The following is a 115343-nucleotide window of genomic DNA, read 5'->3' as shown; positions in this document are numbered from 1 at the left end:
ATGGTGATCCAGAACGTATATTATGTAAGCGAGGCTTTTTTCAAAACGTTTACTTTCCCGCTGATAAATGGCGACCCCAACACGGCGCTTAAAGAACCCAACACCGCGGTAATTACCCGGCAAATAGCCGATAAACTTTTTCCCGGTGTAAATCCGGTTGGGCAAACCTTGTATGTCAATACAGATAAGCCGCTAAAAATTACAGGCGTAATGAATAATATGCCTGCCAATACGCACATGAATTTTGATATCATGCAATCGTATGTTACACTGCTTAAAGAAAATCCGCCTAATAAAGATTTCAATATTGATAATGCCTGGCTCAACGACGGCTGCACCACTTACCTGTTGCTAAAACCGGGCGTTGATCCGCGTAAGTTGGAGGGCAAGTTTATTCCGATAGTGAAAAAGGCTTATGACAAGTACCCCGGCTCGGGCGAAGGGGGCGTTTACACCCTGCAGCCCGTAAACGACATCCACCTGTACTCCAACCGCATGCTGGAATTTCAGCCCAATGGCGATGGCAAATCGGTATACCTGCTTTTGGGCATTGCCATTTTTGTGATCATCATTGCCTGGATCAATTATATCAACCTGGCAACTGCCCGCGGTATTGGCAGGGCTAAAGAAGTTGGGGTACGTAAAACCCTTGGTTCGGCAAAGGGGCAGCTAATTACCCAGTTTATGTTAGAGGCCATGATGCTTAACGCTATGGCTATCGGGCTTGCACTGCTCATCATTATGGCCTGCCTGCCTGCATTTGCCAATATCTCGGGCATACAAATGGGTTTCACCTTGTTTACCAAAGCAGCTTTCTGGCTGGCTGTTTTAGGGATCTTTGTGTTAGGCTCGTTCTTCAGCGGTTTTTACCCGGCTATTGTGCTATCGGCCTTCAGGCCGGTTGAAGTGATGAAAGGTAAGATCCTGGCATCCCCGCGGGGAGTGATATTGCGTAAGGCAATGGTGGTGTTCCAGTTTGCTGCCTCGATATTTTTGCTGATAGGATCGCTTACCGTATTCAGGCAGCTTAAATATATGCAAAGCCAAAAGTTAGGGGTTAAAATAGATCAAACCCTGGTGATCAAAGCGCCGCTGATTAAGGTAGATTCGTTTTACCGCAGCATGAGCTCCTTTAAGCACGAATGCCTGGCGCAATCTGCCGTTAGAAGTGTAACGGTATCAACCTCTATCCCCGGCGAACCCGTGCAATGGAATGCCGGCGGTATTAAGCTGGTAGGCTCCGATCAAAGCACAGGGAAGCAATACCGGATCATTGGTGCCGATTATGATTACCTGAACGCTTACGATATTAAACTGGTAGCAGGTCGTAAGTTCTCTAAAGAGTTTGGCGATGAACCGCACAGCGTAGTGTTTAGCAAAAAGGGTGTTGAGCAATTGGGCTTTAGCAAACCTGCTGATGCCCTGGGCAAACGCATTGATTTTTGGGGACAGGTTTATACCATAGTAGGCGTTGCCGATAACTTCCACCAGCAATCCCTGCATGATGCTTATGATGCCATCATCTTCCGTTGTATCCCCGACGTGCGGGGGCAAGTATCAATAAAGGTAAGCACCACCAATATGCCCCAAACCATTGCCGATTTGAAGAAAACCTGGGCCGCCTTCTTCCCCGGCGACCAGTTTGACTATTTCTTTTTAGACCAATTTTTTAACAAGCAATACAAAACCGATCAGCGTTTTGGGCAGGTGTTTGGTGTATTTACCGGCATCGCCATTTTTGTGGCCTGCCTGGGCTTATTTGGCCTGGTATCGTACACCATTGTACAGCGCACTAAAGAGATCGGGATCCGTAAGGTGCTGGGCGCTTCGGTAAATAGTATTTTAAGGTTGTTGTATAAAGATTTCGCCCTGCTGGTGGTAGTGTCGTTCGTGATCTCGGCACCGATAGGCTGGTATGCTATCAGTAAATGGCTGCAAACGTATGCCTTCAGGATGGATATTAATCCTTTCCTGTTTGTTATACCGTTTTTATTGGTGATGTTAATTGCTTTTGCAACGGTATCGTTTTTAAGTGTAAAAGCAGCATTGATGAACCCGGTGAAGAGTTTGAAAACGGAGTAGGCAAGTTAAATATATAAAACCTGCATGCTCAAGTGTTGCTTGAGCAAAAACAATACCGGGAGCGTCCATGCTCCCGGTATTGTTTTGTAAGTATAGTAAGCGTGGATGCTACCTTGAAATGGTTCATGTGTTATTGCTAAGCGTGCAATAGCCAAGTTTATTGCTCATTAAATATTTGCGTTTGGCTGTTAGCTCGCTACGGTGTTATCCCATCGATACCCCTCCGGATGTGTCATTATCCTTCCCCTCAAACATTTAGCTCATATTAGGTGTTATTCATGCACTACTATCAATCCAAAGCCCTGCAATTTACCTGCTTAATATTAAACCCATTTATAGATTATGTGGTTTGGTGGTAATCCATTGGCTTAAAAGATGTTATAACCTGCACTTTACTTAACTCACGATTGCTTTACATGCGAATTTGGTTATCATGATATCATCTTCATTTACTTTTCAATCCCATAAGAAATGCCCGCCGATGTTGCAAAAATCCATAAAAGAAATACCATCTGTCCCGGGTGCAGGAGTATATCAACTAAAATAATCCCAAAGGAAAGGCTGGTGAGATTAGTTTTTTGGTGGATGCCTGTAAAACGATATCTCTGCGCAAATTGCAAGCATAAATTTTATACCAAGGAATAGTGAAGTACCAACAACTTCTTTATCTTTTATTTAATCGGTATTAGCTAAAACAAATTGTGATTCAAGCGGTTGCTTAAATATACAATACTTAAAGCAGGGCATAAACCAACAAGCCTTGTTTGCATTAAAGATAGTCATTAAGTTAAACAGTGATTTTATCTATCTTTTCGTTACCGCTAATTTATTGCCACTCTCTGCTTCGGTAATAATTTCGTTTCCACATTATTCAAGATTATTAAAATGGTAAAGAACAACTATGCCCGCTATTTTCGTGTGTTTAAAAATGATACCGTAGTAACAGAAATTTCTACAAATGATTTCAGGAGATTAAAATTCAGGCCTGTAAAGGAGAACTGGCTCATCGGCGATACAACAGAAGTACTTGGCACTATTGCCGGTATGACATATGCTCTGCCTGTTAACGGTCCATTATTTTATGGATACACTACCCGTTCTAAAGCAATGGAAATGGCCAAGGCAGGTGCGCTCAATTATATTGATAAGCTTATAGATGAGGGAGCCGCCGGGGAAGAAACATTACTACAGTACCGTCGCGACCATTATGAAGATCTGCATATTAACCTGGTGTATGATATGATAGAAAATGAGAAAAGAACTGAAAGAGGTGAGGGTGAAATTATTATACCCCAATATGTGCCTTTATGGTTTTAACTATCAACGCCGGTTCGTCCAGCATCAAATTCGGGCTATACGAAGAGGAGGCCAACCCCGAAAAAACATTTGGCGGCCAAATAAGCAGGATTGGATTGCACGGTTCAAGGCTTAGCTATACCAATTTTAAAACAAATCACAGTGCTGATACCGAATCAAAATCAACGGATTACGTTTCGGCAGTCACTTTCCTGGTAAGCTGGCTTGAAAAACAGATCAATTTCAACGAAATAAATGCAATAGGGCACCGTGTAGTACAGGGTATGGCGCATACCAAACCTGCCATAATCAGTATGGAACTGCTAAATGAACTAAAGCTTATTATTCCTTATGACCCTGATCACTTACCCGTTGAGATCGCACTGATAGAAGCATTCCAAAAATATCACCCGCGGATATCACAATACGCTTGCTTTGACACTGATTTTCACGCAGGCATGCCACGGGTAGCCCAACTCCTGCCCATACCACGCCGTTTTGATCAGCGTGGCATCCGTCGTTACGGATTTCATGGTCTGTCATACAGCTATTTAATGCAGGAGCTGGAAAGCCAGGTTGGTAAACAGGCGCTTATGGTTCGTATAATCCTTGCGCACCTGGGTAATGGCGCCAGTGTTACTGCTGTTTATGATGGAAAAAGTATGGATACCAGTATGGGTTTCACCCCGGCGGGCGGCGTGCCAATGGGTACCCGCTCGGGCGACCTCGATCCCGGAGTAGCCTGGCTCATGATCCAAACCGAAAATCTCTCGGCCGAAAAGTTCAATCACCTTATTAATCACGAATCGGGAATGCTGGGCATTTCTCAGACTACCGGTGACATGAACGACCTGCTTAAGCAGCAACATACAGATATCCGCTCGGCAGAGGCTGTAGCATTATTTTGTTACCAGGTAAAAAAATGGATTGGTGCTTATGCCGCTGTTTTAGGCGGTGTAGATATCCTTGTGTTTTCAGGTGGTATAGGCGAAAATTCACCCGAAATAAGAACGAGAATTTGTGAGGGTCTTGAATTTTTGGGCATAAGCCTCGATGCCTCTCAAAATTATGAAAATGCGTCCCTGATCTCTGTAAACGAAAGCAGGGTTATGGTAAGGGTTCTGCCCACCAACGAAGAATTAATGATAGCACAGATCGTAAGCAAAATGCTTATTCATAAACAACTATTAGAATCATAAGACATGAATGTTACCGAAGATATCATCATAGAAGAGCAAACACCGCTTACTGCGGAGATGTTAAATAAAATTAACGCCTATTGGCGCGCAGCTAATTACCTTTCGGTTGGTCAGCTTTACCTTCGAGGCAACCCCCTGTTAAAAGAGCCGTTGAAATTAACGCATATTAAAAACATGCTGCTGGGGCATTGGGGCACAACACCCGGGCAAAATTTTATTTATACGCATCTCAACAATATTATCAAAAAGTATGACTTGAACATGCTGTATATTTCCGGTCCCGGGCACGGTGGTCCGGCTGTGGTTGCCGGGACATACCTGGAAGGAACCTACAGTGAGGTTTATCCGGAAATTACACAGGACGAAGAGGGTATGAAGAAGCTTTTTACGCAATTTTCATATCCGGGTGGCATCTCCAGTCATGCATCACCTCAAACGCCCGGTTCTATACATGAGGGTGGAGAACTCGGGTATTCACTCAGCCATGCTTTTGGGGCGGTATTGGATAATCCTGATCTGATAGTTGCCTGCGTGGTAGGTGATGGCGAGGCCGAAACCGGGCCTTTGGCTACTGCCTGGCATTCCAATAAATTTCTGAACCCACTGGCAGATGGTGCTGTTTTGCCTATCCTGCACCTTAACGGGTACAAAATCTCCAACCCGACAATTTTAGCCCGGATTTCGGGCGAAGAGCTTGAACAGCTGTTTCGGGGATATGGTTATGTGCCCATTTTTGTGGAAGGCTCGGAACCGGAGCTAATGCACCAGGCCATGGCGGCAGCTCTGGAGCAAGCCATGCACCTGCTTAAACAGATAAAATATAACGCTTATGAACATCCAAACAGTGTACACTCTAAATGGCCCATGATCATACTAAGATCGCCAAAAGGGTGGACTGGGCCGCAGGAAGTTGACGGGTATAAGATAGAAGGTACATTCAGGTCGCACCAGATCCCGTTGTCGGTTTCCGCGGCAGATCCTGAAAGTCATCTTCAAATGTTGGAAAACTGGATGAAGAGCTATAAACCCGAAGAACTGTTTGATTTAAATGGCAGATTGATGCCGGAACTGGCTGATCTGGCCCCCAAATGCGACAGCCGGATGGGCTCCAATCCTCATGCCAACGGTGGTTTATTGCTGAAACCCCTACGGATGCCGGGATTTATGACTTATGCGGTGGCTGTTCCTGAACCAGGGGTAAAAGGCGAAGGCGATGTTCATGTAGCCGGGCGTTTTCTGCGCGATGTTATTAAACAGAACCCCGCTAATTTCCGGATCTTCGGCCCGGATGAAACCGTATCCAATAGGTTGGAGGCCGTTTTTGAAATTACCAACAGGCAATGGAATACCGAAATAAAGGATAATGATGAATACCTTGCCCCGACAGGCCGTGTCATGGAAATGCTAAGCGAGCATCAATGCGAAGGCTGGCTGGAAGGTTACCTGCTTACTGGCAGGCATGGCGTTTTCAACTGTTACGAGGCATTTATCCACATTGTAGATTCGATGTTTAACCAACATGCCAAATGGTTGAAAACGACGCGGGAAATCCCATGGAGAACAAAAATAGCATCATTGAACATTCTGCTTACCTCAACAGTGTGGCGCCAGGACCATAACGGTTTTACCCACCAGGACCCTGGCTTTATTGATCATGTAATCAATAAAAAATCAGAGATTGTAAGAGTGTATCTTCCGCCCGATGCCAATTGCCTGCTTTCTGTTATGGATCATTGCCTCCGCAGTTATCATTATGTAAACGTGATCATCGCGGGCAAGCACCCTTCGCCACAGTGGCTTGATATGGATGAGGCGGTTGAACATTGCACGCGGGGTATAGGTATCTGGGACTGGGCCAGTAATGACCAGCAGTGTGATCCCGATGTTGTGATGGCCTGTAGCGGCGATGTGCCTACATTGGAGACGCTGGCCGCAGTATCCATACTAAAAGAACATTTGCCCGAAATAAAGATAAGGGTAGTAAATGTAGTTGACCTTTTAAAACTGGAAAGGCAATCAGAGCATCCGCACGGCTTAAACGATCATGATTTTGATGAGCTTTTTACCACGGGCAAGCCGGTTATTTTCGCCTTTCATGGTTACCCCTGGTTGATTCACCGTTTAACTTACAACCGTACCAACAACCCCAATATCCATGTGCGGGGTTATAAAGAAGAAGGAACCATAACAACTTCCTTTGATATGACTGTTTTGAATGAAATGGACAGGTTTCACCTGGTTATCGATGTAATTGACCGGCTGCCACAAACCGGTAGTAAAGGCACTTACCTGAAACAAAAACTACAGGATAAGTTAGTTGAGCATAAACAATACATTAATGCCCATGGTGAGGATATGCCGGAGATCAGGAACTGGGTGTGGGCAAATTAGAAGATTAATAAAAAATAAAGATCTGAAAACATTCAGATCTTTATTTTTATATTAAAAATTACCCTGAAATGCGATTACGTGAACAAGCACAAGCCCGAAACCATCAATATCATACTGTAAAAAAGATGCTGAATTTGCTCCCTTTTCCGGGTTCGCTTTCAACCTCAATTTTACCACCCGTAGCATCAACGATCTTTTTTATCAGGTAAAGCCCTATTCCCTGGCCCTCAATATCCTTATTAATGCGGCGGTACATCCTGAATATAAAATCAATGCGCCCCTGCTCAATGCCTATACCGTTATCCTCAACGGTTAGTACTACAAATTTTTCATCCAGCCTGCTTTTGATTGTAATTACAGGTGCGCGTTCGTCATGATGAAATTTAATAGCGTTGGTTATCAGGTTAAGCAGGATACTTCTTAAATACTTTTTCGGAAAGCGGATCCAGGGCTGTTCAAAATTAACTATAAAGGTAGCATTGGTTGATTTGATACGCTCGGATATAATTTCTGTAGTCTCCCTGAAAATATCAGCCAGGTTTTCTGGCGCTTCGGGTTCCAGCAGTTCTGATTCCATCAGGCCTATTTTGGCCAAATCGGCTATCACAGCTTTAAATGTGATGATACAGGAGTTCATCAGTTCTGAAAGCTCAATTATATCGGGGTCTTCCATGTCAATTTTGGTGTTGAGCGTATCCAGCACCATTTCAATGTTCACTATTGGCGCGTTCAGGTCATGTGAAGCGCTGTATACGAAATTGTTAAGATCGGCATTAATCCTTAACAGCCTTTTATTACTGATATCCAGTTCATGCAGTATCTGTTTCAGTTCGGTGATATCATAAAAGCTCACTATAGCCCCATCGGTTTCCTGGCTGTTTTGCCTTACGTAGGGCATGGTCATTACCTGGTACACCCGCCCGTCTGATGATTCTGCCTCCCGGGTGATGGTTTCGCCGGTAATTATCACCTCACGGATGTCTTCTATCAGCGTTGTGAGTTTAATATTTGTGGTAATATTACTTAATGGCCTGCCAATATCGCTTTCGCGGATGTTAATGTGTTTAACTGTACCCGGCGAATATTTTTTTAGCAATAATTGTTTATCAACAAATAATTGCCCGTTCATATTACTGCGGAAATAGTTATTCAGATCATCATTTGATTCGGTAAGTTCGGTATTGGTTACCTGGTATTCTTTATTTACGGTTTGCAATTCTTCATTTACAGATTGCAGCTCTTCATTGGTGCTCTGCATCTCTTCATTTGCCGATTGCATCTCTTCATTTGCCGATTGTAATTCTTCGTTGAACGATTGCATATTTTCGTTCGAAGACTCTATGCGCTCGTAAGCAACAGTTAACTTATGCCGGGTTTCGGCAAGTTCCCGCTCCAGATCTAAAAGATGATCTTTGGTAAGCTGGTCAATATTTGTTTCTCTGATCGGGGCCTGCGCCGTTGGGGTACTGTTATTATCCATAAACAGGATTAGCAAAAATGGGGCTTCAGATCTGTCTTTAACGATAGGTTTAAATATAACATCAACCATGCGGCTTTTTTCGTTGGCCTTCCCTTCAAAAAGCAAATCATTTAACACCAGTTTTTCATTTTGCTTCAGCGCTTTAAATGCCGCTGCCCTAAAGGATATTGCCAGGGTTTGGGGCAGCAATTCGTTAAGATTGAAATTGAAGTTCTTGTTCTGAAGATAAAAAGAGGTATCGCCAAAAGCCTGAAAAACCCTTAAATTTTGATCTGTGCATACACCGCATAGGCCTGATTCTTCTACGATTGCAACATTGATAAGATCAGCCAGCGCGATGGGCGATGAGCTGATGGATGATTTTTTGCTTACTTCCATAGTGGTTGTTTTCAGCTCTTCAAGTACAGGGGATGAAAAGGAGTCGAATTTGATGCCGCGGCTATTTTTATTGCTCTTTAAAATATTCCATTTGTTGCTGATCTCAGTAAAATCTTCCTTTAAGATGGCAGCGTTCTCGCTTGGGCCCAGAAAAAGGTATCCGCCTTTTTTAAGGCCGAAATGCATCATGGTAAATATCTTCTTTTGTAAAAAAACATTCATGTAAATGAGCAGGTTTCGGCAGCTTATAAGGTCAACGTTACAATAAGGCGGGTTTTTAACCAAATCATGCTGGGCAAAAATGAGCATCTTCCTGATGTCGTGTTTGATTTTGTAAGTGTTTCCTTCCCTGTTAAAAAAGTTCTGCAATCTTTCATCCGATACATCCTTTTCTACCGATTCGGAATACACCCCTTTCGATGCAATATCTAAAGCCGCGCGGTTAATATCGGTTGCAAATATTTTCACCTCCAGCGTTAAATTTACTTTAAGCAAATACTCTTTAACCAGGATAGCCAGCGAGTACGCTTCCTCGCCGGTGGCACAGCCTGCCACCCATATTTTTAGCACATTGTTTTTAGCCTCATTAACCAAATCGGGTATAACTGTTTTTTGAATAATTGTGTAGGCATCAATATCCCTGAAAAATGAGGTAACGCCTATTAAAAAATCGGTGGCCAGCTGCTCTATTTCAACAGGGTTGTTTAGCAAAAACTGGTAATATTTATCAACCCGGCTAAAGTTATATTGGATCATGCGCCTTTTGATGCGGCGTAAAATAGTAGGGCGCTTATAATCGGTAAAATCAACGGGCAGGTTCCCTTTAATAAGGTTTAAAATAGCCAGCAGTTTATCTTCTGTTATATTTTCACTTTTATCATCAAGCAGCATATCAAAAATGCCGTCTTTCACATAATCCTCAATAAGCTGTGGCATAGCCTCCGGCGAAATAACAATGTCAACGCCGGTTGCTATACTTGCAAGTGGCATCTCCGTAAAATTTGCCGTAGCGGGGTCCTGAACAATCACCAGGCCTCCGGCACTTTTAATAGCTTCGCAGCCTTTTGCCCCATCGTTGCCGGTGCCCGATAATATAATACCAATAGCCTTGTTGCCCCGCTCCCGGGCCAGTGACATAAAAAAATGATCAATTGTCATGTGAGGGCGTTGTTTATCTTTTTTATCAGATAAAATCAGCCGCCCATCTTCAATTGTCATGAATTTTGAACTGGGGATGAGGTATATTTTGTTAGTGTCGACGTCAATATCGTCGGTAACATCAACTATTTGCAATTTGCTGTGCGGTGCAAGTATTTGTGCCATCTGGCTTTTAAAGCCCGGAGCAAGATGCTGGATCAGTATATATGAAACCGCGTCAAGGGGCGTGTAATCAAAAAAAGCTGCTATGGCTTCAAGCCCACCGGCCGAGGCTCCTATGGCTATAATGTATTGTTTGTCGCTGACTTTAGCCATAACCTGTTTTTTAATAAAAGTGGGAGGAAATGAGGGATGGGTGCTATATCAAATGTAACATATATTTATCAATTATATTTTTAATAAAAGCCGGAGGGTTGTTGTGCCATGTACCAATGTTACTTCGGCATGAAGTTAATATATGCCCTTTTCAGGCAAACATTTACAATCTCCTGTTGGTTGGCTGTTTACAGCATATCAACAAATTGCGTACTTTGCTTTATGTCTGTTTTAACTGCACCCGAAAAAACCGTTATTCCTACTTTTACCCTGCAACAAAACAACGAGCGGGGTAATACCATGATAGACGTGCGCCAAGCAGCACAGCACTGCGGCGAATTCAGGCTTGATCCTGCATTTCTGACGCCTCACCGTAAAGACTATTATATGTTTGTGCTGGTTAAACACGGCGCTAACCGGCACTGGATAGATTTTGTGCCTTATACCGTAAAGCCCGATACTTTTTACTTTACCGTACCTCACCAGGTTCATTTAAAAGAGCATTCCGAACCTACAGAAGGCATTATGGCCTGCTTTACCGATGAGTTTTTGCAGCTGGAAGATAACCGCATACTCCAGCAGCTCCCCATTATCCAAAACCCTGCTGCCGCTCATGAAATACAGCTTAGCCCTGCCGATCTTACTTTTATAGAAGATACCATGCACAAAATGCTGGTTGAGTTTAATGCCGATGGTACCTGGCGCAACCAGATGCTTACCTCGTGGCTGCGGGTACTGGTGATATACCTGAGCAGGCTGTATAGCGAGCAGTATAATGAAACCTGCATCACCCTAAACTATTGCCTGCTTAAAAGTTTTCAGGCGCTTATTGGCGAGCATTACGCTACCCAGCATGATGTTGCCGCCTACGCCGAAAAGCTGAACCTGACACCCGGGCACCTCACCGATGTTATTAAACAACAAAGTGGTAAAACGGCTATCACCCACATTCATGAGCGATTGATTGTTGAAGCCAAACGCCGCCTGCTGCATACCGAACTATCGGTAAAGCAAATAGCCGATGAACTTGGGTTTGAGGATGCGGCTTACTTTAACCGCTTTTTTAAACGCCTTACCGATACTACGCCTATAGCCTTCAGAATGCAAATCCGGGAAATGTACAGTTAATGCCCTGCTATGTGCAGCGGGATAAATACCGGGCCTCCATAGCTTTGTGTTATGGAAAAACAAACAGTATTAATAACCGGCGCCAATAAAGGTATCGGTTTGGAAAGTGCCCGCCAGCTGGCTCAGGCCGGTTACTACATTTACCTGGGCAGTCGTGATCAGGATAGGGGCAAAAAAGCCGTTGAACAGCTTAAAGCCGAAGGTTTAAATGATGTTGAACTATTGCTGATAGATGTTACCAACGAGGCATCGGTACAAAAAGCCCATGATGAACTCGCAGCCAAAATCAGTCATCTGGATGTGCTTATCAATAATGCCGGGATCCCCGGTGCATTCCCGCAGAAAGCTGATACCGTAAGCGATGATACCATGAAGGAGGTTTTTGAAGTGAACTTTTTCGGCGTGATCCGCACGGTGCGCATCTTTATCGATCTGGTTAAAAAGTCGCCAAACCCAAGGATTGTGAACGTAACATCCGATCTGGGTTCGTTAACCTACCATAACAACCCTAACTGGGAGCATTACGAGGTGAAGTCGGCAGCTTACGGTCCGTCGAAAACAGCGCTGAACGCTTACACCGTTGCCCTGGCTTACGACCTTAAAGACCAGGTTAAAGTAAACATGGTAAACCCCGGCTACACCAACACCGAATTTAACGGCAACCGCGGCCCCAAACCGGTAGAAGACGGCGCAGCACCAATAGTTAAATACGCCATGATAGGCCCCGATGGCCCCACAGGCAAATACTTCAGCGATTACGGCGAAAGCCCGTGGTAGGGGGATAGAGTCAAGAAGTCAAGAAGTCAAGAATCAAGAGACAAGAAGTCAAGATTTGAGAGTCAGGAAGTCAAGATTTGAGAGTCAAGAAGTCAAGAGGCAAGAAGTCAAGATGTAAGAATCAAGATTTAGGAAGAGAAACATCGTCCCTCACCACCCGTCATTGCGAGGTACGAAGCAATCGCGAACTGTACAGGTCGGCCCTGCTAATCGGGGATTGCTTGCCGGTTCACCGTCCCTAACCACCCGTCATTGCGAGGCACTGCCTCGCAATGACGGGATGTAGATTAACTTATTGATGGGGGCGTTGCGTTGGCTATTGTGTCCTCCACTCCGAAGGATCGTAATAGTTTTTAAGCGCCATATTACGTTGTACCCAGGTGGTTCCACTTCTGGTAAACAAATAAACATTCATATCACCATCCCCAATTACAAAATTAGCACGGGATGTTTCCCTTCGTCTGATTTCAACCGTGTCCCATTTTGTAAGTAAATTAACCTGGGTGGTTGATAATATCCTGTCGGGATAGATATCATAATTCTTTGTCACTTTTGAATAATAATAAGAGAGATGATGTTTGCCAACAACAATTTCTCCGAAATAGTTTGCACTATCCCACCGATAACCGTTCACAAATAAAACCGTATCCGCTTTTTCGCTGATGATTGTATCCATCTGTGAGCTGTTGATGGCATGATCCCTTAATTTTTGCCATGCCATTGCGCCGGGAGTTTTGCCATTTCTTTGCTGATAATCAGCAATTCTCCTGCTCAGTTTTTTTAACTCTGATCTTGACAACGTATTTGCCGATAAAAGCAATACGATTATGAAAAGTGCAGGAATTTTCATGGGTATATAAACGGGTTAATCGAATTGTTTTTTAATATGCTAATGCTCCACAATTAGTATCCGGGCCGCCCCGGAGGTTACTCCTGCTACATATACCGGTTCTAAATCTTTCCAATATCCGGCGTTTCCTCCAAGTGAACCGGCTACATAAAGGCTGTTATTGTAAAAGCATGCGGAACCCGAGCCTGTATAAGAATCGGCGTGTACCGAATTTGATAGGGGAGTAACACCGTTTTTCCAGTACAAATAGTGAAACATGTTGCTATTAAAGTATGGATCGGTATTAACATCAGTAGCCGCAACATACACATCTTTACCGTTAACAGCGATACCTGTAACATGCGCGGTGTTAAAATATGGGGCACTGGGGTTAATAAGAGAATCGGCAGCGCCCTGATTTTTCCATACAAGCCCTACACGATATTTGGAACTTGAACCGGCCCCGGCCACGTAAATGTCGTTACCCTGAACAGCAATCGCATCTGCTTCAGCATACTTACCGTTAGATAGCTGTATAGGGCTGCCATTTTTCCATAAAATAGCGTCACGTATTGCGTAATTGCGCTGTATATAGCCTGCTACATAAACATCATTGCCATGCAGCGCCATACTACCTGAACCTGCATATTGGCTTCCGTCGGTCAGTTCTTTTTTTACGCCGTTTTTCCAAACAGTTGGTTTATATACACTGTTGGTACCGTTGAAAAAGGCAACGTCGGCAAGTATGTATACGTCATTACCACTAACAACCAAATCCTTTGGGTACGATATTTCTGAGGCCTCTTCTTCGTATATGGTAATGCCATTTTTCCAACACATGTAAGCAGGGCCTTTTTGACGATATATACTGCCTAAGGTGTAAACATCATCACCCTGTACAGCGATAGCCACCAGGGCCGAATACTGTCCCGCTGTGCCGATCTTCACCATTTCACCATTTTTCCAGTACACGGCTTCGCTGTTGAAAGAGCCGGCTAAATAAATATCTGTTACTTTGGGTTTTACGGGTTTACTATCTTTTTTACAAGATGTAACGATGAAAATTAACAGTAAAAAGAATAAGGTATTAGGTTTCATTTTAATAAAATTAAATGGCAAGCTTCAATTGCCGATGCGCCGCCTTTAAAATACACAATTCATCGTAATATTAATCGGGTGACAACCCTTTTTTCGCTAATTGGTTAAGTTAATCCGTTCACATGCAGCGCGTACTGTAAATATCAGATCCCCGCTTTTGCCGCCCGTCATTGTGGGGAAGTGGCGGGTAATTGCTATGTAAGTACCCCTGTACAGTTCGCGGTTCACAAGCCCTCACCACCCGTCATTGCGAGGCACGAAGCAATCCCCGACTTACAGAGGCGCTATGCAGGTACCGCTGTAAAGTTCGCGATTGCTTGCCGGTTCGCAAGCCCTCACCACCCGTCATTGCGAGGCACGAAGCAATCCCCGACTTACAGAGGCGCTATGCAAGTACCCCTGTAAGTTCGCGATTGCTTCGTGCCTCGCAATGACGTGATGGAGAGACATCCTGTTGATTTGCCGGCGTTCCTTAATCTGTAAAAGCCGCCCCCGTCCGTCCGTCACCCTGTGCCCACCATCCCCAAAAATGGTCGGACAATCACCATACCTTCCAACTTTTTTCAAATAATTTCTTTATTTATAAAGAAATTTCTGTATAATTGTATCGAAAATAAACCTCGGGGGATTTTGTCCCTTTTAGCTCCGTCCACAGCTCGTCCATAAATACCTGGACTCACCTTTGTGGACGGACGCACACAAAGCATAGCAATTGCACAGGCAGTTACCGGTAAGGTAACGGTCAAGGCCCCTTATATAAATAGGCTATTGGAGGGGTATTTTTAAAAATCCTGCGGATTTGGTTTGTAGTGAGCAGTTGATTGGGTGAGTGGTTGCTTGTTTGAGTTGATTAAGTGAGTAGTTGATTGGGTGAGTAGTTGTCTTTTTAGGTTGATTAAGTGAGTAGTTGATTGGGTGAATGGTTTTGCTTGTTTAGCGAATAGCTAACTACTCACCTAATCAACCCAATCAACCACTCACTAAAAATTAACCACTCACCTAATCAACTCAATCAACCACTCACTAAAAATTAACCACTCACCTAATCAACTCAATCAACCACTCACTAAAACACAACCACTCACTAAAAATTAACCACTCACTTAATCAACTCAATCAACCATTCACCAAACAAAAAAAATGATAGATCAACAACTAAACAACAGCGGTACCCGCATTAATGCCGACGTACTGGCACAACAAAGCCTGCAACAGATGCAGCAGCAACACCTACCCCAAAATAACGATGACGTGCTCATGGTACGCCATGCCGATCATTGGATGGCTCAGGCACACGAAAGGGCAGTGCCTTTAATGCTTTTCGGCAAGTTTTGGCACCAGGGCGAAGTATGTATCCTGTTTGCCGATAGTAACCTGGGCAAAAGCATAGTAGCCGTACAGGTTGCCGATGGTATAAGCAGGGGTACAGGTGCTTATCCTTTTGATGTTGAAGCACCTGCACAACCTGTTTTATACTGCGATTTTGAGCTTACCGATAAGCAGTTTGAAGCCCGCTATTCGGTAGAATACGAGTATCATTACAGCTTCGGCAACAACTTTTACCGTGCCGAGCTGAACCCCGATATTGAACTGAGCGAGGAGTTTACCGATTTCGACGATTACCTGATCTACTCGCTCGAGCGTTCGGTGCTGCAAACCGGGGCAAAGGTTTTGGTTATTGATAACCTAACCTATCTGCGTAACGAAACCGAACGTGCCAAAGATGCCCTGCCATTAATGAAACAGCTTAAGGCGCTTAAAAACAAGTACAACCTAAGCATCCTGGTATTGGCCCACACCCCAAAGCGTGATATGACACTGCCCATAACCCGCAACGATTTGCAGGGCAGTAAAATGCTCATGAACTTTTGCGATAGCGCCTTTGCCATTGGCGAAAGCAAAGCCGATGTAAACATGCGTTACCTTAAACAAATAAAGCAGCGCAATACCGAGCAGCTATACGGCGAAGAGAATGTTTGCCTTTGCCAGATAGGTAAGCCCTACAATTTTTTAAAGTACGAGTTTATTGGCTTTGGCAAGGAGTGGGAGCAGCTAACCCGCCAAACCGATCCCGAACAGGAGCGGCTGATGGCCGATGCCAGTGCATTTAAGCAACAGGGTTTAACCTTAAGGCAGATAGGGCAAAAGATGGGCATATCGCACCAAAAAGCCGATAGGCTGATCAAAGCTTACGCCAAACTAAACGCAAAAGAATAAACGCGGGCGCTGTCGGTGTCGTCCGTCCGTCGGCAGGTGTCACTCTGCTTTTTTTGGGGATGGACGAGGGGAGGAGGAGATTCAGGACATCAAGAGGCAGGAAGCAAGACTTTATCCATCTTCCTCACCACCACGTCATTGCGAGGCACGAAGCAATCGCGAATAAGCAGAGCGGCTGTGCAAGGCCGCATCACCCCTTACCACCTCACCACCACGTCATTGCGAGGAACGAAGCAATCGCACGGAAGCCGAGCCGCTATGCAGATCCTCCCTGTACAGTTCGCGGTTGCTTTCCCGAAGCAAATTCGGGACAGGCAGTGCCTCGCAATGACGGCATTATAAAACCACTTATTACATGAAATACCACTTACAACCTTACCAGGGTATGCAATCGCGCTATAGTTGCCCGGTTTGCAATCATCACAAATGCTTTGTACGCTATATTGATACCGAAACCGGGCAGCACCTTGCCCCGCATGTGGGCCGCTGCGGCAGGGAGGAAAAATGCGGCTACCACTTAAAACCCCGCGATTACTTTGCAACACAGCCAGGCCATGTGAACAACCAAAGTAAGCCTTACCAGCCCAAACGGAGGCCCTACATGCCCGGTAAAAGCCCTGCCAAGCCAGTCCCCAAACCGGTTATTGACGCCGAAGTTGAAGCCAAATACATTATCCATACCGATACGGTATCCTCCACATTAACCGACTACCGGAATAACAATTTTGTGCAGTACCTGATCAATCGTTTCGGCAGGGATATAACGCAGGCGGCTATAAAACGCTACCACATAGGCACGCATAAGCATTGGTCCGGTGCCTGTGTTTTTTGGCAATACGATACCGAAGGCGATGTACGTACAGGCAAAATAATGCTGTATAACAAGGAAACCGGCAAGCGGGTAAAACAACCTTTTAACCACATTACCTGGGTACATACCCTGCTGATAAAGGAGCTGCCGGCTGATAACAAGCCTCCCGTTTTTACCCTGCAACAATGCCTGTTTGGCGAGCATTTGCTACCCGCCAATCCCGCAATGCCCGTAGCCATTGTTGAAAGCGAAAAAACGGCCATCATAGCCAGCGCCCTTATTCCTGATTTTGTGTGGCTGGCCAGCGGTAGCCTGCAAGGGCTAAACCCCGCCAAATGCGCCGTGTTAAAAGGCCGGAAGGTTATGTTGTTCCCCGATGCCAATGGTTACGATAAATGGAAGCTGAAAGCCCGTGAGCTGCACGAGGCCATGCCCGATACAGTCTTCACCGTCTCGACGGTGCTTGAAACTATAGCTACCGAAGAGGACAGGCTGAATGGGATTGATATTGGGGATGTGGTGGGGTGGTAGGGGATTGTCCGCTTGGTGTCTGTAAGTACAGTGGCACAGGGTTACGGACGGACACTCACCATCACGTCATTGCGAGGTACGAAGCAATCGCGAACTGTACAGGGGGGGCCATAAAAGTTCACCTTGCCCCTCCACCACGTCATTGCGAGGTACGAAGCAATCGCGAACTGTACAGAGCGAACTTGCTTAAAAGTCACGAGTACGCCACGCTTTTCCCTACGCTGCATACTCGCGCCAGTTGGGGAGGTACGAAGCAATCGCGAACTGTACAGGGGGACTGTGCAAATCCTGCCCGCTTCACCACCATGTCATTGCGAGGTACGAAGCAATCGCGAATATGCAGAGGGACTATGCAAATCCTGCTTGCTTCCCCACCACGTCATTGCGAGGCACGAAGCAATCGCGAACTGTACAGAGCGAACTTGCTTAAAAGTCACGAGTACGCCACGCTTTTCCCTACGCTGCATACTCGCGCCAGTTGGGGGGGTGGTGAGGAATTTTAATGATTAATCCTTTATTAAATCATCATACAAATCCTTCCATTCAGGATTTAGCTCTTCGACAAGCCTAACCTTCATTTGCCTATTCCCGCCTTTCATGGCTTTTTCGGCAGCAATCGCTTCCTCTATGTGAGGATAAAATAGATAGTAAACTAACTTATTACAATTGTATTTAGCCGTAAAGCTTTGGGGATAGGTTTTGTTTTTGTGGTCGGATATTCTATTTATGATATCGGATGTTACACCGGTGTATAGTACGGAGTTATTTTTATTGGTAATGATGTAAACACATCCGCCGCGTTGCATAACCATGAGCGTAATATTAAGGAAGATTTGCGTGTTTAAGAAGTTGGTTTTAAAAAAAAAGACGTCATTGCGAGGTACGAAGCAATCGCACGGAAGCTGAGGGGCTATGCAAATCCACCCTGCAGAGTTCGCGATTGCTTCGTGCCTTATAATGACGGGTGGTGAGGCGATGTCGGCTATGCAAATCCACCCTGCAGAGTTCGCGATTGCTTCGTGCCTCGCAATGACGGGGTGGGTTGGGCGGCTTTGCAGGTTCGCCCTGTACAGTTCGCGATTGCTTCGTGCCTCGCAATGACGTGGTGGGGAGGCGGCTTTGCAGGTTCGCCCTGTATAGTTCGCGATTGCTTCGTGCCTCGCAATGACGGGTGGGATAGGGCGGCTTTTCGGCTTCGCCCTGTACAGTTCGCGATTGCTTCGTGCCTCGCAATGACGGGGTGGTTACAGCAATGACGGGGTGGAGAACAAAAAAAACGCCCTCCGGCTAACCGAAGGGCGTTTTTATATGATCTGATAAAATCAGCAATTATAATTTGCCAAGTTCCTGAACAAGGTCGATCAGTTTGTTTGAGTAACCCCACTCGTTATCGTACCAAGATACAACTTTAACAAAGTTTTCATTCAGGCCGATACCTGCTTTAGCATCAAAAATTGATGTACGTGCATCGCCTTTAAAGTCTTCAGATACAACTTCGTCTTCAGTGTAACCAAGGATACCTTTTAATTCGCCTTCTGATGCTGCTTTCATAGCTGCTTTGATGGCTTCGTATGATGCACCTTTTTTCAAACGTACAGTTAAGTCAACTACAGATACGTCGGCAACTGGTACACGTAATGACATGCCTGTTAATTTACCTTTTAACTGAGGTAAAACTAAACCAACCGCTTTAGCAGCACCTGTTGATGAAGGGATGATGTTTTGGTAAGCACCACGACCACCTCTCCAATCTTTTGCAGATGGGCCGTCAACTGTTTTTTGAGTTGCAGTAACAGCGTGAACAGTAGTCATCAAACCTTCTTCGATACCAAAGTTATCATCCAATACTTTAGCGATAGGAGCTAAACAGTTGGTGGTGCATGAAGCGTTTGAAACGATGTTTTGATCGGCTTTCAATTCTTTGTGGTTAACACCCATTACAAATGTAGGGGTATCATCTTTTGCAGGGGCGCTCATTACTACTTTTTTAGCACCGGCGTCGATGTGTTTTTGAGCAGTTTCCTGAGTTAAGAACAAACCGGTTGATTCAATTACAACCTCAGCACCTACTTCGTTCCATTTAAGGTTAGCAGGGTCTTTTTCGGCAGTAACGCGGATGGTTTTACCGTTAACAACCAAATGACCGCCTTCAACAGCAATAGTACCTTTGAACTGACCATGGGTTGAATCGTATTTTAACATGTAAGCCATGTAATCTGGCTCAACAAGGTCATTAATACCAACAACTTCAATGTCTGGTCTTTCAATTGCAGCCCTGAATGCCAGGCGGCCAATACGGCCGAAACCGTTAATTCCTATTTTCATGATTTTTTAATTTTTACTTGAATAGTAGGTTAATAAATTATTTATGGGTTCTTTAATTATGTTAGTGATTTGCAGATCAGCTTCGGCGGCAGCTTCATACAAGTGTTCCTGAAAATTAAAAGCAACAGAGCCTGCAAAGTGCACAGACGTACCCGGGTGTTGCTGATATAAAGGTAACAAATATGTGGAAATTAGCTTGCTAAATCCTTTTTTTATGACGTTTTGCAGATGATGATCGTTCTTGTTATCGAGGTAAAAATCGGTAAAAGAGCTTAAAAATAGAGCCGGTTGTTTTTGCCTGTAAACCTTTTCGAGCAGGTTTTTACGGTCGGCATCATATTTATGAATAAACTTTTTACGGATAGTAGGGGGCAGGGTATCGTTCATGAAACCTTTAATGAGCTGCCTGCCCAGCCAGTTGCCCGAGCCTTCATCGGCCAGGATGTAACCTAAACCGTAATTGTTGGGCCAAACACGTTTACCGTCATACCAGGCAGCATTGGTGCCGCTGCCGCAAATGCTTACTATACCGGGTTCATTTTTGCAGCAGGCTATGGCAGCGCCGGCAATATCATGCTCAACTGTAACCCTGCCAAACTTAAAAAACGATGAAAGTGCATTATGCACAAGTTGCCTACGCTCGTCTGACGAGGCACCAGCACCGAAGAAATAAATGCGTTTTATTTCTTCGGCGTGGTGGATGAGGTTAATATTTTTATTGAGGAGCTGGGTGATATGCTTTTCGTCGTTAAAATAGGGATTAATGCCATTGGTTTTAAAGGAAGCAACAGTTCTTCCCTTATCAGTGAGCCTCCAATGTGCAAAGTACGATCCGCTATAAACAACTGCAATCATTAATAATCTATATCGATAATATATCCATCATTTGTAAAAGATCTTCTTCAAGCTTAAACTCATGATGGTTAAGTGCTGCTTCAAGGTCTGTTAACAAAATATGATTGGCTTGCAAACCTACCATTTTTTGCGACTCGCCGGCAACTAAAGCGTTAACTGCTGCAAAACCAAGCCTGCTGCCCAAAATACGGTCAAAGCTTGATGGTGCACCGCCCCGTTGCAAGTGGCCTAAGATAGTAACTTTTATGTCGTAATTTTTAACTTCCTGTTGTACAGCCTTTGCCACGTCATAAACACCGCCATTTTTATCGCCTTCGGCAACAATTACAATGCTCGATGATTTTTTGTTCATATGGCCTTCTTTCAAATTGGCAATAAGATCGGTAATAGCTGTAGCACGCTCAGGCAGTAAAATAGCCTCGGCACCGCATGAAATACCGGCACGTAAAGCGATAGCGCCCGAATCGCGGCCCATTACCTCAATAAAGAAAAGGCGGTCGTGCGCATCGGCAGTATCCCGAATTTTATCAATAGCCTGGATAACTGTATTGGTAGCGGTATCAAAGCCCAGGGTATAGGTTGAGCCGCAAAGGTCATTATCAATGGTACCCGGTACGCCCATTACGGCAATGTCGGGATATTTGCGCGAAAAGCGGAGGGCGCCTGTAAAAGTACCATCGCCGCCAATAACTACCAGGGCATCAATGCCACGGGCTTTAGCGTGTTGGTAAGCTTGCTCCATGCCTTCGTCTGTTTTAAACGGAAGGCAGCGTGCGGTTTTTAAAATGGTGCCGCCCAGGTTAAGGATATTACTTACCGAGCGTCGGTCCATCTCGTACATGTCGTTGTCGATAAGGCCCTTATAACCTTGCCTTATACCTACAACTTCCAGTCCGTTGTATAGTGCGGTCCTAACAACTGCACGTATACAGGGGTTCATTCCGGGGGCATCACCACCTGAAGTTAAAACCCCGATCTTTGATATTTTACGCATCTTTCGCTCCTTAATTTTACGCTACGAAGATAGTGTGTGTAGATTACACCATTAAATTTTATTTATTTTTTTTTGGATTAGGAATTAAGGCTATATCTTTAAACTTATTAACTAAATCTCACTAATAGTTTGGAACTAATGTTACCCAAGTTTGATTCCGTATTCTCAATAGATTGCGTGATATTCGGCTTTGAAGCCGGCGAGCTTAAAATTTTGCTTATTGAGCGAAACGAGGAGCCGTACAAAGACTGGCTGGCGCTGCCCGGCTATATTGTTGAGCAGGACGAAAGTATTGACGATGCCGCCGAGCGGATCTTATATGAGCTTACAGGCTTGAGGGATATGCACATGCAACAGTTCCATACCTTCGGCGAGGTGAACCGTCACCCGCAGGGCCGTGTAATTACGGTGGCTTACTACGCGCTGATCAGGATAAACGGGCAAAAGGAGTTACGCCCGATAACACAGTACGCTAAAAAAGCGTTCTGGCACCCGGTGAGCGAACTACCCAAACTTGCCTTTGACCACACTGAGATTTTCAAAACAGGATTCAATAAAATAAAACGCCGACTGCATTACCAGCCGATAGCGTTTGAACTATTGCCCGAAAAATTTACGCTTACACAGCTGCAGTCGCTTTACGAGGCTGTTTTAGATAAGAAACTGGATAAGCGCAACTTCCGCAAAAAGATGCTCAGCTACGGCTTTTTAAAGGAGCTGGACGAGAAGCAGAAAGGTGTATCATACCGCGCCGCCAAGCTTTACAAGTTTGATAAGCGTAAGTACGGTAAGATTTTTCAGGGAGAGATGAACCTGGTGTAGCTTTTAGAGAGCCAAGAAGTCAAGATTCAAGAATTTGGATATAAGAAAGGGCTGGAAGATTTTCCGGCCTTTTTCTTTTTTACATCTTCTTCACCACGTCATTGCGAGGTACGAAGCAATCCCCGACTTACAGAGGGGTTATGCAGATCTCCCTTTACAGTTCGCGATTGCTTCGTGCCTCGCAATGACGGGGGAGAGGGGACGTGCTTCTATTTAATCCATGTCCACATTTGTCTGAAGAGGTAGTGATACGGGTATACGGACGGACGGAAACATTCACCATCCACGTCAATGCTGTGTAGAACAAAGTAACCCTTATTCATCATCACGTCATTGCGAGGTACGAAGCAATCCCCTACTTACAGAGGGGCTATGCTGATGACCCTGTACAGTTCGCGATTGCTTTGTGCCTCGCAATGACGGGGGAGAGAGCGTCCATGCAAATCTCCCTGTACAGTTCGCGATTGCTTCGTGCCTCGCAATGACGGGGGAGAGAGCGTCCATGCAAATCTCCCTGTACAGTTCGCGATTGCTTCGTGCCTCGCAATGACGGGGTGGTGAGGATGTTGTGAAAAAGAAAAGGGCCGGAAAATCTTCCAGCCCTTTATTTATCTTAAAATCTTAACTTCTTAGGTCTTGATTCTTGACGTCTTGACTCTCTCTTTAATTACAAAGAAGAAGGTGCTAATTCCAAATGGTATTTCACCAGGTTATCTATAGGTGAACGGATGATGTTGCCAACAACCATACCATTTTCGGTAACTACTTCTTCAAGCACGTTACGGAAGTTATAACCTACCGAACCAATACAGTTGAAAGTATATTTTTGATAATCAGGGTAGTGGGTTACCAGGTTACGGAAGAAATCTTCGAACGAGGTACGTACCAGGTTACGTGAGTATTCGATGTGTACGTTGTTATCGTAAACAAATTTGCTGAAGCTTGCGCAAAAACGGTTTGCACGTGGCTGAGTGTAAACCTGCTCGTTGATATCATCAGGAGTAAGTTTGTAAGTTTCCCAGAAAAGGGCACGTACAGGCTCAGGCATGTATCCGCGCAGGTAATCAGTTAACAGTTTTTTGCCGATGTAGCAACCGCTGCCTTCGTCACCAAGGATGTAAGCACCTGAGTCGATATTATGTACAACTTCTTTACCATCATAAATGCAGGTGTTGGTTCCGGTACCTAATATGGCTGCAAAACCTTCGGTGTTGCCAAGCAAAGCACGGGCAGCAGCCAACAGGTCATGACCAATGTTAACCTTTGCGCCAACGAAAACCACTTTCATAGCTTCCTCAACAATCTTGCGCATTTCGGGGGTTGAACAACCTGCACCGTAATAATTTACCTCGGTGATCAGGTTTTTTTCAAGATCGGTAGGCAGGCTTTCGTTCAGTGATTGTATAATATACTCTGTACTTGAAAAGTATGGGTTATAACCCTCGGTATTAAAGTAAACTTTTTTTCCCTCTTCGGTAACCAGGCACCAATTTGTTTTGGTTGAGCCACCGTCAGCAATTATGATCATAAATTTTTGTTTTTTTAAAAATCGGTTAAAAGTAGGATTTACTTATTGTAAAAAAAACACTTAGTATTTTAAAAATTGAAAATTGCAATTTTTACTTAAATTACAGCTACTTTTTTGTATAAATTAAATTTTTAATGGCGCTTTCGTGCCGATATTATCAACAATTAATCAGGTCAACTATACTTTTTTTTAAATGTAAAGTTTACAGATAAGCACTGCACCCTACAACTTAAAAACAGAGTAATTTACAATTGTACGTAATGTTACCATATTTAGCAAAATATTGGCTTTATTTAATGCTAAAACGTGACTTTTACTACATAAACGACAACGAATTGCCCGGATGGATGTGCGTAGCTTTAACGCCGGGTACGTTTTGCTTCAGCCAGCCTATCATAAACTCCGAGCCCGGTTCTTCGCTGGCAATGTGGCCCAATACAATTAACGATAGTTTATCGCCCTTGGCCTGGGCATCTCTTACGTATTCGGCAGTTTCCCATTCTGATATTTCACCGCAGATCAATACGTCGGGTTTCCTGGTGCTCATTTCGCTGATCTGCCTTTTACCACCGGCGGCGCCCGGCAGCAATAATACCTTCTGGCAGCTTTGAGCTGGGTTGCCTATGTAGCGCAGCTTTTCAATTTTCAGTTTCTTTTTCAGCGTTTCGATAAGGGAGCTTAAGGAGGTAGAAGGAATACTTAGCAGGTTGCCTGTTTCGGGCTTATAATAGCTAACCCAGTCGAGTTGCTTTAATAAACCTATGCCAACGCCATCGGGCTTAAGGCTGTGTATGGTATCATGATTACGCCAAACGGCTATGTTATGCTTATCCAACAATTGTTTTTTATACTGATATACATCGTCGTTTGCCAACCACGTTGTTTCATCGGCATGGTTGTAAAAAGTGGGTTCGTGTGCTATGATGAAATTTGCGCCCAGGCTTATTGCTTTCTCAATTATGCCAATGGTGGCAAACATCGTGGTAACTATCCCGGTAACAACAATATCGCGGTTTCCCGATTTTAAGGTATCCACCGTATTTGGGAACGGAGCACCCGGCACCTGTTTCATAAACAAATCGATGATTTGCCCTACGGTGATGTTTTCATCGGGTTTAGCAAGGGTAAGGGCATCGGCAGCAAATGGAGTTGACAACAATGCGGCAGCACCTGCCATAGCACCTAACTGACCGATAAATTTACGACGATCGGGATTGTGGTTAGTGGGAGAGAGGTTTGGATTCATGGTAATGATTGGGTTTGGTCAAAGATAACACAGCACAAGTTAATTTAGAGATTTGTAATAATTGTGTGACGTATTTATATCTTCGCATAAATTTTCAAATCCCTAATCCGTGCAAAAACTTGCTAAGCTTATCAGCAACAAACCCTTTGTTTATTCTTTATGGTTTGGTTTAAGTTTATTTTTGGTAATTAAAGGTGTATTGGCCCATCAGGGGTTTAACAACTATACCATATTTAAGTACAACTTTTTAAATACTATTCATCAGCATAACCTGTATGCTTATCAGCCTGAGCATTATTATGATCTGAACCATTACGGGCCGATATTTTCGATAATCATGGCGCCCTTTGCCATATTGCCTGATAGCATCGGTGTTATTTTATGGGTGCTGTTTAATGCATTTATCCTGTTTAAAGCCATCCAGCTTTTACCGCTGAAAAAGGATCAGTATGTTATTGTATTATTGTTGTGTGCCCATGAGCTGATGACGGCATCTGCCAATGTGCAAAGTAACCCAATGATAGCTGCGCTGATCATATTAGGCTTTAATTTTATAAAACGAGAACAGGATTTCTGGGCCGCACTCATGATAGCCCTTGGTGCATTTATAAAGCTGTATGGTATTGTTGGGCTGGCCTTCTTTTTCTTTTCGGCAAACAAACCCAAATTTGTTTTGAGCTTTATATTTTGGTCGGCAGTGTTGTTTGTTTTGCCGATGGCTATTTCATCCCCTTCGTTCATCATACAAACTTATCATGATTGGTATGCTGACCTGGTGATGAAAAATTCGGGCAATCAACATTCAGTAATGCAGGAAATTTGCGTTACAGGTTTTATCCGGAGAATTTCCCATTATGATGACCTCAAAAATATGTATGTAATAGGGCCGGCATTGGTGCTGTTTGCCCTATCATACCTGCGTATAGGAGCTTATAAAATTGTACAATATCAACGGTTGATCCTTTCATCGGTATTGATCTTCGCCGTGATCTTCAGTAGCTCGGCCGAGTCATCAACCTATATTATCGCTTTTGTTGGGGTAGCCGTTTGGTTTATGAATTTGAACCGACCGGTAACCGGTTTCGAAATTTTTCTGTTGGTTTTGGCGCTGTTAATAACCAGTCTTTCACCTTCAGACCTTTTTCCATCTTACATCCGCACACAGTATATTGTTCCCTACAAGCTAAAATCGATACCCTGCTTTTTGATCTGGCTTAAAATAATTTACGAAACACTCACCAGGGATTTTGTAAAGGAAAATGAAAGCACGCTGAACCCGGCAACAGTTTAAACGGATCAGGATATAAAATAAACCTTGAATGATTGATTTTTTACTGTAAAACCCGAAAAGTTTGCAGGTTAATAAATAATTATTATTTATTTTTGTAACAGGAAAGTTACGTTTTGGATTTTTTTGTTAAAACTGACCAGGGTAGTTACGTTTTGTAGCAATTTATCGTAAAGTCATTTTAGAGTACCTAAAAGTTCATTCAAATATAAACTTTTAATATTAATACCGCCTGTTACAATTAAAATTTCCATAGTATAACTATGACATACCCTGTCGATAAAAAAATTTCTATTGTTATACCCTCTCATAATGAGGAAAAAAACATTGGTTATTTAATTGAGCAACTTCGTGAAACACTTTCGCCCACGGGCTATGCCTATGAGCTGATTTTTGTTGACGATGGGAGCCGTGATAATACCCTGAACGAATTAAAGATCAATGCCGAGCTGCATCCTAATGTTTTTTATGTAGAGCTTTCGCGCAACTTTGGTAAAGACTATGCCCTTAAAGCCGGTATTGCTATGGCCCATGGCAATGCAGTTATAACCATGGATGCAGATTTGCAGCACCCGCCCCAACTGATCCTGAAGATGTTAAAGCTTTGGGAAAATGGCTATGATATTGTTTACACCTATCGGGAAGGTGAAAACCCGCATGGTAAAGGCTATCAAAAAGTTACTTCAAAGCTGTTTTATAAGGGCCTTAACATGTTATCAGATATCAAGATGGAAAACGGTACTGCCGATTTCAGGCTGATTGATGAGAAGGTAGTGAAACAGCTTAAGCTTATTGACGAATACGAGATCTTTTTCAGAGGGATAATTAAATGGGCCGGCTATAAGCAGGTTGGTATCCCTTATGTGCCATCAAAGCGGCATACCGGCGAGGCAAGCTATTCCTTTCCAAAATTGGTTAAACTTGCTGTAGGCAGTATTGTGGCGTTCAGCGCCAGGCCATTATATATTGTTTCGTTGATAGGCTTGTTCTTTTCAACGCTGGCTATTCTGTATATTCCTTACGTGCTGGTTAGTTACTTTTTAGGGTATGCGGTGTCGGGCTGGGCTTCCATTATTGCTACCATAGCTTTTTTTGGCGGTTTACAGTTACTTGTAATGAGTGTTATAGGTGTGTACGTAGGCAAAATATTTATGCAGTCAAAACATCGCCCGCATTATATCATTCGCTCATCAAACGTTGTTATTGTAGATAATGATTTTATTAGGGTTTGATGTTGAGGAGTTTGATATGCCGTTTGAATATGGCAAATCAATAGCTTTTGATGAGCAGCTTGAAATTTCAACAAGGGGTACCAATACTATACTTGGCTTACTGAAGCAGAAAAATATAAAAGTTACTTTTTTTTGTACGGCTAATTATGCCATCAATAAGCCTGATATCATCAAACAGATGGTAGCCGAAGGGCATGAAGTAGCATCGCACGGGTATTACCATTCCGACTTTAAAGTTGAGCATTTAAGACAGTCAAAGCTTGCACTGGAAGAGATTTCGGGGACTGAAGTAACAGGTTTCCGGATGGCCCGTATGATGCCCGTTGATGAGGCTGAGATAGCGAAAGCTGGTTATGAGTACAACTCGTCTATAAACCCAACATGGCTGCCTGGGAGGTACAATAATTTTAATAAACCACGCAGTTGGTTTTATGACCATGATGTGCTGCAGATCCCTGCCTCGGTTTCGCCACTGATCCGTTTTCCGTTGTTTTGGCTGAGTTTTCATAATCTGCCGCTATCCCTGTTAAAAAGAATGGCTTCGGCAGCACACAAAAAAGATGGCTACCTGAATTTGTATTTTCATCCCTGGGAATTTACCGATCTGCATGATAAAGATAAGTTCGGTTTCCCCGGCTATGTTTCAAAAAACTCCGGCGAAGCTTTTGCCGCGCGAATAGCTGATTTCATTGATTGGGCAACGGACAACTGTTACACCTTTGAACGGACGGACGCCTTTTGTAGCAAGATTAAAAATAAAAGCAAGCTTACCCTGGTTTTATAGTAACAGGCTGTTAAACAGCTTGTAGTAAATCAATTACCAAATTGATTGTTATTTTCAGCATAATTTTGCATATTTGCACCGCAAAAAATTATACAATATGTCATGGGTTCGAAACCATGTGTATATTTGTAATAGGATGCGATGGTCCTATAGCTCAGCTGGATAGAGCAACAGATTTCTAATCTGTAGGTCTTTGGTTCGAATCCAAATGGGATCACCTTTCGGGGCAAACAAGAGAAATTCTCGTTTGTCCCGTTTTTGTTTCTATTTAACTCACGGCTAATCAGCTATGTAGACTTAAAAGTATCACTGCGTTTAGCAGTTCGAAACTATAACGTAAGGAAATCTGATAATTATATTTGAAAATGCGTTGCTCCCGATGATCGGTCGGCTATCCCGATATTTCATTATGCCGGCACATGCTTTTCTTGTGTGTGCCGTTTGTTATTGATATATTCTGACGGAGACATGTGGTATTGGTCCTTGAACGATTTGGAAAAGTAATTAGGCGTTGAAAAACCAACGTGGTAAGCGATCTGAGCAACCTTCATGTCGCTTTTCTCCATAAGTTGCACTGCTTTTTCGAGTTTTACAGAGCGAATAAACTCAACGGGAGCTAAGCCTGTAATTTCCAATATTTTTTTATAGAGCGAAACCCTGCTGATGCATAGTTCCCGGCTAAGGGCATCTACTGAAAGCTGCGGGTCTGTAAGATTTTTTTCGATGTATAAAACAACAGATTTCAAAAATCTTTCGTCCTCCGACTCTATTTCTATTTCATCCAACGTAATTTTCAATAACCGCGAGTAGGTAGTTTTAAGTTTTTCATTCAATGAAAGAAGGTTCCTTATTTTTACCAGTAGTACTGCAAAATTAAAAGGCTTGGTAATAAAGTCATTGGCTTCCGACTCGAGCCCCCTGAGTTCGTCAACTTCGGCATTGGAAGCGGTCAGCAGTATTAACGGGATATGCAAGGTCCTCGTATCGCTTTTCAATTTTTTACTCAACGCCACCCCGTCCATCACCGGCATGTTAACATCGGAAATGATCATGTCCGGATGCAGGGAAAGTGCTTGTTGCCAGCCCTCTCTTCCATTGGCAGCTTCGGCAATTCGGTATTCTGATTTGAGATTGTCTTTCAGGAAAAAACGAAAATCCGGATCATCCTCGACGATAAGTAGCAATGATTGTTCTGAAACCGGCGTTACTGTATTTTCACCAGGATTGAATGAATTCACCTCCGCTTTTTCGGCCTGGACCATGTTTGTTACCACACTTAGAGGAATATCGAAACTAAATGTACTCCCAAGGCCGGTGATACTGTCGACCCCGAGTGTGCCACCGTGCATCCGTACAAACTCCTTCGCAATAGAAAGTCCAATGCCTGAACCCTGGTTAAGGATTGCCGGGTTGCCGTCTGTTTGGTAAAACCTATTGAAAATAAGGGGCAATTCATTGGTGTTTATGCCAATCCCGGTGTCTTCCACCTGGCAATTGAGAAGTACTTTGTCATCTGAAAGCTGTTTAAAGTTAAATTGTAATTCAATGCGGCCGCCTGTCTGTGTGAATTTGAATGCATTCGACAAAAGATTAAAAAGAACTCGTTCCAACTTGTTAGCATCGAAAAGAACATTAGGGGAGGTTTTGGATTTGCATATGATGTAATTAATGTTTTTCTGTTCAGCCAATTGAATAAATGATCCGGCAATGTCGGCAATAAACGCATTGATATCACCCGGGCCGAGTGTTAATGTCAGCTCCTCCTTTTCAAGTTTCCTGAAGTCAAGCAGATGATTGACAAGATTCAGAAGGCGTTGGCCATTTCTTTTAACGAGCTCGAGCTGCAATTTAATTTCGTGGGAGAAATCTCCTGATAGCAGCTTCTCGACCGGCCCCGTGATCAACGAAATCGGCGTTCGGAACTCGTGACTGAGGTTAGTGAGGAATTTTATTTTCATCTGGTCAAGCTTGCGTTCGTTTTCTGCATTTGAGCGTTCCTGTTCGATTAGCTGACGTGCCTGTTGCCGTTCCTGCTCGATGAGAAATTGGGCCTTAAGTTTACGTATGCCTTTGTATCTGGCATACATGATGACGCCGGCAACTATAGCGGTATAAAGAAGAAAAGCAAATGGTGTAAGCCAAAAAGGGGGCATAACTGTTATTGTTATAGTTTTCGCTTTTTCGTTCCATATACCATCATTATTGCTTGCCCTAACATGGAAAATATATTCACCCGGGCTAAGGTTTGTATAGGAGGCCTGGTGATCTTTACCAGCCCTGATCCATTCTTTGTCAAACCCCTCCAGCTTGTATTCGTATTGATTTTGCGAAGGATTCGTATAATTTAAAGCGACAAATCCGATGGCGAAATTCTGCCGGTAATTGAGATGGATCTTGCTCGCGTGCAAAATCGGTTCCGTAATCACACCATCTTCAGCAGGTGTGATCTTTTTATTGTCAACCACTAAGTCGATCAATGCGATCTCGGGTTTACGCATATTTTTTTTAATTTCCGAAGGGGAAAAGTAATTTATACCGTTTTGTCCGCCAAAATAAATTTCTCCGTTTGACAGGGAAATGCCGGAACCAAGTACGAAAGGGCTGCTTTGCAAGCCGTTTTGCGCATTATAGTTTGTGATCCCAAAGGTTCGTTTGTCCAGGCTACTCAATCCTCTGTTCGTACTTGCCCAGATTTTGCCCTGTTTATCCTCCAGTATTTTGTGTATCACGTCGTTAGCAAGGCCATCTTTTTCTGAAAATGTACGGAATTTACCATTCCTGGCGTCAAAAAGGCTGATGCCGCCCCCATTGGTGCCTACCCATAGCTGCCCATTGGTATCACTAAAAATTGTGAGAACATAATTGTTGGGAAGATAGCTGTTTCCTTTATTGTAAAATCGGAAGCGCTGTTTAACCGGATCAAATACTGAAATACCTGCGCCAAATGTACCAATCCATATGCAGCCGGATTTATCTTCCTCAATGGCACGGATGACATTATTGGAAGGATACAATGGATCTTCAGTTTTACTGAAAGAATTGACAAAAAGCCGCATCTTGTGCGAACTTCTGTCAAGCATATTAATACCCCCGCCATCTGTCCCAATCCAAACGTTCCCCGCACGGTCAACCTTTGTACAAAATATATTATTGGAGTTCAGCCCCAACGGCCCTTTTTCCTTGACATATTGACGATAACTACCCGTTTTTCGGTCATAGGCAAAAAGGCCGTCAAAATAGGTAGATATCCACAAAATGCCCTCGCTTGTCATTTCAAGACCCATAATGGAGAGCCTGGGCCGTTCATTTGTTTTAGATGGTGTGATCTGGATATGATCGAACCGGCCCGACCGCGGATGGAATAAATCTAATCCCCCGCCATCTGTTCCTACATAAAGATTATCAATGTCGCTTTCTGCAAATGATGTAACCACTGCGGCGCTAAGTCCTTGATGGTCAAAAGTATTGCGCTGTTTATGATTAAAATGCGTAAAGTTGCGGTCGAATTTATTTAACCCGCCCTGGTAGGTTCCCAGCCAGCAGATGCCGTGATTGTCAAAATAAACCGCCCTGATGGACTCACTGCTTAATCCGCCGTTTGTACGTTCGTCGGGGTGATACGTGGAAAACTGATCACGTTTTATGTCCAGTATATTTAACCCGCCGTCCGTACCGATCCACAATTGATTATTCTCGTCGGCTTTTATTGCATGGATATAGTTGTTACTTAGTCCGTTATTATTATTGGTAGTCTTTCGGTAATTGCGGAAGTCCTTCAAGTTTGGTAAAAGCATACTCAGACCATCCTGTGTACCAGCCCAGATGTTCCCGTTCCTGTCTTCGGCAATACTCAAAACATTATTGTTAACAAGCGAAGCGGGGTTGTTTTCATGATGCTCAAACCGTGTTGTTTTATTCGTTCGCGGATCGAATAGTAAAAGCCCATCCGAGGTTCCGATCCAGATCCAATCGCGGCGGTCGCGATAGATAGATAGCATAACCTCTGATTGTCGCTGTCCCTTGATCTGTACCTGCCGGATATTTCTGTTTTTGACCTGGACTTTATACAGACCATTGTATGACGCAACCCATAAGTTCCCACGGGTGTCTTCAGTCATGCCGGTGATGGCCTCGCTGATCCGCTGATTCTCCGCTGTAAATTCAAAGTTCTGGAAAGCGTCAGTCCTTCTGTTATAGAGGCTCAGTGCCCCACCGCTGGTACCTATCCATAGCTGGCCCAGCCGATCCTCATAAACTGCGGTAATGTGATTTGCACGCAAGCTTGTTGAATCATCATTCTTATTTCTGTAAACATTAAAATTGGTGCCATCAAACCGGTCAAGCCCATCTTCAGTAGCTATCCAAATGAAACCATATTTGTCCTTAGCGATGTCGAAAATTGTGTTTGATGAAAGTCCATCGCTGACCGTGTGGTTATTAAAATGAACTTTGATCTGTTGGCAAGCGCCTATCGTAGAAAAAAGCATCATCACTATAAGCGCGCATGTGCTAAGATAAATTTGAATATGCGGGCTAAAATATTTCAGGTTACAGGTCATTCTGATAAAATTGGCTCTACGGTAAATTGATAATAGCATAATCGATTTTAATGCCATGATCTTTTCTTAAACGGGCCTGTGATCCTTCTGCGCAGAAGTATGGTCGTTACTAAAATTAAGAATCCCTTACATCAGTAAAAGGACCCTGGCTAATGACGGGGCTGTGGAACCGACGTCTGCCCGGAATTACAATTGGTCGTGATAAAAAAAGTTCCATTGAAGTTACGAAAGTATCCTCGTTATGCCTAACCGCCCCTATGTGCTTCCATTACACCATGCCCTGGTTAAAATACAACAATTGTATGCTGTCATCTTCTGGTAAAATGGCAATGTGTGATTTAAGTATTTGTTAAATGGTTGATTGTTATGGTTATGCATTTTATTTACATACCATACGGTAAGGTCGAGTTAGAAATTTGTGCGGCTGGTAACCCTTGATCGCGGGGAATGAAATGGTTATTTGTTGTAGTATTTTGGTGAAAGTTTGTATTCGGAAAAGCCTGTTTAATGGCTTTTTTCCCGTGAAATTTACCCTGCCCGGCACTTTAACGAAGCCCCATCCGAGTAAAAAAGCAATACTCAAGATCGTATTTTATTTAACTACCGGTTATAAATCATCTTGATCAGCAACGATTACCGTTTAAAATATGCCCTTTAAACATTTTTACCCGCTTTTTAAACATTTCAGCATTACCGGGATTTTGCAGGAAAGTAGTTTTGACATCGAGGAAATGAAAGAACAGCCTTCTCAACAATTGATGTTTGAACGTCATGGAGAGAATAAGTACCGTCTGCTTTTTTGATGAAGCAGGTAAGCCTTAGGTTCTGATTTTCCCAACCAATGTTCCGGCAGACCGCGCAGCGGATGAACCTAACCAATGTTTCCCGCAGGCTGAGCAGTGGAAGAACCATCGAATAAACCGAATCACTAACCAAATTAACAAACTATGGATCAGAGTTTTATTTAAACCAACCATTACAGCCGGGAAAGGTAGTCCTTTGAAAGGCACATAGAGGTAGTCGGCGACTGCCGCCAATTATAAACCAATACATAAACATTTAGGAATAAATAACCAGAGGGTAGCCATGCCGCGGTGTGGATCAATAGTTTGTGCCGCGCATTGAACATGAGTGGGCCACTCGTTTTGACAGGCAGATGTTGTCTGCATTGCACCCTTCTGTGATTTTAAACTAAACCATTATCATCAACACTCAATGAGTTAAATCAGGAATTATGAAGAAACCAATACACGCATCATTCTTATGTCAAGGGATAGCGTTTCCAGATTATTTCACCAATATAAATTTAAAAGCCATAAAGAAGGCTTGTAATGGTATGCTGTCACCGAAAAATATTCATGATGAGAACATATAAAGAATTGCATAGCAGTAATTTAAGGGCTGAACGCGGTAGCCGCAGAGTCAGGTTGTTTTGTCTGTCTGTTTTGGCACTGGTGTTTTTGTCAAATATTGCATTTAGCCAGCAATCACGAATTGTTAAAGGGCAGGTATTTGATCAGCAGAAAAATACGGTCGTAGGGGCAACCGTTCGGATAAAAGGAACCACTACAGGAACACAAACCAACAGCAAAGGCGAATTTGCCATAAGGATCAGCGGCAATTCACAAATATTGCTGGTCAATTTTGTTGGGATGGTCACGCAGGAAGTAGAAGTAAAGGACAGGGATTTTGTCACAGTTACTTTGAAAGATAATGTAGCACAGTTAAGCGAAGTCATTGTAAACGTTGCCTACGGAAAACAGCGAAAACAGAGCGTAGTTGGTGCAATAGTACAAACTGACAGTAAGACGCTGGAGCGTACAGGGGGAGTATCCAGCCTGGGTGCAGCTTTAACAGGCAACCTGCCGGGCGTGATCACAACCGCAAGCACCGGATTGCCGGGCGAAGAAGATCCGCAAATTTTGATCCGTGCAAGAAGCACCTGGAATAATGCGAGTCCACTTGTGCTTGTAGATGGAGTTGAACGGTCAATGACCAATGTAGACATAGCCTCGGTAGCATCCGTATCCGTGCTGAAGGATGCATCTGCTACTTCTGTATTCGGCGTAAGGGGCGCTAATGGTGTTATTCTCATTACCACAAAGCGGGGGAAAGAAGGAAAAGCTGAGATCCGGGCTTCCGCAAATTCAGTAATGAAGGCCGTATCAAAACTGCCATCAAAGTATGATTCTTATGACATGTTCGAGCTCAGGAACCGGGCAATCGAAAATGAACTGGCACTAAGGCCGTCGGCCTGGAACGATTATATGCCGCAGGACATTATTAACAAATATAGGTTTCCGGCAAATGAAACTGAGCGGGAACGATACCCGAATGTCGACTGGGTAAATACGCTGTTCAAGGACTATGCGATGTCATATAATGTGAACCTGAATATAACCGGAGGAACGAAATCGGTCAAATATTTTACAAGTGCGGATTACCAGACTGAAGGCGATCTTTTCAAAACTTTCAAGAGTGGCCGTGGATATACGGCCGGCTATGGTTTTCAACGCCTGAACCTTCGCAGCAACCTCGATTTTCAAATCACCCCATCTACCGTGTTCCACGCAAATATCGCGGGATCAAGGGCGGTCCGGAAACGCCCCTGGATAACGATCAATGAATATAACACATGGGGCGCTGCCTATTATACAGCTCCTAACTTGTTTATCCCGCAATACGCGGACGGATCGTGGGGTTATTATGCGCCAAATTCAGGTATGGGAACTAATTCCGCGATGCTATTGGCAACAAGCGGCCAGGAGTATTTAACTACTTCGAGGATCACAACCGATTTTATACTTGAGCAGGACCTTAGTAAATTATTAAAAGGTTTGAGTGTAAAAGGCACATTATCGGTCGACAATACCTTTATCGAAAACAGCAGGGGGATTAACGATATCAACAATCCCGTTCAAAGAAAATATGTCGATCCGCAAACCGGTCTTGTAAGCTACTCCATCGATAAAGATCCCAGTACACAATTTGGATTCCAGGACAGCGAACGCTGGCTTGCCAGTAGCGGGGCTGTTGATAATGGTGCAACACAACGGCGTATGTTTTCGCAGGTACAGCTTAACTATGCAACCAAGATCGGTAAGAGGCAGGATGTTACCGCTATGGGACTTTGGAACAGAGACCAAACTGCCCAGGGAAGCGTAATACCTTCTTATCGTGAAGAATGGGTGTTCAGAACAACCTATAGTTATAACGGCAAATATAATTTTGAATATAATGGGGCATATACAGGGACAGAGAAATTTGCACCTGCCTATCGTTTTGCCTTTTTCTCATCAGCGGGTGCGAGCTGGATGTTATCCGAAGAGAAATTTTTGAAGCCGCTAAAGTTTATCAGCATGCTAAAGTTGCGTGGCTCATACGGCACAATCGGTGATGATAGCGGTTCCCCCCGTTTCGCCTATCTATCGGAGTGGAGTTTCGGCGGAAATACACCGCTTGGAACCTCCGGAATACCGGCGGAACCAAGTAACTATACCTGGTACAGGCAAACAAGTGTAGGTAATCCGAATGTTAGATGGGAGAAAGTGAGAAAGGCCAATATTGGTGTGGACTACGGATTTTTTGGAGATGTGGTTACCGGAAGTGTTGATGTTTTCAGGGATCGAAGAACTGATATCCTGAGTTCTGGCGGTAGCCGGGCAATTCCTTCCTATTTTGGTGCAAATGCGCCAACTGCTAATAAGGGAAGGGTAGATGCAAGTGGATATGAAGTTGAATTGCGGTTCAGTAAATTCCTGAACCCAGATTTTCGCCTATGGTCTAACATCAATTTTACGCACACGCAAAATAAAGTTATTGTGGCCGATATTCCGGAACTTCTGCCTGACTATCAAAAGAGTATCGGAAAGCAGGTTTTTCAAAATTACTCCTATGTAAGCGCCGGTTATTATAACACCTGGGATGAATTGTATGGCAGTACCCCTCATGGTGATAATGACAATCAAAAACTTCCCGGAAATTATCATATCCTGGATTATAACGCTGACGGCGTAATAAACGCAAGCGACAATGTACCCTACGGCCATACCGGCAACCCGCAAAATACTTATAATGCCACCATTGGTTTTGACTGGAAGAATTTTAGTGTTTTCGCTCAATTCTATGGCGTCAATAATGTTTCGCGCCTCGTTGTTCTTTCATCATTTAGCGGGCAAAATACCGTTGCCTTTGACGAAGGAACCTATTGGTCAAAAACAAATACCAATCCTGATGTTCCGATGCCACGCTGGGCATCAACACCAAGCGGTTATCAGGACGGCACCCGTTATCTGTATGATGCCTCCTATGTGAGGTTAAAAAATGCAGAAATCGCCTATACGTTTAACCAACCCTGGGTGAAAAGGGCTGGAATGTCAACAATCCGCCTGTATATAAACGGTAATAATTTGGCTGTTTGGAGTAAGATGCCTGATGACAGGGAAGCCAATTATCAGAGTGCCGGAGGGCAGGGCTGGGCTTCACAGGGAGCTTATCCAACCGTCAAGCGCTACAACATCGGTGCGAATATCACTTTCTAAAAAGATCGTTATGAAAAGAAAAATAAAATTCTACATGTTAGTGGGAGTGGTTTTGTTAGTCACTGTAACCCCTTCCTGTAAAAAATACCTGGACAGAAGTCCTGATTCAATTGTTTCAGAAAAAACAGCCTTCAAAGATTTTACTAATTTTCAGGGATATACGGAAGAACTATACAATTGTATCCCGGATTTTACGAACCGCTATTGGACCAATAGCTGGAATTGGGGAGAAGATGAAATTGTATCAACCGCGCTTAATTTCCATTTTATAAATAAAGTTGATAATGGCGATTTCTGGGGTTGGCAACGAGAATTTGACGGCTGGGGAGCAGGCTGGATGGATGCAAACAATGCCAACACAAATAATGATCGTTTCTCAAAAGGTTTATGGCCGCTTGCGTGGTATGGTATAAGAAAGGCGAATCTTGGCCTTGAAAATATGAACCTTATGACTAATGCAACCGATGAGGAACGAAATCTTATCAAGGGGCAGTTGTTGTTTTTCAGAGGTTGGTTCCATTTTCAATTGATGCAGTATTTTGGTGGCCTGCCTTATATTGATAAAGTATTACCAGCCGACCAGGACCTGAGGAATCCACGCCTAAAATACCAGCAGTGTGCCGAACTGGCTGCAAAAGATCTGAGGGAAGCTGCCGACCTATTGCCATTAAACTGGGATAATACCGGCCCCGGATCCAAAACACCGGGGAAAAACCAGCTCCGGATCAATAAAATCATGGCTTTAGGCTATTTGGGGAAAAACTATTTATGGGCCGGAAGCCCGCTCATGAATTACGAATCTACCGGGAACCGAACGTATGATCCTGAATTGTGTAAAAAGGCCGCTGCCGCATTCGCTGAATTGCTAAAATATTGTGAAAGCGGCCAGGCTCCATATAAGCTGTTACCCTTCAACCGCTACTATACCAATTTCTACACTTTTGGCCAAAACTGGCAAATCCCGGGCGGAAGCGGAGATGACGGCGCTGAGGCCATATTCAGAGGCCCTTACTGGGATGCACATGGTTCAACCTACGGTACAGCTAAGCAATATACGCCGGGGCCGGTCATTGAAGAAGGTAATGTGGTATTCACTCCAACAGCTAACTATGTTAATTATTATGGAATGAAAAATGGTTTGCCAATTAAGAATATCGCGCAGGCCGACCCGGAATCCGGCTATGACCCACAGTATCCATGGAAAAACCGGGATCCCCGTTTTTATAATGATATAGCTTTTGACGGTGTGAAACTGGTTAAAGGAACCTTGCCGGGTGGTGTAGCGGATTACTACCGGTATGCAAACCTATATACTGGTGGTAGTTCCCGTGATGAACGGGTAGCCAGCAGAACCGGTTATTTGTTGTATAAATTCACCCCAATTACGTCAAACAAGTTCGATCAGGGTTATGCTTATGGTCAGAACCTGAATATTAAGGTGCCGTACATGCGCCTGGCAGATGTATACCTGATGTATGCTGAGGCGTGTACTGCCGGATTTAACACGGCAACCGGAAAAGATCCGGGCTATTCCAAAACCGCGGTAGATGCCATCAATATCATTCGTGACAGGGCGGGTGTTGATCATGTTGCAGCTAAATTTCTGGGATCAGCCGATGAGTTTATGAAAGAAGTAAGAAGAGAACGCGCCGTTGAACTTTCATTTGAGGGACACCGCTTTACCGACCTGCGCCGGTGGTTAATGTTGATTAACCTCCCTTACACCCTAAAAACATCAATTGAATTCGACCGGGCATCTCCGCTGAACCCAGCTGTGGATCCGAAAGAAAACCGGGTGCTTAACATTCGCGAACGTACAATTCTTCAACGGTCGTTTACTGATAAGCATTACTGGCTTCCATTGAAACGGGCGGATGTGAACATGTATCCTGAGTTTAAACAAAATCCGGGGTGGTAATAATCCTTGCTTTTATAAAACAAAAATTAAAAACATTGGAAATGAAATATTCAAAGATTGGGACGGTACTATGTGTTCTGTTTACGCTGATTGCGTGCGTAGCCAGGGGCCAGGAAGCCGTCCAAATAAATATAACCGCCGTAGTCCGCGGGCAGAACGGCGAACCTGTTCAGGAGGCGAGGGTCAAAAATGAAAAAAACGTCGAAACGGCAACAAATGACAAAGGTGCCTTTAACTTAATGGCACCATCAGGGAGCTTGCTAACAATTTCGGCGAACGGGTATATCACGGTCACCCGCGTTACTTCAGATACCTTAAAAGTCGTTAGCCTGCTGAGAGAACAGAAATATGTACAGGTGGCGTTTCGGAAAGTTCAGGAGAAAGACCTTTTAGGAGGTGTTTCTACAGTTGATTATAAGCCGATTTTTGAGAAAAACTTTACAACGTATGGGTTTGACGGGATGGAAGCGTTTGTTGCAGGTTATAACGGCAATATTTGGGGTAATAACAGCTATCTCGTTTTGATTGACGGGGTTCCGCGTGAGGTGGATAACATCATGCCTTCGGAAATTGATCAGATCACTTTTTTAAAAAGTGCGTCGGCCGTTGCTCTTTATGGAAGCCGCGGAGCTAAAGGCGTAGTTTTGATTTCAACAAAACGAGGAAGTGGTGATGGCCAAAAGATAAACGTTCGCGTAAATGCCGGGGTAAATGTTCCAAAAAGCTACCCTGAATACCTGGGATCTGCTGAGTACATGACGCTTTACAATGAAGCTCGTCATAATGATGGCCTCGATCCATTATATTCTAACGAAACCATCTACAATCATGCCTCCGGCAGAAATCCTTACAGGTACCCGAATGTAGATTATTATTCTAAAGAATATCTGAAAAGTAGCTTTACAAGGTACGATGGTACAGCTGAAATATCTGGCGGTAATGACCGTGCGCGTTATTATACAAATTTTGGCTACTGGTCTGCGGGCTCACTACTTAATTTTGGCGCGGCGAAGAATAACAATTCAAGCGATCGGGTTAATATTCGCGGAAATATCGATATGAATTTGACCAGCGTATTAAAAGCGCGGGTTGATGCCAGTGCGGTATTTTATAGCGGCAGAGGGGTTAACACTGATTATTGGGGAAGCGCCGCTAATTTAAGACCCTATCGCTTTGCACCGCTTATTCCGTTGGACTTGATCGAAAAGTCTGATGAACCTTCACAGTTGATCGCTGGTGCCAGCTCAAATATCATTGACGGTAAGTACTTGCTTGGCGGAACGCAACTGGATCAGACGAATCCTTTTGCTGCAATTTACGCCGGCGGTTCAAATAATTTTGTAAGCAGGCAGTTTCAGTTTACTACAGGTGTAGACGCAGATTTAAAAAGTATACTGAAAGGTTTAACCTTCAGCACCTCCCTGGGAGTAGACTACCGCAGCAGCTACAATCAGAGCTACAGCAATGGCTATACCGTTTATCAGCCCAATTGGACAACTTACAACGGAACGGATGTTATAGGCTCCCTGACTCCTTTCGGCCGCGATACGAAGTCAGGGATACAAAATGTTTCTGATAGCTGGTACAGGCAAACTATATCCTTTTCCGGACAATTTAACTATAAGACCAGCATTGCCGGGCAGCATAATGTTTCAGCCGTTTTGATGGCGGCGGCGTTCCGCCAGTCTCAATCCGCTATTTATCAAAATGTAACAAATTCAAATTCAGGGTTGCAGTTGGGCTATAATTTCAGGCAAAAATATTATCTGGATTTTACAGGGGCGATGGTTTATTCACCCAAATTTTCGAATGACAAGGCGTATGGTTTTTCACCTACTGCTTCTATCGGTTGGAGGATAAGCGAAGAACCATTCTTAAAGAAAATAGCTTTCATCAACGACCTTAAGCTTACCGCATCAGGCGGCATCATCTACACTGACCTGGATGTTCCGGATTATTTCCTCTATCAGAGTATTTATACTCAGCAAGGATCTTATTACGGCTGGAACGACGGAACACTTGCGCAGACAACCGATTCCCGCCGAGGCAGTAACAATGGGTTCACTTTCGCAAAAAGAAAAGAGCTGTCAGTAGGGCTCGATGGTGCATTGTTTAAAAACATGGTCTCATTCTCGGCGAATATTTTTAGAAGCGACCTTGTTGATAATGCAATTCAAAGTACAACATTGTTCCCCAATTATTTTTCTGTCTTTAATTCTTCTTTCATCCCGTTTGTGAATTTCGACGGCGACAGAAGGACAGGTTTCGATTTGGGCTTGAATTTACACCAACGTTCCGGCAGCGTTGATTGGTCTCTGGGGGCAACCGCAACCTACTACAACACTAAGGCCACTAAACGTGCCGAGTTTTTTGCCGATGTCTATCAAAATCGGCAGGGAAAACCGCTTGACGCAATATGGGGTCTTAAAAACGACGGGTTTTACATAGACGCCACCGAAGCAGCAGCTGCCAACAGTGGGAATGGATTGCCTCAACCCGCTTTTGGCCAGGTTAAAGCGGGCGATATCAAATACAAGGATATAAACGGAGATGGCATTATAAACAACCAGGATGAAGTTTCCCTCGGACGTGGCGGCTGGTTCGGTGCTCCGCTAACTCTTGGACTGAATTTTACCGCAAGTTGGAAGCATTTTACATTTTTTGTATTAGGTACAGGGCGGTATGGCGCCAAAGGCATGAAAAATAGTTCGTATTTCTGGGTAGACGGACAAGATAAATATTCGGCAGTTGTCCGCGATCGCTGGACGGAACAAACAAAAAACACCGCGACGTTTCCCAGGCTGACTACGCTGACCAGTGACAATAACTTTCGTAGTTCAGATTTCTGGCTTTATAGCAATAACCGGATAGACCTGACCAAGGTGCAGATCTCCTATGACTTTTCAGAGCAAATAATAAAATGGAAAGTGCTTAAGTCACTCGGCATTTATGCGGCAGGATTTAATTTATTAACCATTGCTAAAGAACGGAAACTGATGGAAATGACGATAGGAGGGGCTCCGCAAACCCGATTTTACAACCTGGGTGTCAAAGGTGGATTTTAAGCAATTAATTAATGGACAGCATGAAAAGAATTTCAATACTATTAATAATAAGTCTTGTGACATTCAGTTGCAAGAAATTTGTGGAACCTGCCCCGCAGAACAATGGCAAGTTTGAAAACATTTACGACGAGCCTAATTTCGCTCATGGCCTCGTGTTAAATGGCTATACGCGTATCCCGACAAATTTTTGGTCATTTAATGATGTTGCTACAGATGATGCGGTAAGTAATGACAGAAATAGCGCGCTTTCGAAGATCGCCACGGGTCAATGGACTGCTAATTTCAATCCGCTTGACCAATGGACCAATTCAAAGGCCGGCATCCAATACCTTAATATGTTTTTAAAAGAAGCCGACAAAGTTGTGTTCGACAAGGACAATCCTATCCTGAATACGATGTTTGATGACCGTTTAAAAGGTGAAGCGTACGGCCTGCGGGCATTATTAAGCTTTTACATGTTGCAGGCACATGCGGGCAAAACCGATGGTGGAATATTGGGTTATCCGATTTTACTCGAACCGGAATCTTCGAATTCTAATTTTAACCAGCCGCGCGCAAAATTTGAAGATTGTATGCAGCAAATTTATGGCGACCTGAATAAAGCCGAGGAATTGTTGCCACTTGATTATAAAGACATCATCTCTGCTTCCGAAATTCCGGCAAAATACAAAGGTGTGGTTGTGGAAACTTACAACCGGGTATTTGGTAAGTTATTCAGTCAGCGGATGACAGGCAGGATTGCTAAAGCAATCCGCGCTAAAGCAGCGTTGATGGCGGCAAGCCCCGCGTATGCCGAAGGGTCGACAACAACCTGGGAAAAGGCAGCAGATGCGGCGGCGGCGGTGATCGATCTGAACGGCGGACTCAACGGCCTGGCACCCAATGGACTTACCTGGTACGCAGGAGGTGGTGGTAACCAGATTGATGGGCTCGGATCGGGAGCTAATCCCGCCGAGATCTTATGGCGTGCAGGTATTGCGCAAAATAGTGACCTGGAGGCTGATCATTTTCCTCCAAGCTTGTCGGGCCAGGGGCGTTTAAACCCCAGCCAAAACCTTGTAGATGCTTTCCCTACTATTAACGGATACCCGGTTACAAATGCAGCCAGTGGTTACGATCCTGCATCGCCATACGTTAACCGTGATCCCCGGTTGACAACCTTTATCGTTGTTAACGGAAGTTCTGCGGGCCCCTCTTCTTCAATTGTCTATACTGCAACTGATAAAAATACAAATGATGGGCTCAACAAGGTCGAGACTTCCACCCGGACCGGGTATTACATGCGGAAATTGCTAAGGCAGGACGTGAATCGAAATTCAAGTTCAATCACTAATCAAAAACATTACAAGCCTCATATCCGGTACACAGAAATTTATCTGGATTATGCTGAAGCCGCAAATGAGGCATCGGGGCCACTGACGGCCGGAACACATGCTTACTCAGCTTACGACGTTATCAAAAAGATTCGTCAACGCGCAGGTATTGGGTTAAATAATGGGGATGCCTACCTTGAATCCGTTAAGGGCGACAAGAATGCCATGCGTACTTTGATACGTAATGAAAGGAGATTAGAACTTTGTTTTGAAGGTTTCAGGTTTTGGGACCTGCGCAGGTGGGCCGCAAATCTTAATGATGCTGCCAAAGGTGTAAGCATTGCTCAAAATATCTATTCGCCTATCACTGTGGAAAACAGGTCTTTCAAAGATTATATGAGCTATGGCCCGATTCCTTACAGTGAAATTTTAAAATATAATGCACTACAGCAAAACGCCGGGTGGTAGTACCTGCAAACTTTCAATCGAACACGTATTTAAAAGTTAAAAAATGAAAAGATTAATATATGCCTATGCTACAGTGGTTTTGTTGTTAGTACTGGGTTCCTGCAAAAATTCTGATGTTGTCTTTCCTGACTATAAAGTTCAGGCAGTCTATTTCGCGTACCAATATCCAATCCGGACCATTACATTGGGTGAGGATATTTACAATACGGATTTTGATAACCAGCACAAATGCCAGATCATGGCAACAATCAGCGGTGTTTATTCAAATACCAGAGATATCACAATAGGGATTAAAGTAGATAATTCCCTGACTCAGGGCCTTCAGTTTAATCCGCCTGATTATAACGGCGAAGTTTTGTCCATGCCTGCTTCTTATTATCGTCTTGCCTCCGACAAAATCGTCATTCCTAAAGGAAAGATCGTGGGTGGCGTAGAAGTTCAGCTTACAGATGCCTACTTCGCTGATCCCCTCGCCACCAAAGTAACTTATGTGATTCCTGTCAGCATGACTAATGTCAGTAACGGCGATTCTATTTTAAAAGAGAAAAAATTTACACTATACGCCATCAAGTATATCAATATGTGGACAGGTAATTATCTGCGAAGGGGAAAAGACATTATTCAGGGCAAAGATGGTCACCCGGAATTAACCAATACTATTGTCCGCCATAACCAGTATGTAGAGAAAGATGAAGTTAAACCATTAAGCACGATCTCGCTTAAAAAATCCCTGTTGCCGCTGGTTTTTAAGGGCGCCGGAAACCTAAACAAAGACTTCCCGCTACAGCTTACTTTTGATGAAAACGGCAATTGTTCAGTATCTGCCGGGGCAGCAGGTTTTATGGCTTCCGGCTCAGGGAAGTTTGCAAAAAGAGGGGAGAAAAATAGTTGGGGCTCGCAGGATCGTGACGCGATTTACCTGAACTATCAAATTGAATCAAATGAGATGAAAATAGCTTGCACCGATACGCTTGTCTTGCGTGACCGGGGGGTTAAGATGGAAACATTTAATCCGACAAAATAAATTTCAAACCTATTTAGATTGTTAACAATGAAACAACTTCTTAAAATAACTTCAACGCTATTCTTTGCTGCGTTTTTAGCTTCCTGTTCAAAGCATGAAGTGTTTGATTATCAGGTTGAGAAGCCTGCTACGGTCGCGGCTCAGGAGCAGGTTAATGCTTACCAACCTCTGAAAACCTATCTGGACAGACAAAATAATCCTGGTTTTAAACTCGGGGCGGGCGTGTCTTTAGGTGATTATGTCAGTAAAGGCCTGATGTACCGTTTAATTAATAGCAATTTTGATGAAATAGCGCTTGGCTACGAAATGAAACACGGCGCGGTAGTACAGGCTAACGGTGACCTTTCGCTGAAAAGTGTTCAGAATCTGATAGCCACAGCTAAACAGGCAGGTATTAGCGTTTACGGCCACACTTTAGTGTGGCATGCCAACCAAAATGCGGCCTATTTGAATAAACTGATTGCCCCGACTATCACAAACGGCGGGGGAGGTCCCACCTGGGACCTGTTGACCGGTGCTGATTTTGAAGCATCAGACGTGTCTAACTACCTGATGACAAATTTAGAGACCTCATTTACTGCTCCGGGCGGCGGATTTAACGGCGTGGGGCGGGCTATCAAACTTACCAATACCAAGGCTCGTGATAATGACTGGGAAGCACAGTTTTTTCTGAAGTTTTCTCCGGCTGTGAAAGTGGGGGAGCAATATGAATTGAGCATGAATATCCGTTCCGATATCAATGCTTCCTTTGGTACGCAAGCTCATATCGTACCTTTTCAGTACAAGCACTGGGACTTTTTTGGTCAGCTTTCGTCAACGCCGGCATGGACTACTTATACGAAACAAATAACAGTTACTCCTGACATGGCAGACTGTGGTGCCATTGCTTTTAACCTTGGCAAAACGGCCACAAATTATTATTTCGACAATATAAAATTGAAGAAATACAATGAAAAGGGAGGACAAACAGAGATTGAAAAGAGTCCGGAAGAAAAGAAGACCCTTATCACCAATGCCATGGAGAGTTGGATTAAAGGAATGCTTTCAGCGACCAAAGATTACGTAAAAGCCTGGGATGTGGTTAATGAGCCGATGGATGACGGCAAACCAGCCGAATTAAAAACAGGTGCCGGCCGTACTTTACCATCAGATGAGTTTTACTGGCAGGATTATATGGGTAAAGATTATGCTGTGAAAGCATTTCAATTAGCCAGAGCCTACGGTAATGCAGGTGATCTTCATTTTATCAATGATTATGGCCTGGAGTCCAATTTGGATAAATGCAAGGGGCTGATTGCTTATGTAGCCTACATTGAAAGCAAAGGTGCCAAAGTAAACGGCATAGGCACACAGATGCATATCGATGCAAAAACGGACCGCGCGAAGGTTGCTGAAATGTTCAGATTGCTTGCGGCTACCGGTAAATTAATCAGAATCTCAGAGCTTGATATGGGCTTATCCGGAAAAAAGACTGCCCAGGCAACCGCGGATGACTATGCCGAGCAGCGAGATATGTACAAATACGTTGTACAGCAATACCTTGAGATAATTCCGAAAGCTCAACAATACGGTATCACTTTCTGGAGCCCGCTGGATAGCCCAGATAACTCGATGTGGCGCGCCGGAGAGCCGATTGGTTTATGGAAGGAAGATTTTGTCAGAAAACCCGCGTATATGGGAGTAGTGGAAGGACTGACAAAGAAATAACTGGGGTAAACTAGCAGGAAAGTCACAGCGCATTTCAAAGGTGTTGTGACTTTTTTTGTGTAACGATAGTGGTTTGCTTCCGAAAATCAACTCAAAGAAAGTGCTTTACTTTTTACAGATCTTTTGAGGAGTGCTAAGTGCACCGGGGGGGCTGGGCTTAGCGGTTTGTGACGGAGCGGCTGAACCAGGCTGAAGAGCAAAGCTCGTCAATCTTTAATCCTGCCGGTGGCAGATGCTGCATTGCAAAACCTTAAGGGTATGATACTTAATCTGTAAAAGCCAAATAAGCTTAATAGCATGATAAAATCAGAACCGTAAATTTTACATTTATTTATTCTTTTTGTAAAAGAACTTTGATCAAACAGCATATTATTACTCTTGATTGAAGCGAAACGACAGTTTGAACCAATTATCTGAAAAAACCTTCTTTTAAAAATGGCAAGAAAAATACTTTGCTTTTTGCTGCTCTGCGCGGCGTTAGTATATCCGTTTGGTGTAAAAGCTCAACCAGCCCATACAAACCCAGGTCTGCATCAGTCAGGTTTGGTTATCTGGGATGATAAACCTGCCAAAACATGGATGACCGAAGCATACCCCATGGGTAACGGTCGTATTGGCGGAATGGTGTTCGGCGGCACAGCCCTGGAACATATCCAATTCAACGAAATTAGTTTGTGGACAGGCGACGAAACCAACACAGGTGCCTACCAAGCCTTTGGCGACCTTTACGTTAGTTTTGATGGGCAGGATACCTCGCGGAAAGCCCCGGCTGACTACCGAAGGCAACTTGACCTCAGCAAGGCAGTTCAGCAAATAACCTATACCGATAACGGTGTAAAATATAAACGCGAGTATTTTTGCAGTTTCCCCGACAAAATAATGGTACTGCATTTTACTGCGGGTTCAAAAGCAGCCTATTCCGGCGTTGTAAAACTTGCGTCTGCACATAACGCAGTTGTTACCGCCAAGGGGGCCACCTTACAAATTACCGGTAAGCTGGATAACGGGTTAAGCTATAACGCAACTGCTTTGATAAAAAACGAAGGCGGTTCGGTTACTATAGAAAGTGATGGTAAGGGTGGCTCACAACTGCATATTACCAAAGCCAATGCGTTTACTATTTTACTTTCTGCCGCTACCAATTACAGCAACAAAAGGAGTGATGGCTGGAGGGCCGGTAACCCTGCTGAAATAGTAAAACAATCATTATCCTTAGCATCTGCCAGGACATACCAGGACCTGCTAAACACTCACCTGAAAGATTATCAGGGTTTGTTTGGCCGCGTGTCTTTAAACCTGGGCAATGTAACTGCTCAAAAAAGTTTGCTGCCCACTTATCAGCGACTGCTCGATTACAAAACCGATGGGGACCCGCAGTTAGAGGCCTTGTTATTTCAATATGGTAGATACCTGCTTATCAGCTCCTCACGCAAGGGAGGTTTGCCGGCTAATTTGCAAGGCTTGTGGAACGAAAGCAATGATCCGCCATGGCGAAGTGATTACCACTCCAACATCAATATCCAGATGAATTACTGGCTGGCCGAGCCAACTAATCTTTCTGAATGCCATTTCCCATACCTCGATTATATCAACAGCATGCGTGAAGTAAAGACGGAAAGCACCCGGAAGCAATATCCCGGTGTACGCGGCTGGACGGTTAAAACCGAGAATAACATTTTTGGCGGATCCAGCTTTTTATGGAACACACCGGGCAGCGCATGGTATATGCAGGCAATCTGGGAACACTATGCCTTTACAAAAGATAAGGATTACCTGAAAAATTTTGGTTATCCTGTTATTAAAGAGGTTGTAGAATTTTGGGATGATCATTTAAAACGCCGTGCTGATGGAACATTGGTTTCTCCCCTGGGCTGGTCGCCGGAGCATGGACCTACCGAAGACGGGGTAACTTATGATCAGGAAATTATTTACGACCTGTTTACCAACTATATCCAGGCTGCGGATATTTTAGGAATGGATCAGGCTTACCGTAACCATGTGGCCGATATGCGCGAACATTTGCTGATGCCAAAAATTGGCAAATGGGGCCAGCTTCAGGAATGGGAAACCGATCGTGACGATCCGAAAGATACACATCGCCATTCGTCCAACCTGTTTGGCTTACATCCCGGCAAACGCATCAGCACCATCAAAACACCTGAGTTGGCCAAGGCTGCAAAAGTAAGCCTGCTTGCCCGTGGCGATGTATCAACAGGATGGTCAATGGCCTGGAAAATGAATTTTTGGGCCCGCCTGCAGGATGGCAACCATGCGTACAAAATACTGACCAACTTTATAACCCTGGTTGGAGGCTCGGGCGTAAACTATAACGAAGGCGGCGGTTTATATGCCAATCTTTTCTGTGCCCATCCGCCATTTCAGATAGACGGCAACTTTGGTTATACAGCGGGTGTTACCGAAATGCTGCTCCAAAGCCAGACAGATGAAATTCAGTTATTGCCGGCATTACCCTCCAAATGGGCAACCGGCAGCGTACAAGGTCTCCGGGCACGCGGCGATTTTGAAATCACCAACATGGAATGGAAAGATGGTAAAATCGTTAAATTATCTATCAAATCATTAGCGGGAGGTACGTGCAAATTACGTGTACCCAATGCTTTAAAAAGCAAAACAGCTTTATCAAAAAACGCGGGAACCAGCCAGGATATAGGTTATAGCTTCAGCACACAAGCCGGCCAGGTTTATGATTTCATTGCAGTTATTTAAGGAATTTAATATCATATGTTAAAGTTCAGGCATCTTATTGTAGTTGTAATATCGATCTGCTTTTTTTACCGGTAAAAGGACAGGATAGCGATAAAAATGGCCTTTGGAATGGATTTGAAAAAGTTAAGTTAGCTATCGACGGACAGGTCTTTTTCGTTTTTCGATTCTATGTTGGTCAGCCTGAACAGGGAGCCTGAAACCTCATGTTGAGCGAGGTAGAGTGTAGTTTGCTTCGGCAAGCTGATAGGAAGAGTAGTGGCCGGATACGTTCAATTCGGATGGCATTGTGTCTATCTCTGCCCTAATCTGTTCCAGGTTATCTATGACATGGTTAAGATAACCAGTTCTTGTTCAATCCTCGAATAATCTCTTTGGTATAGTCCGTTTTCTGCGTGGCTTTATTAAAGAAGAGACCATCAGCTAAAAATCATATACGATGTAGCTCATGAGACTATTATGCGAAAGCCTTTATTCATGGCTCGCCAAAAAAATGAGGCCGTATCATTTGTATTTATGATACGGCCTCATGCTGTTATCAGACTGTAGCTTTTTACGCAACGCCATTTAATGCGTTAAAAGCTTTTTCGGGAGATTCTTTGTTTATGTTATAGAAATGATCAGTAAAGCCTATTCTTATTTCAAATTTGTCTTCAGCAACACCGCTGACAATTGCGTCAGCAACTGCGGAAGGAGGCATCTTGTCGACAGGAATATTTTTTGAAAATTCAGTGTCCACCAGCGGAGGCAATACTTCAAATACTTTAACATTGGTTTTTGACAGGGATAATCTCAATAACCTGGTGTAAGACTGCAAGGCCGCCTTACTGGCGCTATAAGTAGGCATAACAGCCCATGGAACAATGGCGACAACTGATGTGATGTTAATTACCGCAGACGCTGCATTTTTCTTCAGGGTTGGTAAAAGCTTTTCAGTTAATCGTAGCGGAGCAAGATAATTGATCTCCATTTCCTTACGGGCACCATCATAAGCATTGGAGTTTTCATTCAAAGAATACTGATGCGCACTGCCAGAGTTGTTGATCAATACATTTAACCCGGGGTAGCTTGATTCCACTTGCTGCACCAAAGCATCCAGTTCGCTTTCGACAGTGAGATCACATTGGATCACGCTAACATTATCCAAACTGCCTGCAGCAGCATTTAATTTTTCGATATTTCTGCCTGCGATAATCACTTTATTACCCAGCGCGGAAAATTTACGGGCGGTTTCCAGACCAATACCGGAACCACCGCCAGTGATCAGGATTGTGTTGTTATTAGTATTCATGATATTTAAATTGATGAGTTAAAAATGTTATTGTTTGATGTTTGGGAATTCTTATTTGCTTTCGGCGATCAGGATGGTAGCCAGTTTGTCCGGCATAGAAATGAATGGAGTATGGCTGCTTTGCAGGGTATAAACTTTATCCACTTTACCTGCTTTTACCATATACTGTTGTGCAGGATAGCTGATGGCATGGTCATTAACGGTGTGGATATAGACTTTTCTAACGCTGCCGAAATTCTTTTCAGTCAGGTGCACTGGTGTGGCAAGAGGTGCCAGTGGYTCCGGTTTAATGTTAGCGGCGATATATTCCTGAACTTGCTGAGGTGCATCTGCTGCGAAGATATCGGCAGCGGCATCTTTGGCTATGATTGCTGCACCGTGCTGCTGGTCGATGGTAAGGGATTTRCCGATATGAGATGCWGGGTCGCCTTTTGCGAGTGATAAAAGGCTGTCKCCGTCATGCGGCAGCGCTGCTGCAAGAAAAATCAGTTCTTTAATTTGTGAGGGAACTTCTTCGGCAACCTGGCTGATCACCAGTCCGGCAAAACTGTGTCCCACCAAAACTACATTAATGCGGGTGCCGATAGCAGCTTTTACCTGGTCAACATAGGTTTGAAATGTGATACCGGCAAATGAAGTGGTATCTTTTCCGTGACCTGCAAGGTTAACATTGATCACTTCTTCGCCCTGGGCTTTTAACAAAGGTATCACTGCGTCCCATGAAGAAGCATCTGACCATGCTCCGTGAACAAGTACAATGGTTTTAGAATTTTTGTTAGTTGTTGTTTTGGCTTGAGCGGTAAAACCTAATACACTCATTACCATCATTATTATTGTTGTTTTCATGTTTGTCTGATGCCTAATTGTTTAGGACATGACAAACATCGGGGTATGCGGCAGCAATAAGTTTAACCCAGGTTAAAATCGAAAAAACCTCTGAAAAAAAGTTTTGTAGATGGATTCAGTAAAATGAAAACGCTTTTATGGCTGCTTATGAGCGGATATTCAACCTGCTAACCTTGTCGGCCAGCGTTTCTTTCAAAATTATTATGGGTAGCTTAAGGCTATGTGACCTGTTCTGTTCCGTTTAAACAAAATTTTATGGGCAGCCGGCATAAGCCTCTCCTTCCCATCTTAATACATCATTTTCCTCAGCGATCACTATCGTTTGGAAAGACCTCATAAGTGTAATGCCGTAGTTGATAACGGAGGCGCGTAGATCTTTATACTTTGAACTGGGGTTTTAGGATAAAAACCCCAGTTCAGATCATCAGGTTCCTGTCAGGAAATAACAGTCAACCTAATTTCATCTGTGTACAAGCAATGCTCCGGTTACGAATGCGTTATTCCCCTTTCAAACTTTTCACCGGGTTAGTTAACGCTGCTTTGATAGCCTGGTAACTTACTGTCAGAATAGATATGAGCAAGGTAAGCGCCGCAGCGATTACAAATACCCAGATATTGATAGTAATCCGGTAGCTGTACCCCTTCAGCCATTGATACATTAAATACCAGGCGATAGGTGAAGCGATGCAAAAGGAGATCACGACCAGTCTCAGAAAGTCTATAGAAAGCAATGTGGTTACGCTGGCTACCGAAGCACCGAGTACTTTTCTTATACCAATTTCTTTGATGCGGTTCTGTGCCATGTAGGCGGCCAGGCCAAAAAGCCCGAGGCAGGAGATGATGATCGTCAGCCCGGCAAACAGACTGGCCAGGGTACCGATCCGTTGTTCGTCGCCGAACTTCTTGGCATATTCCTGGTCGACAAAACTATACTCAAACGGATAATCCGGGTTATATTTCTTAAATATGGCTTCGGCCCGGCGAAGGTTTTCTTTGGTGGAGTTGGTATTATTAAGCTTATAATGGATGATATTGAACCAGGAACTGGGTCCCTCGATAAGCATGTGCTGAACAGGTTCGTAAGGCGAGCTGATAATAAAATCCTTGATCACACCAACAATATGCCAGGTCTTCATGTCTTTACCCTCCCCCTGACTGATCGATTTACCAACAGGGTCTTTCAGGTTCATGATCTTAACTGAAGCCTCATTGACCAGCATGGCGGTTGAATCTGTAGGGTAATTCACAGGGTCGATGTCCCTGCCGGCTACGAGCTTAAGGCCCATGGTTTTAACCAGGCTGCCGTCCGAACTGTAAATAATAAAATCAACCTTGTTCTTGGGCAATGAGCCTGGCCAGTTGAAGCCCCAGCTATCGCTGTATCGCTGTGTTATGGGGGAATTTGTTTTGGACACAGAAGTTGCCGCGCCGCTCGAAAGTAATTCGTTTCTGATGGATGGATAGTGCTTCGCGATTTCGCCAGACATAAAGGTGTAAACCAGGTTGTCTTTCTTGTAACCGGTATCCCTGTCTTGGGCGTATTGTAACTGTTGGCGGATAATGACGGTGCAAATGATTAGCACTACTGCAAACGTAAACTGGATAACCACCAATAATTTACGGGGTGTAACCAAGGCATTTGCTGCTTTGAAAGTACCCTTCAGTACAGCTACAGGCTTAAAAGATGATAGGTATAAAGCCGGGTAGCTTCCCGAAATAACACCCGTGATGATGATGAAGCCCAGCGCGATAAGCCAAAAGTATGGGTTGCTGTAGGGTACAAATAACTGCTTTTGGGTAAGCTGGTTGAAACCGGACATGCTGAGCTGTACGATCACGATAGCGAAAATACCCGCGATAAAAGCGATCAGGACAGATTCGCCCAGAAACTGCCAGATCAGCGAACCCCTTAATGCGCCTACGGTTTTGCGGATCCCCACCTCACGCGCGCGTTTTTCGCTTCTGGCCGTACTTAAATTCATGAAGTTGATGCAAGCGATGACGAGGATCAACACAGCAATCAGGGAAAATACCCTGATCCGTTCGATTTTCCCCCCGATTATTTTTCCATCCTCAAAATGAGAATACAAATGCCATTTACTTGCCGGGTGCAAAAACTGCTGAATATCTTTAGTATCGGAATGATTTTTGGTAAAGTTCAGCACGGCAGCATTAGCGTGGGCTTCCGTTACGCCGGGCTTTAAAAGCACAAAAGTTTGAATGGAGTTATTACCCCAGTATTCATCATCCTGACCTATCTTTTTCAGGTATGACCACGGCATCAGGTATTCAAAATCAAAGCGGGTATTATTCGGAAGGTCCTTCATCACCCCGGTCACTTTGAAATAGGAATTACTATCTATTTTAACCGTTTTCCCTATTGCGTTTTCCACCCCGAAAAGTTTCTTCGAAAATTTTTCAGTGATCACGATGTTATTTACTTCGCTCAACGCGGTTTTCCGGTCTCCGCTGATCAATGGAAAACTGAACATGGAAAGAAAGTCCGGGTCGGTAAAATCGCCCGATGCTGTCAGGTGTTTGTCGCCGAGGGTAAATAAAAAACTGGCATCGGTAACCCTGGCTACTTTTTCCATTTGCGGCAATTCTTCTTTCATCACCCTTCCCATGATTTTAGGGGTAGTTTCCCAGCTCCATAATTTTCCGTCGAATTTTGAGCGGTTATAAACAGAATAAAGCCTTTCCCGCTTTTCATGGAATTGATCAAAGCTGAGCTCGTTATTAATCCAAAGCAAGATCAGCGCGGCGCTGGCCATGCCGATAGTCAGTCCAAGGATATTGATCAGGGAGAATGTTTTTTGCCGCAGAAGGTTGCGCCAGGTGATCTTTAAGTAATTTTTCAGCATATGGTCAGGCTTTGATAAGGATAAGACGCCAATATTACGTAATAGGTTGCAGCACTTTTCTTCTTTTTTTATTCAGCAGCAGAAACTGGTACTTTAGCAAGGCGCGCCAATAAATAGTTCAATTAAATGCGCTTTATTCCGAAATATCTTTCCAGCTAAACACATGTCATCTATTAATAATTTACATAGCTTCATTTGACGATATACATAAATATTATAGGCAATATTTTCGTGTAAGCACAACTACGTTCTGATTGTTTCGAATACGAATGGCGGCCACTTCGCGATCTGATATTTTTTTCCCTGATTAAAACAATTTTGCAATAAAATGATTTATTTGTCTAAATTTAAATGTTAATTATTTAGACAAAATGAAATATTCCATATCCGATCTGGCACAGCTTTCCGGGATCTCTGTTCACAATATCAGGATATGGGAGCGTCGTTATGGAGCATTGAAGCCTTCCCGTACGGTCGGCAATACGCGCTATTATGACGATGAGCAGCTAAAACGCTTGTTGTGCATTGCGGGCCTGTATCATGCAGGCCATAAAATATCACGTGCTTGCGCGCTGGATAGGGATAATATGTCTGCTCTTTTACAGGATCAGATCGAACTTACTTTACCGGAGGAGCACCGCTTTGAATATTTCATCGTACAGATCGTCAACCACGGCCTGGCATATAATGAAACCCGGGTCAATGAACTGATATCCGCCTCTTTCCAAATGAACGGGGTGCCCGGTACTTACAAGTATGTGATCTACCCCATCCTGGTGCGTATGGGGCTAATGTGGCTTAATGAATCGCTTTGTCCTTCCCAGGAACATTTCCTTTCAGCGATCATCAGGCAAAAGCTGCTTGCCGCGATCGATGCTTTAAATCCGCCGGTTGAAGCGTCGGGCTCAAGCTGGCTACTCTTTTTGCCGGAGGATGAAGACCATGACATTGGCCTGCTGCTGGCCAGTTACCTGCTACGTTCGGCGGGGCAAAAAGTAATCTATTTGGGCCCCAAATTACCGGTGTTCGCCCTTGCGAACACCGCGGATGCTACAGGTCCCGAAAACTTGCTTTTTTTTATGACTCGTGCCCGGCCGGTAGCCGATGCCCAAGCTTACATAACGCTTTTATCCACTCAATTTCCGGCTGCGAAGATCCTGCTGTCGGGTAATACGAAGGTGTTGGGCAGCATTGATTATCCTCAGGGCGTTAGATGGATGCGCACTTTGCAGGATTTCGAACAGCTCATCGCCGGACTACCTGAAATGTCGAAACCATGAAAAAGAAATTTGACCTACTTTCAGCGGAGTGCAGCAAACTGACCACCCGCAGGTACAGCACCAGTTTCGCTTTGGGGATTCGGTTCCTGGATAAACAACTGCATGGCCCGATCTATGCGATTTATGGCTTTGTACGCCTGGCCGATGAGATTGTGGACAGCTTTCATGATTACAACAAACATCAGTTGCTGGAGGAGTTTAGTAAGGATTGCTTCCAGGCCATCAGCAACAAGATCAGCCTGAACCCCATCCTCAATGCTTTCCAGCAAACGGTTAGCGATTACCAGATCGATCACCAGCTTATCCGCCAGTTCCTCGATAGTATGGAAATGGACCTTGAAAGGCAAACTTACGATAAGGAAAAATATGAAGCTTACATCCTGGGTTCGGCAGAAGTGGTAGGGCTGATGTGCCTACACGTATTTACAGGTGGTGACCGGCAGGCTTTTGAGCAACTGAAGCCACGGGCGATGAAACTGGGAGCGGCCTTTCAGAAGATCAATTTCCTGCGGGATATTGGGGCGGATTACCAGCAGTTGAACAGGTCCTACTTTCCGGGGGTAGACCTGGCTAATTTTACGGAAAAGGATAAGAAAAAGATCGAACAGGATATCGAAGCAGACTTTGAAGAAGCGCTAAAAGGGATTCGGGACCTGCCAAGATCTTCAAGGCGCGGTGTATTCCTGGCTTACCGGTATTACCGTAATTTATTCAGTAAGATCAGGCAGGCTGGCGCCAGCACCGTTTTTTCCAAACGCTTCAGGATTTCTAACGGTCGCAAACTTTTGCTGCTATTAGGTACTATCCTTAAACATCGCCTTAACTGGATTTAATAAAATTGTTTATATACTTTCGTTAGATATACCGGCAGAATCAACCAGAAAATTATTTTCGCTTATTTCGGTGTCTCCGTCAAAATTAACCGGAATGCTTTCAGTTCCCTGAAGGCGCTCCCTGAACATCGTCATTGCTAATACCCTTTTTGCTTTTCTTTACCGCTTCTTTCAGCTTGCCGAAGCGGTAATTCAGGCTGGTGGTAAAGCCTCTGAAGTAGACGCGGTTAATATTTGTTTGCGTAAAATCGGGCCCGAATGAATTCCTGATGTTATCCCTGTATTTGCTGAACGGATTATTCACCGTGGCAGAGAACGAAAGTTTATCTTTCACCACATCTTTATTAACAGTGAATGATACACTGGCATAAGGATTTGAAGTTCCCTGGATAGAAAGGTTAGGGCCATTCAAAAATACATTGGTGCTAACGCGCCAGCCCTTCTCAAAATTATAACCACTGTTTAGCGATGCACCATACATAAAGCCCTGGTTCTTTACCAGCTGACCATTCACTATGCCCTGCACACGGCCATGCGCAATTCTTCCGTTAAACGACGAGCTCCATTTTTTGGTGATGGGGTAATTGATATTGCCGTTGAAGGTAAACAGACGGGCCTTGCCGGTGTTATCAAAACTGCTGCGGGTAATATCCGTGGCCGGGTCAAAAACCACAACAGGCATAATCAGGTCATTAAAATAATTATAGCCAAGCATTAGGTTCAACGACGCCTTTTGAGTTCTGCTATAACTTAACTGGATACTATTGGATACCGCGGGCCTGAGGTTAGGGTTCCCGGACGATTCGAAGTTCGGGTTCGAGCGGTCCACAAAAGGGTTTAGCTGGTAGATACCCGGGCGCTGGATTCTTTGCGAAAACCCAAGATTTACTGTACTGGAATTTTTAAACCGCTTATTAATACTTATCGAAGGCACTATGTTAAAGAAGTTTTTACTCAGCTGCGATGTGGTAGAGATAAAATCAGCATCGATCAGTGTCTTCTCTATTCTGGCGCCTGCTTTAAAGCTCCAGTTTTGCAGGGTGTAGCTGTAGCTGTTGTATGCGCCCAGTACATCTTGTTTATTATCAAATTTATTGCTTCGCGATGGGTCGGCCTCAAAATTACCCGTTGTCGCATTATATCCAAGGTACTGAAAATCGCTGTTGTTATTACGCATAATTGCTTTTACCCCCATTTCAATAGTCAGTTTCTTTACAGGGTGTACATAATCTAACTGGAAAGTCTGTTCCGAAGATTCGCCTTCGTTGTGTTGCAAGTAATCGGGCGTGGTATAGTCCACACGGTTTGATGCTGTTAGCGCGGCATTCTGAGTGTTGTTGAATGTGTAATACTGGTACGAAAAGGTGAGCAGCTTCTGCTTACTGCTTTTAAAACCCAGCTGGTAATTTAAGGCCACATTGCTCCCCCTGCCGCCTGCCGTATTGTTATTGTACAGGTCATATTGCTGAGCCTTGTTGCCTGTCTCTTTCAAAACGGAATTTTGCGTGTTAATGCCGTCCTGATTATTTCCGTTAATATTAAATTGCCCCGAGATAAGGTTGAGGCTGTCTATTTCGTAGCTGATCCCGATTTCCGCATAACCATTTTTGCCATCCCATTCTGCAGAGTTATGCTGGTTGAGGCTGGTAGGGTTGCTTCCGGTACTAAACCTTTTAATGGAGCTGAGCACCTCGGGCGAATTTGAAACATTAGCGCCAAAATAGCCGGATAGCTCCAACTTGCCTTGTTTAGACGAAAACGATCCACCGAACCTTGGGCCTCCCACTGGAAATACATGGCTGACATTCAGTGTACCATTATACCCGTTATTCACTTTTTTATTCGTTACAATATTGATGATACCCGCCATTCCCTCAGCATCATATTTAGACGAAGGGTTGCTAATTACCTCAATGCTTTGAATGGTGGACGCAGGCATGCTTTTGAGGATATTCTTGGGGTCGCGCTCCATCATGCTCGATGGCTTGCCATTAACAAATATCCTGAAGCTGCTATTCCCCTTTAGCAGGATATTATCGTCGCCATCTACGCTCAACAAAGGCACTTTGCGCATCATCTCCAGCACATTATTGCTTTTGCTGTCTGGGTCAGATTTTAGGTCGTATATAAGTTTATCAACCTCCTGTCTAATGATGGGTTTATCGGCTATGATAGCCACCGTTTTAAGTTGTGTAGTTTGCAAGCTGATGGCAATGCTGCCCAGATTTAAAGAAGGTTTCTTATTGTCTGTCAAATCGATAGGGAGCGTTTTCGGGTTAAAACCAACACTTATCATCGAAAGCAGGTATTTTCCTGATGACAGCTTTTTAAACGTAAATGTCCCGTCTGTTTTGGTCACGGCTGTTTGCACCAACTCCTTTGCTTGGTTGCGCAGATGTACGGTTATATAACCAAGCGGTTGTTTCGACATCGAATCGGTTGCAATACCGTTTAATGCGAATAATGTCTGCCCTGCCTGCCCGAATACCTGGACGCTAACAAATAAACATAGGATGATGAGTAAAAATTTTAGCTTCATGTTGATGTGATAGGTGAAATGTTTTAAAAATTTTCGAGCCACCACAATTACTATTGCGATTGCTATAATACCATGTTATGCATAGTACTATGCCGGTATGACAACAGCCACAGTGAATTTGTTACACTTATTTGAAATAAAAATTCCATACCTGTAGTATTATCTAATTATCAACTTTATACTTACGACTTAAAGGCACGCATGGTAATTGGAGTCCCCTACTCACATTTATTTAAGAACTCAAAAATCCGCAGGCTCCCAAGAAAGTGACCGCCATGCTATTTTTGAACCGGTCAAGGAAAACGCCGGTGAATAGAGCTTGCAGGGTACAGCTACTTTTATAGTGTATAAAATGCTTTTGCGACGAAATACATTTTTTACCGACCTTGAAGAGAGTGATATGTCAGTAAATGATCTGTCGGACGGGCTAAACCATGATTACCCAGGAAAATTATTACTTGAATACGGCGAAATGAAGAATTTAAAGGAGAAGTGACAAGTATAGTGAAGCAAGCTTATCCCGCCGTATTTTATGAAAACTTACCGGTAACCGCATATTTACACGGAACATTATTAACCTCAGATAAAAACTCCATTTGAAAATAAATACCAATTAAAAACAATCCTATTATATAAATATATTTTATGAAGAATTTATGAATTATAAGGATTTATTTAAGATTTATTTCATGTAACTTCCTTATTACCTTGCAAATAAATCTATTTCCTTCATTTTATTTTGATATAATTTAGCGTTATAAATTATATTATGAAAGTATTACTGACGGTTATCATCTTAGCAATTTCTATGCGGCCTGTACAGGGTCAGGTTAGCCAAAGCTTGTCATCGTCCGCACAATTGTTTGGTGTAATTGACAAAGCAGATTTAGCGATGACATCATGTGACTTTGAAAAAGACGCTAATGCAGAAATACTTTTTGACAAATGCGAAGTTTCGTTTAATTACCGTTACGAGCGCGAGATCAACCGGCATATCCGTATCAAGATCTTTAATGATGACGCAAAAAATGCTACTAATGTCAAGTTAAGATATTTTACCGGTAACCATCCGGAATCCATTTCGGATATTCAGGCGGAAACGATTAACCTAATTGGGGGCGCTGTAGAATTTAGCAAGGTCGATAAACAACAGATATTCAATCAAAAAATAAATAAATCCCTTTCAGAGATTGTTTTTTCCTTTCCTAACGTAAAGGCGGGATCAATAATAGAGTATTGCTACAAGGAAACAGCTTCGTCATTTAATATTCCTGACTGGTATTTTCAAACTACAATACCAACGCGATATAGTGAAATTAGCACAGAGATACCCAGCATCTTGTCCTATAAAAGCTTGGCAATAGTTAATCAACCTTTTGCCAAAAGCACTGATCAGATCAAAGCACTGGCAAACGTTCCTTCTCTTAAGCCGGAGCCATTTACGGGTGCTCCAAAGGATAATCTGGATCATATTGCTTATCAGCTAACGAACATTAATGGCAGCGGCGTTTACAAATCTTACGCCGACACCTGGCAGAAGATAACTGACGACCTGCTGAGTTACGATGATTTTGGCGGCCAATTGAACAGAAAACTTACGGGCGAGGCAGATATTATTACTAAAGCAAAGTTGCTGAAGGCCGACAGGGATAAAATAGCTTATATTTTTGAAGAAGTACAAAAGCAGATGAAATGGAATAATTCAACTGTTTGGTACACCACTGCGGGCGTAGTTGATGCCTGGGATAAAAAAACAGGCAATTCGGCCGAAATAAATCTGATCTTATATCATTTGCTTAAGAAATCCGGTCTTAATGTTTTCCCGATGTTGGTGAGCACCCATAACAATGGCAAAGTTTATCCTAATTATCCAAATAAGAGCCAGTTCAACAAAGTGGTATCCTACATTCCTGTGGATAGCACCACCTACTTTGTCCTTGATGCCTGTAATAAATATTATACATATAACGAGATTCCGGTTAGCTTACTAAGCAATTTTGGTTTATGCATACAACCTGAAGCTGAAAAAAACTATGATCTGGTTTTTTTGGAGAAAAGTGAGCCGGTTTTACAGACAGTGAATATCACAGCTAACATTCTGCCCGATGGAAAGATGAATGGGAGTGCTGAAATAAACAGCTATAGCTACCGTCGTATAAGTGCATTAGAACGGTACAAAGCCGATGGCGAAAAGAAATATGTTAATTACCTAAGGGACAAAGATAACAATCTTAAGATTACCGGACTGAAACTGGAAAATACGGATGTGGACACGCTGCCATTAAAACAACATGTTGATTTTACGCTTATGCTTGCTGCAAGCGACGAAAGCTATATTTATTTCACGCCCAATCTCTTTAACCGTTTAAAAAATAACCCTTTGTTAAGTGAAAAACGGTTAACAGATATTGATTTTGAGTACCGCAACAATTACGTTACCACGGGTATTTTTACTGTCCCTTCCGGCTATAAAGCCGACGTTTTACCCAAAGATGCCAGTTTAATTATGCCTGATAAAGGTATATCGTTCAAGCGCCGAATCGCCGAACGGGATGGCAACATCACGGTAAGTTATATAGTAGATTTTAAAAAATCGTGGTATTCTAAAGATAATTACCCCGAAATACATGAATTTTTCAAAAAAATGTACGAAATGTTGAATGAACAAATCGTACTCAAAAAGTCCTAATGCTAATGAAAACTACGCCAAAAGTATTCATGCTGACTGTTGAAATTTTAATTGCAGTAAAACTTAAATCGTTTTGTCAAAGCAATGATATCCCAAAAGATGCTTACCGGGTAGCCGGTATTCCTGATTCTTTAAAAAAACATGCGAGCAGCGTGGTTCGCTATTCGGAGATTATTATCAACGTAAAAGGTCCTGGAAAAGCTACTATTAAATTGCATACTATTACAACATTGCTGAATGACAAAGCTCAGGACCTGGCCGGGCTATATATGGGCTACAACAAAAATTTTGACACCTACAGCGGTATCGAAATGAATGTGTTTAATGATAAAGGGGAGTCAATAAAAAAATACCGAAAGAGCGATATGTATGACGGATCTGCCGCGAATAGTGAGATGCTGGTAACCGATGAACGATTTTTATCCCTTAGGCATACGGCGGCGGCTTACCCCGTAACAATTGAAAAAAAATATGAAGAAGACAGGAATAGTTTTATTGATTTAGGCCAATGGTATCCCCAACTCATGGGGCAGGCCATCCAATATACAGTTATTAAAGTGATTGCCGATCCATCAATTGGATTTAGGTACAAAGTATTGAATAGTGACAGCAAACCAGTTAAGCGGTCTGTGAAAGGCCTGGATGAATACACATGGGAATTTAGAAATCTTCCTGTATTGAAAAACACATCAAATGTTTTGCCATGGAAAACCCTGCCCGATATTGAAATGGCTGTGAATAATTTTAATTGTTACGGCTATCAGGGCGATTTTAACAACTGGCAAAGCTTTGGTAAATGGTTTCAATCACTGAATAATGACGTTTGTACACTAACCCCAAAACGTGTTGCTGAAATCAAAAAAATGACAGACTCTATTAAGACAGCGCAGGGAAAAGCGCGTTTCTTATATCATTACCTACAGCAGAATGTTCGCTATGTCGACATCGATTTAGGTATTGGTGGTTACAGATCATATCCTGCAACATTTGTAGATGAAAAAAAATACGGTGATTGTAAAGCATTATCCAATTACATGCGGGCTTTATTAAAAGCAGTAAATATCGACGCCAATTATGTTATTGTAGGCGCTGGTGATAAAGCGCAGCAGGTTGAACCTGGTTTTCCGGCCAATCGATTTAACCATGTTATACTTTGTCTTCCTTTCAAAAATGACACTACATGGCTTGAATGCACCAGTCAAAAGCAAGCCTATGGAAAGCTTGGGGCATTTACTGAAAACCGTAAAGCATTACTAATCGATCACGATGGTGGCAGGTTGGTTAATACGCCTGGAAGCACCACAGCTGATAATCAGTTTAATAGTGAGGTTAACATTAAAATAAATACCGACGGAAGTGCTAAGACAAGTATCAAAATAGCCACGACTGGTGCTTACCGGTCGCATTATCTTGCTTACAACGCCTTAAGTATAGATCAGCAAAAGCAAGTTTACACCCGCTTGCTGCACATGCGCCAATTTTCTGAATTAAATATTACACATAGTGATTTGGATAATTCTATTAATGAAACTGATTTGGATATAACTTTCGATAAGTTCTGTGATATCGTTTCGGATGACAAGCTTTTTTTTCGACCATTTGCATTCGATCTTTCCACTTATATTTTTACACCTGATGCGAAAAGGAAAACCGATTTTCATTTTGAATATCCAATGGCAAAGTCATGCACTACCACTATCGATCTTCCACGAGGTTTTGAAATAGAAACTTTGCCGCCAAATGCAAGTTTAAAATTTGCGTTCGGAAGTTTTGAAATTAGCTATGTTTATAATCAATCCTCAAATAAAGTGGTCAGTATTGCTAAATTTAACATCAATAACGCAGTGATACCGCCAGAAAACTACGCTGAAATGCAGCACTTCTTTGACGAAGTAGGACAAGAAGAACGGCGAAAATTAGTTGTAAAACACAAGCAATAAACTAACTCTTACTTGTCGGTTTAATTAGTCGTTAGTACTCCTTATTTAATTGGCCAGCAGTTAAAAAAACAAGAAACTTTATTTTCGAACTTAATCAAGATGATTAGCGTTCTCCAAAAGAGCAGGGATATTTTACCAGAATCCATTAGCCCTCGCCCAAGTTTCAAAGAGTTTCGGCCATTTATGTACAGGTGATCCTTTCGCGCCCATACCCCACCCATGTCCTCCTGTTGGGAATAGATGTAATTCTGACAAAACGTTATGTCTTTGAAGGGCTGCATACATCATTTTACTATTTTCAACAGGCGATATAGGATCATCCATTGCCTGGGCCAGAAAGGTTGGTGGGGTGTTATCATGAACATGCAATTCCGGTGAATAATCTTTTGCTTTTCTTTCGTCGGTGTTGCCTGCCAATAGTTCTTCTCTGGAATGTGTTTTATCATAGGGAGGCAGCATGGTAATTACAGGATAAAGAAGCGCCACAAAATCCGGACGTGCATCCAAGAGGTCAATATCATCTGTCGATGTATACAACCGTTTGTCAGGCTCTGTTTCGATCATCGCTGCTAAGTGACCACCTGCAGAAAAACCCATAATGCCTAATTTGTGTTCATTGAACCCAAAACGCCGCGCCTGGCTGCGCATAACACGCATTGCACGTTGCCCGTCTTCAAATGGAACGTCAGGCGTTGCCCAACCTTCATCCGGAAGACGATAAATGAGCTCAAAAGCAACGATACCTTTTGACGCCAACCATTGGGCCGCCGGACCACTTTCTTTCCCTTGTTCGAGATGCGCATAACCGCCGCCACTTATGACCAGTATTGCTGTTCCGCCTGGATGCGCTGGAAGGTGTGCAATTAACCTTGGCTCAGAGATTTTAGTAATTGAGCCCCTATCCGTTATTTTTTCTTTTCCTGTAGGACCTGGGCCATCGGGTATACTTTTGTTCCATAATGGAATTACTAATTGTTTGTATGCCGATTGAGCCTGGGCGTTTTGTAAGGCTACTACAGCCATAAATAAAAACATAATTCTGAGCAACAACTTAGTTGTAGTAGTCATGATTATATGATTGATATCGTCGACTTTTAAACTGGCGATATGAAGATTCAGCCAAGCAAAACATGTAATTATATAACAATATTTTCTGTTTATATCATTTAAGGCTATAAACTATATTTCGGATATAAAATACACGAAACTGTCGCGACGCGAGCACGGGTATTTAATGATCAAATTAACCGCCGAATCTTAATTCAATGGTGGGTGACTATCGTAAGTTTTAAAAAAAACGTTTCTGCGTTGCCTTGCGCTAAGTTGCAAAAGGTCGGAAAATATTTTTGTCCTGGCTGACAAATTCAGCCCGGACAGATTCACTGCATAATGAACTGTTCACCTCTGCAATAACGATAAAACACCCTTCCCTCCATTGCCACAGCAACCGTGATTAATCCTTATGCTTAAAAAAGAGTGTATGTTAAATAATATGCATAAAAAAAGAAAGGCTGTAAGTTATTAACTTACAGCCTTCTACATCCGTCAGATGTACTCAAAGCCGTAGGCCCCACGAACCAATTCTTAGATGACCTGAAACGTTTAGCCACTATATTTGATGATTAAGGCCGATTTGAAATATCTAACCCGTTTTTAATTGAACCGGAGATAATGCTCACGGAATTTGACAGAAATGCCGTCGATGGATGTAATTAATCTAAGTAACTATCTTGAAAATACTTTATCCAAAAGGGTGTAGTTGAAGGTGATCAAGTAAATGTCCTTTAGCGATACGCAATTCAAAACCGTACTGTCCAATGTCCGCTATCGTTACATTAATTAATTTAAATAAGATGCATTTTACTTTATATTAGCAAGTTAAAGTTTTGGAACGTGAATTGAATTACCTTTTACTTGAAGTTACATATTTCCCATATTAGCCTGCTTGATTTATTCTTTATCGGAACAATATTCATTGGGCTCACTTTTGCCCTGTTATTATGGTTTACACGAAACATCAACCAGGCAGCAAACAAATTTCTTGCCCTGTCCCTTGCTGTGATGGTTTTGTGGATGGTGCATATCGCAAATATTGATATCTGGCTGCAGCTGCAATTTTCAATGGCACTTGGGCCACTGATCTATCTTTACGTATTAAAACTGACGCTCCCGGAATATAAATTTGGCTGGAAAGACTTACTGCATTTTATCCCGGTATTGTCGGAACAAGCTTCTGTATTGAATCCGGTATTACCACTTCTTACGTTTATTTCGCTTTTCATTTATTTGTATTGCTCGCACAGATTGATAGAACGCTTTTACAGGCGGCTAAAATTTATCGGTGGCGACCGGTACCGCAACGAATTGAAATGGCTGCATAGTTTATTGCTGGCTTTGGGCCTGTTATGCTTATTGTGTATAACCTTTACCGTTGCGGGCTATTTTGGCTATCATAACAGGTTCGATTTGCAGGCTTACTGCATCTTATATCTGCTTTTAGCGTCAGGGATGATATGGCTGGCTGTAAGGGCTCATTTAAAGCCGGAAATAGGCGTGCTGGCAACTCCCGCACCGAATTTAAAACCAATACTTCCTGCGGATTTAAAGCAAAAAGGTATTTGGCTGAAGAACATCGTAAAAGAAACCCGCTATTACCTGGATCCGGAACTAAGTTTAACCTTACTTGCGGAAAAGCTTGGCTTGACTACCCATGAATTATCGCGGATCATCAATACGGCGCTCAAAAAAAGCTTCAATGATTTTATTAATGAATACCGGGTGGCAGAGGTGAAAAGAAGAATTCAGGATCCGGCTTACGATGGGATAACGCTGCTGGGCATTGCGTACGATTCCGGGTTCAACTCGAAAAGCACTTTTAACCTCGCTTTTAAAAAAATGACGGCCAAAACCCCCGCAGAATATAAAACAACCCTGGGAAAAGAGCTCCTATCTTATAATTCAGGACGCCATCCGCGTTTTGCGACGGTAATTTCGTACCAGGAAACCACACCAAAGTGGTCTCATGGAAAATTTAACCGCAATTACATGATCAGGAATTATTTAAAAATCGCTTTCCGCAACTTTTGGAAACATAAGTTATTTACGTTGATCAATGTTGCCGGCCTGTCTATAGGCATAAGTGCAGCACTGGTTATTTACCTTTTGGTACATTACGATCTTACTTTTGACAAGTTCCATAAGGATGGTGACCGGATTTACCGGGTAGTCACGAACTTAACTTTCGGGGGCCAGGCGGGATATAACCCCGGCGTTTGCGGGCCGCTGCCCTGGGCAGTTAAAAACCAGGTGACGGGGCTGCAAGAAACAACTCCTATTTTCTCATTAGCACAACCAAACGTAACTGTGCCCAATGGCAGTAAATCGTCGTCCCGTTTTAAGGCCCAGAATAATGTAGTTGTTGCCGAAAGCACGTATTTCAAGCTTTTTGAGTACAAATGGCTCGCCGGTTCTGCTCAGTCAGCGCTAACTGCACCCTACCAGGTAGTACTTACATCCGGCCAGGCCGAAAAGTATTTCCCCGGCTTAAAATACGATCAAATGATTGGGCGCACAGTAGTTTATGATACATTAACAACCACCGTGAGCGGAATTGTGCAAAGCATTAAGCAAAATACCGACTTCAGCTTTCATGATTTCATTTCATTCCCTACCGCTTTTTCAAATCCGGCGTTAAAAATGCAACTGCGTTTACACAACTGGGGGGGAGTAAGCCCATCATACCAGCTTTTTGTTAAGTTAGTGCCACAGGTTACAACAGCACGAATTGAGCAACAGCTGAACGACATTGAGAAAAAGAACCTGCAACAGCGACCGGGCAATACGGAAGTGTTCGCATTACAACCACTAACTGACATCCATTTCAACACCACCTACGGAACTTTCGTTGGCGGTAGGGTTGCAGACAAAACAACGCTCTATGAGCTATCCGGTATAGCGCTTTTATTGTTGTTATTGGGTTGTATCAATTTCGTCAATCTCACTACTGCGCAATCTGCTCAGCGGGCCAAAGAGATCGGCATCCGCAAAACAATGGGCAGTAGCCGCAAGCAGCTGGTATTCCAGTTTTTGAGCGAGACTTTTCTGATAACACTGGTTTCTGTGATTATTTCGGTTGCGATTACACCAATAGTACTCCAGCTTTTTTCAACGTTTATTCCGCAGGGCATTCATGCAAGTTTGATCCTGCAACCGAACATTCTCTTATTCCTTGTTTCGTTGATAATTGTTGTCAGCCTGGCTTCGGGATTTTACCCGGCGATGGTGCTTTCGGGCTTCAAACCTGTTTCGGCCATTAAAAATCAGGTAAACGAAGGCAATAGCAAAACACGTAACGCAGTATTAAGGAAATCGCTTACGGTGGCCCAGTTTGCCGTTGCGCAATTTTTTATCATGGCAACTATCCTGGTGAGTAAGCAGATTTATTTTGCCATTCACAAGGATATGGGCTTCAAGAAAGATGCTATTTTAATCGTGAGTTCGCCAGTAAAAAAAGATGCTGTTTTCGTTTTTAATTCGCCGGTAAAAAAGAAACAGGAAAGCCTTAACCAGGTCTTTCTCAATAAGCTCAGGGCAATTCCGCAAGTCGATGCCGTAAGCATGGGCTTTGATGCAGCTACTTCTGATTACACAAATTCAACCGAAGGCAGTTATAAAGACGGGAAGAAAGAGATCAAGATCGAAAACATCACTACAAAATTCGGTGATGAAAACTATATTAAGGTTTATCATATTAAGCTGCTGGCAGGACGCAACCTGATGTCAGGCGATACATCAAAGGCATTCCTGATCAATAATACCCTGGCCAAACAGATCGGTTTTACTAATCCACAGGATGCGGTAGGCAAAGTGATAAGTAACTTTAATGGAAACAAGGATATGCAGATCATAGGTGTTGTGGGCGATTTTAACCAGGAATCAATACATGCAGCCATCGCACCTTTGGCTATTCTTACCAGTACCGATCCCAATTTCACTGGCACTTTTCATATTGCGCTTAAACCACAAACAGTAAATAGCGGTGAGTGGAAAACTGCGCTTGCATCAATGGAGAAAGCATGGAAACAAATTTATCCGGATGATGATTTTGAATACCGGTTTTTTGATGAAAACATTGCCCGGCTGTATGACAGTGAGCAGCACATTTCCGCACTGCTGAGATGGGCAACCGGATTATCCATCCTGATTAGCTGCCTGGGTTTGCTTGGCCTGGCTATCTACACCACCAACCAGCGTACTAAGGAGATAGGCGTACGGAAAGTACTCGGTGCAACAGTAAGCCAGATCGTGGTGCTGCTTTCGGCCGAAATGGCAAGTCTGATCATATTGGCTTTCGTGATCATAAGCCCCGTGGCCTGGTGGGCTATGAATAATTGGATGCAGGGCTTCGCCGAACATACCACCATAAGCTGGTGGATTTTTGCACTTAGCGGTGGCGGCCTGTTACTGACCGCACTATTTACTTCTGGTTTTCAAACCATCAAAGCAGCACTGGCTAACCCGGCGAAGAGTTTGAAGAGTGAATAGCCATTGAAATATATCAGTTATATAGAACTTGAATTGGGCATTCCGCTGAAAATGACCAAGGATTCCGAAATAAAGAGGTCGATCATTCGGGCGTAAATTTCATACGCCTGCATGATCCTTTTGAAAAGTATTATATTTTTGACAGCTCCTGGATAAATTCACATTTTCGTTCTTCAAATAATATGATGGATTTTATTAATATTAAAGAAGATTTCGATAAATGATCCGATTGCTACAAGGAAATTGAGGAATATTATGCAGCCGTAGAGGCAAGTCAATTTCCAGTATTCATTTTCCATTTAAACATTTGATAAAAATCTGCCAGTAAATAAGCTGACTATTCGTAGTCCGATGGCCTGAATAACCCCAATAAATATACAAGTTCGTTGGCAATGGTGACTTTAGTCCAATCACGTTCCATAAAATGTTTTTGGACAAACTTCGGCTTGATTCCTTTCACATTTATAAGAGTAAATTTTATTCCATAAAAAAAGTTGTCAATAAAATTGACAACTTGCCTAAAATAGTACTCAAAACCGCAGTTCCCACGAACCAATTTTTAAATGACCTGAAACGTTTAGCCGCTCTATTTGATGATTAAGGCTGATTTGAAATATCTAACCCGTTTTCGATTGAACCGTATGAAGTTTCATCGCATGAACACTTAATGAAAGTACAGAGTGGGTATGATAGTCGTAAATACTTTTCTTAATGCGAAAATTCATTAACGGCCGAATTTTAAACCAATTCATTCATTATGATAACTGCTTTGCCTATATATTTACCATTTGGAACTTCTCTGTAAGCTTTATTAAATGAATTAAAAGGATATATCTTGCTCACCACAATTGCTACTCCGCTTTCTGCATAACCTTTAAGTTCCGTAAGATATTCCGGGGAAGGTTTTAGCATAAGTAATTTATATTTCTTATTGGAAAATAAGTTGATGAAAAAAGAGCTGATAATTTCTTTTGGTCCGGGGGCCGTATGTATATACGCGGAGGAATGCTTCATTACTTGTTTTGCTTTACTAAAAGGCATTTTGCCTGATAGATCAATAACAATATCATATTGTTTGTTCCCTTTTAAAACATCTTCGTTATTGTAATTGACGATGAAGTCGGCACCCCAATCTTTAACCGCTTGAATACCACTATCGCCAACTACGGTAGTTACTATAGCCCCCTTGATTTTTGCGATCTGAGTAGCGAACATGCCTATACCACCTGACGCACCATTGATTAGGATTTCAGTGCTTTTTTTTAAGCTTACCAAAGTGTTAAATATTTGTAATGCAGCAGAACCTACTACGGGCATCGCTGCGGCCTGTTCAAATGAAATATTTGCGGGCTTTATAGTTATATCTTTCTCGGAGGCAACGATATATTCGGCAAGGGCTTCGCCTTTAAACACATCCAATATGCCGAACACTTCATCACCTTTGTTGTATTGAGTCACCACTGTGCCTGTTTCTGTAACAATGCCCGAAAAATCGATGCCAATACCTTTAGGAAATTTACTGCCAGACATTAATTTCATTTCTCCGTTGCGTATTTTCCAGTCCAGCGGATTAATGGATACCGCTTTAACTTTGATCAATACGTTTGTTTCTTGAACGGCAGGAATCGGTACTTCTGCTATTTGCAATACTTCCGGACCTCCGAATTTGGAATAAATTATCTTTTTCATTTTGCTCTGTTGATGTTGCCACTGTACATACCTTCTTTAAATACCGGAGCGTTAAGGTCAGTTACAAACAATACAATATTGCAGTCCTCAAACGCATTAAACAGGATTTCCTCATCTTCAACAACAACGCTTTCTCCTTTTTGGATAACGGTAGTTTCGTTGATCGCGAGCGATCCGTCGAATACATAGACCAGGCATGTGGCGTTTCCGATCGGTAACGCAGGCAGTGATTGTTGTTTTCCCCGTTCTAAATTTATGTCATAGATCCAAGTATTGCTCCTGATCTGTAGCGGGAAATCATCGCCCTTACCCGCTACAGCCCGCCAAGTATTCAGACTGTTCACATCCGGAAATTCATGAAATTGCACCTCCGGTGTCAGTCCACCGGTTTCGGGACGAATAAATATTTGTAAGGCAGTCAGCACGCCCCCCTCCGGCAAAACAAGTTCTTCATGCTGGAATTTCGAACCGGCGTTCATCATCATTAGCCTTTTATTGGTAATGATCTCGATGTTCCCTTCCGTGTCCTTATGTTCAACTACGCCGCTTCGCAGATAAGTCAGTATCTCGTCATCCTGATGCGGGTGCATAGGTACTAAAGTGCCGGGGGTAATAGTGGCCTGGTCGATCCTTCCAATAGTACCGATACCCGAATCTTCAGCGCCGATCCCTTTGCCGGGAAATAGTATCTCGATACCAAAGCCCCCGTTTTTCTTTACGATCTTTTGCTGATTTGAAATAATTTGCAACATGATTAACTGTTTAATTTTTCTTTTAAAAAATTACTGGCTTCCTGCATTGCCTGTTGTCCAATTGAACCTGTCCCGAAAAATCCATGGACGTTCTCGTAATTTTGATAGATCGTTGGGACACCTGCCTTTTGCAGTTTATTGGCATAGGCTTTTCCTTCGTCTCTCAAAGGGTCATAGTTGGCCGTCATGATCAGCGCCGGTGGCAAACCCGAAAGATCTGCTGCCCTTAAAGGCGAGGCCTCGTCGAATTTAGCCCGATCGGTTAAATAATTATCCCAAAACCATTTCATCATTTCGGCAGTCAACACATAACCTTCCTTGTTTTCTTCCCAGGAAGCATGATGTGATGAATAGTGATCTGTCACCGGGTAAGTTGCAAACTGGGCTTTTAGCGCAATTCCTTTAGCCGCCAATTTTTGAGCCACCCAAATTGCCATATATCCGCCGGCGCTATCGCCGGCTACGGCCATTTTGTCCCCTGCTCCATTATATTTTTTTGCGTTTTCGATCATCCAGAGCGTAGCCGCAACAGCACTTTCCGGCCCCTCGGGATAGGGATGCTCCGGTGCCAGTTTATAATCTACCGACATGACCACAGCACCTGTATTAACACAAAGTTGGCGACAGATCTCGTCATGTGTATCTAAACTCAGCAGCACGAAACCGCCCCCATGAAAATAAGTGATTACCGGGAAAGGGCCATCTCCTTTGGGAATATAAATTCTTACCGGGATGTGGTCTTTTTCAATGATCGTATTGATCACCTGTCCAACAGCTGTCGGGTTCGTGTTTGCCGGGGCCTGTTTCATCAGGTCACGGGTTTGCTGCGGTGGCAACAGGTTTAATTTATCAAAGCCATGCGCTCCTGCATCTGCTATTGTTTTTTTTACTTCTTCGGATAGTGCCATTGGATCAATTTTAAATGATAGGTCAAAGGTCGGCAGGGTGCCAAATTTAAAATAGCGCACCGCGCCTGAAAAATAGTCCGATCCGCCCAAATCGTAGAAGCAGGCTGGTTTCAGCTACTTCTTATCCAAAAAATCCGGCGGATAAACTACCTGCCCATGCTTTTGAGCAATAGCCTGAAGCTTTTTTACCGCATCCGGTGTCATAGGCGGCGGCGGTAGAAATTCACCGGGAGCCACGGGTTCACCTATCTCTTCAAAAAACTCTTCCAGACCGGCCGGGACAACGGTACAAAGCAAGTGAGCTAACCGATCACTTACATTTTTAAAGTAATGCACCACGCCGCCTTCAGGTATCACCACAAACGAACCTTTTGTAGCGGTGTAAGATCCAGCTTCAGAATGAACCTCCACTTCGCCATCGACGATATAAAAAGATTCATAAAAATTGGCGTGAGAATGAGGCCCCGGGCCGCTTTGCGGAGGGATCAGCATGTCGATAGTAGCAAATGCGCCATTGGTTTGCTTGCCCGAGACCAGTACGCGATAGTTATCGCCTACGATCGATAATATTTCCCCACCTTTAGGATCAACGGTTATCGGCGACGGTTTTGAATTTTCCATAGTTATACTGTTTAAAATATTCGTGATTTATCTATTTTCAAATTTAACTTAAGTGCTAAGCATAGCCCATAAGAAACAATAGCCAAAAAACTCGCTATAAGCCGTATTTTTTAAAAAATAGTCCGATTAGTCGCAAATTGATGCTTTTGATTTAATATATTTAATGGAGTCATTTTGCTCGCCAGCAAAACGAAACAATTGATTTAAATCATGGTAAGACCCGAACGTGTGATGGCTGTAGAATTTGAGTTTCAAGTCATCAAAAACTATCATTTTTTGACAGCGTTCGCCAAACATTTCAGCACGATCGTGGAAGGCGACAAAGTACATCTGCCTCAATGGTTGGGAGAAGGTTACATTCAGCACATCAGCCTGGATGGCATGGCCCTGTTTATCCATAACTATAAATTAAATCATGATCTTGTGCTAAGGCGGCAGGCTATTGCAAACACCGAAAGTATAACGCTAAGATTTGACCGGTCTAAATTCCTGTCCAGATACAGTCAGCAACAACATGATCCTTTCTTTGATGAATTAACAGGGTTTGAAGTGGAAATCGGAACCTGTAACTTCAATACTGAACTAAAGATACCTGCAGACAAACCGATCAACTTTCTGATCATCGGCACTTCGCGCAGCTACTTAACCGGCTTACTCAATTCCGAACGTCGCGCCACAATTTTAGATCTGGTTAAAACCCAGCCATCATTTGTTATTCATGATGTCATTCGTCCCGAAATGGATCATGTTATCAAGCAGATCATCAAGGTCAATGGCGCTACAGAACTGCCGATGTTACTTTACAAGACAAAAGCACAAGAGCTGATCTATCATCTTTTTAGAAACTTATTGAAACGCCCGGTCATAGCCCCGGTAAATGTCAAACGGAAAGACGCCGAAAAAATTTACCTGGTCCGTTTGGCAATACTGAAGAATATGAATAGTTGTCCGCTGCTCCCGGAACTCGCTCATTTGTCGGGTTTAGGTTTAACCAAATTACAAAAGCTCTTCACGCAGATCTTTGGACAAAGCATCTATCAATACTATCAGGCCATGAGGATGATACAGGCAGCCGGCCTTCTTAGCAGCTTGTCTGTATCAGAAACTGCTTATAAATTGGGTTTTACCAATCTTAGTCATTTTACCAGGGTATTTGAACGGCACCATCAACTAAAGCCTAAACAATTTAAAAGCCGTTTGATAAGAGAATCCAATCCTTTCTGTTGAGCTGGTTCTGGCTTTTAGGCTAACATAAAGCGAAGTTTGGCTAAATTTGTCGTCCCATACTTTCTCATTTTTGTTGTCAAAGAAAGTTGAAATATGATAGCCATCAGAATAAACGAATTCGGCGGACCGGAGGTCCTGAAAATGGAAGATATAGCGGTGCCAATTCCTGCGCCCGATGAGATCCTCGTCATAGTCTACGCCAGCGGCGTCAACCCCGTCGACTGGGCGATCCGGAAAGGTGCCAATATCCGTATGCGGTCTTTCCTCACCTTACCCATGACCCTGGGCTGGGACGCAGCAGGAACGGTAGAGGCGGTAGGTAGCGAAGTGACTGCCTTTAGCAAAGGAGATGCCGTTTACGGTGTCCCTAATTTTCCCGGCAACGGAAGCTATGCGGAATATTGCGCGGCAAAAGCTAATCAGTTTGCCCTTAAACCCAAAAGCCTGAGCTTTAACGAAGCAGCAGGCGTGCCATTGGCAGCACTGACGGCCTGGACGGGCATGTTTTGGCATGGTAAGTTGCAAGCAGGACAGCGTATTTTTATCCAGGGTGCCTCAGGTGGCGTCGGAAGTTTCGCCGTGCAGTTTGCCAAAGCGATGGGTGCTTATGTGATTGGGATGGCCTCGACAAGTAACCGGGAACACCTCAAACAGCTCGGTGCCGATGAAGTCATCGATTACAAGACCCAAAACTTTGAAGAAATTTTGACCAATATGGATGTCGTACTGGAAGCATCACCAACCCGTAACAACGACGAGCGTATCAAAGCCTTGGGCGTATTGAAAGAAGGCGGTATCTTCGTCAGTGTGAATACAGATTTTCCGTTCAACGAGCAAATGACAGACGCCGCCGCCGCCAAAAAAGTAAGTGCTGAACTCGCTGTGAATCAGCCGCGGCAGGATTGGTTGACCGAGATCGCGCAACTGATCGACGAGGGCCAGGTGAAGGTGCTGATCAGCAAAGTCTATCCGCTGGAACAGGTGGCAGAAGCGCACCGCGAAAGCGAAACCTGGCACGTTCGGGGTAAACTGGTCTTAGCAATCAAAAAAGAAGCATAGCCAATGAAACATTTTAAAACCATCAGCGAATTTCATAGGTATTTGGATCTGTCTGCGCCGCAGCATCCACTTATTAGCGTCGTGGATGTCGGGACCGTGCCCCATTCCCGCGGCGAAGAAATGCAGCAGATGGTCTTTGATTTCTATTCAATTTCCGTCAAACGCATGCACAACTTCAAGGCCAAATACGGGCAGCATCCTTTCGACTTCAATGAAGGCATCATGTCCTTCATGGCACCCGGTCAGGTATTCAGTATCGGTATAGCAGACAAAGGCGAACAGGCAGAAAAATCAGGATGGGTGATCTACATCCATCCTGATCTGATCTGGAACACCTCCTTAGCCAAAACCATCAAACAATACGATTTCTGGGATTATTCCCTACATGAAGGTCTTTTCCTCTCCGAAAAAGAAGAAACCACCATCACCACCCTCATTCAAAATATCGAACAGGAACACCGGGCCAACATTGATCAATTCAGCAAGCCCATCATAATCTCGCACATCGAAACCCTGCTCAATTACGCCCATCGCTTTTATCACCGCCAGTTCATCACCCGGGAATTAGCCAATCACCAGATCCTCGAACGCCTGGAAACATTATTAGCCAACTACCAGGGCCTGCCAACGGTCGCCTACCTTGCCGGAGAGTTGAACATATCTGCGAAATACCTGAGCAGTATGCTAAAAGTGCTCACAGGGCAAAACACCCAGCAACATATCCACGAAAAACTGGTCGAAAAAGCCAAACAAAAACTGTCGACCACAAACCTGTCCGTCAGTGAGATCGCTTATGAACTCGGATTCGAACACCTCCAGTCCTTCAGCAAATTATTTAAAGCCAAAACCAACTTATCACCACTGGAATTCAGACGCTCTTTCAACTGAAGACAGCGACTGTGAATCGGCAGCCATATATTATATTTTAAACAAAGCAAGACTATTCCGAACAATTTGGTGGAAGAATAAGTAAGTTAGCGCAAAAACGATTACCTATTCATGGCAGATCAGTTATACATCAAGGAATGCGCGCTAATTAACCATAATCACTAAACATGTTAATCGAATTTGTTACTCAGCCGCAGTTTAATTTTTTAACAGCATTTGCGGAAGCCCTAAAAGTACCTGTGGTTAATAATGAGCTGCAAATTCCTTCATACCTTGGCGAGGGGTTTGTACGCCGCGTTGATCTTAATGATGATTTTCGCCTGCTCATACATAGGTACCGACTGAAGCAGGAGCTAATCCTGAAACGGGTAGGGTCAAAAGAACCGGCAAGCTTCATCAGCGTCATTTTCTATAATAATGAAGAACAAGTAAGCTTAATTACGGAGGATCAGGAACAACATCATTTTAGCCGTTATAACGATATGGCGATACAGATCGCTTCCAATAATTTAGACTCGTTGATCACTTTTCCGGCCCATACCGAAATCTATTATACTGTGATCGGGTTAAGTGCCACTCGTCTTAAGTGCTTATTGGACCTTAACCGTCCTGATCATTTGATCGATACCATTGTTAACCCCAAAGGGTCCTTCCTTTTTTATGAAAGTATGGGGATCGAAACACAGATGACACTCAAACAGTTGTCGGAACCGCAGTCAGAAAACGGGCTTGCGGGTTTTTTCTACCGGCTTAAAGCGGAAACGCTGCTCTACGATGTCTTTAATCAACTACGCAACCGTCAATCTAACGGACATAGCCCCGTTAACAAAGCTGATGCAGAAAAGCTCGCTATTATCCGGAAAGCGATACTCAGCGATTTGAGTCAGCCTCCCAGCTTGCCCGATCTGGCTAAATTAGGTGGCCTGAGCGAAACCAAAATGAAAGACCTGTTCAGGCAGGTATTTGGCGATAGTATTTACAATTATTACCAAACAGCCCGCATGGAAGAAGCAGCCTACCTACTCAAACATAAAAATTATTCCGTGAGTGAGGCCGGCTATCAGTTAGGCTTTAGTAACTTAAGCCATTTTACCCGCTTATTTGAGCGGCATCATCAGCAAAAGCCAAAAAAATACGCATCAGGCGGATAGGACTATTTTTCGGGCGAGCTACGCTATTTTGAATTCGGCATCCGGGCGACCTTTGACATATCATTTAAAACATTAAAACAAACGATATGAAAAAGTTACTTATGCCCTACAATAGCCAATCCCTGAATTTGAAGAATCATTTAGTGATGGCCCCGATGACCCGCAGCCGCGCTATCGGCAATATACCCAACGCCCTGATGGCTGAATACTATAGCCAGCGCAAGGGAGCAGGTTTGATTATCACGGAAGGTACCGCCCCGGCCCCGGAAGCCTTGGGTTACGCCCGTATCCCGGGAATCTTTTCAGCTGAGCAAATAGAAGGCTGGAAATTAACGACAGATGCTGTACATCAAAACGACACCAAGATATTTTTGCAATTGATGCATACCGGCCGTATCGGCCACCAGGCTAACCTGCCTGTGGGTGTACAGGTGGTAGGCGCATCCGCTATATCGGCGGCAGGTCAAATGCACACTGATACAATGGGTATGCAGGATTATCCAATTCCGGTAGCCTTATCTACCGAGGGCGTGCTATACGTGATCAGCAAATATGTAACAGCCGCGAAGAACGCAATAGCCGCAGGCTTTGATGGTGTAGAATTACACGCGGCAAACGGCTACCTTATTGAGCAGTTTCTGAACCCGAATGTGAATGACCGCACAGATATTTATGGTGGCAGCATTGAAAACAGAAGCAGGTTTGCCCTGGAAGTGGCGCAACGTGTGGCGGACGCTATCGGTAAAGAAAAAGTTGGTGTCAGGATCTCGCCTAATTCCAACCTTGGTGACCTGCAATCTTATGATGCCGATGCTATGGAAGAAACTTACATTCATTTAAGCCGGGAGTTTAACCGCATCGGGCTTGCCTACATACACATCAGTATTAATCCGCAGGTGCCCGCACAAACCTTGGCAGCGATTCGAACCGAATTCGAGGGAACAATTATTTATTGTAACACCTTTACTGCCGAAAAAGCAGAGGCTGAATTAAATAAAGGTGATGCGGATCTTATTGCATTTGGGAGACCATTTTTAGCCAATCCAGACCTGGAGCAGCGTATTATCAACGGCGCAGAATTGAACTCACCAGATTTTACCACCTTATATACCCCCGGCGCTAAAGGATATACCGACTACCCGGTTTTATTCAATTGATCCTTTACCAGTGCCGGATAAAAATCTTGTATGAATCGGAGAGGTTATTTAGTGGCAATCTTATATTATATCACAGGAAGTTAAGAAATGCCCTATAAAAAAAGTAGCCAAAAAAATTGGCTACTTGTCATAAATAGTACTCAAACCTGTCGTCCACACGAACCAATTTATTGATGATCTGAAACGTTTGGCTTCTCTATTTAATGATTGAGGCCGATTTTAAATATCAAACCCGTTTTTAATTGAACCAGAAAAATTATTGGACTTGAACTTTCGCCGGTTCTCGAAGAAAAAGAAAAGATTCTGTGCTTAATCTTTTTACAGGTTCGATCCCATAAACGGCTACAATATTATACAAGTTGTCAATTCAATTTACAACCTTTTATGCGGATCAATCAGCGTTTTTACTTCCCATTTATTAATCCACAAAATGATGCTTTTGAGGGTTGCTTTTTGCGCTTATTATACTTCAATGACGCATTAAGATCAATATTAACCAACGAATTGTTAAATCACTAAGCCAACGATTGCAACTACGCTGCCTGTTATCAATAAACATGGATTATTATCAGAACATTTCTCTTTATCAAATTGCGGCATGATAAGTCATTAATCAGGTAACAGTTAAACGCCAATTCTATTTAGTTAAAAGGAGGTAACTATTGTGAAAACAGTAGTTCAAACTTGACCCTTTTATTTAAAAAAGGCAGGCGTTTCAGGAGGGCACTGAAAAAGTCCCCTTATTTTTTAAGGTTGAAAAAAGTCAGTAAAAAAATCAGTTTGAGGCCCTGAGAATCGCTTATACGAATCGCAAGTCCAGCAGATTGCGCTACAAGTCAACGAAAAGGGGATGTTATCGTTTAAGATACATCCCCTTTTTTCTTGCCCATTTTTAGCGGACTTTTTCAGTGCCCTCCGTTTCAGCGCTGCCTTTTTGTTATTACATAAGGATTATGGTTTGTAAGCGAGGCAAATACTTTAATACCTTATTGGGCAATTAGGTTTCTCAAACATATCTCCCTTTTCAGCGCCTTCAGCTTTTTACCCAGAAACTGAATCTTAATATGGCCAAACAATGTTTCATACGCCCTGATCTTTTCAGCCAGTTCACCCAGCATATTTTCGTAATCACTGTAAATGCTTTCCAGTTCGGCCAGGTATTCTTCCGCCTCTTGCAAATATTCACTTCCTGTGCTTAACTGCCGTTCTATTTGAAGCAGGGCATCAACCAGATGCGCATGCCTCGTTTTATTGATGCCCTGCATTTTCAGATAGTGTTAAAATGTATATCGCAAACCTATCTGCATTTGCCATCTGCTGGCAAAATAATCTATGGAATAAGGTTTACCCGGGTCGGCAAAACGGTAAACCGGGTAATTGCCCAATGTTTGCTGTGGCGGGAATAAAACCGGTGTTAGCCCAACACTCGCTGTAGAGTTGAATGTATTTGGCGAAAAATATACCCTTCCCCAATTGCTGTTAAGCAAATTGGTAAGGTTCAGAATATCAACGGTAAGGGTGATAAACTCGCTGCCCGGTTTTTTTGAGAAATGATATTCTTGCGCAAAGTGAAGATCTGCATTGGTGTTCCATGGGGTGCGGCCTTCGTTTCTTTTGGTAAAATCGCCCCTTAAACCGCTCAGGTACTTATTACTGTTGATGTAGTTGTTAAAGGCATCGGCCTGTTGAGCGGCGGTTATGTTAACTCCGGATGCAGGATCGGCATAGTCCTTAAAAAATCGTACTGCTTCGTTTGCCATCGGGATATAGGCCAGGCTTACCTGTTGCGGAAGCCCCTGGCTGCTGTTGTTAACTATACCGTAAGTAAACGGACTGCCCGACTGCGCGCTGATGAAAACATTAAAACTACTCACCCACGTCGCGTTCCAGCCTTTGCGATAACCGATATTGGCAATGATGCGGTGCCTGATATCGAAATTAGAATAAGCCAGCCCCGCGCTATTTGGGTTAAGCGCCTGGTTTAGCTGCCAGTTGCTTTCCATCGAGTTACGGATGCCGTTAAAAGCGTCTTTCGATTGCCCGTAGGTATACGCAACCGAGCCGTTTAGCCCGTTTTGGTAGGTTTTGCTGATGCTTGCGGTTATAGAGTACCTGCTGCCCAAACCGGTATTGCTTAATTCGTAAGCGTTGGAAATACGGGAATCAACCGAGCCGCTGTATACCGGGAACTGGTGCTGTGTATCAAACCCGTAATACCGTGGGTCATCTTTAATATTTACCTGCTGAAAATAAACATCCTTAATGGTTTTAGTGTAAATACCTTCAAGGCTGAATTTGTAGCCATCGGCGGTGGTACGGTCAAGCCCTAAACTGGCACGCAGTACTTTGGGCATCACAAAATTGTTATCCACAACATCTACCTGTTTTTGCCCGGCGTTGGCATTATTAACAACAACACCATTTTGCGAAATGAAATTGGCAATGCCGTTAGCTCCTCCCTTTAAAGGGTCGGAACCGGGGGCAAATGGCTTTTGATCTGCCTTTTGATCGTAAGAGCCGTAATTAACACCGGTATTGTAAAAAGCATAACCCAGCCATGCAAACGGGATGCGCCCGGTAAACATACCCACGCCGCCACGTAATACCAGGCTCCTGTCGCCATTAAAATCATACCTTAAACCTATACGGGGCGAGAGTTGTATTTTGCCCAGGTAGTTATTGGTTATCTGGTTTAAAGGGGTGTAGCTGTAAGTATTACCAAAAAAATCATCCTTTAGGGCTGTTTTGGTAACATCGCTCAGTGGCTGTTTGGTGGGCACAAAGCTGTAATCGGCGCGAATGCCGGGAATAACCTGTAGTTTATCACTCACCTGGATCTCATCCTGGGCATAAACACTTAACAGGTTAACATTAAAATCGGCTTCGGGGTGGGCAAGGATATAATCTCTTGAATTGTTTTGATAATTAAAACTTCCCCTTACACGATAGGGATTGTTATTCAGGTAATCGTCAATGCTCAAATAATCAACCCTGCCGTTCCATGAGTTTACAAAGCCATAGTTGATATTGTATAACTCGTTATGGGTACCGAACAAAAACGTATTTTTCCCTTTATGCCAGGTAAAATTATCGGTGATCTCCCAGGTTTTTTGCTTCATGTTGAAGATGGATGCTTCGCGGTCGGTACCAAGATAGATGGTGGTTCCGGGTGTGCGGCCCATGATCTGTACCTGCGGAAGCGCGGGATCTGATGTCGGCGTGCGATAATCATGGATGGAGGTATATCCTAAAATAAAACTGTTGGAAATGCCGCCATTCAGCCTCGTTTTAAGCTCGGCAACGGTTGAGCTTTGGTTATTTACCTGCTTGTAAGCCATAGAGGTAAACCTGAAATCCTGCTGGTCGCGGTCCAGTTCAACCGAGTTGGAAAATATCGTGTTATTACGAATGGATAATTGGTTTCTTTCGTCGATATTCCAGTCGATCCTGTTAAAATACTTTTCAGAGCGCGACGAGGTATTGTATTGGCCCGCGTCGCCCGGATCAAAAGCCTTGCCGTAGCGGCTCAGCGTTGCATTGCGGATGTCATCGGCGTCCTTGCTGCTTAATATCTGCACTGTTTCCTGTTGCCCGGCGGTCAATTGTTCGGGAGTACGCCTCCTGGTAATTTCTTCGTTGGTGAAAAAGAAGAGTTTATTTTTAATGATCGGGAAACCAACCCGGAAACCGGTTTGTGCATCATAAAAATCATTGTTCATTTTGCCTAAGGTGCCCACCCTATCCTTCCCGGTGATGGAAGCATTGCGCCCGTAAGCATAGACCGAACCTGTAACCGTATTTGTACCACTACGGGTTACGGCGTTGATACTGCCTCCTGTAAAGTTACCGATCTTCACATCATAAGGCGCGAGGTACACCTGCAGATCCTCAATAGCATCAAGCGAGATAGCGTTACTATGGGTACTTGAACCCGGCGCGCCCGATGAACCTGTTATACCACCTGCCGAAGGGCTGAAACCTATCGCGTCGTTATTAATAGCGCCATCTATGGTGATGTTGTTGTAACGGAAGTTGGTACCTGCAAATGAATTATCTTTGGTTGATTGGGGTACCGTACGGGTAAGATCCTGCAAGCTGCGCGAAACAGTTGGCAGGTTTTTAAGCTGGCTACTGCTGATGTTTTGCCCTGCGCCGTAACTGTTTGCACGCGGCCTGCCAGAAGTTGATTTGATGACTACCGTTTGTAACTCGGTGGTCGCATTTGTAAGGATAAAAACCAGTTGTTGTGGTTCTCCCAAATGTACGGTTATCTCATTTTGAGTTGAGGCCTGCATGCCTATAATGGTCGCGGTTACCGTATATGGCCCGCCTATGCGTAAACCGGGTAAATAAAACAACCCTGTTTTATCGGTTATGGTATTATATACCGTGCCCGATGGCGTGTGTACCGCTTTAATGGTTACACCCGAAAGTGCCACATTACCGGCATCGGTAACCTTGCCCCGGATGGTACCATCTGTTTGCTGGGCTGTTGCCGCGGGTACCCATAGTACAAAAACCATGAGTACGGGCAACAGGATGCTCTTTATGATATTTTTAAAAATCTGCATGTGTCAATAATTATTGCGTTAAAATATTGGTGATGCTGTGCACCACACCGTTGCCGGCCAGCACATTTGGTTTTGAAAGCGTTATGTTGTTGCCTGATGTTCCCTGAATCTGGATCCCCAAAAACCTCCCCGGCAAATTATAATCCGGGATAAGGGTAATGGTTGATTTGGCACCGTTCAGCATGGTTTCCTCATAGGTATTTGTGGGCACATCCGCTTTTAATATATAATCATATACAAAGCTTCTTTTGGTAACCACGTGCCCCTTAACAAGGGCTTGTAAAAAGGCAGGATCAGCCTTATACACATCATCAACCGATAACAGGCCGATACTGTTAAACGCGGTATTAACAGGCGCGAATATGGTATAGGGGCCGCCTGTTTTAAACGTTTCGACAAGGCCACTCCTGATGAGGGCGGCATTGAAAAATGATAACAAAGGGTCGCCCGAAACAGCTTCCTGTACATTTTTATAAACAGGCGGAGTAAGCATTCCATCGGTAATATTTACCAGTCCATTGGCCGCGGGTTTATCAAAAGTGCTTAACCGGATACCGTTGGCTATAATGGCCGTATCACGGCTGTTTTGCCAGCAGGTAATGTAAATAGTTTGCCCGTTTGATGCCGTAACCGGCTGGTCAAACGCAAGCGGCAGGGCATTTAGTTTTATTTCCTTACGAATAACATAGTAAGGAAGCAAGGTATTCATCAAACCAGTTGCCTGTATGATATCAACACCAGATGTATAGCCAGCATTAATGAACGCGGTATTTGACGGGCATAATACAGTAAAGGGGCCTGGATTACTCAACGTATCATTATAATGAGTAGCGTTAAGCGCGTAGCCGAAAAGTGATAAACTGCTTGCATTATTACTCACAACGGCTGTAATACCATTAGTAACATTTGCATCGGCAGGTGGCAATTTATCTTTCTTGCAAGCCGAAAGCAGCAGCAAGGCTATCGCCATTAACCGGCAAATTTTACCGGTATTTATAATTGAATTTTTCATGTTGCGATGGGTTTTAAGGTGTAGGCAATAACAAGTTATCAACGTGATGAACCACCCCGTTTAATGTGGTGATGTCAGATACCGGGATGATATTAGCTCCGCGTCCGTCAGGAAAATCCTGACGATGCATGGTTACTTTGCCGCCCCCGCTATCTGTAAATATCATAGCACCCCCATTTTCTCCGTTGGATATGGTCTTTAAACTGAGCAGGTCTGGTGTGTATAAATAACTCCATCCTGTATTTATAGGATTCATGGTACCCGTAAAGCCTGACAGAAAGCGGTGATTAACCAGGATAGAATCCATATTGGTTAATATTTCCTTATAATCGGTTGTCGTAGCCAACTCTGACTTGTCTATATAAGCCTCCACATCACTGATGGACCGGAAACCGGCCTTTCTGAAGGCGCTGTTAACAGGGGCAAATACAACAACAAAAGGTAATGCTCCCTTTCCCCCGGTGAAAACATTATTGTTTAATAAAAGCCAGTCGTAATCATTAAAGCGAATATTGTAATAGGTATACCCTGCTATCCCTTTTTGATTATATACATCGTTACTTTTTTGTAAAGCGGCCATATAAAAGGTCAGGCTTGTATCGGCCTGTAACAACTGGTACATTTCGTCTTCGGGCTTTTTAATGATACTATCTATCATAAAAACAGCACCATTACTGGCTTGTATCCCTGCCGAATTCTCTTTTACCTTTTTTCCATTTAGCAACAAGGCATTACCTGAAAACCCTACCGTTAACACATATATATAAGGATTACCCCGTCCAAACACGTAGGGATTTGTACGCTCCATCGTTGGGTCAGGATGAATAAGTGGCTGGTAAGAAACTCCCTGGCGTGGATTCTCCTTCGTAGAATTAATGTATCCGCGGATGATCAAATAACCCAACAGTTGGTTAAGTTCGCCAACCGTCATGGTGCTTATTTTATCGGCAGTATAGCCAGCTTTAATAAAAGCCTGGTCTGTCGGGATAAAATAGGTGTAGGCCGCATCAGCGTTCCCGCCGGACAGGCTATCCCTGTAATCCTGTACGGTTGAACGTTTAAACGCTGCTCTAAACAAAGATGCTTCGGGGATGGAATCAACAATTGCATCAAGTTTCTTTGGGCTTTTTACTATATACGGCAGTTCCTGCCCTATCGGCTTTACAGGCTCTTCGGTTTTTTTGCAGGAAACAAAGCATGTAAACGTTGTACAGATGGTATAAATCAAAAACATATACCAATTGCTTTTCTTGCGTATTAAATTCATGATAATATTTTAAGCTGATGAATTATTTTTTTACTTCTGATGGCATAACCACCACCTGGGATAATAAATGGACCACCCCGTTTGAACAGGTATAATTGATATAGCGACCATAAGATGGATGGTCAGTGTCTATCTGTATGCCTGTCCTTCGATCTTCTCCTAAAAATACACTACCAAGCCGATTTTGGGTTCCCGGTTCAAACGGTCCTAAGAATTGCTCGGCACTTGCCGGGGTTACCTTCCCTTTCGCGAGCAAAACCGAATAACCATTTGTCCGGTTAGTTACAACACTCATGACCAAACTATAATCAGACACCGTGGTGCTTAGTCCAAAAAAATCACTTTGGCCTACCAACTGGAATACATCAAGCGGATAAACATGGTTAGGCGTAGCAAAGTACGCCCCAAATAGCACAGGGTCATACCGGTTAATGTTCAATGTTGCAAGGCTGCTTTGGGTTAAGTCATATTTGGCAAAGGCCGTATCCTGGGGGGCAATTACGGTGAATGGGCCGTTTCCCTTCAGGTTATCCCAAAGACCAAACTTTTTGATACCGGCGGTCAACAGAGACAGATCGGGCCTTGAATTGAGGAAATCCTGCACTGTACCCTTAAAAGTTTTAAGGGGGCTTGTTAATGGATATACCACCCCATTTAACTGTGCGACACCAAAGTTTGTTGGGATACCGCCGTTTAGCTGGCCAACAGGTTTTACAGCCACACCATCAACAATCAGTGGTATATAAGAAATAGCGACCCTTGATACATACAGATCAGTGCCGTTAACATTTTTATACCGGTTATCGCTCGCTACAGGTATATCCTTAAAAAATAATTTGCCCGGCATAATATGCGACCGCACAAAGTATTTAAGACTATCTGTACCCCATTTGTCAAAATCAGCGGGGTTAAAAATACCCTCTTTATTAAATGCCGAATTTACCGGGGCCCAGATAGTGAAAGCGGATGCCGACTGGTTAAGGCTGTCTGCCAGCCCGGCCTTTTGTACTGCCGCCGAAAAGAGCGACATATCAAAGTTATTGGCCAGGTAGCTGGTTATAGTACCAATTTGCCCAGGGGGCAGGGTATCTACAAAATCTGGCTTTTTGCATGAAGCCAGCGCCATTAATATGCCCAGCCAGGTTGCTATAATATATGCAGTATTATGTTTTTTCATCATGTATTTGCTTAGTGATAATGTTAGTTTACAGTAACCGGAGGTGGGAAGCTGCGCTGCACACTCATCAAATAAACCTGGTTGTTAATGATCTCGATAGTGCTTATGGTTGCGAAAGACCGCAGTTGGTATTTGCCTGATGCTGTATACTTGATCAAATTTGGCAACCAGTTGCTTGCCACAAGCTTTGGCGGAAAACCCAATAATGGCAGTTGTGACGGGCCATCAATAACCCCTTTGCCATCATTACTTAAATTGGAACAACCTATGGCACCAAAATCTATGTTTGCATCGGCAAATCCATTGTTAGTCCCCACGGTAACAGGTCCGTTAATAGGTGCTATTTGCGGTGCCAGTATGCTGAACACTTGCCATTGCCTGCTTAATATCCTGCCTGTAGTATCAGGGCCTGCAAACATTGGGATACTGGTATAGGCTGCCGAACCTGCAGACTGTGACCGAACCAAGCGGCCTACGCGGATGTTATTATAGCCGGGAACAAGCGTGGTACTCAAAGTTGAGCCGTTTTGTGAAAATGGGTATTCAGTATCAGTAGTATATACAGAATAGTAAATGTTCATATCATCGCCGTATGCCCTGCCTTTATTGGTAATGTTGTAGTAATCCTGTGTACCGTTAATTGCGGGATCGGGATTGGCAGCTGCATAGCCCTCAGCGCTGAGGTTATAAAAATTTACATATAATAAGGAGTCTGAGAAAGGCGTTTTAGTAAATTGCTCCTGCCTTATGTATAAGGCTGTTGACAATTCATTTTGCTTTTTGATGGCTTTCTGTAATATTTCCATTGTATAAACCTCGCCCGGGGTGAAATTTATGGTGCTGTCTGCAAGCAGGCTTTGCCTGTCGCGCGCCTCAAGCGAAAAGAATGGCGTTGGGTTAATAGGCCTGCTATAAAAAACAACACGATGTTTACCCGATTTTACCTGCGCCCAGCTGGACAGGTCGATGCCATTTAGTATGGGGCCAGCTAAAACTTTGGCACTACCCGGGTATTCGGTGTTTTTAAAAGATGTGCTACCCGCTTTATCCGGGTATGGCGGTGCGTAAGGTGCCCTTTTATCCAAAAAATCACCCAACACATCCCCTCCGGTAATTAAGCCCGAGGCATCATATACAGGGTCTATCACCATCACCAGGAATGGGGGTGGCAAATCCTTATTATTTACATTAATATCATAATTGAGGCTATTGAACACCCGCAGGTAAGCCGGGCTGTCAATTATATTATATTCCGTTTTACGGCAAGCCGATAACAGGATGAGCAGGCAGCAACAAACCGCAAGCATCCCTGTTAAAGGCATATTGGTGTTTAATTTCTTGTTAATCATAAATATTCGCTTAAATAGTTAACGGTTATGTTTTACAACGATCATTTTTGGCTGATGCCCCGCATCAATACGGCCAATAAGGGCAACAGTGTATACACCGGGCTCCGCTATAAATCTTCCGTTATTGAAGAACTGAGATCCCATCCTTACAAAGTCGGCCGGTGCCAAGGCCTTTATTCCGGTTAACCTGTCGCCCGGCACTACCCCCGGGCGCGAGCGGTAAGCGTTTACTACACCACCAGAAAGGTATCCCATATCTACATATGGATATGGCACAGTTGCCTTATCGGGTAACTGACCGGGTTGCAGATTTTGGGCGGCCAATGCACTGCTTGTGGCCTTGTTTTCCGGAAACAGTTTCCCGTTGTCGCTGGTGAATGTTACATAAGGCAGGTCCGGGCAAAGGTTCAGGAAACGGGTTTGCAACAGCATATCAACCGTTAGCGGATCATAAACCCCCTGTCCGTTATCAGAACCATCCGGGTTTGTGGTAGTGTTGCGCAAGCCTGTCATGTTATTTTGCACTACGGTTATCTCCACATTTCCGTTTGCTGATGGGTAAACCCATAGTGAGAGGTTATCGCCGCCGTTTAGGCTGATGCTTTTTTGAGCAACTATTTTGCCCGATGCATCGGCTACTTTAATATTATGGCTACCTTTTATCAACGTAGAATAATCGCCAGCTGTGCCGTACGTTAGCGAAGTTTCTGTGCCATCTATCTGTAGTTTTAAGCCATTTTCATTTGCCGCATTAATGGCTTGCAGGCGCCCGTAGGTGATGTTAGCAGGCGGGTCAACATCGGTTACAACCGAATAAACGTTAGCGGTTATATGCGAATCGGAGTCAAATTGAAATGCCTCTGCAGGGGCTACCACTATAGTGTATACACCGCCGGGCTGAAAGCTTCGTACTGGTGCGTAATATACCTGGCTATTGTTTAAAGATGCATCAGTTGGCGAGCTTATTTGGGGCTTTACAGGTGGTTTACCCGCAAACTGTAAGGGTTTATCTGCAGCCAACACCTTAAACTGGTACGTGCCATAAGGCAGTTCTATATACTCAGACCATAATCCCTGCGCAATGCCCGAGGTAACCGAATTAACAATGCTTCCATCGGCGTAAGCCAGGCTCAGTTTGTCTTTTCCATCACTAATTTGTGTTTCGCCGGAGAGATTAACCAGCCTGATACGGATGTGGCCCGGATCGGCGGGTGCTGTAACAGACCTTGGTACCATAGTTGGTATTCCCGTTGCAGCAACAGTATAATAGTCACGTGGCTGGTTATAAGATTCCTGTACCTTGAAAGAATCAAGCAGATTAATTCCGCCATCATTAGGTAAATAAATCTTGATCATTGCTTCGCTGTTTTTATCTAAAAACTGCTGCGGCAAGTTATAAGTACCTTTAAATTTTCCCGTAGTGGGGAAATAAGGGGTTGGATAAGGCATAGGTGGTAGCTGGTTCACATATCCCAGCCAGTTGGTTAATTTGGTATTGTTAACTATTAGGTCAACCGCATAATCTAAGCTTATTAACCGCACCGTTGATTTAGCGTTGTTGCTGTAATCGGGCAGGTTTCCCACCCGTACGTCCTGCTTATCCTTACGGCATGCCATAGCCAGCAACACCGTAAAAATTATTATTACCCTGTAAAATATTTTTGTTTTCATCACTTTCTCCATTGTAGTTTAAAACAGGTTATAGGTAAAGCCCATCATAATTTCTGCTCCGCGCTGATAGCTTCGCCTGATGTATTTAGTACCGTAATAGGTACCACCAGTACCCGGGTTACTATAGGTTTCTTCATAAGGCCGGTTTAGTATGTTTTTAGCGTATCCTTTAAATACAAGGCGTTTCCCTATCTTTTGGCTGAATACGAAATCCAATACCGGCGTTGGCCTGCTGTACAGATCCGGCGCGCCGTCCATATTGATCTGGATCAGCCTTTCGCCAACCATGTTAAATGAAGCGGACAGGTCTGTCCCCGAACGCGGGTTAGCATAGTTTAAAAATCCGTTGATAGAATATGGAGCCTGTTCGGCCAGCGGGCTTTTTGACGGCGAGTTACGGTCAATTATGCGGGATGCATTCAAACGTTCAGGGTTTTTCAAAACGCTGCTGCTGGCTACCATTAAATTGGTTCCCAAAAAGAAATTCTTAAGTGGATCCCATAGCAGCCCTAAGTTTTTAACAATTTCCATTTCCACACCAACCACATGACCTTCATTTGGATTATTACGATATCCAACAGTAGGGAATTCAGGAAACGTTGCAGCTATACCATCAGAGTTTTGGATAAACACTTTCTCTAATTGGTTCTTGATCTCTTTGTAGAAGAAGGAGGTTGATATAACCTCGCCACTTTTGGGGAACCATTCCCAACGAAAATCATAACTCTTTGTTTCCTGGTTGATCAGGTCGGGGTTACCCACCACCAATGCCTGCTGAAAAGGGTCAAACTCAAAAACGTTGGTTAGCTCCCTGATCTCGGGGCGGGCCAGCGTAGTACTGTAAGCCCCTCTGAAATTCATCTTTTCATTAAGCGCATAGGTTGCATTTACCGAATAGTAGGGCTTGTATTTTGTTTTATATGCCGAAATAGGATTAGCAAAAACCAGGGGTATGCCGCCCTCAGAAAGCGAAGGATCAATATACACGCCCGCGGTATCTATCTTACTTTTGATATCTGTTTTTTCGAAACGTACACCTCCCGTTACACGCAAGTTTTTTAGGGGGTGCAGGTCAAGCATGGCGTACAAAGCATTGGTTTCATAATAGCCCTTGTAATTATTTGGAGATTTTAGCGGGTTATATAAAAAACCGCTTACCAATGGTGCTCCCTCCGGGGTTGATGATGTTGGCGGATGGATACCAATCTGGCTGTTACCCACCAGTTGATCCAGGTTGCCGTTTACATGGTAAAGCGGGTATTGCTTATTTGCAGAAAAGTTAGATCCCGGAAGCGAAAGCGCGTATTCGCTAAAGTTGCGATTGCGGAACAAGTAGTTTATACCCGTTTTAAAAGACTGATCCAGGCCTTTAAAACCAAAAGGGATGGTAACATCTGCCTTATAGTTATAATTGGTTTCATCGAGATTCCGGAACCTGCGGCCGTTCGGGTCAGCCTGAATTTTTCCGTATGGGCCGTATCCATTTACATAGCCGGATACCAGCGCATAATGATCATTTGTTCCCAGGTAAGTAACATCTGATCCTGGCACCTGAGGGGCGATCGCGTAATAACCACCACCTGTAGGCCTGTAGTCGGCCAAGTTTACAAACCTGTAATCAGGGTCATCCTGTGTAGATTTGGAGGATGAAATATTGTAGCTTAAACGCGGGCTGTACTTACCTGTATTAATTTTATGCTCGCCCTGAAGGTTATAAGTATCAAACGTACGGTAGGTTTGCTTAAGCGAATAAATATTACTGTATACCGGACCTTTAAGGCCTGATGTATAACCGTATTGGCCAGTTAAACTTGTCGCTTGTGTTTCTGCCCCACGGCTGCCTATATATTGAAAGCTTAATTCATTGTCTTTATTAAAACGGTATGCCAAACCACCTAAGAAGCCATAGTTAAGTATTTGGTTTCCAGTATTTTCCTTATAACCAACGTATTTGCCAAGCCCCGGTTTATTAGGCGTGATATACGCGGGGATATATCTCGATTGATCGATATAAGGATTACCGGTTATCACACCCTGGTAAATACTATATTGATTGAGTGTGCCACCACTGATATCGGTTGACCGGTTGTAGTAACTCCCGCTCAGGATCACCCCTAACTCATGATCTTTAAAAACATGAAAGGAGTTGCCATAAGTAACATTGTAAATGCCGTTAAGGGGTGCTTTTTTATATCGTGTGGTTAACACAGGATCAAACTGGTGCATGATGCCATTAATCCTGTTCACTTCATCAAGGCTTGCTTTATCGCCATTAGCTGTAGTTATATTTTGCTGTATTTGCGCCAGGCCGCCGGGATACTGTTTGCCAAGGTTCAGGAAATCGCTTTAAAGGTCGTGATCTTTCACCTTCTGACCTAAAAAGCCCATATCGCTGTTATAAAAGCTATTTACCTGACCGCCAAAACCAATATTGGAGTTCATGCCCGATTGCGCCGTAATGGTAAGCGTTTCGGTTTCGGGGATGGACTTGGTTTTTAGCTCGATAATACCTCCCGAGGCATCGGCCGGCTTGTCGGGGGTAACCGTTTTATATACCACAATGTTATCAAGTAAACTGGCAGGTACCAGGTCAAGCGGTACGGTGCTTCTGTCGGGATCTGAAGATGATAGCCTTGCACCATTCAGGATGCCGATCACGCTTCTGTCGCCCATACCCCTTACGGCAACATACTTATCATCAGTAATGGTTACACCTGTTACACGCTGTAAGGCCTGCGCGGTGGTTATACTTGCTGTTTTTTCAATATTCTGCGCGCTGATCCCGTCGGATACCGCGGCCGCCCTCCTCCGGTCGTTCAATACCGACGATTCGGTATTTGCCCGCCTGCGCACCTCGATGGTTACAGTATTTAAAGCTGTGGTATTTGATTCAAGTACAACATTCAGCGTGATTGTAACCTTTTCTTTTACCAATATGCCGGGTAGTTTTTTAGTAATGTATCCAACAAATCGTACTTCCAAATCGTAAGTGCCCGGTTGCAAACTGGCCCTGAAATGCCCGTTTGCATCTGTAGGATAGGAGCGGCCATTGATAACAACTATTGCCCCGATCAGTGTTTCTTTGGTTTTGGCGTCATAAACAGAGCCTTCTATGACGCCGGCCAGCGGGGGGATCGGGACGGCTTCAATAACGATATAGCCTTCCACCATTTTATACCTTAGCCCCGTGGCATGCAATACTTTCTCTATCGCCTGCTTTATGGTAACATCCTTCAGGTTTAAAGATGTTTTTCGTTCAACCTGCCCAATTAGTTTTTCGGGCAGTACAAAAGGGATATTGCTTTCCTGCTCTATTTTCAGCAGGCTTTCTTTTAACGTGGCGTTTTCCAGGTTCAATGAAATCTTTTGATTAAGATCCTGGCTATGAACGGTGCCCGCCAACAACATGCCTATGCAGGTAAGTTGAACCACTAAAAAAATAAAAGAGCACTTCATCAGAAAGGATATTTTTTCATTTGTGAATAGCCGCTTAATAATCCCGGCCTTTATTGTTGGCCGGGCATTGTTTATTTGATGATGTTGCTGGCTGTCAATACTTATCGGTATTATACCTAACCAGTTTAAAATTCGGGTTGAAGGATAAATTCGTAATCCTTTTTGCATATTTTTGTGCATTAATAGTTAACCCCGGCCCAGCCGGGAAAATCTGTTAGCAGCCCGCGCTGTTTTAAACAGTTTGTGGGATTGGTCATCAAGCTGTTCTGTCGTCCAAAACTCACAGCTTTTTGATTGCATCATTAAAGCGTTCCCTTGCCTATGGCAAAGGGGACGTTTTACATTTATTTCATTTCCATTCCTTTCTTCGCTTTTTAATTAATTGTAACCAGGTTGTTTTTAATGGTGTATTTGAACTTGGCTGCATTGGCCAGTACGTTGAAAATTTTATCGGCAGATACGCCGGCATTAAGGGTAACGGTCATTCTTTCTTCGGCTTTAGCATGATCTTTAAAAACGATCTCCAGGTTGTACCATCTTTCCAGCTCATCGGCAATATCCCTGAGCGATTGATTATTGAATGCCAGTTTAGAATCCTTCCACATCCGCACAGCATCGATAGCAACCTCTCCCGTTTCGGCCCTGTCATTGTTCCAAGTTACCTTTTGCCCGGGTGTAAGTATAGCCAGCGATCTTATTTTATTGTTGGCCAGGTGCTGATCAACCCTTACCTTACCGGTGGCCACTTCAACAGAAAGCGGGCGGGCTTTAAAAGCCTCTATTTTAAACGAGGTGCCCAATACTTTGGTAGTTACATCGCCGGTATGGATGATGAATGGTTTTTTTGGGTTTTTAGTGATCTCAAAAAAAGCTTCGCCCGATAAGCTGACTTCGCGTGTGTCGCCAACAAACTTATCGGGGTAGTTTAACTTGCTTCCGGCACCGAGGTAAATAACCGAGCTATCGGCAAGCGTAATAACCGACCGCTTGCCGTTTGGATTATTGCTCACGAAGTAAGAGACCGCTTCGGCCTGGTTTTTTTTATATTGCCAGATACTGTAAGCGCCGGCTATCATCATAAAGGCAATCCATACCGCCGCGTAACGCAGGTAGAAAGGTTTTGAAGCAGGAGTTTCCGGAGAAAAAGATGATTCATCTATTCGTTGATGAATTGATTTAAGCCAGAGTGGTAATTTTTCGCTCCTGGTGTCATCCTGCCTGAACTCCGCCCAATCCTGCAAAGACCGTTCAGTCAGGATTTCATTTAATAGATCTTCAGATTCGGTTTGTTGTAAAAACTGTTCCACCAAAATCCGCTCTTCCCGCGAACAGGCATTATTGAGATATTTTACAATTAACCCGCGATCTACTTGTTTTGACATATTACTTCATCCCGACGAACCTTTTATTGGTGCCGTACAACCGTAAAGGGACAAAAAATGCTTCGGAGGGCTAATCYGTTTTACATAAAAATGGATTATGTTTTCAAGTGGCTGATTTTCAATTAGATTATTTTTCAGAAAATCAAATTAAAAACTATTGCGCGGAATTCTATTTAAAGACAGTACCAGCCAATCAGGATCAGGATGGTAGTAATTTCTGCGAATCCTTTCAGATGTTCCCTGAAATGAGACAATGATGCTTTGATATGGTTTTTAACCGTAAAAACAGAGATGTTCATACTATCGGCAATCTCGGCATGGCTTAGGTTTTCTTCGCGGCTTAACTGGAATACACGCTTACGCTGCGGGCTTAGCAAGTCCAGCTTTTCAAGATAGGCAAGTTCAACCTCCTTTTCGTTTAAGCGATGATCGGCAGATAAAGTGGTAAGTGCCGCATCGTTTTCAAAAAGCTCAACCGGATCATTATACAACGGCTTTTTGCGAATTGCTTTGATGGTTGCATTTTTCATCGCCCTGAAAATGTAGGCCTGAAACTCGCCTTCAACCTTCAGCGTATGCCGCTTTTCCCACACCCAAAGCATTAAATCCATCATTGCCTCCTCGGCCAGATGTTCATCATTGATGTAACGTAAGGCGTATTTGTATAATTTGCCAGAGTATCGCTCAAATAAAATGCCGAATGCCTTCAGGTTATCCTTTCCGCATTCGTTCAGTAAATTATTATCCGATAATCCTTTTAAAGCCATATACAGCAATACAAAGCAAATTTCGGTTCAAATGTAGTCAGCAAACAACACGGCTGCGTTAAGCAGACATTAACCAATCATTAAGTACCTGATAATATTGTTACAAAGATTGAATTAAGCATAATTATTCTTTTCTCAATGAGGGAACGCTCTTAAGAAAATGACATAGTATTATGATAGAGCTATTTGGTAAGAGATTAAATGACGGTAAAAGGCTTTGATAACAGTGATTGGCGAGCGACGATTATTTGGGACAAGCAGTGATGGAGGCAAATAGCTAAACGGTGCTTCATGGAGTAAACTAATAGATCATGTTCCGGGATATTCCCTGAAAAGTCCTGACATCAGATTTTGCTTATTATATTACCAGAAATTATTGTTGCGTAAAATCTATCCCGATCTTTAGCCTAAATTCAGTTTTAAATGATTAAATTAAGGGGAAAACAAAGCGGTCCATGCCCATTAACTGTTTAAAGTTAGCTGAATAAAGATTGACATTTTTCCCATAAAAAAAGTTACCAACTTTGTTGACAACTTGCCTAAAATAGTACTCCTTGACTTAGTTGGTTCGAACCAATTTAAAGAAGACTTGCTTATAATGTCCAGAATCCCTTTGCAAGGAAAATAAAAGATGGTTTAACCATCCCACATTAATTAGAATACGTTATTTAAGTTGATGAATGCTTGAGGAAAACCTAAAAGGTAATAATAATAGTTGTTTCATGTTTTTTATACAGGTTCGAGCCCATTAGGGTGCACCCAAGTGGGCAAGCATGATTTTTCATCGCTTGCCCTTCTTTTTTTACTCTTTAACCAACTGGAAATCATGTATATAGCGCTTGCCACTTCGTTGGTTCTGGTGGTTCGATGTTGCTGCCCGTCAAAATGCAATTTTTCGGGATACATCGAACCGACAATAGCCCTTTTTGCCTCACTATCAGCAAGTTGATACAGATTACCGATATTCGTTATTACCTCAACTGCTTTAGGAAGCAATACATCTACCTTCAATGGATTCTCTGCATGCTCTGTCAATTTTGCTTCCAGTTTATTTAAGACAATTTGGGATTCATTCTTAATTAAAGCATAATCTTCAGGATCRATCTTAGACGACAACATCAATTCCCTTGCTTTACGCAACCTGTCGTTTTGCTCGTCAATCTGACGAAGTAAACTTTTTCTGTCGTCTCTGACCCCGCTGGTTTCCTGATCCAGTTCGTCAAGCAATATCTTCGTACAGAGTTTTGTCATCTCCTCGCCTAAAGTGTACTTGTTCAGGTCTTTCAGAAATGCATCGTTAACATCATCAGCTTTGTACCTGCAACCGCATTGGCTGGAACAATGATAATAATAGTAATACTGGTTCCTGCCTTTTGATGCACTGCCAGTCAAAAGCCTTGAGCAGCGGGAGCACAATAAGAAACCTCTTAAGGGCAGTTCCTCTGGCGACATTACTTTAATACCCTGCTTTCTCTTCTTGCCATCTAATGCGTCTTGAACATCATTAAACAAGCTTTCAGATATTAATGGTTCATGTTGTCCTTGTACCAGATAACTCTCTTCATTTTTATATTTCGGAATGGTAATCTTACCATAGTAAACCGGATTTCGTATCGCAACAAGAAAATTGTTTTTTCCACACTTCAGACCTTTCTGACGAGCAACTTTCCAAATTTGTTCAGTTGAAAACTCTGAGGTCGCCAGCTTCTCAAAGCACCATTTCAATATGGAACTGTCCGGTTCCCTGAAGCCAATATATTTTCGACCGTTTTCCGCCGTCTTATTGACGTAACCAACCGGGGCAGACGCCATCCATCGGCCTTCTTTTCTGGCCCTACGCATGCCATGGAAGACGTTTAATGCCCTGCGATCATTTTCCACTTCCGGTGCAGCCAAATAAATAGCCAGCATCATCTTGTTTTCAGGGATGCTGAGGTCTAATGGCTGTTCTATGGCCTGCGGTTCGACACCTAATGAATTAAGAATATTCATCATCTGGTAGGCGTCACCAGCGTTTCTGCTAAACCTGTCCCACTTAGTAAATAGAATCAGATCAACATGCCGCCCTTTCGTTCTTTTCAATTCCTTTAACAATTCCTGCCAACGTGGGCGCATGAAAGTTTTTGCGGAATGGTCTTCATAAATAGCTTTTCGGACGTTGATCTTATTGATCTCGCAATACCTGCGAAGAATTTCTTCCTGATTGCGTTGGGAGTATCCCTTGTCAGCTTGTTCGTCTGTACTTACCCTGATGTATAGATCGGCAGTTTTCATTGTTTCTTGATTTTGTCAGGTGATTTGATTGATTTGCCTTGTTTATTTGGTTGATGTAGATCAACTTTTGAATTGCCTTTAACCAGTTGATTTACAGTTAATTTAGCTAAAAAATACAAGAAATCCAAGATTTCTTCCGCTTCTTTTTCATTTATTTCCAAGCCTTCATCACTCAACATCTTTATGGCTTGTTCGGTTGTAACCGATCTTTTTTTTGAAGAATCGCTCTTCATAGCAAACAGTATTGTAGTCCGTCTGATCGGGATCACTTGTCACCAGTAACAATTCCAGGGGGGTGTCCCGACGATATTCAAGCCGGGGTTAAAGGACGGCATTAACACGATCCTTTAAGGCCTCCGGCCGTTTACGATACGCGTTAACACCATTAAACCAGTACATGGACAGGCTTTTTAAGCTGGTGGCCGAAAGAGATCGGCAAGCATATATAAGACGTAATTAACAGCTGTTTGTTACATCTGCCTTAAAAATGCACAGGTGTATTCATTGCAGCGCTTAAACAACTGGCAGCCGAAAGCCGGGAAGCTGTCAAGGGTGACGCTGCCAAAAAATAAAATAACGGCGCCATTTACCTGCCCTTGACTGCTTTCCGGCGAAGCTACCTTTGTGACGGGTGCCATGACTATGAATGAAACGTCGTTAGTCTAATCAGACTAGGCACTAAGATCGCTGATTATTTCGCGTAAGGCCTTATTATCAAGTTCCAGTTCCATCTGCCTGAGCAGTGCACTCTTTAGTTCCGCCTGCGCCGCCAGCGCGGTAAAACCGAGGTGAACGATCTTAAAATTCATCAGGGCGGAATTACCATTTTCCGGTTGAATTTCCTTAGCGATATTCCAGACCTCCTGGGACATTTCCTTGATGACGATTGCCCTGCGGCCATTATCGTGGAAAAACCATTCGGCCTCGATGCCAAACAGCTTGCCCAATTGTACTGCCTGCTGCGCTGTGAGGTCTTTCAGGGAGTGTTCGAACTCCTTGTATTCGGCCTCCGTAACCTTAAGTACCCTGGCAACCTGCAATGGAGTAAGATTTTTTACACTACGTGCAATGAATAATAGCCTGTTCATGATCTGTATTGCTTAATTTTTTTTGACCTCAGTGCCGTTCAATTACCTACTATTTATTGCCATGTCTTTCAAGCAGTTCCTGAAATCTTGCGAGAATTTTTTCATATTCCCTTAGAATAGTATCAAGGCTTCGCTCGGTAGGTGCACCGCTTTCTGTTACCATTTCATAAGGTATGGCATCATCTTCATATTTAAGTTTCGAGATGATTTGTTTCTGTGTAGCCCGGTTCAGGCTATCGAAATCCACATAATTGATATTGATCGTTCCGTTATTATCGCGCATGACATCCTCCTTTTTAATACAAAGGAGCCGCAAAGCATTGGTATAATAAATCCCTTATTAGGGATAATTTAGAGATAGCTTAGAATTTATTATCTCGTTTATTCATTATATTTGTGGTATGACCGCTGAATCACCAAACAAAATACATCAGGGAAGAAACGTTAAACGCTTCAGGGAAATGCTTGGCCTTAAACAGGAAGCCTTGGCTATAGCATTAGGTGACGACTGGACACAAAAGCGTATTTCCCTGCTGGAAAGCAAGGAAATTATTGAGCCGGAAATGCTGAGCGAGGTGGCTAAAGCACTCAAAGTGCCCGAAGAGGCAATTAAGAACTTTGATGAGGAAAAGGCTATTTATAATATTCAGAATAATTACGAAGGTTCTCAGAACAACAATGGTCCTATAAGCAATTATGGGACGATGAACTTCAATCCCATTGAGAAAGTGGTCGAATTATTCGAAGAAAACAAAAGGCTGTACGTTGAAAAAATTGAGTTATTAGAACGTCTGCTTCAGGCTGAAAAAGATAAAAAATAAGTTGTCGCTAAGATAGTTCAATGCATAATTACCCACAATCAAAAGGATAAAATATTCAAAAGTTGATTTACCTCAACTTTATCGGTTGGCTTCGTCAACCAACTTGTTGATCTAACCATTAAATTTATTGATAAAGCGCATTGGTAGTAAATACCTATAAATGAGCCTTATTAAAAGGGATAAGGCGGTGCGCCGTCCTGATCGGGCTTTTCCTGATTATTTGTAAAAAGTTGGTGTAGCCGCTTTTCAAGCCTGTCAACGGAAGTTTCGGTAGGTAGGCCGAGTTCCTTATCCTCCAGGGATCTGTACCAATTTTCCAAATCCGTTCGCTCGCCCTCGGTTAACAGATCCATCCGCCAACGCTGCGCGAGGTCGAGTATTCTAATCTTATATTTATCCGTCATCATAAGTTTAATAAGGTAAAGATATAATTGATCACCTACCGATCCCACGCCGTTTTCTCCTTTTTAATGCATCGTCCTCGTCATCTGATATCTGAATACCATAACCAGCATAACGCCAGTTATCAGGATCAGCGCCAACAGTATTGTCAGAAATTGTTTCAGGCGATATTCCTGTTTTAAAGCCCGCGCTTCCATCTCGGTCATCCGTTGCAATATCTTGTCCTGTGTCGCTGCTATCCGTGCCAGAAACTTGCCCGACCTCGTCGAGTTTTGCTGCATGATAAATAGTAGGTTCAACATCGTTTCTTCTTCCGTTTCTTTCGGTGCCGTTTCCGGCTGTTGTGAAGTCTCCGTATCTGTCCTTTGTTCGGCGGTTAGCTTCGCTAATGCTTTTGCTGTCTCTAATTTGTTCATAATCTAATTGTTTGACGATCTCCATCCATTTGAAGCGGCTACCCAACGCCTGCCCCTTAGCCTTAAACCCATCGATAAAAAAGGTAACCCCACTTATATGTCCGGTGCTCGCCTGGTTAAATAGTAAATTCACTCCTTCAGCCTCGCAATGCTGGATGAAATCCTGCATGCTCCGCTTAGGTTGGCTCAGGATAAGCGATAGCTTTTCCTGAGCTAACATTTTATGGGATGCCTGACCAGTACGCACTACCATTTCTATCTCATCCTTTTTGGGTGCCCGGCGGGAATTGTTAACAGTAGGAAATATCTTAAAATTTTCTTTCGACGCTTGTACCGCAACGAATTTGCTTTGCGGTACAACCTTTAAGTGATGTACGCGTTCCAGCTTTCGCAATAAGGCTTCGCTGCGCTTAAAGTTATTGCTGTCTGATACTACATCACCGTTAAAGGTGATCCTGTTAACCAGTAGGTGGATATGGGGATGCTCTGCATCATGGTGCCGGAAAATCATATACTGGTTATCGGTAAAACCCATTCCTTGTAAATAATCGCTTGCAATGGATAGTAGTTTATCGTTGTCCAGTTTTCCGGTTTCTTCCTGCAAGAAGTTAAGGCTGGTATGATAAACGTAATTCCCAAGCATTGGTCGCTTGCGTCTTACCAGTTCTATTTCCTTTTTGATCAGGTCAATGTCCAGTGAGGCAAAATTGCTTTCCAAAAGCTCAGCCCGTTTACTGCTATCCTTATGGTTTAACTTTTTAAGGTTGTAGCCCAATGCGCCCATAAAGCTTTTACCTATCTTCTGATCTGCTATCATCCCTCAGTAAAAGCCTTATAATTTTTTCTTCCTGCCGCAACAGCGCGGCGAGCGTTTTATCGATGCCTATAGGCAGCCTGCCTGAATTGGCGTGCTTGGTAAGTTGATTCAGGTTAACCCCGATCTTCTTCAATTCGATGTAGGTATCTTCGTCGATCTTCGGTAGGCTGGTGGCTGGAAAATGCCCCCTAAATAATTTTGTCCGAACCAGATCGCCCGGCGTGGTGCCACATGCTTTGGCAAGCAGCAGCAATTTTTGCTGCTGCTTTTCCGTAACCCTGAAAGTGATCTTGACCGACCTCTTTTCTGATGGCGTAACTTTTGGCCTTGCCATAAGTTCAAAAAATGATTTGTAAGAATTGCTCAAGGCAATGAGCAATATCGTGACCCGCGAGGGCCGCAGGCTCGACCTGCGTTTATCAGCCGCAAAGCGGCCCGGCATTTATGCCTTGACCAAAGATATTTATTTACAGTTACCCTTCAAAATTTTTATGCAGAACGAAGTGAAAGCATACCGGGTCCGGGTGTCCCGGCAAGCGTTTTGGTCCGACCAAAACATGGCTTGCTCAATTAAATCAACCTTTGGTTTCACATATTACAAACAGGCAGTGAAATCCAATTTAAATGCAATCGATATTTAACGGGAATGGTTACATTGAAATGGTAGCGTTGATATTGTAAATTAACTTTCTCTACTAACAAGTCGGATAAAACACACCAAAATACATCGATCGCCCGTCAATCGAATCCCCTGAATATCCGGCGTCGTTCGTATTTGCTGTACTCTTTTTCTTTGCTCATTTTTTCGACCAACCATTCCTGGTATTCGACATATAAAAAACTATCGGGTAGTTCGGAGATCGCATCATAAACCAGTTTGTACTCCGTTTCTCGGAACTCAGCCCAGACCTTGCGTTGCCCCGACCAACTGAATGAATTGTTGGTCCAATCGCATTTCTTAAATAATTCCAGGTCGGGTAGCGTAACGACCCAACCGCGGATCAGATCACCGTAGTGCTCTTCCATAAGATTTCGGCTGACCTCCCAGATCGTGTCTAACATTTTAGCATCGGCTGAAAAATCATGCAGCAACCTTTCCATTAAGGCTACTGCTAAAGAAGCCTGTTCCGCACCCAATTGAACAAAAAATGATTCCGAAAAATCTTTAAATCCGAAGCTGTAAATGTCCGCATTATGCAACTTGACCAATGCTTCATAAACGAGATCGGGGGCTCCATCAATACCCCAGACCGGGCTCATCGGTGCCCTCGGAGGGGTATGATACTGCTTATAAACACCGATCCGATAGTCAATGTATTCTTGAAAAAAACAAACATCTTTTTGGACCAGGAAGAAAAGATCTTCCCCGTAAGGATCGCTTCGACCGTTTAAGCGTTCCTGCTGGAGATATAGCTGACAGGCCGTTTTAAAATCGTGCTCACTGAAATACGGATATTCCGAGAAAAAGTGATGCGGTAACTCGTATTCAAATGTGGTATCATCTGCATGTTTGTTCATCAGCGTGACCGCAATATCGTGGATCACACCGGGCCGCACATTTTCATATTTCTCGAACCAGGGCGTATGCAGCTTATAATGACTGTTGACGCCTATAAAATCATCCAGCATCCGGTCGATGATCACCTCACTAACCAGTTCATCAGGCAGCACCTCATAAAAACGTTCGATCCAGTCCTGCTGCTTTTTAAAGGATATACTCTTTACCAGTTTGTAGACCCGTTGATGTAGTTCAATATTTAGTTGAAATAGGGTGTTGAATATCCGACCGGATATGATACTTGCAAGGTCATTTTCAGAAAGATATATCGAGAGCACTTCAAAACCAAGTTCAATGTCTTTTTCAAAAACGTGTTCGATCAGCAAAGTAAAACCAAAGAAAATGGAATGCCGATGGTGATATTTGAAATCGATAAATGCTTTAACGGCACGATAAACCGCCATGAAATCATTAAGGTTGTTGATCTTAAACCCTTCTTTTATTCTACGGATCTTCGCGTCATATTCTTCCCGGAAATCTGTCAGGCGGTCAAACTTTTTACCATTTTTATCCCGTTCAAGTGCAAGGACGTGCCAGATCCGTTGTATCTTGGTGTTGTATTTTCTTCTCAGGGTGCGGAGTTCCGGAATGATTTTGATTTGCCGGTCGGATAACAGGTCGGTGTAAGCCAGTACAAAATAGGCATCTTCAAAATTTTCCGGAACGAAGTGATTTTTAATCAGCGAAAGCAACTGGGATTGATCGGCATGCAAGTATTCATAAGTTCCCCGGCCATGTGGCTGCAGGTATTCCATCAGCAAGTCATAGCAGATTAAACGGTCTTGCTGAAAACTATCATCAATATCTTGTAAAAAGCCCTCACGTAATGCAGCAAATGTGGGATTAAAGGTTGTTTTTCCGTCAATTGTTGTGAATACTCGATAATCATAGGATTTATCTAAAAACACAGGTTGCAGTACGTAGTAAAACAGGTACTTATAAGCCGGACTATCATCAATGTGATCTTTCAGAAATTGATAAACTGCCCGCTGCCTTTCAAAATTACTGTGAACGGCGTCGTATCCCAGATTCAAAGGTGCTTTTAGCTGTCCCACTAACATATCCAGCATGGCTTTGCATTTATGAACATACCTTATCGCCAGCCCCATGGCTGTCAAATGTGCAGCCACAGTGCTGTCGTAAAATTTTGCGAGCAATAATAAAGTCCGGTCATGCTCATTCGGTTGGCGGTTTTTATATGCGTTAATAAACTCGAACTCGGTTTCATCAACCGGCATGACGTTGATGATCCGGTGTACAAAACCGAATACTTTATCCGGCAGGTAAATGCCAAATACATCAAAGAAAGCATAGCAATCATCAGTATTCCCGCTGATCCGATCGTAGATCCGGGTCAATAATTCTGCATTAGCACCGACTGTATTTTCTATGCCGAAAGTCGATATCGCCGGGAGAAACGTGTCTCTGACTCGGTAGTTAAATCGCTGGAAGTAATTAAATAACAAGTGTTCCGCATCAAGCAGGTGTTTGCGGAGGAAGACGTCAAAGAAGAAATAGGTCCCCAGCACCTGATCACTGATCTTTACTACGCTTTTAAAATCAACATCGATTAATTCGAGTGGCTCCAACACATTGACACACTCCATGAATGCTTCCAGCGAGATCCCAAAATCATTGATCACGGCGATCTCTTCCAGCACATCCCGGTCGATCGTATGAAAAAATGATAACAAGCCAAGTACTTTCAGCGTGGTGTCGTCGCTCAGTGCGCTCGCATCTTTCAGGATACTCTTAAAATACTCATCGTAAATGGCTGTCACATCGCGCAATACGATGATGTCCGGTGTTTTTTTGACGGCCTCCGCAGCCATGATCGCTAAACGTGCATTTCCGTTACTGATCGCGGTGATACGTTCCCTAAATTCGATCCGCCTGATATTAAATGGCTCCTCGAACAAGATCTGCTCGATCACCTGATCTGATAATATATCGATGTGGTAATTTTTGAATGGCGTCGGATACAATGCCTCTTCAACACTTGCCCGTCCATATTCCCTTACCGTTAAAACAATTTTAACGTCCAGTTTGCTGCTGATGACCCGGTCGAGAATGGAAAGCAAGTTGTCCAATTGCCGGTTAGCATCATCGATCAAAAGGATATATGAGCTTCCAGGCCTAAGAAAAGAAAGCAGGTCTTCGATGATCGATTCTGGTTTGGACATCACATAATATTGCAGGTAGTGCGGATGTTTGTCCACAAAATCGTCCATTACTTCCATGACTAACCGCGATTTACCTACGCCGGGCTGGCCGGAAACCAGCAATACATGATGTGCTTCCAATAGTTGCAATAGGTCCAAAGACTCGCGTTCCCGCCCATGTAATTTATTGTCCAGTGGCGTGGCAAACCCGCCGGCCTGGTACCGATTCAGAAAGTCCTGTTTGGATAAGATCTGACCGGTTTCAAACGCAACGCCCCAATAATCACGCGCAAATACCTTATCAATACTGTAAAAGTAATCGACCAGGGTCATCTGCGGGACAAAATGGAGCGGGATCTTAAAGTCTGCTACAAGTTGCTTCAACTCCTCCCGTAGATCTATATCTATCGAACTATTACAACACAAAACAATGCAACGTACCTGGTTTGCAGTAATACCCAAACTTTCAAATTTAAGGCACCCCTGTAGATCACTGATCAGTTTCTCACGGTATTTTGGCTTAGTCAGACTGTCATGCGTCGTGATTTCAGCCAGCACATAGGTACTGTCTTCCTGAACCAAATAAGTATCCGGTCTTCCTGGTTTGGTTTTCGTTTTATCACCGACGGAACCCGGGCTATGTAGTTCACCACCATAGGTCCTGACGAGATAACGGTTGCAAACTTCCTGGAATGCGCCACCCTCGATGCCATAGATTTCCTGTTTGATCTGCGATATCTTGCTCATGCTGAAAATGTCGGAAATGTCCGACCTACAAATGTACGAAATTGTGCAATGCGATCTGATCGAGGGTGCTGCCGAAACCGGGGAACGCCCAAAACATTTAATCCTCGACTAAGGGCGGATACTAATCTATTAACTTCTCTTCAGCCGAGTCATGGTCTTCAAATTTTCGATCAAACATTTTCCATATTTCGTCCAAAGCGCGATCGCGATCTGTATCGCTATTCCGTAAAGCGCTTAAAATCGACGGGACATCCTGTTGATAAACATCTTCGGTCAATGTAACATACGCATAATCCGAAATTGCTTCTTTAAAGCTGTCCGGCTCTGTCGAGTTCAACCAATCTTTAATAAATAAAGCAGGACTTAACAATCCATACAGGGAAATCACCCGATTGATCGCCTCTTCATCGCTGACGTGCTGCTCTGGGACATGTATAACTCTCGAATTCTTATCGATATCCACGTAAAAGGCAAGCTCTTTCTCCATAGAGAATCTACCACGCGGGATCAGTTCATTCAGAATAGTTTCATTAGGATTCTTGATCTCCATCCTAATAGTACAAAAGAATTCGTAAAAGAATCCGCGTGCCGCTTTAGTGTCATGATTTCGCCAGTCTTTCCAGAATGGTTTCCAATTGTTGATCGTATGGGCTTTTGAGTAGTACGCTAATAAAGTGAAAGATTTACCCAACTCCTCAAGGGCTAGTTCTGCAATACCCAATCCAATAAATTTTTTGCCTTCATATTTAAAAATGTTATGATGTGCAGCTTTGAGTAATTCGTGAGAATTATCAATCGTCGCATTATAGAGGGCTAATATTTCGGCTTTGGTCAGGTTCATGTTCTTAATTTTGCGAGCATATCCAGCATCAATTGCTCATCGGCTTTATCTGTGATCTTAAAGCCTTTTTGTTCTTTGAAGTATTTATCAATATGGAATAGAATGATGCGCTGAACATTCTGGGTATCCTGATCAGCAAAACTTTGTTTTTCCAAGTGCCCTTTGAAATCCTGCCAGTTTCCAAATATCTGTTCCAGGAACGGTTCAAATACGATCAGACCGCCCTTACTGTAAGGGGAATAGTATGGCCTTAGCATGTGCCGCACATACAATTGAAATGCCTCTGCATTATTTAACAAATACTCCTTAAAATCAGACGACGCTTCTTTTTTGATTGTTATGTGACGTTCCTGATCAAGCTCAAACTTATTCCAATAATATAAGTTCATCATTTGGCTATATGATGCCGGACTATTAGTAATATTTAAGAATTCTTTGAGTAGGATATATATTTTACCTTGCCAAAATTCCTTGCTTAGCACCCGGTTTTCACCAGTGTCATTAAAATGCGAATCGAGAAAACGACTGCCTATCGCAGAGCGGTCAACAAGAGCAATGGCGTTGTTATCCATTAATTCAGTTAAAAACTGCTCGTATTTAGTATCGTCGTCGCCAAAATATTTATTGAGATTGTAGTTGCTGAAATTAACCAGCAGCTTTATTGACAATTCAAGCCAGACATCGTGATCGTTCTTAACGTTCAAATAAGCAGTGATCATCTTCAGCAGGGTACCACTGTCCTTAAAGTCGGTAGCACGCGATGCTATATGTATCAATTCCTGGCCTTTACCTTCTCCGTTCCATTCGTCGAATTGCTCGGTGATATCCGGATGATCTTTCTCCAAAATATCGTTGAATGCTTTGAGGGACACCAAGTTGAACAATTGGTAAGAAAAATACAGATAGAAATTATGAACCTCCTTAAATTTCCGCCGGTTCTTATATCCCATGTCGGTGACCAGATAATTAACCGCTGATTTAAGCTTTTTAACTTCTTCGTCGCCAAGCGCATTCTTATTATCTTTCTCGAATTGCTCCCAGTTTTTCTCATTTAGCAAAAAATGATCGCTGCTATCCACGTCAAAGTCTAAGAAATACCGGTTCCTGATCCTATTGTAGACTTCAATATTCCGGTTCCTGATCAGTTCGAGCACCATCAGGTCTTGAACATCAATTTCGTCTTTCAACGCATTGAAAGCTAGCTTGAATGAGTTACTGAAACGCTTCAAGTCACGCGTATTATCTACCAGTTTTTCGAGGATGTTGTCATGGTCGGCAGCCGGAAAGAAAGGCACACTCAGGTCACCAAAATCTGTGGTAATCTTAGCAACAGCATCGGTAATTACTTTCCGATGAAGCGCTTCCATATCCTTGGTCAGCAGCTGGTCATTAAGCAATTGAATGAAAATATTCTTCTTAAACGCTGGTAATGTAATGACCAATTGGAACACCTTTTTTAAGTATTCTTCTTCATTTGCAAAGTCTTTTGTGCCTTTTAATACATTAATCACGTAGTTCTGATCAATGCTGGCTACAAAGAATGTGTTGGAAAAATTAGCGGTATTGCGGATGATCCTTAATACTTCCATGACCTCCTTGCCTGTCAGGCGGTCCATATCATCTATAAAGATCACAACGCGCCGGGACAATCCGCTGATCGCTTTGTTGATCTCTTTATATTGCGTTTGAATGCTGTCATCGCCACCAAAATCGTTGATCAATGTGTCGAAAAATCGGAAATAGATCTCTTTGCCGGTTTGCAAAATCCGCTTGGAATAATCTTTAAGCTTGGCGTGAATCGATCTGTTATAAGGTTTTAGTTCGTTGGACAATGTTTTGAAAAATTCGTCGATAATTCCATCGGGCTTGCTTGCGCGCCAGGGGTTGAAGTCAAAGACCAAATTATTGTCCTTATCTTTTTCTAACTCGCTTTTCAATCGCATCAGGAAATCTGTTTTTCCCGACCCCCATTCACCGACTACTGCGATCGCAAACGAATTTGTTGTCGAAGTCTCCATGATATGTTTAGCGACAGATGATGCATAACTGGCCCTAGAATAGGCATCAGTGTAGCTTGATAGCGATGAATTGTCATCGATTAGGGACAATTGGGTAGGCTGGATCACCAAACCCTCAAAATAGGATTTGTAAGTACTGATCAACAAAGGCGTTCCGATGATAAAAAAATTGGCATAAGGAATGCCTGATAGGAAGCCAAGTTTGAAAAAATAGAAATTATTGATTTCGGCATTGCGTACCACGAAGAAATATAACAGGATAAAGACAAGTGTAAATGCGCATGAGTTCAAGGAAATGTACAAACCGCGCCAAATCTGCCATACAAAGTAGCCAATGCAGAAAAGCAGATAAAATATAAAGATCCAGTCAGTTAGAAGGTTGTCAACTGTACAGTACTTTAAAAATGGATTGGTAATAAGCAGATCCCATAACTGGATGAATGCCTTGGAGAACAGCACAAATATAATAGAAAGTCCAAGCAACCAAAAGCCACTTGAAATGCTAAAGTCCTCGACTAATGCTGTGCAGCTAAACTTCTTTTTACGTTTTTCTGATTGAGTTGATTTATCTGCCATTGTAATCAAGGTGTGTTTTTTTCTTCAGTGCTCAGCTCAATATATTGTACTAATTTAGCTTTTTCGACATATTTAAAAATACCGTACCATTACTAAAATAAAATAAAACACGTGGTGCGCAGCCTATTTGCGTAGTAGCAATCTATTTTAAATTTATAACTTAGTTCATGCGTCCGATAGAACCGCTATTTGAGATCGAAAGTGGGAGCTTGACCATCAAAATATCAAAACACAGTGTTGCCGGAGAGCCGGTAGTCCTTGTCGTACTAATTACCAGTTTTGTTATTGCAGGAACTGCACAAAGATTGTTTTCCAAATCCCCACTGACTTCGCTTTTTCTTTCCAAAAAGAAAGCTTTTTTCGTCAGGTAGCTCCTTATGTCCTTGCTATAAAAATGGGTTTGTTATTGAAAGCACATTGGGGTGGTATGTATTCAAAATTCGAGATGCCTGTGGTTTCGGTTTTATCCGCCTTAACCACACCGTAGCTCTTAACCTCCGGAGCGTTTGATGCTATTTTTTCTTCATGCGGATGATTTTTTTTGAATGCTCACACGAGGTCATGAACACGGTCAAAAAGAATAGTAATTTTATTGAATTCAGTGCTTTCATCGGCTAATTGGTGTATGATCTTAGTTCTTCATTCATGATATCGATAAATTGTTGGTCTGCACAGTGTTTAATGGCATAGTTGTAATCTTCGTGATAGTGTTCATCCTTCTGAGCCTGTCGAATAGCGCCACGTTCACGATGAAAAGTTGAAATATTTTTATCGTTCGTATTCTTGTTTATTGCGGCATCGATAGCATCCTTCGCCTCATCAAAACGTCCTAACATTCTCAATGTCTTGGACAGCGTATAATTGTACCATTCATTTTTGTCGTCGGAAATATTGCTCAATTGTTCTAGCGACGTGTCTGGATCTTTCAATAGTAAATAGGCCTCGGCTATTCCCCTTAACTGGAAATCGCTAGCCTCTGACAGCTTTGCATAATAAGCTGTTCCTTGTCGATAATATTCATTCGCCTTTTCCGGCTGCCCTAGTTGCTGATAGGCTTTACCTGTATTGAGGTAGATCATGCCGACATCAAAAAGCGTGTGATTTTCAATGGCATCTTCCGCAGGAATAGGAAGCATACTGGCCAGACTGATCATCCTCTCTGGCATTTTGAACTGAATACGTGAGGACAGTGCCCCAAGAACTTCATATGGTTGATCAAAGCGGCTCACCATGGTTTGCTCCAGTAATTGGGCGAAGGAATCAATAAACTTCAATAGCAACTGGTCCATGTTATGTGACCGGATCTCTTTAAACGACGCCAGAACAATTGTCGGTGAAATTTGACTTTCAGTGTTGTATGCATCAATAATTTCTGCCAAAAATCTCTGTGCCTGTTGTTCTTTAGCCCTATCTTTACGGTACAGTTTGGCTAAGTGAAACTTAGCTGCCCAGAAATTAGGCTCCTCTATCAAAATACTTTCAAAAACCTGAATTGCCCGCGCTCGGTCGTTAATGTCTCTTAAAAATTTCCCAAGATGATTCCGGATGTCCCGTTTGACCGCTGCTGTTAAACGGTTGGAGTTGGCAAGCAGGTCTTCAATGGTTTTAATCCGCGGCGCAAGAAAAGACGCGGTTTGATCACGATCATGGGCTTTGATGATCCGGAATTCTTTTTCAGTTTGCTCGATCCAGGACATAATGAGGAAGTAATCGTCTGCCCTGAAATTCTTAAAAGCGAGTGCCAAATCTTCGTTAGACGTGGACGGGACGATGCGCTTATCATAATCCGCTAATGGAACAGATATTAAGTAGGAATAATTATAAATATCATGTCTCTGGATCTTTTCCAATGATCGTACGATCAGCTTTTTGTGTGCATGGATGATCCTGTAATAATCTGCGTCAAACCGGTGATATAGTTCTGCTAATTTTCCAGCAAGTTTCCGCTCAATTAGCATTTCATCGAAAGGAATGGTAGTTATCCGCAAACTATTTAATACGATATCATGAAGTACAAAAGCCCCATCACGGTACGCGTTAAAAAAGTTTCTTGCCTTAAGCTTGGTAATTCCTGATTTTCCGATCAAAGTTAACAGTAGGGACTCATCGATCTCTTTTGTATCTATCCATTTAAGCACCCCTAATTCCAGCGCAGTAGTTTTCAGGTGATGTACGAATAGCCGATCATAAAATGCCTGGTTATCAAATGAACTCGTTGTCAATGTGTCTGTTTCCCGAAGAACTTTTACCCAACTTAACTGCTCCTTCTTAACAAGAATATTAATTTGATCCAACAAGAACGGGTGACCACCAATGGCTTTGATGATCTGCTTGTAAATCTCCTGTGGACAAGGTTTTTGCAAACTAGCATTCAATATTTTATTACTCAGCTCATCATCAGATGGCGGTATACTATACACACTATCTAAATCTGCTTGTGTCTGTGAAGAAATGATCAACCGGTAGTCGGGCGCACCAACTGCTTTAATCCGTTGCACAACGTCTTCTACATAACTTTCCAAGCTATCGATCACGACCACGCATTTAAACCGTTTGATCAACCCCAAAATGTTTTGAGGCACGGCATAACGTTCAATGCGCAGAGAACTCAGACTTTCCGCAGTCGAAACGGTATTGCCAGGTATCCAAATAATCATTCGTTCACTATCCACCCGCTTCAGTTCGTTGAAAACTTGTACCGCAAGGTAAGTTTTACCCATACCGCTTAATCCATTGATCTGTATGTAGCTGTGTTCATCCAATAAGGCTAAAATATCATCGACGGCTTCCGGCCTCGGCCAGTTATCTTTTGGCAACGTCGGCAGATCATGGCTGTAACCAAACTCTGTATGTATTTGGGCGATGTAGGCTAAATGCGGTTCGAGTAATTCCAAGGTTGTGATATCCTGGGATTCCAGAATTTGATCGATGATATAAGTAGCCAACCATCTTCCATCCAAAATGAGAATATCTTTACCAAGTTTTTTACCCCACCTGGCCGCAATATCATTTAACCAAGCATAGTTTTTAGGGCCGCAGGTACGGCTTGACATCAGGAACATTCGCTGACAATGGCGTGCAACCCGCAGGCAATGTTTAAAATCACCAAATATCTTTTTGAAAGGTTTATTAAAATAATCGGCGGTTACGCCAAACTCCGCAACATCGGCATATCCTGAAGTATTAGCATCAAGCGTGTGCCCGACCGGCTCACCAGTAATAGTCTGTCCGCGAAGCTCAAATTGGATCTTATATTTGTGTTCAATGATGATCTTGGCCACTGCGGGGAAATTCTGAGAAGACAATGACTCGATGGCATTGATCAGCCTGCTCGTGAAGTTGGTTTTAAGTTTAGGGTCCATAATGCTTTGTGATGGTAGCGAAGTTATGAATTTCTTGTTTACCACAATCACCCCCTTTGATCAAGCAATATCGGAACACTTCGCCAGATAATCATTTGACCTCCTACTTGGGGATTCAGCATAAGACGTTTTTGAAAACGGGCCATTTTCCGGTGAACGCTTGCCCCGGAATCAGCTGGTCTGGTTCATCAGAATCTCCATCGATAGTAACAATTAATGATTTTTCAAGTAGTTAGCTTTAGACGACTACTAGTTATAGCTCTTATGAAAATTTATAAATAAACTTTGTTAACGACGAACACGCTCTATTTGCCGTTGATTCGACAATCATCAAACTATAACCCAGCAAATTTCTCATATTCTCTGGTCACCTACTCTTCTTTTTTCCAGCGCTTGATTATTGCGTCGAAAGTCTCATCTTTCCATTCCTTTTGCCATTCGTCCTGAAATTTAATGGACTGGGATTTAGGCTGAGGATTTGGCATTTCTAATTTAACAACTGATGGAATTAGAGTAGCGTCGCCAACAATCAAACATTCCCCTGATCCTAAATTCGGAAGTATATCTGCAATAGCATTCGAATTTTCAGGCATTAGGGCCTTGACATAATTTTGATCGTTAACGTTGGTCAATCGCAATGAAATAAAATTATTGCATTGTGAAAAAATAGTTTCCGAAACCTCAGAGGGACGCTGGCTCACAACCATTAAACTTAAACCATACTTTCGTCCTTCCTTTGCTATTCTTTCAATTGATTTTTTTGATGCGTTATATTCAGCGCCCCCTACTCGGGGTATATAATTATGAGCTTCTTCACAGACAATCATAAACGGAATATCATTCTGAGAATCTGAGCTATGTTTTATTTTAGAATAATGGAAGGCAAAATCAAARACTAACCTTGATATTAAACTTACAGTGATGCTTAACACCTCAAAAGGGATACCACTTAAATCGATAATTGTAACGTTTGCTTTATCGATATATCCTAAAAATTGCTTTAAAATTTCTGCAAAATCATCAGTCCTATATGTGGTTCCGTTGGTTTTTACAGGATTAAATATAAAGTTGAGCCTTTTATCTGACAATTTCGTTTCTAATCGAGATATAAATCTATTAAACTCGCCATTAAAAGCCCCATTTGAGGCTTTCGTTGCTGCCGCCGTTGATGAGACTATAAATTCGTATTTATTTTCAAAATATTCTTTTTTCTGCAAATCACTAATGAGTGTACCATCTTCAAGTTTGGGACAATTTTCACCAGCTAATTTACTAATCACTTCAGAGTTAACATTCCATATATATCTATAGACCTCATCAATGTCAAAATAAACTGGAGTATCATAGTTAATCCTATCTTTTAGAGTTGGGTTATGTTTTTCTTTATTTATGATTACAGCTCTTTTAAAGAGCGATACTTGGTTATGATGATTGTTTTCATTACCTTCTATAAAAAGAGATTCCAACTCTTCAGAGTTCATTAACCAGTAAGGTAATTTCAATGCATCCACGTCCAATACGTTCAATGTAAACTTCTCGTCAGTAGGTAGTTCAAATGCTGCTTTATACTCTGAATGGATATCAAAAATTATTATATGTGAGTTTTTTTGAGCGGTAAGATGATTATTTTTGCCATTATTTATCCCAACAACATCCTGTAAGATTTTAGAAACAGTGCAAGATTTTCCGGAACCCGTTGATCCTACTAATGCAACATGTTTGCTAAAAAATTTATTTGCGTCAATCTTCAAGATGATTTCTTTGTTTTGAACTAATCTACCGAAAGGAAAAGTGTAATCTTTGCTTGATTCGAATATCAAGTTCAGTGATGCGGCTTCAATTATAAATACAGGCTCAGTCGGACTTGGGATTAAGGCAGTACCCCTTGTAAAAACACTGTTTTCAATGTATCCAATTGGTTGCGTTTGGAGAGTAAATTTTAACTTTTCACCCTCCCCAACGATTGATTTTATGTTTTGAATTATGGCAACAACCTTGTTTAAATTTCCGTCTGAAATTTCAACGTACTTACCAATTTGCAAGTCCTTTTTGTGGGCTTCAAAAACTTTTTCGTCTTTGACATCAATCACAATTGTATTTGGTGAACTTTCTAATACTTTTCCAACTTCATTTTCGGTCATAAGGATTTATTTAGGGATAGTAGATAACTAATTTCATTTACTTGAGGAGTCGCCAGCTTTTCGACTATTGAGAGCTCAATACCTATGAATGCTAATAAGTCTTGGTC

75 protein-coding genes and 1 tRNA gene (1 of these 76 running past the window's edge) are annotated in these 115343 nt (G+C 43.1%); 33 read left to right on the top strand and 43 right to left on the bottom strand.

Annotated elements, in window-relative coordinates; translation table 11 throughout:
• The 4 genes from AC1DUD_RS09670 to AC1DUD_RS09655 all read left to right on the top strand — a co-directional run.
• Window positions 1-2082, top strand: partial view of an ABC transporter permease gene (locus AC1DUD_RS09670; RefSeq protein ID WP_477374028.1) — the 3' portion only. 336 nt of this gene lie to the left of the window's left edge; 2082 of the gene's 2418 nt are visible here — the last part of the coding sequence; its start codon lies beyond the left edge, outside the window; it ends in the stop codon at window positions 2080-2082.
• An 885-nt stretch (window positions 2083-2967) separates the two neighbouring features.
• A complete protein-coding gene (locus tag AC1DUD_RS09665; RefSeq protein ID WP_477374026.1) occupies window positions 2968-3399 on the top strand; it encodes a hypothetical protein in 432 nt (143 codons plus the stop codon).
• On the top strand, window positions 3390-4577 hold the full coding sequence (locus tag AC1DUD_RS09660; protein ID WP_477374024.1) for an acetate/propionate family kinase: 1188 nt from the start codon (window positions 3390-3392) through the stop codon (window positions 4575-4577). Before AC1DUD_RS09665 ends, AC1DUD_RS09660 begins: the two co-directional genes overlap by 10 nt.
• A 3-nt stretch (window positions 4578-4580) precedes the next feature.
• A complete protein-coding gene (locus tag AC1DUD_RS09655; protein WP_477374022.1) occupies window positions 4581-6968 on the top strand; it encodes a phosphoketolase family protein in 2388 nt (795 codons plus the stop codon).
• A 109-nt stretch (window positions 6969-7077) separates the two neighbouring features.
• Here the strand turns inward: AC1DUD_RS09655 and AC1DUD_RS09650 are convergent, their stop codons facing one another.
• A complete protein-coding gene (locus AC1DUD_RS09650) occupies window positions 7078-10299 on the bottom strand; it encodes a CheR family methyltransferase (protein WP_477374020.1) in 3222 nt (1073 codons plus the stop codon).
• A 222-nt stretch (window positions 10300-10521) separates the two neighbouring features.
• On the opposite strand from AC1DUD_RS09650, the gene AC1DUD_RS09645 reads away from it, so the two are divergent.
• Both AC1DUD_RS09645 and AC1DUD_RS09640 read left to right on the top strand, forming a co-directional pair.
• On the top strand, window positions 10522-11427 hold the full coding sequence (locus AC1DUD_RS09645; protein WP_477374018.1) for a helix-turn-helix domain-containing protein: 906 nt from the start codon (window positions 10522-10524) through the stop codon (window positions 11425-11427).
• A gap of 51 nt (window positions 11428-11478) precedes the next feature.
• On the top strand, window positions 11479-12204 hold the full coding sequence (locus AC1DUD_RS09640; RefSeq protein ID WP_477374016.1) for an SDR family oxidoreductase: 726 nt from the start codon (window positions 11479-11481) through the stop codon (window positions 12202-12204).
• A gap of 316 nt (window positions 12205-12520) precedes the next feature.
• Here the strand turns inward: AC1DUD_RS09640 and AC1DUD_RS09635 are convergent, their stop codons facing one another.
• Together AC1DUD_RS09635 and AC1DUD_RS09630 are read right to left on the bottom strand one after the other, a co-directional pair.
• Entirely contained in the window at window positions 12521-13054 is a 534-nt protein-coding gene (locus AC1DUD_RS09635; RefSeq protein WP_477374014.1) for a hypothetical protein, read from the bottom strand.
• 39 nt (window positions 13055-13093) lie between these two features.
• Window positions 13094-14131 carry a hypothetical protein gene (locus AC1DUD_RS09630; protein WP_477374012.1) on the bottom strand — a complete coding sequence of 346 codons (1038 nt, stop codon included), beginning with the start codon at window positions 14129-14131 and terminating at the stop codon, window positions 13094-13096.
• Between the two features lie 1140 nt (window positions 14132-15271).
• On the opposite strand from AC1DUD_RS09630, the gene AC1DUD_RS09625 reads away from it, so the two are divergent.
• Both AC1DUD_RS09625 and AC1DUD_RS09620 read left to right on the top strand, forming a co-directional pair.
• A complete protein-coding gene (locus AC1DUD_RS09625; RefSeq protein WP_477374010.1) occupies window positions 15272-16348 on the top strand; it encodes an AAA family ATPase in 1077 nt (358 codons plus the stop codon).
• 355 nt (window positions 16349-16703) lie between these two features.
• Window positions 16704-17690, top strand: a complete 987-nt coding sequence (locus tag AC1DUD_RS09620; protein ID WP_477374008.1) for a DUF6371 domain-containing protein — start codon at window positions 16704-16706, stop codon at window positions 17688-17690.
• Window positions 17691-18196: 506 nt separating this feature from the next.
• Here the strand turns inward: AC1DUD_RS09620 and AC1DUD_RS09615 are convergent.
• The 4 genes from AC1DUD_RS09615 to pfkA form a co-directional block, all read right to left on the bottom strand.
• A complete protein-coding gene (locus AC1DUD_RS09615) occupies window positions 18197-18502 on the bottom strand; it encodes a GIY-YIG nuclease family protein (RefSeq protein WP_477374006.1) in 306 nt (101 codons plus the stop codon).
• Between the two features lie 517 nt (window positions 18503-19019).
• Window positions 19020-20015 (bottom strand): type I glyceraldehyde-3-phosphate dehydrogenase, encoded by a 996-nt coding sequence (gene gap, locus AC1DUD_RS09610; RefSeq protein ID WP_477374003.1) that lies wholly within the window; start codon window positions 20013-20015, stop codon window positions 19020-19022.
• 6 nt (window positions 20016-20021) lie between these two features.
• Window positions 20022-20870: a hypothetical protein gene (locus AC1DUD_RS09605; RefSeq protein ID WP_477374001.1), complete on the bottom strand. Its 849-nt coding sequence runs from the start codon at window positions 20868-20870 to the stop codon at window positions 20022-20024.
• A 7-nt stretch (window positions 20871-20877) separates the two neighbouring features.
• A complete protein-coding gene (gene pfkA / locus AC1DUD_RS09600) occupies window positions 20878-21864 on the bottom strand; it encodes a 6-phosphofructokinase (protein WP_477373999.1) in 987 nt (328 codons plus the stop codon).
• 129 nt (window positions 21865-21993) lie between these two features.
• On the opposite strand from pfkA, the gene AC1DUD_RS09595 reads away from it, so the two are divergent.
• A complete protein-coding gene (locus tag AC1DUD_RS09595) occupies window positions 21994-22686 on the top strand; it encodes an NUDIX hydrolase (protein ID WP_477373997.1) in 693 nt (230 codons plus the stop codon).
• Window positions 22687-23353: 667 nt separating this feature from the next.
• Here AC1DUD_RS09595 and AC1DUD_RS09590 read toward each other — a convergent pair.
• Window positions 23354-24214 carry an N-acetylglucosamine kinase gene (locus tag AC1DUD_RS09590; protein ID WP_112652617.1) on the bottom strand — a complete coding sequence of 287 codons (861 nt, stop codon included), beginning with the start codon at window positions 24212-24214 and terminating at the stop codon, window positions 23354-23356.
• 316 nt (window positions 24215-24530) lie between these two features.
• Window positions 24531-25460, bottom strand: coding sequence for a Nif3-like dinuclear metal center hexameric protein (locus tag AC1DUD_RS09585; RefSeq protein ID WP_477373994.1), 930 nt, complete (start codon window positions 25458-25460; stop codon window positions 24531-24533).
• A 109-nt stretch (window positions 25461-25569) separates the two neighbouring features.
• On the opposite strand from AC1DUD_RS09585, the gene AC1DUD_RS09580 reads away from it, so the two are divergent.
• From AC1DUD_RS09580 to AC1DUD_RS09565, 4 genes are all read left to right on the top strand, one after another.
• Entirely contained in the window at window positions 25570-26751 is a 1182-nt protein-coding gene (locus AC1DUD_RS09580) for a glycosyltransferase family 87 protein (RefSeq protein ID WP_477373992.1), read from the top strand.
• 260 nt (window positions 26752-27011) lie between these two features.
• Window positions 27012-27980, top strand: a complete 969-nt coding sequence (locus AC1DUD_RS09575) for a glycosyltransferase family 2 protein (protein ID WP_477373990.1) — start codon at window positions 27012-27014, stop codon at window positions 27978-27980.
• Window positions 27961-28764, top strand: coding sequence for a polysaccharide deacetylase family protein (locus AC1DUD_RS09570; RefSeq protein ID WP_477373988.1), 804 nt, complete (start codon window positions 27961-27963; stop codon window positions 28762-28764). The genes AC1DUD_RS09575 and AC1DUD_RS09570 overlap by 20 nt, the downstream gene beginning before the upstream one ends.
• A 143-nt stretch (window positions 28765-28907) precedes the next feature.
• Window positions 28908-28981 (top strand) — tRNA-Arg (locus AC1DUD_RS09565).
• A 190-nt stretch (window positions 28982-29171) separates the two neighbouring features.
• On the opposite strand, the gene AC1DUD_RS09560 is transcribed toward AC1DUD_RS09565, so the two are convergent.
• Window positions 29172-33323 (bottom strand): hybrid sensor histidine kinase/response regulator transcription factor, encoded by a 4152-nt coding sequence (locus AC1DUD_RS09560; protein WP_477373985.1) that lies wholly within the window; start codon window positions 33321-33323, stop codon window positions 29172-29174.
• 647 nt (window positions 33324-33970) lie between these two features.
• Between AC1DUD_RS09560 and AC1DUD_RS09555 the strand changes: the two genes are divergently transcribed.
• From AC1DUD_RS09555 to AC1DUD_RS09520, 8 genes are all read left to right on the top strand, one after another.
• Window positions 33971-34126 carry a hypothetical protein gene (locus AC1DUD_RS09555; RefSeq protein WP_477373983.1) on the top strand — a complete coding sequence of 52 codons (156 nt, stop codon included), beginning with the start codon at window positions 33971-33973 and terminating at the stop codon, window positions 34124-34126.
• A 555-nt stretch (window positions 34127-34681) separates the two neighbouring features.
• Window positions 34682-37864, top strand: coding sequence for a SusC/RagA family TonB-linked outer membrane protein (locus tag AC1DUD_RS09550; RefSeq protein ID WP_477373981.1), 3183 nt, complete (start codon window positions 34682-34684; stop codon window positions 37862-37864).
• Window positions 37865-37874: 10 nt separating this feature from the next.
• The gene (locus AC1DUD_RS09545) at window positions 37875-39782 is read left to right on the top strand and encodes a RagB/SusD family nutrient uptake outer membrane protein (protein WP_477373979.1); all 1908 of its coding nucleotides are present in this window, start codon (window positions 37875-37877) and stop codon (window positions 39780-39782) included.
• A 41-nt stretch (window positions 39783-39823) separates the two neighbouring features.
• Window positions 39824-42847, top strand: coding sequence for a SusC/RagA family TonB-linked outer membrane protein (locus AC1DUD_RS09540; protein WP_477373976.1), 3024 nt, complete (start codon window positions 39824-39826; stop codon window positions 42845-42847).
• 20 nt (window positions 42848-42867) lie between these two features.
• Complete coding sequence (locus AC1DUD_RS09535) at window positions 42868-44628, top strand: RagB/SusD family nutrient uptake outer membrane protein (RefSeq protein ID WP_477373974.1); 1761 nt, start codon at window positions 42868-42870, stop codon at window positions 44626-44628.
• 43 nt (window positions 44629-44671) lie between these two features.
• The gene (locus tag AC1DUD_RS09530) at window positions 44672-45652 is read left to right on the top strand and encodes a DUF5627 domain-containing protein (protein ID WP_477373972.1); all 981 of its coding nucleotides are present in this window, start codon (window positions 44672-44674) and stop codon (window positions 45650-45652) included.
• Between the two features lie 27 nt (window positions 45653-45679).
• The gene (locus AC1DUD_RS09525; protein ID WP_477373969.1) at window positions 45680-47359 is read left to right on the top strand and encodes an endo-1,4-beta-xylanase; all 1680 of its coding nucleotides are present in this window, start codon (window positions 45680-45682) and stop codon (window positions 47357-47359) included.
• A 435-nt stretch (window positions 47360-47794) separates the two neighbouring features.
• Window positions 47795-50086 (top strand): glycoside hydrolase family 95 protein, encoded by a 2292-nt coding sequence (locus AC1DUD_RS09520; RefSeq protein WP_477373967.1) that lies wholly within the window; start codon window positions 47795-47797, stop codon window positions 50084-50086.
• Window positions 50087-50636: 550 nt separating this feature from the next.
• On the opposite strand, the gene AC1DUD_RS09515 is transcribed toward AC1DUD_RS09520, so the two are convergent.
• The 3 genes from AC1DUD_RS09515 to AC1DUD_RS09505 form a co-directional block, all read right to left on the bottom strand.
• Window positions 50637-51374 carry an SDR family oxidoreductase gene (locus AC1DUD_RS09515; protein WP_477373965.1) on the bottom strand — a complete coding sequence of 246 codons (738 nt, stop codon included), beginning with the start codon at window positions 51372-51374 and terminating at the stop codon, window positions 50637-50639.
• Between the two features lie 51 nt (window positions 51375-51425).
• Window positions 51426-52220, bottom strand: a complete 795-nt coding sequence (locus AC1DUD_RS09510) for an alpha/beta fold hydrolase (protein WP_477373963.1) — start codon at window positions 52218-52220, stop codon at window positions 51426-51428.
• A 497-nt stretch (window positions 52221-52717) separates the two neighbouring features.
• Window positions 52718-55084 carry an ABC transporter permease gene (locus AC1DUD_RS09505; RefSeq protein WP_477373961.1) on the bottom strand — a complete coding sequence of 789 codons (2367 nt, stop codon included), beginning with the start codon at window positions 55082-55084 and terminating at the stop codon, window positions 52718-52720.
• A gap of 371 nt (window positions 55085-55455) precedes the next feature.
• Here AC1DUD_RS09505 and AC1DUD_RS09500 point away from each other — a divergent pair, with 371 nt between their 5' ends.
• Both AC1DUD_RS09500 and AC1DUD_RS09495 read left to right on the top strand, forming a co-directional pair.
• The gene (locus tag AC1DUD_RS09500) at window positions 55456-56364 is read left to right on the top strand and encodes a MerR family transcriptional regulator (protein ID WP_477373958.1); all 909 of its coding nucleotides are present in this window, start codon (window positions 55456-55458) and stop codon (window positions 56362-56364) included.
• Window positions 56361-57197, top strand: coding sequence for a phytoene/squalene synthase family protein (locus AC1DUD_RS09495; RefSeq protein ID WP_477373956.1), 837 nt, complete (start codon window positions 56361-56363; stop codon window positions 57195-57197). Before AC1DUD_RS09500 ends, AC1DUD_RS09495 begins: the two co-directional genes overlap by 4 nt.
• Window positions 57198-57297: 100 nt before the next feature.
• Here AC1DUD_RS09495 and AC1DUD_RS09490 read toward each other — a convergent pair whose 3' ends face one another.
• On the bottom strand, window positions 57298-59736 hold the full coding sequence (locus AC1DUD_RS09490) for an outer membrane beta-barrel protein (protein WP_477373954.1): 2439 nt from the start codon (window positions 59734-59736) through the stop codon (window positions 57298-57300).
• Between the two features lie 352 nt (window positions 59737-60088).
• Here AC1DUD_RS09490 and AC1DUD_RS09485 point away from each other — a divergent pair, with 352 nt between their 5' ends.
• The 3 genes from AC1DUD_RS09485 to AC1DUD_RS09475 all read left to right on the top strand — a co-directional run bounded on the left by AC1DUD_RS09485 (window position 60089) and on the right by AC1DUD_RS09475 (window position 64365).
• Complete coding sequence (locus tag AC1DUD_RS09485; protein WP_477373952.1) at window positions 60089-60232, top strand: hypothetical protein; 144 nt, start codon at window positions 60089-60091, stop codon at window positions 60230-60232.
• A gap of 273 nt (window positions 60233-60505) precedes the next feature.
• Window positions 60506-62425, top strand: coding sequence for a DUF3857 domain-containing protein (locus AC1DUD_RS09480; protein WP_477373950.1), 1920 nt, complete (start codon window positions 60506-60508; stop codon window positions 62423-62425).
• Window positions 62425-64365, top strand: coding sequence for a DUF3857 domain-containing protein (locus AC1DUD_RS09475; protein WP_477373948.1), 1941 nt, complete (start codon window positions 62425-62427; stop codon window positions 64363-64365). Before AC1DUD_RS09480 ends, AC1DUD_RS09475 begins: the two co-directional genes overlap by 1 nt.
• Before the next feature lie 132 nt (window positions 64366-64497).
• Here AC1DUD_RS09475 and AC1DUD_RS09470 read toward each other — a convergent pair whose 3' ends face one another.
• Entirely contained in the window at window positions 64498-65433 is a 936-nt protein-coding gene (locus tag AC1DUD_RS09470) for an alpha/beta hydrolase (protein WP_477373946.1), read from the bottom strand.
• 846 nt (window positions 65434-66279) lie between these two features.
• On the opposite strand from AC1DUD_RS09470, the gene AC1DUD_RS09465 reads away from it, so the two are divergent.
• Window positions 66280-69909 carry an ABC transporter permease gene (locus tag AC1DUD_RS09465; RefSeq protein ID WP_477373944.1) on the top strand — a complete coding sequence of 1210 codons (3630 nt, stop codon included), beginning with the start codon at window positions 66280-66282 and terminating at the stop codon, window positions 69907-69909.
• Window positions 69910-70647: 738 nt separating this feature from the next.
• On the opposite strand, the gene AC1DUD_RS09460 is transcribed toward AC1DUD_RS09465, so the two are convergent.
• The 4 genes from AC1DUD_RS09460 to AC1DUD_RS09445 all read right to left on the bottom strand — a co-directional run bounded on the left by AC1DUD_RS09460 (window position 70648) and on the right by AC1DUD_RS09445 (window position 73879).
• Window positions 70648-71598 (bottom strand): NAD(P)-dependent alcohol dehydrogenase, encoded by a 951-nt coding sequence (locus tag AC1DUD_RS09460; protein WP_477373942.1) that lies wholly within the window; start codon window positions 71596-71598, stop codon window positions 70648-70650.
• Window positions 71595-72350 (bottom strand): pirin family protein, encoded by a 756-nt coding sequence (locus AC1DUD_RS09455; RefSeq protein WP_477373940.1) that lies wholly within the window; start codon window positions 72348-72350, stop codon window positions 71595-71597. The genes AC1DUD_RS09460 and AC1DUD_RS09455 overlap by 4 nt, the downstream gene beginning before the upstream one ends.
• 2 nt (window positions 72351-72352) lie before the next feature.
• Entirely contained in the window at window positions 72353-73258 is a 906-nt protein-coding gene (locus AC1DUD_RS09450; RefSeq protein WP_477373938.1) for an alpha/beta hydrolase, read from the bottom strand.
• Between the two features lie 114 nt (window positions 73259-73372).
• On the bottom strand, window positions 73373-73879 hold the full coding sequence (locus AC1DUD_RS09445) for a cupin domain-containing protein (RefSeq protein WP_477373936.1): 507 nt from the start codon (window positions 73877-73879) through the stop codon (window positions 73373-73375).
• Window positions 73880-74089: 210 nt separating this feature from the next.
• Between AC1DUD_RS09445 and AC1DUD_RS09440 the strand changes: the two genes are divergently transcribed.
• The 5 genes from AC1DUD_RS09440 (at window position 74090) to AC1DUD_RS09420 (ending at window position 79361) form a co-directional block, all read left to right on the top strand.
• Window positions 74090-75106 carry a helix-turn-helix domain-containing protein gene (locus tag AC1DUD_RS09440; RefSeq protein ID WP_477373934.1) on the top strand — a complete coding sequence of 339 codons (1017 nt, stop codon included), beginning with the start codon at window positions 74090-74092 and terminating at the stop codon, window positions 75104-75106.
• A gap of 93 nt (window positions 75107-75199) precedes the next feature.
• On the top strand, window positions 75200-76165 hold the full coding sequence (locus tag AC1DUD_RS09435; RefSeq protein WP_477373932.1) for an NADP-dependent oxidoreductase: 966 nt from the start codon (window positions 75200-75202) through the stop codon (window positions 76163-76165).
• Window positions 76166-76330: 165 nt separating this feature from the next.
• Window positions 76331-77053, top strand: a complete 723-nt coding sequence (locus AC1DUD_RS09430; RefSeq protein ID WP_477373930.1) for a helix-turn-helix domain-containing protein — start codon at window positions 76331-76333, stop codon at window positions 77051-77053.
• Window positions 77054-77220: 167 nt separating this feature from the next.
• Complete coding sequence (locus tag AC1DUD_RS09425) at window positions 77221-78204, top strand: helix-turn-helix transcriptional regulator (protein ID WP_477373928.1); 984 nt, start codon at window positions 77221-77223, stop codon at window positions 78202-78204.
• 86 nt (window positions 78205-78290) lie between these two features.
• Entirely contained in the window at window positions 78291-79361 is a 1071-nt protein-coding gene (locus AC1DUD_RS09420; RefSeq protein WP_477373926.1) for an alkene reductase, read from the top strand.
• A gap of 986 nt (window positions 79362-80347) precedes the next feature.
• Here the strand turns inward: AC1DUD_RS09420 and AC1DUD_RS09415 are convergent.
• The 16 genes from AC1DUD_RS09415 to AC1DUD_RS09340 form a co-directional block, all read right to left on the bottom strand.
• Window positions 80348-80626, bottom strand: coding sequence for a hypothetical protein (locus AC1DUD_RS09415; RefSeq protein ID WP_477373924.1), 279 nt, complete (start codon window positions 80624-80626; stop codon window positions 80348-80350).
• Between the two features lie 12 nt (window positions 80627-80638).
• Window positions 80639-83932, bottom strand: coding sequence for a TonB-dependent receptor (locus AC1DUD_RS09410; protein ID WP_477373922.1), 3294 nt, complete (start codon window positions 83930-83932; stop codon window positions 80639-80641).
• 10 nt (window positions 83933-83942) lie between these two features.
• Window positions 83943-84944, bottom strand: coding sequence for a fasciclin domain-containing protein (locus AC1DUD_RS09405; RefSeq protein WP_477373920.1), 1002 nt, complete (start codon window positions 84942-84944; stop codon window positions 83943-83945).
• 13 nt (window positions 84945-84957) lie between these two features.
• Window positions 84958-86211 carry a fasciclin domain-containing protein gene (locus AC1DUD_RS09400; protein ID WP_477373918.1) on the bottom strand — a complete coding sequence of 418 codons (1254 nt, stop codon included), beginning with the start codon at window positions 86209-86211 and terminating at the stop codon, window positions 84958-84960.
• A gap of 22 nt (window positions 86212-86233) precedes the next feature.
• Window positions 86234-87388, bottom strand: a complete 1155-nt coding sequence (locus AC1DUD_RS09395; RefSeq protein ID WP_477373916.1) for a fasciclin domain-containing protein — start codon at window positions 87386-87388, stop codon at window positions 86234-86236.
• A gap of 23 nt (window positions 87389-87411) precedes the next feature.
• Window positions 87412-88737: a hypothetical protein gene (locus tag AC1DUD_RS09390; protein ID WP_477373914.1), complete on the bottom strand. Its 1326-nt coding sequence runs from the start codon at window positions 88735-88737 to the stop codon at window positions 87412-87414.
• A gap of 18 nt (window positions 88738-88755) precedes the next feature.
• Window positions 88756-90408: a hypothetical protein gene (locus AC1DUD_RS09385; protein WP_477373912.1), complete on the bottom strand. Its 1653-nt coding sequence runs from the start codon at window positions 90406-90408 to the stop codon at window positions 88756-88758.
• An 18-nt stretch (window positions 90409-90426) separates the two neighbouring features.
• Entirely contained in the window at window positions 90427-92655 is a 2229-nt protein-coding gene (locus AC1DUD_RS09380) for a TonB-dependent receptor domain-containing protein (RefSeq protein WP_477373910.1), read from the bottom strand.
• Window positions 92656-92754: 99 nt separating this feature from the next.
• Window positions 92755-93864: an STN and carboxypeptidase regulatory-like domain-containing protein gene (locus tag AC1DUD_RS09375; protein ID WP_477373908.1), complete on the bottom strand. Its 1110-nt coding sequence runs from the start codon at window positions 93862-93864 to the stop codon at window positions 92755-92757.
• A 374-nt stretch (window positions 93865-94238) separates the two neighbouring features.
• The gene (locus AC1DUD_RS09370) at window positions 94239-95246 is read right to left on the bottom strand and encodes a FecR family protein (RefSeq protein ID WP_477373906.1); all 1008 of its coding nucleotides are present in this window, start codon (window positions 95244-95246) and stop codon (window positions 94239-94241) included.
• 173 nt (window positions 95247-95419) lie between these two features.
• On the bottom strand, window positions 95420-96013 hold the full coding sequence (locus tag AC1DUD_RS09365) for an RNA polymerase sigma factor (RefSeq protein ID WP_477373904.1): 594 nt from the start codon (window positions 96011-96013) through the stop codon (window positions 95420-95422).
• A 729-nt stretch (window positions 96014-96742) separates the two neighbouring features.
• Window positions 96743-98287, bottom strand: a complete 1545-nt coding sequence (locus AC1DUD_RS09360) for a recombinase family protein (protein ID WP_477373902.1) — start codon at window positions 98285-98287, stop codon at window positions 96743-96745.
• On the bottom strand, window positions 98284-98520 hold the full coding sequence (locus tag AC1DUD_RS09355; protein ID WP_477373900.1) for a hypothetical protein: 237 nt from the start codon (window positions 98518-98520) through the stop codon (window positions 98284-98286). The genes AC1DUD_RS09360 and AC1DUD_RS09355 overlap by 4 nt, the downstream gene beginning before the upstream one ends.
• Before the next feature lie 237 nt (window positions 98521-98757).
• Window positions 98758-98925 (bottom strand): hypothetical protein, encoded by a 168-nt coding sequence (locus AC1DUD_RS09350; protein ID WP_477373897.1) that lies wholly within the window; start codon window positions 98923-98925, stop codon window positions 98758-98760.
• Between the two features lie 33 nt (window positions 98926-98958).
• On the bottom strand, window positions 98959-99375 hold the full coding sequence (locus AC1DUD_RS09345; protein WP_477373895.1) for a hypothetical protein: 417 nt from the start codon (window positions 99373-99375) through the stop codon (window positions 98959-98961).
• Between the two features lie 49 nt (window positions 99376-99424).
• Window positions 99425-99658 (bottom strand): hypothetical protein, encoded by a 234-nt coding sequence (locus AC1DUD_RS09340; protein WP_477373893.1) that lies wholly within the window; start codon window positions 99656-99658, stop codon window positions 99425-99427.
• A 118-nt stretch (window positions 99659-99776) separates the two neighbouring features.
• On the opposite strand from AC1DUD_RS09340, the gene AC1DUD_RS09335 reads away from it, so the two are divergent.
• The gene (locus tag AC1DUD_RS09335) at window positions 99777-100196 is read left to right on the top strand and encodes a helix-turn-helix transcriptional regulator (protein WP_477373891.1); all 420 of its coding nucleotides are present in this window, start codon (window positions 99777-99779) and stop codon (window positions 100194-100196) included.
• A 170-nt stretch (window positions 100197-100366) separates the two neighbouring features.
• On the opposite strand, the gene AC1DUD_RS09330 is transcribed toward AC1DUD_RS09335, so the two are convergent.
• The 8 genes from AC1DUD_RS09330 to AC1DUD_RS09295 form a co-directional block, all read right to left on the bottom strand.
• Complete coding sequence (locus AC1DUD_RS09330; protein ID WP_477373889.1) at window positions 100367-100603, bottom strand: hypothetical protein; 237 nt, start codon at window positions 100601-100603, stop codon at window positions 100367-100369.
• 28 nt (window positions 100604-100631) lie between these two features.
• The gene (locus tag AC1DUD_RS09325) at window positions 100632-101831 is read right to left on the bottom strand and encodes a relaxase/mobilization nuclease domain-containing protein (protein WP_477373887.1); all 1200 of its coding nucleotides are present in this window, start codon (window positions 101829-101831) and stop codon (window positions 100632-100634) included.
• A complete protein-coding gene (locus AC1DUD_RS09320; RefSeq protein ID WP_477373885.1) occupies window positions 101806-102165 on the bottom strand; it encodes a plasmid mobilization protein in 360 nt (119 codons plus the stop codon). The genes AC1DUD_RS09325 and AC1DUD_RS09320 overlap by 26 nt, the downstream gene beginning before the upstream one ends.
• 404 nt (window positions 102166-102569) lie before the next feature.
• Window positions 102570-106298 (bottom strand): nSTAND3 domain-containing NTPase, encoded by a 3729-nt coding sequence (locus tag AC1DUD_RS09315; RefSeq protein WP_477373883.1) that lies wholly within the window; start codon window positions 106296-106298, stop codon window positions 102570-102572.
• A 121-nt stretch (window positions 106299-106419) separates the two neighbouring features.
• Window positions 106420-107139 carry an AbiV family abortive infection protein gene (locus AC1DUD_RS09310; protein WP_477373881.1) on the bottom strand — a complete coding sequence of 240 codons (720 nt, stop codon included), beginning with the start codon at window positions 107137-107139 and terminating at the stop codon, window positions 106420-106422.
• Complete coding sequence (locus tag AC1DUD_RS09305; RefSeq protein ID WP_477373879.1) at window positions 107136-109733, bottom strand: KAP family P-loop NTPase fold protein; 2598 nt, start codon at window positions 109731-109733, stop codon at window positions 107136-107138. The genes AC1DUD_RS09310 and AC1DUD_RS09305 overlap by 4 nt, the downstream gene beginning before the upstream one ends.
• A gap of 614 nt (window positions 109734-110347) precedes the next feature.
• Entirely contained in the window at window positions 110348-113095 is a 2748-nt protein-coding gene (locus tag AC1DUD_RS09300; protein ID WP_477373877.1) for a tetratricopeptide repeat protein, read from the bottom strand.
• A 371-nt stretch (window positions 113096-113466) separates the two neighbouring features.
• Complete coding sequence (locus AC1DUD_RS09295; protein WP_477373875.1) at window positions 113467-115236, bottom strand: ATP-binding protein; 1770 nt, start codon at window positions 115234-115236, stop codon at window positions 113467-113469.
• Window positions 115237-115343: the final 107 nt, after the last annotated feature.

The organism is Mucilaginibacter sp. P4_A11 (assembly GCF_056402535.1).
This window is presented reverse-complemented; position numbering and strand designations above follow the sequence as displayed.

Excerpts from the sequence above, each read along its gene's own strand:
- AC1DUD_RS09665 (WP_477374026.1), top strand. The coding sequence starts at position 2,968 with ATGGTAAAGAACAACTATGCCCGCTATTTTCGTGTGTTTAAAAATGAT.
- AC1DUD_RS09660 (WP_477374024.1), top strand. The coding sequence starts at position 3,390 with ATGGTTTTAACTATCAACGCCGGTTCGTCCAGCATCAAATTCGGGCTA.
- AC1DUD_RS09655 (WP_477374022.1), top strand. The coding sequence starts at position 4,581 with ATGAATGTTACCGAAGATATCATCATAGAAGAGCAAACACCGCTTACT.
- AC1DUD_RS09650 (WP_477374020.1), bottom strand. The coding sequence starts at position 10,299 with ATGGCTAAAGTCAGCGACAAACAATACATTATAGCCATAGGAGCCTCG.
- AC1DUD_RS09645 (WP_477374018.1), top strand. The coding sequence starts at position 10,522 with ATGTCTGTTTTAACTGCACCCGAAAAAACCGTTATTCCTACTTTTACC.
- AC1DUD_RS09640 (WP_477374016.1), top strand. The coding sequence starts at position 11,479 with ATGGAAAAACAAACAGTATTAATAACCGGCGCCAATAAAGGTATCGGT.
- AC1DUD_RS09635 (WP_477374014.1), bottom strand. The coding sequence starts at position 13,054 with ATGAAAATTCCTGCACTTTTCATAATCGTATTGCTTTTATCGGCAAAT.
- AC1DUD_RS09630 (WP_477374012.1), bottom strand. The coding sequence starts at position 14,131 with ATGAAACCTAATACCTTATTCTTTTTACTGTTAATTTTCATCGTTACA.
- AC1DUD_RS09625 (WP_477374010.1), top strand. The coding sequence starts at position 15,272 with ATGATAGATCAACAACTAAACAACAGCGGTACCCGCATTAATGCCGAC.
- AC1DUD_RS09620 (WP_477374008.1), top strand. The coding sequence starts at position 16,704 with ATGAAATACCACTTACAACCTTACCAGGGTATGCAATCGCGCTATAGT.
- AC1DUD_RS09615 (WP_477374006.1), bottom strand. The coding sequence starts at position 18,502 with ATGGTTATGCAACGCGGCGGATGTGTTTACATCATTACCAATAAAAAT.
- gap (WP_477374003.1), bottom strand. The coding sequence starts at position 20,015 with ATGAAAATAGGAATTAACGGTTTCGGCCGTATTGGCCGCCTGGCATTC.
- AC1DUD_RS09605 (WP_477374001.1), bottom strand. The coding sequence starts at position 20,870 with ATGATTGCAGTTGTTTATAGCGGATCGTACTTTGCACATTGGAGGCTC.
- pfkA (WP_477373999.1), bottom strand. The coding sequence starts at position 21,864 with ATGCGTAAAATATCAAAGATCGGGGTTTTAACTTCAGGTGGTGATGCC.
- AC1DUD_RS09590 (WP_112652617.1), bottom strand. The coding sequence starts at position 24,214 with ATGATCATAATTGCTGACGGTGGCTCAACCAAAACAAATTGGTGCCTG.
- AC1DUD_RS09585 (WP_477373994.1), bottom strand. The coding sequence starts at position 25,460 with ATGAATCCAAACCTCTCTCCCACTAACCACAATCCCGATCGTCGTAAA.
- AC1DUD_RS09575 (WP_477373990.1), top strand. The coding sequence starts at position 27,012 with ATGACATACCCTGTCGATAAAAAAATTTCTATTGTTATACCCTCTCAT.
- AC1DUD_RS09570 (WP_477373988.1), top strand. The coding sequence starts at position 27,961 with ATGATTTTATTAGGGTTTGATGTTGAGGAGTTTGATATGCCGTTTGAA.
- AC1DUD_RS09560 (WP_477373985.1), bottom strand. The coding sequence starts at position 33,323 with ATGACCTGTAACCTGAAATATTTTAGCCCGCATATTCAAATTTATCTT.
- AC1DUD_RS09555 (WP_477373983.1), top strand. The coding sequence starts at position 33,971 with ATGCCCTTTAAACATTTTTACCCGCTTTTTAAACATTTCAGCATTACC.
- AC1DUD_RS09550 (WP_477373981.1), top strand. The coding sequence starts at position 34,682 with ATGATGAGAACATATAAAGAATTGCATAGCAGTAATTTAAGGGCTGAA.
- AC1DUD_RS09545 (WP_477373979.1), top strand. The coding sequence starts at position 37,875 with ATGAAAAGAAAAATAAAATTCTACATGTTAGTGGGAGTGGTTTTGTTA.
- AC1DUD_RS09540 (WP_477373976.1), top strand. The coding sequence starts at position 39,824 with ATGAAATATTCAAAGATTGGGACGGTACTATGTGTTCTGTTTACGCTG.
- AC1DUD_RS09535 (WP_477373974.1), top strand. The coding sequence starts at position 42,868 with ATGAAAAGAATTTCAATACTATTAATAATAAGTCTTGTGACATTCAGT.
- AC1DUD_RS09530 (WP_477373972.1), top strand. The coding sequence starts at position 44,672 with ATGAAAAGATTAATATATGCCTATGCTACAGTGGTTTTGTTGTTAGTA.
- AC1DUD_RS09525 (WP_477373969.1), top strand. The coding sequence starts at position 45,680 with ATGAAACAACTTCTTAAAATAACTTCAACGCTATTCTTTGCTGCGTTT.
- AC1DUD_RS09520 (WP_477373967.1), top strand. The coding sequence starts at position 47,795 with ATGGCAAGAAAAATACTTTGCTTTTTGCTGCTCTGCGCGGCGTTAGTA.
- AC1DUD_RS09515 (WP_477373965.1), bottom strand. The coding sequence starts at position 51,374 with ATGAATACTAATAACAACACAATCCTGATCACTGGCGGTGGTTCCGGT.
- AC1DUD_RS09505 (WP_477373961.1), bottom strand. The coding sequence starts at position 55,084 with ATGCTGAAAAATTACTTAAAGATCACCTGGCGCAACCTTCTGCGGCAA.
- AC1DUD_RS09500 (WP_477373958.1), top strand. The coding sequence starts at position 55,456 with ATGAAATATTCCATATCCGATCTGGCACAGCTTTCCGGGATCTCTGTT.
- AC1DUD_RS09495 (WP_477373956.1), top strand. The coding sequence starts at position 56,361 with ATGAAAAAGAAATTTGACCTACTTTCAGCGGAGTGCAGCAAACTGACC.
- AC1DUD_RS09490 (WP_477373954.1), bottom strand. The coding sequence starts at position 59,736 with ATGAAGCTAAAATTTTTACTCATCATCCTATGTTTATTTGTTAGCGTC.
- AC1DUD_RS09485 (WP_477373952.1), top strand. The coding sequence starts at position 60,089 with ATGCTTTTGCGACGAAATACATTTTTTACCGACCTTGAAGAGAGTGAT.
- AC1DUD_RS09480 (WP_477373950.1), top strand. The coding sequence starts at position 60,506 with ATGAAAGTATTACTGACGGTTATCATCTTAGCAATTTCTATGCGGCCT.
- AC1DUD_RS09475 (WP_477373948.1), top strand. The coding sequence starts at position 62,425 with ATGCTAATGAAAACTACGCCAAAAGTATTCATGCTGACTGTTGAAATT.
- AC1DUD_RS09470 (WP_477373946.1), bottom strand. The coding sequence starts at position 65,433 with ATGACTACTACAACTAAGTTGTTGCTCAGAATTATGTTTTTATTTATG.
- AC1DUD_RS09460 (WP_477373942.1), bottom strand. The coding sequence starts at position 71,598 with ATGAAAAAGATAATTTATTCCAAATTCGGAGGTCCGGAAGTATTGCAA.
- AC1DUD_RS09455 (WP_477373940.1), bottom strand. The coding sequence starts at position 72,350 with ATGTTGCAAATTATTTCAAATCAGCAAAAGATCGTAAAGAAAAACGGG.
- AC1DUD_RS09450 (WP_477373938.1), bottom strand. The coding sequence starts at position 73,258 with ATGGCACTATCCGAAGAAGTAAAAAAAACAATAGCAGATGCAGGAGCG.
- AC1DUD_RS09445 (WP_477373936.1), bottom strand. The coding sequence starts at position 73,879 with ATGGAAAATTCAAAACCGTCGCCGATAACCGTTGATCCTAAAGGTGGG.
- AC1DUD_RS09440 (WP_477373934.1), top strand. The coding sequence starts at position 74,090 with ATGGTAAGACCCGAACGTGTGATGGCTGTAGAATTTGAGTTTCAAGTC.
- AC1DUD_RS09435 (WP_477373932.1), top strand. The coding sequence starts at position 75,200 with ATGATAGCCATCAGAATAAACGAATTCGGCGGACCGGAGGTCCTGAAA.
- AC1DUD_RS09430 (WP_477373930.1), top strand. The coding sequence starts at position 76,331 with ATGCACAACTTCAAGGCCAAATACGGGCAGCATCCTTTCGACTTCAAT.
- AC1DUD_RS09425 (WP_477373928.1), top strand. The coding sequence starts at position 77,221 with ATGTTAATCGAATTTGTTACTCAGCCGCAGTTTAATTTTTTAACAGCA.
- AC1DUD_RS09420 (WP_477373926.1), top strand. The coding sequence starts at position 78,291 with ATGAAAAAGTTACTTATGCCCTACAATAGCCAATCCCTGAATTTGAAG.
- AC1DUD_RS09415 (WP_477373924.1), bottom strand. The coding sequence starts at position 80,626 with ATGCAGGGCATCAATAAAACGAGGCATGCGCATCTGGTTGATGCCCTG.
- AC1DUD_RS09410 (WP_477373922.1), bottom strand. The coding sequence starts at position 83,932 with ATGCAGATTTTTAAAAATATCATAAAGAGCATCCTGTTGCCCGTACTC.
- AC1DUD_RS09405 (WP_477373920.1), bottom strand. The coding sequence starts at position 84,944 with ATGAAAAATTCAATTATAAATACCGGTAAAATTTGCCGGTTAATGGCG.
- AC1DUD_RS09400 (WP_477373918.1), bottom strand. The coding sequence starts at position 86,211 with ATGAATTTAATACGCAAGAAAAGCAATTGGTATATGTTTTTGATTTAT.
- AC1DUD_RS09395 (WP_477373916.1), bottom strand. The coding sequence starts at position 87,388 with ATGAAAAAACATAATACTGCATATATTATAGCAACCTGGCTGGGCATA.
- AC1DUD_RS09390 (WP_477373914.1), bottom strand. The coding sequence starts at position 88,737 with ATGATTAACAAGAAATTAAACACCAATATGCCTTTAACAGGGATGCTT.
- AC1DUD_RS09385 (WP_477373912.1), bottom strand. The coding sequence starts at position 90,408 with ATGAAAACAAAAATATTTTACAGGGTAATAATAATTTTTACGGTGTTG.
- AC1DUD_RS09375 (WP_477373908.1), bottom strand. The coding sequence starts at position 93,864 with ATGAAGTGCTCTTTTATTTTTTTAGTGGTTCAACTTACCTGCATAGGC.
- AC1DUD_RS09370 (WP_477373906.1), bottom strand. The coding sequence starts at position 95,246 with ATGTCAAAACAAGTAGATCGCGGGTTAATTGTAAAATATCTCAATAAT.
- AC1DUD_RS09365 (WP_477373904.1), bottom strand. The coding sequence starts at position 96,013 with ATGGCTTTAAAAGGATTATCGGATAATAATTTACTGAACGAATGCGGA.
- AC1DUD_RS09355 (WP_477373900.1), bottom strand. The coding sequence starts at position 98,520 with ATGAAGAGCGATTCTTCAAAAAAAAGATCGGTTACAACCGAACAAGCC.
- AC1DUD_RS09350 (WP_477373897.1), bottom strand. The coding sequence starts at position 98,925 with ATGGCACCCGTCACAAAGGTAGCTTCGCCGGAAAGCAGTCAAGGGCAG.
- AC1DUD_RS09345 (WP_477373895.1), bottom strand. The coding sequence starts at position 99,375 with ATGAACAGGCTATTATTCATTGCACGTAGTGTAAAAAATCTTACTCCA.
- AC1DUD_RS09340 (WP_477373893.1), bottom strand. The coding sequence starts at position 99,658 with ATGCGCGATAATAACGGAACGATCAATATCAATTATGTGGATTTCGAT.
- AC1DUD_RS09335 (WP_477373891.1), top strand. The coding sequence starts at position 99,777 with ATGACCGCTGAATCACCAAACAAAATACATCAGGGAAGAAACGTTAAA.
- AC1DUD_RS09330 (WP_477373889.1), bottom strand. The coding sequence starts at position 100,603 with ATGATGACGGATAAATATAAGATTAGAATACTCGACCTCGCGCAGCGT.
- AC1DUD_RS09325 (WP_477373887.1), bottom strand. The coding sequence starts at position 101,831 with ATGATAGCAGATCAGAAGATAGGTAAAAGCTTTATGGGCGCATTGGGC.
- AC1DUD_RS09320 (WP_477373885.1), bottom strand. The coding sequence starts at position 102,165 with ATGGCAAGGCCAAAAGTTACGCCATCAGAAAAGAGGTCGGTCAAGATC.
- AC1DUD_RS09315 (WP_477373883.1), bottom strand. The coding sequence starts at position 106,298 with ATGAGCAAGATATCGCAGATCAAACAGGAAATCTATGGCATCGAGGGT.
- AC1DUD_RS09310 (WP_477373881.1), bottom strand. The coding sequence starts at position 107,139 with ATGAACCTGACCAAAGCCGAAATATTAGCCCTCTATAATGCGACGATT.
- AC1DUD_RS09305 (WP_477373879.1), bottom strand. The coding sequence starts at position 109,733 with ATGGCAGATAAATCAACTCAATCAGAAAAACGTAAAAAGAAGTTTAGC.
- AC1DUD_RS09300 (WP_477373877.1), bottom strand. The coding sequence starts at position 113,095 with ATGGACCCTAAACTTAAAACCAACTTCACGAGCAGGCTGATCAATGCC.